This window comes from Asticcacaulis sp. AC466, assembly GCF_000495815.1.
Classification (GTDB): domain Bacteria; phylum Pseudomonadota; class Alphaproteobacteria; order Caulobacterales; family Caulobacteraceae; genus Asticcacaulis.
The window spans coordinates 1-110,996 of record NZ_AWGE01000019.1 but is presented as its reverse complement, the minus strand read 5'-3'; the positions used below and the strand labels follow the sequence as shown (position 1 = coordinate 110,996).

Below are 110,996 nucleotides of genomic sequence, written 5' to 3'. Positions count from 1 at the left end.
GCCTGTGCGAGGGGTCAATGATGTAGATGTCGAAGAACAGTTCAGGCAAATCCTGGCCCGCTTCCCGCATGTGGTCGATAGCGTGACCAACCGTCCAGAAACTGGGCGCGGCCATGACCTCACGCTGCATCAAACGACCAGCGGTTTCTTCCTCATAGGCCAGCGATGTGACGATGGCTTCGCGCTCACTCTCCGGCATGGCCGCCAGAACGGCCTTTTGCTGATCCTCCTCCAGATCTTCGAACACGGCGGCCGCGTCATCGGAATCCAATTCCTGCAAGACCTCGGCGATATCGGCCGTGTGCAGGGTTTCGATGACTTCCTCACGGATATCATCGTCAAGTTCCGGCAGGATATCGGCCAGGGCATCGGACGGAATCCACGGGATGACTTCTTCGCGATAGTCCTCCGACAAAAACCCCAGAAGATCGGCGATGTCGGCATAATGCAGCGCGTCGAGTAGTTCACGCAGACGCAGGCCGTCGCCGCGATCAGCGGCATCGATGACCAGTGATATGTAGTGCGGGTTAAGCGCGTAATCGTCGGTAAGCGCGAAGTCCTCGATCTGCTCCGGCGTGCGAAGTTCGGCGTCTATTTCGTCGCGCTCGCGGCGGTCCTTCGGCACAGGCGCGACCAGGATATCAGTTTCGGCGGAACCGGCTTTTTGCGGGGTTTCGGACTTCTGGCTCATGGCTCAGGCTCCCCAGCTTGCGCCACGCGCATTTTAAAAGGCCGTATTCCGGATGGTGCGGTCGAGAAGACTCGAACTTCCACGGGTTGCCCCACAGCGACCTCAACGCTGCGCGTCTACCAATTCCGCCACGACCGCACGTCATCCGGAGAGGCGGGCAGATAGCAACACTTTGATGCTTTGGGAAGCCCTTAAACGCAAAAATCTGGGGGTAGTGAAAAATAAGCCCCCCGCCAGCGCCAGATTGCGCCGCCAAAGCCTAGTTGCCGATGGCCATGAAGTCGTAGACATTAGCTGGGCGGGTAACAACAATGCTGATTTTTTCTTCAAAAATCTGAATTTCGCCGCGGGCGACCGGATGGTTGTTGGCCAGTATCCACACTTCGTCGTGCTCGTGCGCATCAAGCGGAATGACGGCGCCACGGCCCATACGCAGCAGTTGCGCCATCGGCAGAACCGAACGCCCCAGCAATACCGAAATTTCGACGGGAACGGCCCCGACCTGCGAATTTGACACGAAATATGAACCCCAGAACGCCACACCGGCGCTCACATCGACAAGACTCCCTATATAGGGTCTTGCGTCTTAAAACTTTATGACACATTGAGGCGACATGCTTTCCGAGACGTTAAATCCGCTTCCGTTCGCAAAAAAAGATGGCCCGCCGCCGGAATGGGTGGTGGCGCCGGCGCCGGTCCCCTACCCTGAAGCCCTTGCGGCCATGGAAGCGCGCGTGGCCGCCATCCACGATGGCACAGCGCGTGAGCGGGTCTGGCTTGTGGAACACCCACCGTTGTACACCGCCGGGGTGTCGGCCAAAAAAGAAGACCTGATCTCACCCGACCGGTTCGAGGTATTCGACGCCGGGCGCGGCGGCCAATATACCTATCACGGTCCGGGCCAGCGCGTGGCCTATGTCATGCTCGACCTCAACGCCCGGCAAAAGGACGTGCGCGCCTTCGTGCAGGCCCTGGAGCACTGGATCATCGACACCCTGTGGCGCTTCAACGTCGAAGGCCATATCCGCGACGGCCGGGTTGGCGTATGGGTGGAACGGCCGGACATGGGATACCCCCTGACTGAAGACAAGATCGCCGCGATAGGCATCAAGCTGCGGCGCTGGGTCAGTTTCCACGGCATCAGCCTCAATGTCGAACCGGACCTGTCCCATTTCGACGGCATCGTGCCGTGCGGCATTACCGAGCATGGCGTGACCAGCCTTCTCGACCTAGGCCTGCCCGTCACTATGGATGAAGTGGATTACGCCCTGCGTCAGAGCTTCGAAGCGATTTTTGGCCCGGTCGAAGCGCTCTAGCTTTCACGCATCGCCGTACGAAAGAGCGTGCGGCCGTAACGGTTGTCGCCGCGTTCCCCCGGCATGACGCAGAGATCGATAACGGCCCACACCAGCACGAATACCGCGATAAAATCAAAAAAGCCCGTTGGACGCGGCCAGACCATGACTACCGCCAGGAGGATGATCGCCGCCCACCAGCCGGAGCGCCCACGGTCATGCAGCCGCTTGGATACAACGCACGCGCCGCAATAGATCAGCACGGGATAAACGATCCAATTGAGGAATTGCAGGGCGCCGGTCACCACCGATTCATAAACCGCCAGAAAGAGTAGCAGTACCCCCGCAGCGATGATGGAGGGCACCTGCCCCGCCCGCCCGGTGGACGAGAAAAACAGTTCGCTCCAGTCGATCTTCGGGGTCATGGCGGCTCCTAAAACGCAATATCCCTCGCCACTTAAACCATAGTGGCAAGGGATAAAAGCGAAATCCGGCGTTTAGTGTGGTGCCCTATTTTGTCAGCCTAGTCTTCTTGATCGACTCGAAGATGCTGGACAGGGCCGCGTTTAACTGAGACGCACTGGTCAAGTCGTAGAAATAGCTGTCCTTGCTGGCGCATTGACGCAGCACGGTTGAGTCGCCCTCAATCAGCTTTACGACGAAAACGGTAATCCCCTTGGCCTTAGCGTTCGCGCAGGCCAGCGACATGCGCGCATTGACGTAAGGCGCGTTGTTATCCGAATAGCTGGGATAGTCACGATTGGCGTTGTTGATGCCGTCGGTAACGACGATCATATATTTCTTGGTGCTTGTATCGTTCCATGCCACCCCACCGGTCATCGGCGCATCCGGAGACAGCACTTCCATCCCCCACTGTATACCGATGGTCACATTGGTATTTGCGTTGTTGCCCCCAGGCTTCATCGTCTTGACGAAGCTGCGCGCCGTCGTGATGTTATCGTTGAGTGCCTGAACTTCCTTGAGGTTACCATCGACGCATGGACGGGCCGTATAGAGCGACCGGGGTATATCCGTCGTATAGGGATCCGCAGACGCATCGTAATCGTAGCCAATGCCATGCAGGCGATCAATAATGCAGCCCGCCCATTTCGATTTGGAGTCCGCTGTCGCTGGGTAGTAGTACAGACGCTTCAGGCCGTTGTGGTTGTTATTCACCGAGGAGGTGGCGGCTGATTGTCCGTAACCGGCATTATTATTTGTGCTGAAACTAAGGGCATTGGACGGCACGCCTTTAGTCCCGCCAGGCATGGTATTATAGCCAGCGTTGTTGAGATTGGAACCTGTAGACACAGCAACCGCCTGGCTGGACAAGGCCTTGGAGTAATTCAGCGAAGTGGACGTGCTGGTGCCGCCTGAAGAACAGTGTTGCCCGGTTTCATTGGTGTAACAGGATGCGCCCGTCGTTTTTGTCGTCGTCTTGGTGAAATAGGTTTGGGTGATCGAATAGACCTTATAGGTGCCGCCATCCATTTCGTACGCCTTGTAGGTCACTTCGTAATAGGGAAGGCCGTCGCTGGCATTGGTATAGGTCCGATAAACACCCTTGGCGTTGCTGCGGCACGTCGCAACGTCCTTTGCATTGGCACACACCTTGTCGAAAGCGTCCCATGCCACGGAGCAGGCGTAACTATCGAAGCCTGTGCTGGTCGTGCATTGTTCGCCCAATGACTGCGTTCCCCAGTCGATAAAGGGATAGCTGGTATCTGCCTTTATCTTGACCTGGGTATTAAAGGGAACGATGGCGACTTTCGTGCCACTGACATTGACGCCGCTGCTGTTGAGAATACTGCTCAGGACGCTGTCCACTGAAGCTTGCAGCGCAGTCATGCGATTATTGCTGCTGGGGTTGCCATTGGCGTCAAGGCCCATGGAGCCGGTCGAATCGAGCACAAAGGCGATTTCGGACTTCGACATGGTCGACTGCGCCTTCGACACCACCGCAATATCGACGTGATCCATGCCGAGGAAAGCGCCGAAAACGGTCGTAACCTTGGCGCTTACGGTGTAGGCTTCGGTCATCGTATTGCCGATGGTTTCCGAGGTAAGCGCCTTATTGATGGCGTAGACATCCGGGTTTTTCAGATTGTCCGTAAATGCGAGGTCGGCCGCTACCTGACGCTGGGCATCGGTAGACTTGCCCATGTTCATGACGCGCAAGACCGCAGCGTCAGACGAATCCTGTAATTGCCGGCGGGCGATAATGACCCGGGAAAAGTCGATAGCCCCGCCAATGGCGATCAAGATGACAAATACCGACAAGCCGAAGATAACGGCTACATTGCCGCGCGTCTGCCTGACGAAGGCGCGACCGAAGTCACGCCTGGCACGCGCAATCCGTTTAGCTATGTCCACCGATAGTAAGGCCATTGTCCCTGCCCTGTCCCAAGTTAGAGACGACAAGGATGACACAAAAGCCTTAAATTTGGGACAACACCATGTTTACAAAGCGTAAATAGGATTATGCGGTGAGGCGGGTCTTATAGATGGTCTTAAAGATCCCACTCATGGTGCTGTTGAGCTGAGCCGCATTGGTCAGGTCATAAAAGTATCCAGGCTCGGTGGCGCAATCACGCAACATCTTGGAATTGCCCGCAATGACCTTAACCGTAAAGACCGTAATGCCCTTGTCCTTGGCGGCCTGACACGCCTTGGCGGTGCGCTTGTCGATTTCCGCCCGATCGGCTGTCCAGCGACTTTCCGTGTTGTCGCCATCGGTGACGACAATCATGTATTTCTTGATATTGGGATCGCTGAACGCCACGCCCTCGGTGTAGGGTTTGTTCGGCGACAGGGCTTCCATACCCCACTGTATACCGATTGTGATATTGGTATTACCATCTGGCGTCAGCGTTTTGATGAAATCGCGCGACTTGGAAATATCGGCGTTCAAGGCGTGCACTTCCCTTACGCCGCCATAGGCGCAGTCGGTGCGCAGGTACAGCGAATCCCACCGGCCCGGATTGGCGGCCTCGCCCGAAACGTCATAACTACCTGTCTGGCTTCGGTCGGTAATACAGTTTCCGGTGCCGCCCTGGATCAGCTTATCCTTCGTCATCTCAGAAAGGGTGCTGTCATCTAGCCGGACCTGGAGATTGAACGGCACGATAGCGACCTTGCTCTTTGTCACATTGACGCCGTCTGCGTCGAGCAGGCTCTTCAACGCGCTGTCCACGGAGTTCTTGAGATTTGGCATCTTGCCCGATTGGGCCATAGACCCGGTCGAGTCGAGTACGAAAGCGATTTCATAGGTCGACAGATCCACGGTGGCCGTGGAGATGACCTTTATCGGGTAATTCTTCTGACCGATAAAGGCACCGAAATAGGAGGTCACTACAGCCTGGGCGACGTAGGTCTGGGTCATTGAACTGCGGTCGACCGTCTTGGTTAGATTGCCATCGACATTATAAATGTCGCTATGGACTTTCATATTGTCGTGCAGGGTCTGATCGGCGGCGACTTGCAATTGCGCGTCGCTTGCCTTGGTCATGGCCATTGTACGTAGGACAGCGGTGTCGGCCGCATCCTGCAAATGACGCTTGGCCAGGCTTGCCCGCGAAAAATCGACGGCGGCGCCTACGAATCCCATAAAGACGAAGGCACAGAGGCCGAATATCATCACGACATTGCCTGAGGCATCGCGGCGCCACAGATTAAAGAATTCTACAAAACGCGCACTGACGATTTGACGGTCGGATTTCACGGCCTATGTCCTCGCTCTGCTTAACGGCGCGTCCCGAAGCGGGACAGGCGCTTAACGACTTGCAAACCATGTACCTACAACCTCTGTTACACCCCTCGGTCCAATCGCACCCATGGGCGATGGCGTCCGCTGACGATGTTGCGTTCATGGCATGTGGCGTCGACGCCGCCCCGGTGCCCAGCACAGGAAGACACTAAAGTTAAACGCGAATAGACGTATGCTATTGAAAAAGATGCGTAAAATCTGGAATGGCCAGATCTATCGACTGACACAGGCCTAAGACGTCCTCAGGCACTGGCGCCGAAAGCGTAAATTCCCCTTTTCCTTCCGGATGGGGAAAGGTCAGTTGCAAAGCATGCAGCATCAGACGCGGCACCCTGATGCCCGCCAGGGACAAGGCGCCGCCATATCGCGCGTCCCCAGCGATAGGTGCGCCCATTTCCGCCAGATGAACCCGGATCTGGTGCATCCGGCCGGTATGCGGACGGCACATGACCAGGGCCGCTTCGTCGGTGCGGCTCAGGACATCGAAGTCGGTACGCGCGGTCTGAGCATCCGGATGATCTGCGTCGCATACCCGCGACCAGGCTTCGCGGCCGACTTCTTCGCGGCGGAGCGGATAGTCCATGACGCCCCGGTCCGGCAAGTTATGAGGATTGGAAACCACCGCCAGATAGGTTTTGGCGAAAGCGCGGCGGATCATCGCCTTGCCGAGATAGGAGGTCGCCGGCTGGGTCTTGGCGACGAGCAATATGCCCGACGTATCGCGGTCAAGCCGGTGGATCAGATTCGGGCGTTTGCCGTTCGACCGTGCGAAGGCCCACATCATATCATCGAGATTATGCCCGCCGCCCCGTCCGCCCTGGCTGGACAGGCCGGACGGCTTGTTGAAGCCCATGATGGCGTCGTCTTCGTACACGATCATGGACTTTACCCAGGCAACCTCATCCGGGGTGATCGGCTTGGGCGCCTTGCGCGGGTTGTCGCTCTTGCTGATCTGCGGCGGGCGACGGCGGCCGCTCGCTAGCGCCTGGCGATGCTGGGGGGACTGTTTGACCATGGCCGATGCCTACCGCTGGCGCGGCCTCGCGTCAAATCATTCACGCCCTTTTTGACAAGGTTGGATTTTAGAACACATTGGCTTGATCGTTGCTTTGCGATGGTTGCACGAACAAAACAAACAGCATGATCCCTCCCCAAAAGGTCAGGCCGAGTAACTGCCACCAGCCGCTGCGGTTTATGTCGTGAAGACGACGCGCGCCAGCCGCCCAGGTGGGTATCAACAAGACCAGGGGCAAGATCAGCCCCAAACCGAACGGAACCATCCTGTTAAGGATGATTGCCGCTATATTGATCAACACGGCCGCCAGATAAAACCACCAGAATTCCGATCGCGCCGCACGGCCATTGAAGTCGGCAAACTTGCGAAAGCAGACGCCAACGGCTTCGCCAAATCCCACCGGCGCAGGCACATCCCCAAAGCGGTTAGGCCCATTGGGCTTAATCGCAAACACCAGAAGCGCAGCGGCTGCCGGCACTAATATAACGAGCAGAATAATCAGCCAGTGCCAGATCGAAATTGCACCCATGAAAGTTCCCCCTTTGCGCCCGGATCAGCGCGTCTGCTTTTTGTCCCGCAATTCGGCCCAGTATTCAAGCCGCTGACGCGTCTTGCCTTCATGCCCCTCCCCTTTGGGGTCATAGAAACGCGGACGCCGCATGCCATCGGGGAAGTAGTTTTGACCGGAAAACCCGTCCGGGTCGTCGGGATCGTAGATGTAGCCCGCGCCATAACCGATGTCCTTCATCAGCTTGGTCGGCGCATTGAGAATCACGGCGGGCGGATCGAGATGACCGGTATCCTTGGCCAGTTTGATCGCCGCCTTGAAGGCGGTGTAGACGGCATTGGATTTCGGCGCCGACGCCATGTGCACCACCGCCTGAGCCAGGGCCAGTTCGCCTTCCGGAGAACCCAGCACCTCATAGGTGTCGCGAGCGGCGTGGCACATGAGCAGCGACATAGGGTCGGCATTGCCGATATCTTCCGATGCCATGCGGATTAGCCGGCGCGCGATGAACAAGGGATCGTCGCCGCCATTGAGCATCCGCGCCAGCCAGTACAGGGCAGCGTCGGGATCGGACCCCCGCACCGATTTGTGCAGGGCGGAAATCAGGTTGTAATGCCCTTCCCGATCCTTGTCGTGATTTGGACGGCGCTTTTGCAGATGAGCCAACAGGCCGTCGCTATCAAGCGGCTCGGTGAAACCCATATGATGCAGCGACTCGATCAGACTTAAGATATAGCGCCCGTCCCCATCGCTGAGCAGTTTCAGCGTGTCGCGTGCCTCGGTCGTCAGGGGCAGGGCCTCCCCCAGATGGTCCTCGGCGCGGCTGATCAGCGAATCCAGCGCCGCGTCATCCAGCCGTTTCAGCACGAAGACCTGACACCGCGACAGAAGCGCGCCGTTGAGTTCGAAAGACGGATTTTCGGTCGTCGCGCCGATCAAGGTGACAACGCCAGCCTCGACATAGGGCAGGAAACTGTCCTGCTGCGCGCGGTTGAAGCGATGGATTTCATCGACGAACAGGACGGTGCGCGCGCCCATTCGGTGCGTTTGCTGGGCGGCTTCAAACACCTTTTTCAGGTCGGCGACGCCGGAAAACACCGCCGAAATCTGCTGAAATTCGTAACCGGCGGCTTCGGCCAGCAAGCGTGCGATGGTCGTCTTGCCAACGCCCGGTGGCCCCCACAGGATGAGGCTGGGCAAAAACCCGCGTTCGATGACGCGGGCAATGGCGCCATCGGCACCCAGAACATGGTCTTGCCCAACGACCTCGGCGATGGTCTTCGGCCGCAGGCGATCTGCCAAAGGCTTGGCGGCCTCATCGACCTGCGGCAGGGCCGTCCTGGACGGTTCGGTATAGCCGAACAGGTCGGCAGTGGGCGCTCTTGACATGAAACAAATATAGAACGTTACGGCGTCAATTCAATGGCTTAAATGTCCGCCGTAGCCTAGCGGGCCTTGACCGGCTTTTCCTCGAAACCGTAAATCGGCTTCAACAGATCGGACACACCGTCGATGCGTTCCAGATGCGGATATCGCAGCCCGCCATGGTAATCGAAACGCACAGTGCGGAAATATTCGCCGTCCTGGAGCATCATCTCTATGACATCGGTATTGCCGGGCTTGTGCGCGGCGACGATGGCGTCTTTGAGACGGCCCACGTCGAAGGCGCGTCCATTGACCGCCAGTACCTTCATGCCCGGCGCCAGACCCGCCTTGAAGCCCGGGCCGTTCCATAGCACGTCGCGCAAGGTGCCATCCTTGTTGATCGCCAGCCCCAGGCTGAAGCCAAAGCCTATGCCGCGGCGCGCTTCGTTGCTTTTGATAAAATCGTTTGGTGTGTCGTCATAGACCAGCCGGTATCCTGCGCGCGCCAATCCGTCGATCGGCGCGCCGCCGCCGGTGCGCGTAATCCGCGTTGTCAGGAAATTGGCCCAGTCATAAGGATAGACGTCGTTCAGCGTACGGACCACATCGTCGAATGTATAGGGCGCCGGCAGGTAAGATCCATTGTGCACGCCGAAGAAGGCACGGGCAAAGTCATCAAGCGATTTGCGGCCCTTGGTCTTGTCACGGATAAGGGTGTCGGCATCGAGCCACATCAGACCGCCTTCGGCATAATAGTCTTCGGACCTCTGCCAGGATGGCCATCCCTTGGGGCCGCGATTGGAAATGATGGGGTCATAGGTGGTGTCTTCCAGGTCGCGCCACTGGCGGGCGGGCAGGATATCGTAGGTCGCCGCCGTCACGGCCAGCATCTGAAGGCGCTGGTCGAAGGTGTACAGGCCCGCCCGGCTTTCCAGCACATCGGTCCAGTAGGTGGTGCCACCTTCGTAGACCCACAATAGCTCATCGCGCATCGGCTCGTCGAAGGTCGCGGTGAACTGGCCCGCCGGACGGCGGAACTTGCCGTCCCAGCTATGGATATATTCGTGGGCGATGATGTTGCGCCCGAAGCCCTTCCCCGCCGTCGTGGCGAAATAGCCCGGCTCTATGCCGATCTCCGACGACCGATGATGCTCAAGGCCAATACCGCCCATTTCGTTCGAAACCGCCACCAGCCAGCTATAGTGATCGTAGTGCCAGCCACCGAACAGCTTGTAAGCTTCCTGCACGACCTTGCGGTGGATTTTCAGAACGTCGTCCGATACCTCCAACTCTTTGGGGTCATCAGCGACCAGGTCCATCGATACGGGCGTGCGGCTGCCTGGATCCATGTCGTAGCGTTTGAAGTACCGGCCGGCGATCAGAGGGCTGTCGATGAGATTGTCATAGGAAATCGGTTTGAAGGTCACGACGTCCCCGTCGCGTTTTTCCGCTTCAAGCGCCGAGCCATATTGCCAGCCCGCCGGCAGGGTCACATGCACCTGAATGGGAATCCGACGGGTATAATAGCCCGCCGGATACAGGCTTTCATTTTCCCACTGTAGCGTCAGCATATTGCGGGTGTGGACGATCACCCCTTCGCGGCTGGTCACCGGCGACAGATATTGAAAGTCGGCAACGACCTCGCTTGCACGGTCCGGCACCTCGACATGGAAGGCGTTCATGGCGACCGGGTCGCGCCGCCACGCGATTTCCTTGCCATTGGCGAAGATGTGCAGGCCGGCCAGCTTGGTGAGGTCGCTGTCACCCGGCGAATGATGGCCGGGCAGCCATTTGGGAGCCAACAAGGTCAGGCGGCCGGGCCGGGCGACGGGAATGAGTTCGTGAATAGCGATGACATGGTGATCCATGTCGGTGCCGTCGACATGGAGTTGAATAATGCCGGGGTAATCGACATCCTGCGGCACAGGCAGGGACGGCGTATCGGCGGCCGGCATGGGCAGAGGCTGGGACGGTTCGGCGGCCTGCGCGGCGCCGGCCATAAGCAGTGCCGCGGCCAAAGCCAGTCCGGATGTCCTTTTCATAGGTGCCTCCTCAGATATGCGGCGGCACTATCGGTCAGGAATCGGACGGCTGTAAAGGCGTTTCAAGTGTAACGGCCGCGCGCTTAGCTGAAGGTTGCGGTGATAACCTGGCCCTGGCGGACAATGGTAATTTGCCAACGCCGCGCGCCGGCCTTGGTTACTGCCTCCAGGTCCGACGTCGTGCTGATCGCCTTGCCGTTAATCGCGCGAATAATATCACCCGGACGCAGGCCAATCGACGCGGCGAAGGTTTTCGCGCTGTCGATGGAATAGACCATCACGCCCTTGGGGGCATCGAACGGATCGATGCCAATCTCTTCCGCGACGGCGGGCGACAGGTTGACGACGTGCGCACCCTGGAACGGATTCTGGCCGGCAATGGTGCGTTCGTCGCGCGGCGGGGTAGCCGCTGGTGTCTGCGCCTTGACTTTCAGCGAGACGGGTTTGCCGTTACGCAGCGTGTCGAGCGTCACAGTCTGGCCCACCGACATCAGATCGATACGGTAACGGAGCGATGCGGAATCATTCACAGGCTGGCCATCAATACGCAGGATGACGTCGCCGGTCTGCAAACCGGCCTGATCGGCGGGGCTGCCGGCATAGACGTCGGAGACCAGAACGCCTTCGGGCCGCTGCATGCCCAGGCTGCGCGCGATATCGCTCGTGACAGTGTCGCCCTTCGCCCCCAGCCATGGCCGTTGCAGGTGCGTCGCTCCGCCGGCGGCGCTATCGACCACCCGTTTGACCAGGGCCGACGGGATGGCGAACCCGACACCGGAAGACGAGCCGGAGCCCGACAGAATCATCGAATTGATACCGATCAGGCGCCCGCGCATATCGACCAGCGCGCCGCCGGAATTACCGGGATTAATAGCGGCATCGGTCTGGATATAGGAACCGCCGCCGCTTGGGCCGACATCGGTTCGGTCCAGCGCCGATATAATGCCGTTGGTCACGGTTTGGCCGACACCGAACGGATTGCCGATGGCCAGAACCAGATCGCCGACTTCGAGGCTGCGGTCGTCGTCCATTTCAAGCGTCGGGAATACCCCCTTTTCGTCAATCTGCAACACAGCCAGGTCGGTGCGCTCATCCGCCAGCAACAGCTTGGCCGGATATTCGCGCCGGTCATTTGTCACCACCATGAAGACGGTGCCACCGGCGATGACGTGGTTGTTGGTGACCACAATGCCATCCTTGCGCACGATGACGCCGGACCCGAGCGATTGTTGAACCTGAGCGCGCGGCACGGCGCCGAACATTTGCCAGAACGGATCGACCTGCTGGCGCACCACGCCTTTGGCATAGACATTGACCACCGCAGGCGCCACGGCCTTCACGACCGGTGCGAAGGACGACTTCATGCCGACAACGCTGTCCGGCACACGACTGGGGGCATTCAGCGTATCGTTGAAACCCGTGCCGGAAAATTTCTGCGCATCCTGGCTGTGCGACGGCGAACAGGCCGCCAACAGTGCCAGCATGGAAAAAGCGACCGGTGCGCGTAACTTCATGTCCATAACCCCAGAAAAAACCTTGAAGCTATAATGTAAAAATCTTTACGGCGGTATCAAGGCTTGGCCGCGACGGTATTGCGCCACAATCGCGCGCCATCTTAGACCCTGCGTCAGTGCGTTGCCGGGGTATCGCCGTAGACACTTTCCATCTTCAGGGACTGCTTGACCCCCGTGGCCAGCCACAGGCACAGAAGTGTGCAGACCGCTGCCAATAGAAAGGCAGTGCCGCTATAGATCATTGCCACGCCGGGTCGCGTCACGACGGACAGCACGTAGCCGAAAATAAGCGGGGCTACGATATTGCCCATGGTCGTCAGGCTCATATTGGCGCCTTGCAAGGTGCCCTGCTCCTTCGGATCGACCTTGCTGCTCATCAGGGACTGAATATTGGGCATGGCCAAGCCGCCCAAGGCGCCGATGGGAATCACGGCGACAAAGATCATCCAGTTGGGCGACAATGCGTATCCAAGATAGCCGATGAGCGACGCTGTAACGCCAATGTAAAGCGCCTTGCGCTCACCTACTGCCTTCACGATCGGGCCAGTCAACCCGCCCTGAACGATGGCGGACATGATGCCGACAACCGCCAGCATCAGACCGACCTCGGTCGGCCCCCAGCCGAAACGGTAACCCGCATAAAGCACCATGGTCGTTGGGAAAACGCTCTGGCCGAACATCAACAGGAAGTACATGACCGACAGGCGCATGACCTGAGCCGAGCGCGCCAGGAAACGGAACGCGCCGAGCGGATTGGCCGTGCGGATATTGAACGGCTTGCGCTTATCCTTGGGCAGGGATTCCGGCAGGACGAATACTCCATACAGAAAATTGCACAGACTGAGCGCCGCGGCGAAGAAGAAGGGATAGTGATGATCGCCGGTGAACTGGATCGGTCCCCAATGAAGCCCACCGCCCAATATGCCGCCAAGGCTTGGCCCGATAACGAAGCCAACGCCGAAGGCCGCTCCCATGAGACCATAGACGCCGGCGCGCTTTTCGGGCGGCGTGACGTCGCTCATATAAGCATAGGCAGTCGAAATGCTGGCCGATGTCATCCCGGAAATGATTCGCCCCACCAGAAGCCACCACAGGCCGGGCGCCAGGGCCATGAAGATGAAATCGAGGCCGGTGCCGAAGTTGGACGCGAGTACGACCGGACGGCGCCCTATGCTGTCCGACAAGCCACCCTGGATCGGCGAAAAGATGAATTGGGCCAAGCCCCAGGCGCCGCCAAATATGCCGGTCCACAGTCCGGCATCGGATACGGATCCGTGCAAAAAGCTCAGGATGAGGCGTGGCAAGACCGGAATGATTACGCCAATCGACAGCATGTCCAGGAAGACAGTCACCAGAATAAAAGCGGCAGCGGCCGTTTTGACGGGCGGTGGAGGCGTTTCCGACATGTTCGGTCTTTCTTGTTGTCTTAGATGTGTAGGCGAAATGTACAGACTTTTCCAGACTGCTTCACCAGCGGTATCCACATGGCAATGCCTGACGCAAGGATTGCGACAGAGCCCGCTCCGATCGATCAGCGCTATCGGCCTTGCGGCACCCAGTTTCGAAACGCACTCCAGATTTTCATATATGGCATGATTGCCCCTCCGCGGCTTTATAGGCCGGGCGGTCGCCAAATCCTGTCAGGACGAACTATTTGCGCAGGGCCTTGCCGACAATCTTCAGGCTGCCGTCGTTAGGTTCGGGCTTAAGACCGAGCAGTTTCATTTCCAGCGAATAGACATCGACATTATCGAAGCGGCCAAGGCTGACGCCACGACGGATGTCCGGCCCGTTGGCGATAAACAGGGCGGTCATTTCAGGCGTATCCGGATCGTAGCCGTGATTGCCAACGTCTGTACCGAGTGGCGCAAGGCCACCGACCTGCCAACCGGGATCGCCCAAGCAGACAATCGCAGGCACCCGGGCATTGCTTCCGAATTTCAGGCGGGTCGGAATATCCCCCTTGTGCCAGCATTGCATATGGTCCGGCTTTGTGCGGATAAGCGCCTTATCCAGCGCGTCGCCATAGCCCGGCCTGGGGTTGATCATAGCAACCGCGCCGTAATAGACGAGATCGTAACGGGGATCCTTGCTGGCGAAAGAGGGAATCTGCGTGTCCGCGACGAGGTCGGGCGGCACATCACCGAGCCGTTGCGATATATAGACCGCACGGTCTTTCGACACCGAAATCATCCCGTGATCCGATACGACGATGACATTGGCGTCGATGCCGCGGGCCTTCAGGCCGTCAAGCAGATGGCCGACTGCGGCGTCAGCTTCGGCCAACGCAGTATTCACTTCAGGCGAGTCCGGTCCCTTTTTATGCCCGGCCTCATCAACGGCATCGATATACAAAATGAACACATCGGGGCGCTTCGGCTGATCGAGGCGTTGCAGCAGCAGGTCGGCGCGGCCCCGGCTGTCGAGCGCTTTCTGGAAATCGGGCGCATAGTCGACGCGCATACCGTCGTTTTCCGCCTGGGCGCCGGGCCAGAAGACGACATCGACCTTCAGGCCTGCCTGAGTGGCGCTGGTCCACATCGGCTTGGCTTCACGCCACCAGACCCCATCGGCATTCTTCGTCTTGTCGAACCACGCAAGCGCGGGAGCGGCATTTGCCCCCGGATAGGTCGGGTCATACATATTATTGGCGACGATGCCGTGGTGGTCTGGCACCTTACCGGTCACCAGGGTGTAGTGATTGGGAAAGGTCAGGGACGGAAAGGACGGCCGAAGCGTGCCACGCGCCCCGCCTTCGGCCAACGCCTTGAGACGTGGTGTCACGCCACGGTCATAGTAGTCGGCCCTAAAGGCATCGATGGATATCAGCACCAAAGGCCGGGCCGGCTCCGGCGCGCGATGCGGAAGGCCCGCGCACGCCTGTAACCACAGGCAGGCCACAACCACGATTGCCGATGCCAATTTCCGCATACCACGCGCTCCATACTCTTGTGTCTCTGTCCCGCTCGCGGCGTCACACGTCAAGCCGTCCGATACATAAAAAACGCCCCCGGCAGTAACCGGAGGCGTCTTAGTCTTTAATTATGACAAGTGATGGTGCGGAAATCAATCGCTCGTGCGAATGCGGTCCAGAACCGGAGAACAGTATAGCGGCGTCAAGTCATCCGCCTGACTGCTTTCCTGAGATAGGGTCGTATCGCCGGACGTCTCTTGCGTCTCTTCGGCCGGGTCGGCGATGGTATAATCGTCAAGCATGGTTACCCTCCTTAATGCGATGAACAGCGGAACAGGCGCACAGGGCCTGCCCACACCGCAACACTAGGGGACATTTCCAGAAAAATGAAATAACGCTTCATGACGTTTGATCACGCATGCGTTAACAGATGTAACCAAATGGTAAAGAGGGCTGAAACGAAGAAAGCCTCCGGAGGACCGGAGGCTTTCAAAATCAGTCAGATGCCGTAAGACGCGCTTACGAAATCCTATTCTTCGTCGCCGGCAACTTCGAAGACGGGACCCGAATCCAGGCCCTTGGCGGCTTCGTCGCGATCAACGAACTCGATGATGGCCATGGGCGCGTTATCGCCGTGGCGGAAGCCAGCCTTCATGATGCGGATGTAGCCGCCGTTGCGGTCCTTGTAGCGGGGGCCGATCACTTCGAACAGCTTGCCGACCTGGGTCACGTCACGCACGCGCGAGATCGCGATACGGCGATCATGCAGGGTGCCCGACTTGGCAAGGGTCACCAGCTTTTCGACGAAGGGACGCAGTTCCTTGGCCTTCGGCAGGGTGGTGACGATTTGTTCGTGCTTGATGATCGAAGCGGCCATGTTGGCGAACATGGCGATACGGTGCGAAGTGGTGCGACCGAGTTTGCGATAGCCGGAGCCGTGACGCATGAGAAATTCTCCATAAGACCGCGACGCACTCTGGCGGTGCGCGGCCCCAAAAACGAGCCCGAAGGCAAAGGTCAACGGCCGGATGGCCCCTGCCCGCTTCGGACGTCCGGACAATCAAATCCGGAAATTATCGCGACAAGGTCTTGGTCTTTCGCGATAAGGCGAAATGTTATTCTGCGGACAAAACAACGCTTCTAAAAATAGGCAAAGCCGGAAGCGCATTATCTTCGCTTCCGGCTTTGCTGATTTTTCCATTATAACCGGCTTTTCAGCCCGCAACAATGACAGTCCTAGATCTGGTCTTCGAACTTCTTGGCCAGGTCTTCGACGTTTTCCGGCGGCCAGTTCGGGATATCCATGCCGAGGCTCAAATTCATGGAAGCCAGAACTTCCTTGATTTCGTTGAGCGACTTGCGGCCGAAGTTCGGCGTGCGTAGCATTTCGGATTCCGTCTTCAGGATCAGATCGCCGATGTAAACGATGTTGTCGTTCTTCAGGCAGTTCGCCGAACGGACGCTGAGTTCCAGTTCGTCGACCTTCTTGAGCAGGGCCGGGTTGAACGGCAACTCAGGCTTACCTTCTTCAACGACGGGCGCCTTCGGCTCTTCGAAGGTGATGAAGATCTGCAGTTGGTCTTGCAGGATGCGAGCGGCGAAAGCCACGGCATCGACCGGCGTTACGGCGGCGTTGGTTTCGACTTCCAGCACCAGCTTGTCATAATCGAGCGACTGGCCCTGACGGGTCGGCTCGACCTTGTAAGCCACCTTCTTGACCGGCGAATACAGCGCATCCACGGCGATCAGGCCGATGGGCGCATCTTCCGGACGCAGACGGTCAGCCGGGACATAGCCCTTGCCGGTTTGAACCGTGAATTCCATGCGCACCGAAGCGCCTTCATCCAGTGTACAGATCACGTGGTCAGGGTTCAGAACTTCGATATCGGCCGGAGCATCGATCTGGCCTGCGGTCACCGGACCGGCGCCATTGGCGCGCAGAACCATGCGCTTGGGGCCTTCGGCGTGCATGCGCAGCGCCAACTGCTTGATGTTCAGGATAATGTCGACGACGTCTTCACGGACGCCTTCGATGGACGAGAATTCGTGCACCACGCCATCGATCTGGACGGAGGTGACAGCCGCGCCTTGCAGCGAGGAGAGGAGTACGCGACGCAGCGCGTTGCCGAGGGTCACGCCAAAGCCGCGTTCCAAAGGCTCCGCGACAAGACGCATCTTGCGCGAAGGGTCGGAACCCGCTTCGACTTGTGGCTTCTCGGGACGAATAAGCTGTTGCCAGTTTCTTTCGATCATTTACGTCCCTCAAGACAGGAAAGGTCGCCCCGCCAAACAGCGGAGCGACTGAAAAATTGGGTAGAAATAATTAAACGCGACGACGCTTCGGCGGACGGCAGCCGTTATGCGGGATCGGCGTCACATCACGGATCGTCGTGATGGTGAAACCGACAGCCTGCAGGGCGCGCAGGGCCGATTCACGGCCCGAACCCGGACCGGCGACGCTGACTTCCAACGTCTTAACGCCATGCTCGATGGCCTTCTTGCCGGCATCTTCGGCGGCAACCTGAGCGGCGTAAGGAGTCGACTTGCGCGAGCCCTTGAAGCCCATGGCGCCGGCCGACGACCACGATACGGCGTTGCCTTGAGCATCCGTGATGGTGATCATGGTGTTGTTGAACGAAGCGTTGACGTGCGCAACGCCCGACGTAATGTTCTTGCGTTCGCGCTTTTTAACGCGTGAAGGTTCTTTAGCCATTGGTCAGCTATTCCTTACTTCTTCTTGCCGGCGATCGGCTTCGCCGGACCCTTGCGGGTACGAGCGTTGGTATGCGTGCGCTGACCGCGCACCGGCAGGCCCTTACGGTGACGCAGGCCGCGATAGCAGGCCAGGTCCATGAGGCGCTTAATGTTCATCGAAACTTCACGGCGCAGGTCACCCTCGACCGTATAATCGCGGTCGATGGCTTCGCGGATCTGCAGCACTTCGGCATCCGAAAGCTGGTTGACGCGGCGGCTATCTTCGATGCCGACCTTCTTGACGATTTCCTCGGCATTATGCGCGCCGATTCCGTGAATATATTGAAGCGCGATCTTCACGCGCTTGTTGGTCGGTATGTTGACGCCTGCAATACGGGCCACTTGAGGTATCTCCTGCAACGCGCCCCCATGCTAACGGAGCGCATTTCTTAAAACGAAAGATGACACGTATGCCACACGGCTAAGCTATGACACCAGCCGAGGCCATACGCGTGATTTCGCGGAAGCTGCCCTTATAGAAGGGTTTTGGCTCCCGTCAATGGGTTAGACTAAAAAAAGCAAGAGCAAATCGTATTCACTCATACTTTTTTAAGTTTAGCGAGATGCTCCGCCCCCGGAGGGTGCTTCGCGTCCTTGGTTTTGTCGTCCAGACTGCGCAAGCCCTTAGGCGGGCCAACATCGACTGAAACGAAAATTCTGTTGCCGACCCTTAAGCCAGCGCCGCGTCGATGTGGGCCGCAACGGCTTCCACCGAGCCCATGCCGTCGACTTCAAACAATTTGGCCTGAGCCGCATAGTAAGGCAGCAATGGCGCCGTTTGAGCGTTATAGGCCGCCAGTCGAACCTTATAGGCTTCGGGATTGTCGTCAGAACGGCCTTCGTCAGCGAATCGCTTTTCGATTCGCGCAACCAGTGCCGCCTCGTCTACCTTCAGACGCACTACCTTGTCGATTTTCGCGCCGCGCTCGCCCAGCATGCCGTCAAGCGCCTCGGCCTGGGCCACGGTACGCGGGAAGCCGTCGAATATGGCGCCACCAGCCGCTTCCGCAGCCGGCAGGTTCGCCTTGATGAGGTCGATCACAATCTCGTCCGACACCAGGCCACCGGTCGCCAAGATGTCCTTGACCTTCAGCCCAAGCTCGGTGCCCGCAGCAATTGCCGCACGCAACATGTCGCCCGTCGAAAGCTGGACCATGCCGCGCTCAGCCACCAGCCGCTTAGCCTGCGTGCCTTTGCCGGCCGCCGGCGGACCGAACAGGATAATGTTCATCGACCGATCCTTCCGCGCGTCGGAGCCGCAGCTGTCTTTCCGCCAGTCTTCATCTTGGACTTCTTGATCAGGCCGTCATACTGGTGCGCCAGCAGATGCGACTGAATCTGGGCGACAGTGTCCATGGTGACCGTGACAACGATCAAGATCGACGTGCCGCCGAAATAGAAGCTATTGCCGAGCGAAGAAATCAGGAATTCAGGCAGGAGGCAGACGATAGTGATATAGGCCGCGCCGATGACCGTAATGCGTGTCAGCACGAAATCCATGTATTCGGCGGTGCGCTTGCCCGGACGGATGCCCGGCAGGAAGCCACCGTACTTGCGCAAGTTTTCAGCCGTTTCATCCGGATTGAAAACCAGCGACGTATACAGGAACGTGAAGAATATGATCATGGTGGCGTAAAGCGTCATGAACACCGGTTGGCCATGCTGGAGCATGCCCGTCATGGACGGCAGCCATTGCAGCCAGCTCGGGATCTTGTCCGGGTTTTGACCGACGAAGGTCAGAACGGATGTCGGCATGAGCAGAAGCGACGAGGCGAAGATCGGCGGAATGACACCGGCGGTATTGACCTTAAGCGGCATGAAGGACGATTCGCCCCCCATGATGCGGTTGCCCACCTGACGCTTCGGATACTGCACGAGCAGGCGGCGCTGCGAGCGCTCCATGAACACGATAAAGACAATGGCGCCAACCAGAACGGCAACGATCAGGATCAGGACGGCGGGATTGATGTCGCCGGTAGATCCCATGCTGAGCAGGTTACCGACCGTACGCGGCAGAACCGCAACGATACCGGCAAAGATGATCATGGACGAGCCATTGCCGATGCCGCGCGAGGTGATCTGCTCACCCAGCCACATCAGGAACAGAGTGCCGCCGGTCAGGGTGGCCATGGCGGTAATGATAAAGAATGGCCCCGGCGATATGGCCAGGCCGGAAGATTGCATGGCGGCAGCGATACCGAAGGATTGGATCAAAGCCAGGACGACGGTCAGATAGCGCGTATATTGATTAAGCTGCTTACGACCGGCCTCCCCGCCTTCCTTGCGCAGCTTTTCCCACGGCGCATAGACGGAGCCCATCAACTGAATGATGATAGAAGCCGAGATGTAGGGCATCAGGTTCAGCGCGAACACGGCCATGCGCTCGACGGCGCCCCCGGCAAACATGTTCATCATACCGAAAATGCCGCTCGACTGATGATTGAAGGCCTGAGTAAAGGCCGACATATTGATGCCAGGCAGTGGGATATAGGTGCCCAGGCGGTAGACGATCAACGCGCCGAGCGTGAAGAGCAGACGCTTGTGCAGATCGGTTGCCTTCGAAAAGGCGCCGAAATTCATATTGGCGGCAAGTTGTTCTGCGGCTGATGCCATTAGTGTCCTCAATACGCGGGCGTTTCACGCCCTCTTATGATCCCGACCGGGACGAGTTATGGCTTGGCGATTCTCTGCCGCAGCCCCCAACTCGATCCATATGGGGTACTCATATCAAAAGGTCAAATCTGGTTAACCTCACATTCGCCCGAAAGCGTGATCAAAAAGCGCCGGAGCCCTGCTCCGACGCCTTAAGATGTGAGATTTAGGCCTCGGCCTTAACCGGACGCTTCTGAGTCACCGAACCGCCAGCGGCTTCGACAGCCTTCACAGCGCCAGCCGATGCCGACCATACTTTCAGGTTCAGCTTGGCCTTCAGTTCGCCTTCGCCCAGGAGACGCACGCCGTCCAGTTCACGACGGATAACGCCGGCCGCGATCAGGACCGCCGCATCGATGTCGCCAGTGGCGTCGAGCTTGCCGGCGTCGATCGCCTGTTGCAGACGCCACAGATTGACTTCGGCGAGCTTAAGGGCGAACGGATTGTTGAAACCGCGCTTAGGCATACGCATGTACAGCGGCATTTGGCCGCCTTCGAAGCCGAGCAGCGAGACGCCGGAACGGGACTTCTGACCCTTGACACCACGGCCGGCGGTCTTGCCCTTGCCGGAGCCGGGGCCGCGGCCAACGCGCATACGGCCCTTGGCCGAACCGGGATTGTCGCGGAGTTCATTAAGCTTGGTCATTTGTTTGCCTTTCAATGACAGATGCGCTGGCCGTCCCCTAATGCGGATCCGGCCAACTCGGCTAAGTGTTTTGTTTTTGGCGCGCAATATCTCCGAAGACCCGGCCGCCGGAACGGTGCTGGCGCTTTCGGATTGCGCTCTCTAAAGCGGGCTCTGTTACAGCAGGCCCACAAAATAAGCAAGCCCGCGAACCGAAATTCGCGGGCTTGCCGGGTATCGAGACGGTCGTCGACTACTCGACGATCTGAACCATGTGCTGGACCTTGGCGATCATGCCACGGACCGACGGGGTGTCTTCGAGAACGGACACGCGGCCCATCTTGTTGAGACCCAGGCCAGCCAGCGTCGCGCGCTGGTCCTTGGTGCGGCGGATCGGCGAACCGGTCTGCTTCACGGTGATGGTCGCCTTTTCGGCAGCCTTAGGAGCTTTCGCCATGACTTAGCCCTCCAGGGATTCGGGCGACGAAGCGCCGTCTGCACGTGACTTCAGGAGGTCACCGACCTTCTTGCCGCGCTTTGAAGCGATCTGGCGCGGCGAGGATTGCACCTTCAGAGCTTCAAAGGTGGCGCGCACCATGTTGTAGGGGTTCGAGGAGCCGAGCGACTTGGCGACGACGTCCGAGATACCCAGGGTTTCGAGAACGGCACGCATCGGACCGCCGGCGATGACGCCGGTGCCCGGAGGGGCCGCGCGCATTTGAACCTTGCCGGCACCCCAACGGCCGTAACCGTCGTGGTGCAGGGTCCGGCTCTCGCGCAGCGGAACGCGGATCAGCGACTTCTTGGCTTCTTCGGTGGCCTTGCGGATGGCTTCAGGCACTTCACGCGCCTTGCCATGACCGTAGCCAACGCGGCCTTTTTGGTCACCAACGACCATAAGGGCAGCGAACGAGAAACGACGACCACCCTTCACAGTGGCGGCGACGCGGTTGATAGCGACCAGCTTTTCGACGAACTCCGAAGGTTCCTCGGTCCGGTCACGGCGTTCATTGCGATTTTCGCTTGGACGGGCCATTACGATTCCTTAGAAGTTGAGGCCGGCTTCACGCGCGGCTTCCGCCAGCGCCTTCACCCGACCGTGATAGATGTAACCGCCGCGATCGAAAACGACATCCTTGATGCCCTTTTCCAGCGCGCGTTGAGCGACCAGCTTGCCGACTTCGGAAGCGGCGGCCGCGTTCGAACCCTGCTTCTTGTCGCCTTCCAGCGAAGAAGCGGCAACGACCGTGACGCCGGAAGCGTCGTCGATGACCTGGGCGTAGATGTTCTTGTCCGAACGGAAGACCGACAGACGCGGGCGGCCATTCGAGAGAGACTTCAGGCGCGTACGGTTGCGTTGCGCGCGGCGAGCCAATTGTTGACGAGGAGACAGAGCCATGACTTACTTCTTCTTGCCTTCCTTGCGGCGAACCTTTTCGCCAGCATACTTGACGCCCTTGCCCTTGTAAGGCTCCGGCGGACGGATCTTGCGGATCTTAGCCGCCAGTTCACCGACCAATTGCTTGTCGATACCGGCGATCTTGACTTCCGTCTGCTTCGGCGTCGAGAAGGTGATACCCGCCGGCGGATCGATCAGAACCGGGTGCGAGAAGCCGAGCGACAGCTCCAGCTTAGGCCCCTGCATGGCGGCGCGGTAACCAACGCCGACCATTTCGAGGGTTTGTTCGAAGCCGTCAGTAACCCCCTTGACCATGTTTGCGATCAGGGTGCGCGACAGGCCCCACATCGCCTTATGGCGAGCGGTTTCGCCGCGCGGTGCGACGGAAAGGCTTGCGCCCTCCTGCTTGACTTCGATTTCGTCAACGACCTTCCAGGCCAATTGGCCCTTGGGGCCCTTGACCGAAATGTCTTGGCCGTTCAGCGTGATGTTCACGCCGGCAGGCAGAGCGATTGCTTTTTTACCAATCCGGGACATTTTAAAACCTTTAGTGCCTTAAGTGTCCTCGGCCGCGTTTTAGTAAACGCGGCAGAGAACTTCGCCACCCACGTTGTTTTCGCGGGCAGAGTTGTCAGACATGACGCCCTTGGGCGTCGACAGGATCGAGATACCCAGGCCGTTCTTAACCGGCTTGAGGTCCTTGATCGACGAATAGACGCGGCGGCCCGGCTTGGACACGCGGGAGATTTCCGCGATGACCGGCTGGCCGTCGAAGTACTTCAGTTCGATTTCGAACTGCGGGAACTCACCCGGGGTCTCGACAACTTCGTAGCCGCGGATGTAGCCCTCGTCCTTCAGGACGTCGAGCACGTGAGCGCGCAGCTTGGAAGCGGGGGTCAGCACCTTGGAACGGCTGCGTTGAGCAGCGTTCTTGATGCGAGCGATCATATCGCTGAGGGGATCATTGACGAACATTATATATCCTCCTCTTACCAGCTGGCCTTGGTCATGCCCGGAATCTGACCTTCATTGGCCAGCTTCCGGAGCGCGATCCGGCTCATGTGGAGCTTACGATAGTAGGCACGCGGACGGCCAGTGACTTCGCAACGGTTGCGAATGCGGGTGGCATTCGAGTTGCGGGGCAACTTTGCCAGCTTCAGGCGAGCGGCGAAACGCTCTTCCAGAGGCAGGCTCTCGTCGTTCGCGATCGCCTTGAGGGCTTCGCGCTTTGCGGCGTATTGAGCCACCAGCTTCTTGACCATCTCGTTGCGGTTTACAGCGCTTTTCTTTGCCATGTTATCTCTCTACCCGCCCTTACGAAGTGAACGGGAACTGGAAGTGCTTCAGAAGCGCCTTGGCTTCCTTGTCACTCGTGGCCGTGGTGCAGACAACGATATCCATGCCCCACATTTGATCGATCTGATCGTAGTTGATTTCCGGGAAAACGATGTGTTCCCTGAGGCCCATGGCGTAGTTGCCACGACCGTCGAAGGAGTTGCCGTTCAGGCCGCGGAAGTCCTTCACGCGCGGCAGCGCGATCGTGATCAGGCGGTCGAGGAATTCATACATGCGGTCCTTGCGCAGCGTGACCTTGGCGCCAACGATCATGCCTTCACGCAGCTTGAAGCCGGCGATGGATTGACGGGCGCGGGTCGGCGCGGGCTTTTGACCGGTGATGGCCGCCAGATCCTTGATGGCCGAGTTGACCTTCTTGGAGTCGGCAGTGGCTTCACCGATACCCATGTTCACGACGATCTTGTCGAGCTTGGGAACCTGCATTTCGTTCGTATAACCGAACTCTTCCTTCATCGCGGTGCGGATCTGATCGAGATAGACCTGCTTGGCGCGCGGGATGTACTTATCAGCCATTGATGACATCTCCCGTCGTCTTGGCGAAACGGACCTTCTTGTCGCCTTCCGCGCGGAAACCGACGCGGGTCGGCTTGCCGTTGGAATCGACGTGAGACACGTTGGAAACGTGGATGGACGCTTCCTTGTTGAGGATGCCGCCGTTCGGGTTACCCTGAGACGGACGGGTGTGGCGCTGGACCATGTTCAGACCCGAGACGATAACACGCTCGGCCTGGCCGTCCTTGGTGACGACCTTGGCCACGGTGCCCTTGCGGCCCTTGTCCTTGCCGGTCAGGACGACGACGTTGTCGCCCTTCTTAATCTTGGCAGCCATATTAGATGACCTCCGGAGCCAGCGAGATGATCTTCATGTGGTTCTTGGCGCGCAGTTCACGCGGCACAGGCCCGAAGATACGCGTGCCGATCGGCTCGCTCGACTTGTTGACGATGACGGCGGCATTGGTGTCGAAACGAATCACCGAGCCGTCCTTGCGCTGGATATCCTTCGAGGTGCGCACGACGATGGCGCGCAGAACGTCGCCCTTCTTCACGCGACCACGAGGAATGGCTTCCTTGACCGAGACAACGATCAGGTCACCCACCGAGGCGTAGCGGCGCTTCGAGCCGCCCAGCACCTTGATGCACATGACCCGGCGTGCACCGGAATTATCGGCCACTTCCAGGTTAGTTTGCATCTGAATCATGGTTCAAACTTTCCTAGTTAGTTGGCTTCACGGGGGAGGACTTCCCACGTCTTGAGCTTGGACTTCGGCGCGCATTCGATAATACGAATGTTTTCGCCGGTCTTGTAGCTATTGGCTTCGTCATGAGCGTGATAGCGCTTGGACACACGAACCGTCTTTTTCAGGACGGGGTGCAGAACCGTACGCTCCACTTTCACAACCACGGTCTTGTCGCCCTTGTCGGAGACAACCAGACCTTCAAGAATGCGCTTGGGCATGGTCTTCTTTCCTTTAGGCGACCTTACCGCCGGCCTTTTGAGCCGTCAGCAGGGTCTTTATGCGGGCGATGTCCTTGCGGATTTCGCTGACGCGGTGGGTTTTTTCGAACTGGCCTGTAGCCTTTTGGAAGCGCAGATTGAACTGCTCCTTCTTGAGGTCCAGGAGTTGCTCTTGCAGTTGGTCGGCGGTCTTGGTCCGCAGATCGGCGATCTTTGTCATCTCACTACTCCGCGGCCAGGGCGACGCCGGCGTCGAGACGGGTCACGACGCGGGTCGAAACCGGCAGCTTTGCGGCGCCAAGACGAAGCGCTTCACGCGCGATGTCGTCCGGCACGCCGTCGATTTCAAACAGGATACGGCCAGGAGCCACGCGAGCGGCCCAATGGTCGACGGCGCCCTTGCCCTTACCCATACGGACTTCGGCAGGCTTGCCGGTGACGGGCAGGTCGGGGAATACCCGAATCCACACGCGGCCTTGACGCTTCATTTGACGCGTGATGGCCCGACGGGCAGCTTCGATCTGGCGAGCGGTCAGACGTTCCGGTTCAACAGTCTTCAGACCGTAGGAACCGAAGTTCAGGGTATAACCGCCCTTGGCATTACCGTGGATACGGCCTTTGAAGGCCTTACGGTACTTTGTGCGCTTGGGAAGCATCATGGGAGTTACGCCTCCTTATTGTTGCGATCGCGGCGCGGGCCGCGGTTGTTACGATCGCCGCGCTCGGGACGCTCGTTCGACGACGGGCCGGAAGCCTCATTCGCCCAACGCTTATCCTGGGCCATCGGATCATGCTCAAGGACTTCGCCCTTGAAAATCCACACCTTGATACCAATGATACCGTAAGTGGTCAGGGCTTCAGCGAAGCCCATGTCGATGTCGGCACGCAGGGTATGCAAAGGCACGCGGCCTTCACGATACCATTCCATACGGGCGATTTCGGCACCGCCGAGACGACCCGACAGGTTCATGCGGATACCCTTAGCACCCAGGCGCATGGCCGATTGGATCGAACGCTTCATGGCGCGGCGGAACGCGATACGGCGCTCGAGCTGTTGAGCGATGCTTTCAGCGACCAACTGCGAATCGATTTCCGGCTTGCGGACTTCGACCAGGTTCAGGAACACTTCACCCTCGGTGAGCGCGGCAACGTCCTTGCGCAACTTATCGATGTCAGCGCCCTTCTTGCCGATCACGACGCCCGGACGGGCGGCATAGATCGTCACACGGCACTTCTTGTGCGGGCGCTCGATGATGATGCGCGAAACGCCAGCGGCGTTAAGCTTTTCCTTCAGAACCTTACGGATCTTCAGGTCCTGGTGCAGCAGCTTCGCATACTCTTGACGAGCGGCGAACCAGCGCGAATCCCAGGTGCGGTTGATACCGAGGCGCAAGCCGATCGGATTAGCTTTCTGACCCATTATGCAGCCTCTTGAGCTTCTGCGCCGAGTTCACGGACCACGATGGTGAGTTCCGAGAACGGCTTCATGATGCGGGACGAACGGCCGCGGGCGCGCGAAGCGAAACGCTTCATCACGATGCCCTTGCCGACATAGGCCTCGGCGACGACCAGGCTGTCGATGTCGAGGTTGTGGTTATTTTCCGCGTTCGAGATCGCCGAATAGAGCGCCTTGCGGACGTCCTTGGCGATGCGCTTGCGCGAGAATTCCAACTCGTTGAGGGCGCGCTGCACCTTGAGACCGCGGATAGACTGGGCGACCAGGTTCAGCTTTTGCGGGCTGATGCGGACGCTGACCAGCTTTACGCGGGCTTCATTGGTGGCGACGCGGCGAGGGTTTTTCGTCTGAGACATAACTTACCTCTTCTTCGCCTTCTTGTCGGCAGCGTGGCCCGGGAAGTTACGCGTAGGCGAAAACTCACCGAACTTCATGCCGACCATGTCTTCCGACACCAGCACCGGCACGTGCTTTTGACCGTTATAAACGCCGAACGTGGAACCCACGAATTGCGGCATGATCGTCGAACGACGCGACCAGGTCTTGATGACCTCCTTGCGGCCGCTGGCCTGAACGGCTTCCGCCTTCTTGAGGAGGTGACCGTCGACGAAGGGGCCTTTCCATACGGAGCGTGCCATAATTAGCGAGCCTTCTTAACGTGACGCGAACGGATAATGTACTTGTCCGTCGCTTTGTTAGTACGAGTCTTGCGACCCTTGGTGGGCTTGCCCCAAGGTGTCACAGGGTTACGACCACCGGAGGTCTTGCCTTCACCACCACCATGCGGGTGGTCGACCGGGTTCATGGCCACGCCGCGGACGTGCGGACGGAAACCCATATGACGGGTCCGGCCAGCCTTGCCCAGGCTTTGGTTCATGTGGTCAGGGTTGGAAACGGCGCCGACAGTCGCGATGCAGCTGTCCATAACCATACGCAGTTCGCCCGAACCCAGACGGATCTGGGCGTAGCCGGCATCACGGCCGACCAACTGAGCGTAAGCACCGGCGGAGCGGGCCAACTGACCGCCCTTGAGCGGCTTCAGTTCGACGTTGTGGATGATCGTGCCGATCGGCAGCGAACGCAGCGGCGCCGCGTTGCCCGGCTTCACGTCGACCTTTTCGGCCGAAATGATCTGATCGCCAACCTTAAGACGTTGCGGGGCCAGAATGTAGGCCTTTTCGCCGTCAGCGTAGTTGATCAACGCGATGAACGCGGTGCGGTTCGGGTCATATTCCAGGCGCTCGACCGTGCCGACAACATCAAGCTTGCGACGCTTGAAATCGACGATGCGGTACAGTTGCTTGGCACCGCCGCCACGGAAACGGACGGCGATACGGCCGCCAGCGCCACGGCCGCCGGACTTGGTCAAACCTTCGACCAGCGACTTTTCGGGCTTGCCCTTGTGGAGTTCCGAGCGATCGACCAACACGAGCTGGCGACGGCCGGGAGAGGTTGGGTTGAATTGCTTCAAAGCCATGTTTTCAATCCTTCCTTACAGACCGGTCGTGATATCGATCGACTGACCTTCGGCCAGGGTCACGATAGCTTTTTTGACGTCGGAACGACGACCCTTGATGCCCTTAAAACGCTTGGTCTTGCCCTTGGTGACAATGGTGTTCACCTTGGTGACCTTAACGTTGTAGATGGCTTCGACGGCCGAAGCGACTTCGTCCTTGGAGGAGTCGAGCGCAACCTTGAAGACCACCTTGTTCAGTTCAGACAGGTTGGTGGCCTTTTCAGTGATGTGCGGCGACAGAAGGACGTCGAAATTGCGAATGGTAGCAGCCATAACTCTTAGGCCTCCACAGCGAAGCGGGCTTCGATAGCTTCCACCGCCGACGTCGTGAGCACCAGCTTATGGCGGCGCAGGATGTCATAGACATTCAGGCCTGCCGTCGGCAGTACGTCGATGTTCGGGATGTTGCGCGAAGCGAGCGCGAAGTTGGTGTCAACCTCAGGACCGGTGATGAACAGAGCGTTCGTCAGGCCCAGCTTCTCGAAAGAAGCCTTGAGGGTTTGGGTCTTCGGCGATTCAACGACAGCTTGATCGAGAATGATCAGCGAACCGTCGCGGAACTTGGAAGACAGGGCGTGGCGCAGACCAAGCGCGCGGACCTTCTTGGGAAGGTCGAAACCATGGTCACGGACAACCGGACCGAAGGCGCGCGAACCGCCGACGAATTGCGGGGCACGGCGCGAACCGTGACGAGCGCCGCCGGAGCCCTTTTGCTTGTACATCTTCTTGCCCGTACGAGAATTCTCGTTGCGGGTTTGGACCTTGTGTGTACCGGCACGGCGCTTGGCCAATTGCCAGTTGACGACGCGGGACAGGATGTCGGTGCGGATGGCTTCAATTCCGAACACAAAGTCGGAAACGTCCACCGAACCGGCCGCCGAGGCGTCAAGCTTCAAAACGTTCAGTTTCATGATTATTCAGCCCCTTCTTGCGCAGGAGCTTCCTCAGCAGCAGCCGGGGCGGAGGCCGCCGACTTGATCGCGCCGGGGAACGGCAGGCCCTGCGGGGCCGCCTTCTTAACGGCGTCACGGATCTTGACGTAGGAGCCTTCAGCACCGGGAACAGCGCCCTTGATGAAGACCAGGCCGCGCTCGGCGTCGATGCGGGCAACTTCGAGGTTCAGAGTCGTAACGGTTTCAACACCGTAATGACCCGCCATCTTCTTGCCCGGGAAGGTGCGGCCCGGATCTTGACGGTTACCCGTCGAACCGTGAGCACGGTGAGACACCGACACACCGTGAGTGGCGCGCATACCGCCGAAGTTCCAGCGCTTCATGGCGCCGGCAAAACCCTTACCGATGGTGGTGCCCTGAATGTCAACCTTCTGGCCGGTGACGAAGTGATCAGCGGTCAGCTCAGCGCCGACGTCGATCAGGGCGTCTTCCGACACGCGGAATTCAGTGATGTAGGCCTTCGGCTCAACCTGAGCCTTGGCGAAACGTTGACGCTCCGGATTGGAAACGTTCTTTGCCTTGCGCGAACCGGCACCGAGCTGGAGGGCGACATAGCCGTCCTTTTCCTTGGTGCGCTGAGCGACGACCTGGCAGCCCTCGAGCGAGAGCACAGTCACCGGCACGTGGACACCGGCTTCGTCGAAGAAGCGGGTCATGCCGAGCTTTTTAGCGATCAAACCTGTACGCATAATCGCGGCCCCTTAGATCTTGATCTCGACGTCGACACCAGCCGACAGGTCGAGCTTCATGAGCGCGTCCACGGTCTGCGGGGTCGGATCGACGATATCGAGAACACGCTTGTGCGTGCGGATTTCGAACTGCTCGCGCGACTTCTTGTCGACGTGCGGCGAACGGTTGACGGTGAAACGCTCGATCAGCGTGGGCAAGGGGATCGGTCCCCGGACGGTAGCACCCGTGCGCTTGGCCGTATTGACGATCTCGCGTGTGGAATGATCCAGGACGCGGTGATCGAAGGCCTTCAGGCGGATGCGGATATTTTGACGATCCATATCGCTCGTATTCCCAAAGAGGTGCGTTTAACGCGTCCAGTGAACCATTTCAAAGACCAACTCGCCCCCACAAATGTGAGCACGAACGCGATATCCGCAAAAACAAAGCCCTCGCGGTTTTACCCGCGCGGGCCGTTGATCAAACCGGTCAATTCCTTTTATAAAAGGCCGCCGACCGGGTTGGTTTATGCTTGCAGACCGCGTTTGGCACCTCTTCAGCGCCACAGCCGATCCAACAGAGCGCGCTATATGCCCAAACGACTCGGAAAGGTCAAGGGCCAATTGCGGAAAAGCCCAAGAAAATAACCGGAAGCGAATATTTTGCGCCGCGCGGCAGCATATCCGGCGTGTCAACACAAAGGCTAGGCCCGTGCGGCTCTCAAACGCTTAAATCCGCGTTGCGCCAGAGCCCACATCGCCCTGCCCCACCCCGCCACGCTAACCTCCGTCGAACGGATAACATTGACCCTTCGGCGCAAGGACATGCGAACGGCCTCGAACTGCGGACGCGACACAGGCAGCAGGGCCCCGGTCATATCTATCATGCGACTGCCCAGGCCCGGACTATATTGCAAGCTGCCGTCAAGACACTCGCCGGCATTGGCCGTCATCGGCGATTTGTAGTCTTCGCCCCCGGTGCCGAAATCGAAAGCCACGTAGCCCAGCGGGGCGAGATGTCGAATGATTTGCATGGTGAGCACGATGCCGACGGTATATCGATAGTAGGCCGGATCATAGGCCGGAAACCAGAGATGGACGCTGGTCGCGTTTACAAGGCTGATCTCGGCGGCGACAAACTTGCCCTCGTGACGCAGAACACCGGCGCGCAGACCGAAGTCGGTCGCGTCATCGGCCGCCAAACCGGCCAGCAGGTCTTTGGTCCAGCCGCAGCCGAAGATATCATGCAGGCCGCTACGGCGGTACTGGTCGCGCTTGAGGCCGATGACCCAATCGAGCAGGTCCGGCGTGACACGTTCCCAGGAAAAGTCGAAACCGCCGAAATCTTTGACGATATTGCGTTCGCACCGAGCCACGTTCTTGAAGAACTTGTGATGCCTGACGTTCTGCGTCTCGCGCCAAGCGTCAAAGCCCGATGGCGTCAAAGCGACGCGACGCTGCAAAGACGCGGCCTGGACAGGCCCTTCGATAGGCCCAACCCACCCCTGGAATTGCAGATGTTTGGCGCCAGCGGCTTTCAATATGGCGTTGAAGCAAACATGGCGTCCGGGGGGGCTGACGACGCCGTGATAATCTGTCAACGGTGCGCCCATGGGCAGCATCCGGCCGGCCCGAAGTTGGTAGGCGAAATAGCCGATAATCTGGCCGTCCTCGCGAATACGAGCGACTGCGGCGCCAGGCACCTTCGATCCGATGGCCTTTACATAGCGAATGTCGAAGTAGGGTCCGGTAAGTTCAGGTCTCGACGCGACGAAACCATTCCAGAGCTCGGTGTCTTCGGCCGTCAAATCCGCCGGACGAACGATATCTATGGTCTGTGGCATCGATTCCCTGCTTTGGACATATGCATATTCAAAGCAAGTTCTGTACCAGTATAGGGTTTATATCGGCCTAAGCGACAGGGTTAATGATCTGCCTCGGGCCCGATGAAACGCTGGGAGATCGCTTTAAACACCTCCATCTCCTCGCATTGGGCGCTATGGAAGTTGAGGGCCGCCCAGCGGGAGAAGTCGATGTCAGGATGCGCCTCGCGCGCGTGGCGCAGGCTACAGGCCAGGGCGATATCTGCGTGCGTCATTGTGTCACCGAGCAGCCATCGTGTACGGGCAGCGGCCCGGATAGCTTCCAAGGCGTCCAGCACGGCGCCCATCTGGTCATGGCAACGCTTTAGCCACAGATCGGACGTCTGCTTATGCAGCACCTGCTCGTAAAAGAGAGCGATCGCCTTATCCGAAAAGCCCGTCGCCAAAGCAACGTAATATAGCGCCTTTTGCCGGTCCGCGCCCGTAGCGGCGATCAATGCGTCGTCGCCACGCGCCCTCACCTCTTCGTCCAACCAGTCCAAAGCATAAGCGCTTTCCAGAACGACAGCGCCATTGTCGAGGATAAGGGTTGGCACGCGCATAAGGGGATTGAAGGGTAGGATCTTGTTCGCATCACCGAACGTGGACCATGGCCGGTGCTCGTAGGCAAAGCCATACACCGTCAGGGCTATACCCACACGACGGACATAGGGTGAGTCGTATTGGCCGATCAAAATCATGCCGCCGGCCTGTATGTGTTGCTTGGATTGGTGCGCATCTGGCTGTCTCCGAACCCCGTCCCCCGAACCCTGGTCTCTGCCATTTGAGCCACGCGGATTACGACAAGTCAAAACAAATGAGGTTGCGTCAAACGCCCCCTTGCAACGAAAAACCCCGCCGGTTTGCACCGGCGGGGTTTTAAGCGATTGCGGGTTAAGGGCTGCCCCTTACTCGACGATCTTCGACACGACGCCGGCGCCGACGGTGCGGCCACCTTCACGGATAGCGAAGCGCAGCTTCTCTTCCATGGCGATCGGGGTGATCAGCTCAACGTCCAGCTCGGCGTTGTCGCCAGGCATGATCATTTCAACGCCTTCCTTCAGCTTCACGATGCCGGTGACATCGGTCGTGCGGAAGTAGAACTGAGGACGATAGTTGGTGAAGAACGGGGTGTGACGGCCGCCTTCTTCCTTGGTCAGGATGTAGGCTTCGGCAACGAACTTGGTGTGCGGCGTGATCGAACCCGGCTTGCACAGAACTTGGCCGCGCTCAACGTCTTCACGCTTGGTGCCGCGCAGCAGAACGCCGACGTTGTCACCCGCTTGACCTTGGTCCAGCAGCTTGCGGAACATTTCAACGCCCGTGCAGGTCGTCTTCTGAACCGGACGGATGCCGACGATTTCGACTTCTTCACCGACCTTAACGATACCGCGCTCGACGCGGCCGGTCACAACCGTACCACGGCCCGAGATCGAGAACACGTCTTCGACCGGCATCAGGAACGGCAGATCGATCGGACGCTCCGGTTGCGGGATGTATTCGTCAACCGTGGCCATCAGGGCCAGGATTTGGTTTTCACCGATTTCCGGGTTCACGCCATCGGTCGCGGCCTTGGCCGAGCCCTTGGTGATGGGGATATCGTCGCCCGGGAACTGGTAGGACGACAGAAGCTCGCGCACTTCCATTTCGACCAGTTCGATCAGTTCTTCGTCGTCGACCAGGTCGACCTTGTTCATGAACACGACCAGGGCCGGAACGCCAACCTGGCGGGCCAGCAGAATGTGCTCGCGCGTTTGCGGCATCGGGCCGTCAGCGGCCGAAACGACCAGGATCGCGCCGTCCATCTGGGCAGCACCAGTGATCATGTTCTTCACGTAGTCGGCGTGGCCCGGGCAATCGACGTGCGCATAGTGACGGTTGGCCGTCTCATATTCGACGTGCGCCGTGTTGATCGTGATGCCGCGTGCCTTTTCTTCAGGGGCAGCGTCGATGTCGGCATAGTTCTTGGCAACGGCGCCGCCAGACTTCGCCAGCGTCATCGTGATCGCCGCCGTCAGCGTCGTCTTGCCATGGTCAACGTGACCAATCGTGCCGATGTTGCAGTGAGGCTTGCTGCGGTTGAATTTTTCCTTGGCCATTTTTCAATTCCGCCTGCGGCGGACCTTCATTTGCTTAGGGTTGATCTGTAAGGAGCGGCCCGTAGCACACAAAATGCCACGGGCCAATATTTTTTAGTTTAGGCGTACTTCTTGATCACTTCGTCGGCGACGTGCTGCGGCACGGGCTCGTAGTGATCGTAGACCATGGAGAACTGTGCGCGGCCTTGCGACATGCCGCGCAGAGTGTTCACGTAACCGAACATGTTGGCCAGCGGCACGAAGGCGTCGACGACGATGGCGTTGCCGCGCATGTCTTGACCCTGGATCATGCCACGGCGACCGTTGAGGTCACCGATGACCGAACCGAGGTATTCTTCCGGAGTGACGACTTCGACCTTCATGATCGGTTCGAGCAGCTTCGGCCCGCCCTTTTCGCGCAGTTCCTTGAAGGCAGCGCGCGCGGCGATTTCGAAAGCCAGAACCGAGGAGTCGACGTCGTGGAACTTGCCGTCCGTCAGGGTGGCCTTGAGGTCGATCAGCGGGAAGCCAGCCAGCAGGCCGTTTTCCTTGGCGGATTCGAGGCCCTTTTCGACGCCCGGGATGTATTCCTTCGGAACCGCGCCACCGACGATGGCGGATTCGAAGACGAAGCCCGAACCAGGTTCACCGGGTTCGAAGGTGATCATGACGCGGGCGAACTGGCCCGTACCACCGGTTTGCTTCTTGTGGGTGTAGTCGATTTCGGCCTTGCGGGTGATCGATTCACGATAGGCAACCTGCGGCGCGCCGATATTGGCTTCCACCTTATAGGTGCGCTTCAGGATGTCGATCTTGATGTCGAGGTGCAGTTCGCCCATGCCCTTCAGGATGGTTTGGCCCGACTCGTGGTCGGTCGAAACCGTGAACGACGGATCTTCGGACGCCAGCTTGGCCAGGGCGACACCCAGCTTTTCCTGGTCGGCCTTCGACTTGGGCTCGACGGCGATTTCGATAACCGGCGCCGGGAATTCCATACGCTCGAGGATGACCGGTGACTTCGCCGGATCGCACAGGGTGTCCCCGGTGCGGGTGTCCTTCAGGCCAGCCAGGGCGACGATGTCACCAGCATAGGCTTCCTTGATGTCTTCGCGGTTGTTGGAGTGCATGAGCAGCATGCGACCGACACGTTCTTTTTTATCGCGCGTGGTGTTCAGCAGGCCCTGGCCGGTTTCCAGCTTGCCCGAATACAGGCGGCAGAAGGTCAGAGAACCAACGAAGGGGTCATCCATGATCTTGAAGGCCAGCATGGCGAGCGGCTCGGTGTCCGAGGCCTTGCGGGTGATTTCTTCTTCGGTCTTATAGTCGATGCCAACCGTCGGCGGCACGTCGACGGGCGACGGCAGGTAATCGACAACGGCGTCGAGGAGAGTCTGAACGCCCTTGTTCTTGAACGCCGAACCGCAGAGCACGGGATAGAAGGCTTCAGTCAGAACGGCCTTGCGGATGCACTTCTTGATCGTTTCGATCGAAGGCTCGTTGCCTTCCAGATAGGCTTCCATGGCTTCGTCATCCAGTTCGACAGCGTTGTCGATCAGGTACTGACGGGCCTCCTTGGCCTTATCCAGCAGGTCGGCGGGGATTTCTTCGTCGCGATAGTTGGCGCCGAGGGCGTCATTGTCCCAGACAACGGCCTTCATGCGGACGACGTCGACGAGGCCCGACAGCGAGGTTTCCGAACCGATCGGGAACTGGATCGGCACAGCCTTGGCGCCGAGACGGTCGCGGATCGACTGAACCGACTTGTCGAAGTCGGCGCCGATCTTGTCCATCTTGTTGACGAACACGATGCGCGGCACGCGATACTTGTCGGCCTGACGCCAGACGGTTTCGGTCTGCGGCTCGACACCGGCATTGCCGTCAAGAACGGCGACGGCGCCATCCAGGACGCGCAGGTTGCGCTCGACTTCGATGGTGAAGTCGACGTGGCCCGGCGTGTCGATGATGTTCAGGCGCTTGCCTTCCCAGAACGTCGTGGTCGCGGCGGACGTGATCGTGATGCCACGCTCCTGCTCCTGCTCCATCCAGTCCATGGTGGCGGCGCCATCATGGACTTCGCCGATCTTGTGGCTCTTGCCGGTATAATACAGAATACGTTCTGTGGTCGTGGTCTTGCCGGCATCGATGTGGGCCATGATGCCGAAGTTACGATAGTCTTCAATCTTGTGACTGCGGGGCATTGGGAAGCCTCAAAACTTTCGGGAACAAATGTGGTTTCAGTTGCAAAGTCGCGGGCGGTTTAAACCAAACCGCCCGCGCCTCAAAGCAATATTTTTGCGACAGCGAAGCCGTCCCGTTCGCGATTACCAGCGGTAATGCGAGAAGGCGCGGTTGGCTTCGGCCATCTTGTGCGTGTCTTCACGCTTCTTGACGGCGGTGCCGCGATTGTTGGCGGCGTCGAGCAGTTCGGCGGCCAGCTTCTCGGTCATGGTGTTTTCACCACGCTTGCGGGCCGAGTTGACCAACCAGCGGATGGCCAGGGCGCGACGGCGGTCCGGACGGACTTCGACGGGGACCTGATAGGTCGCACCGCCGACGCGGCGCGAACGGACTTCGATCGACGGGGCGACGTTATCCAAGGCCGCATGGAAGGTCTCGATCGCAGTCGCGTCCTTCTTCTTGGCTTCCAGGATATCGAAGGCGCCGTAGATGATGTTTTCAGCAACGGCCTTCTTACCTTCGTACATGACATAGTTCATGAACTTGGTGACGACCAGATCGCCGAACTTGGGATCGGGTAGAACTTCACGCTTCTCGGCGCGGTGACGACGGGACATGGATAGTTCTCCTTACTTCGGACGCTTCGCGCCGTAGTGCGAACGGCGTTGTTTACGGTTCTTGACGCCCTGGGTATCGAGGACGCCGCGCAGGATGTGGTAACGAACGCCGGGCAAATCCTTGACACGGCCGCCGCGGATCAGAACCACGGAGTGTTCCTGCAGGTTGTGGCCTTCGCCGGGGATGTAGCAAACGGCTTCGATCTGCGAGGTCAGACGCACCTTGGCGACCTTACGCAGAGCGGAGTTCGGCTTCTTCGGCGTCGTGGTATAGACGCGGGTGCAAACGCCGCGGCGCTGCGGACAACCCTTCAGGGCGGGAACCTTGTTGCGCTTAGGCTTCGGCTGGCGGGGCTTGCGGAGCAGCTGGTTGACTGTGGGCATCGTACTCGATGACTTTCTTCTGTATGACCTGTGCCGTTTGGCCGGGCGATCATAGGTTTTAAGGAGCCTCGTGAAGAGACGGCTTCAAATTTTTGAGGCCCGATCCAAACAAACACAAAAGCCGCAACCTGCGCTATGGAGGTTACGGCGGGGACACAGCCCCTGCATATATCTGGATCGAAAACGGCCGTTTTACTGGCCACCTCGAAAATGGTTTGCGGGCTATAGAGGAAGCGCGCAGTCAGGTCAAGGCCGTATACGGATTTTACCACGCCTCCCGTAACACACTTTCGCGGCCAAGAATGGGGCGGCAAAGAATGGGGGCAACACCTGAATCGAGCCTCCTGCCCTAAGCGACCTATTTGCGCGCCGCGCTGGCCAGCCGCAAATAGCACAGCCGCAACAGGGATTTTTTTTAGACCTTCGTCGCTCAGACTCGCATTTCCTCTTTATATTTTTGCTTATAGGCTGACATCGATATTCATGTTTCCAGTCTAATAGTGAGACCTATTTCGTAACGCGCATGCGACTTCTCGAAGCCCTCCGTACGCACACCCGACACCCGCATGATGCGCTACACACTCACCCACTTCTGATAGGCTTGTCAGCGGACCAGACCGACGGCCGTGAGATCACGCTGCGTGACTTTCATCACATCCTTCTCGCCTTTGACGCCTATTATGCGCATGCCGAAGCCGCCTGCGTGGTCCAATGGCCCCTAGACACCGCCGATCAGGCGCCCAATGCGCCCGTGTTGAGTTGGCTGGCCAGCGACCTGGCGCAACACCAGTTGGACAGTTGGGCCAATCGTATCGCCTTTCAACATTCGCCCATAGACACACCGTCGAAACTGGCCGGCTATCTCTATACAAAACAGGGGTCGACCCTGGGCGGACATGTCATTTCGAAACACTTGGAACGCCGCCTCGCCCTTATTCCGCGCCTGGATCAGTGGTTTTTTGCCGGCTACGGTTCCCATAACGGCGCCCAATGGAAGCTGTTCCTTGACGTGCTGGACCGACACTCCGAAGCCCTGTCACACGGCGAAGTCATACAAAGCGCCAAGCAAGCCTTTGATAACATAACCTATTTTTGCGACACCATTTACAATATGATCAAAACAGAGACCCTTTATGAAGCTTGAGCCCCGCATAGAATTGAGCGAGACGGAGCTCGAAGACGCCTTGAAGGAGTGCGCCCGCGAACCGATCCATATTCCCGGCTCTATCCAGCCGTACGGCATGCTGTTCGTCCTTGAGGGTGACGACCATCGCGTCATTCAGGTATCGAACAATGTCCAAACCTGGCTACCGCAAACCACGGTCGAAGACGTTCTGAACCGGCGCCTTGCCGATATTATCGGCCAGGAACAGGCGGAACAAATTCACGACGTCATCGTCGAACGCAGCCTGATGCCGATTCAATCGACCATCATCAAAATCGACGATTTGTGGTTCGACGCTGTGGCACATCGCGCCGGTGACAATATCGTGGTGGAGCTGGAAATCGTCGACGACAAGAAGGCGATGGTGCGCGACTTTTTCTATGATGAACTGCGCGATTTTGCGGTCGGCCTGCGCAACGCCACCACCCTGCCCGATCTCTACGATTTCGTGACGGGCAAGATACGCGATATTACCGGTTTCGATCGGGTGAAGCTGTACAAATTCGACGAGAACTGGAACGGCGAGGTCGTGGGCGAGGCGAAGGCCGAATATATGCCAAGCTATCGCGGCCTGCATTTTCCATCCACCGACATACCGGAGCAGGCGCGTAAGCTCTACATGACCAACTACATTCGCCAGATTGCGGATGTGAACTACGCGCCGGTGCCTATCATCCCTGCCACCCATCCCGATACCGAACAACCGCTCGATATGTCGTTAAGCGTCCTGCGTTCGGTCTCACCCATCCATGTCCAGTATCTGGCCAACATGGGCGTGTCGGCGTCGATGTCGATTTCGGTCATTCAGGACGGCAAATTATGGGGGCTGGTCGCCTGCCACCATAATGTCGGATATCATGTGCCCTACCGTGTCCGCATGGTATCGGAAATCATGGGCCATATCTTTTCCGCGCAGCTCTCTTCCATGGAAGGTCTGCGAGACCGCCAGGAGCAGGAAAAGCGCAATCTGATTGTCGAACGCCTGACGGCCGGATTGAAAACGGACTTCAATCTGGAAGAATTGCTGAAAGGACGTCAGACCTTGGCCTTGGGCGCACTCAAGGCCTCCGGCATGACCGTCATGACGCGAAAACGCCTGTTGTTGTTTGGCGATACCCCGTCGGAAGATACCATCCACCAGTTGGCAGACTGGATTCAGAATCAGACCAACGGCATCTACTCGACCCAGGAAGCGGACATTGTGCTGGCCGATGTGCCCGGTCTCGCTCATCTGAAAGGTGGTTTTCTGGCGGCGCCGATCAGCGCCGCCAAGAAAGATTACATTATCTGGTTCCGCGGCTCCGAGCAGCAGCAGGTCAGTTGGGCCGGCACCCCGGAAAAACAGTCCGTCAAGACCAAGGCGGGTTACAGGCTGATGCCACGCTCCTCTTTCGAGCTGTGGAAGCAGACGGTGCAGCACCGCTGCAGACCGTGGACGCGCGAAGACGTCGATACTGCGCAAAATATCGTCCAAGTCGTGCTGGAAGGGGAGCGTCTGTCGGCAGAGCACGCCAATGTCGCCAAGACTGAATTCCTCGCCAATATGAGCCATGAACTGCGGACACCGATGAATGCCATCATCGGCATAGTTTCCCTGCTCGATCGCGGCGCGCCACTGGATGAGAAGCAGAAAAAGCTGCTTAGCGTCCTGCGCCTGTCTTCCGATTCGTTGCTCAACTTGATTAATGACCTGCTCGACGTCGCCAAGATAGAAAGTCACGAGCTTGTCCTGGAATCGCAGCCCGTCAACCTGGCGGACATCGTATCCGAGGTCGGGTCGATCATGAGCGTGCGGGCCGCCGAGAAGAATATCATGCTCAACATCAAATGCGGCCCCCGTAAGGACTTCGACATCTACGGCGACCCCATGCGTTTGCAACAAATTGTGTCCAATCTCGTGTCCAACGCCGTGAAGTTCACCGACGAAGGTTTCGTCAACATCATGGTCAAAAGCGAGGCTGCAACCGAGGAGGTGCGCAGACTGACGATCGATGTCGTCGATTCCGGCATCGGCATGACGGCGAATCAGGTCGAGAAGATTTTTGAAAAGTTCACCCAGGCCGATCCCAGTATTTCCCGCCGCTATGGCGGTACGGGCCTTGGTTTGGCGATTACCAAGCAACTTGTGGAATTGATGGATGGAGCCGTTACTGTCCAGAGCCGCGAGGGCATGGGCAGCCGGTTCTCCGTCACGCTCCAGGCTCGATCTGTGGAAACGTCTGACCGGGAAGACCCCGCAAACGACATATCAGCGCCGCCGATCGGGCGGCGGGACAATGCGCGCGGTCGTGTGCTGCTGGCCGAAGATTATGAAGGCAATATTATCGTAGCTAGTGCGATTTTGGACGATCTCGGCTTTGATGTCGTCGTCGCGCGCAGCGGACGCGAGGCTGTGGAAGCTGTCGATAACGGCGCGTTTGATATCGTTCTAATGGACGTACAGATGCCCGAAATGGATGGCTATGAAGCCACGCGCCGCATTCGCGCCGCAGAAGAGGATGGGAACACGGTCCCCATAATAGGGGTTACCGCCAACGCCCTGACGGGAGATCGTCAGAAATGCCTCGACGCCGGTATGGACGACTATATTTCAAAGCCGTTCAGCGCGACCCAACTCGATCACATGATCAATAAATACCTGCCTGCTGCTAAGCAGACGGCGGAATAGATTGGAGGCGTTCCTGGTCATATTGGAATGGCAGCACGCGTAGCCAGGCCAAATGCGATGGAAACGTCCGCGGCTGTGGGCGCGGCTGTGGGTATGGTCAGCGCGATCAACTGGACCAATCCATTTTACCCCAATCGCAATGGAATACTCATGATTGGGGCTGAGAGCGAGGGTTCGGCTTGAGAGGACTAAGCCCCGGCAGGCGGCGGCGAAACGGTAACGCAATCGCTGAAAGATTTTCCACAACCGGATGATTGGCATCGGCCCGGTCCAGGCCGCCAAGTACGAAATCTAACATGCCTATCGGCTGGGCATTGGCGAAGTGACGACGAGACCACATAGGGAGCAACCTTTCAGGGGAACGGTCAGACGACAGCCTGATCATATGATGGTGATCTCTGGCGGGTAAGTTTGACACAACGATTGCTGTTGCCGACCATAAACGGCGGATAAAGAAGAAAACGGCGCCTCTGTTTTGAGCCGCCGTTTTTTCAATGACGCTGTAGCTCCACGCCCATCGGCACTCGGCTGGCGCGGTCCCGTTAAGCGCTTGCGCGGGCCCGTGCATCCAGCTCGCGCAAGAAGGCCACGCTCTCATTCATCTGGTCTATGCCGTGACGATGTTCGGCCGCCATGGCACTAAGCCCACTCAGGGAGCGTTCAATATGGCCGCTCTGGGCAAAAATGTCCTCGACCCGGGCAACCGTCTCTTCATACCGCAGGCTCTCATGTTTGAACTGATCACGCGTGGCGTCGATAATGCCGCCCAATTGTTTGAGCGAGCCTTCGATTTCGCTGATGGCGCTCTGCGTATGGGTCAAGGTCGCCTTGGTGTCGCTGGCCAGTTTCTTCACCTCACCCGCTACCACACTGAACCCGCGGCCTGCCTCACCGGCACGCGCCGCTTCGATGGTGGCGTTCAGCGCCAGCAAATTCGTCTGTGAGGTAATGGAGTCTATGACGGATAAGACTTGGCGCAGATTGACCAGGGCCGCGTTCAGGCTAGTGAACTTTTCACTGAGTTGCTGGGTATTGCTGTCGTCGCCGCCACTGCGACGCTGCTCGCGCTCCATGGCATGGCGGATCCCATCCATGACACCACCGACATCACCCACCTCAGTCAGTATGGTTTCTATCTTGGCCGCTATTCCGAGGTGTTGCGAAATACCGTCGATCACGCCGGTGCGCAGCTTGTTGAGAATTTCAGCGCGGTTGAGATGGCAACGCGCGAAGTAATTGACGAAACGGGCATACCGGATCGGGAACTGATCAATGAAATCGTCTTGGTAGCCGACGCCGTTATCCGCGAAAAAAGCTACCGCCGTCAGAGTCTGATTGACATTGATACCGAAAAGCTCGCCGAAGGTGGAAAAGCCCACCGCCGGCGCCGGCCAGATACCACCCGCATTTTTCAAGGCCGCCTCATTGGACAGACGTCGCAAAATGCAGTCATTCAGTATGACACCAAGTAAAGGCGGCTTGCCCTTCAGGAAGGCATCGACGTCACGCCGGGTTTGGTCGATGAAATCCGTTGCTTCCAAAAGGATCAATTCGTCGCCCGGTCCAACGTCGCAATAGAAGGTGATGGTTTCAGACTCGAAGTCGATGCCGGCCACGGAACGAACGAACAGTTCTCCGTCTATTTCAATGCCGAAGGCCCGACCTTGCAACGCCGCTTCCAGACCAGACGGTTTAACATGTAAGGCCTCGCACAAGGTGCTCACAAAGGGCACCACCTTGTTCGCCTTCTGGTCATATGTGGCGCTGACCGTGCGTTTATTGGGGTCGGCATCGACTACGACGAAATTGGGGCCAATCTTGCGGAAATTCTGGCTTTTCATCACCCCATACCGCTTGCCCGCCGCCATCTTCGTAAAAATGACCAGGGCCTGATTTTCGATGACCTTGTCGCCATCGAACAGGTAGGTTCTTTTAAAGTCCAGCTTGCCGCCAGCAGAACCGCCTATGAACAGACAGGGGAAGAGGCCGGCTTTATAGACCGCCTCCATGAAATAGCTCTCCGACATCGACACCCCGTCGATGAAGGTCAAGGCAAAGGTATCGCGGGCATCGATGGCCATGTTGGGACGGATAGTCGTTAGAGACTGAGTAATGCGCGACACACGGTCCTCCCGCGTGCAGGTCACGTGACCAGACCGAATATCCTCGCAGTGCAGCGGCACTGAGAAAACCTCTACCTCCGCCAGAAGGTCTGACGAGAATATCTGGAGGATAATATTGTCCCAATTTTCGGCGGTGGCACAATAGAGGGCTTTTTCATCATCACACAATTCGCCCGCCGTGGTGGTCGCCACCAGGCGCGCCTGCCCTGTCAAGGCGCTCAAACGACGACACGCCTGCGCAAAATCGACGTTCGGAGAGACATAGGCGACTATCAGCGAGGCGGGCTTGTCACCAAACTGAAAGTCGGACGCCTGGAGGCCGGCCAGGGTGGAATCGCTTTTTACCGTGCGAATGAGCTGAGCCGGGGACAGCGTTTCAGGTTCAAGAGGTAACGGCGCAGAGGTGGTGACGCCTGCGTGCCCCGGATGTGACTTCGGATGCTTATTGAAAAACATGTGCGTCTCTGTCCTGAAGATTTGTACTTATATGGCCCCTTAGTTAGTTTTGAATAAAAACGTTAATAACCATATAAGCGATATGGCCTTGGGCCGTTAGCTCAGGCAAGCACCTTCGTCTTTGCAACCCTATCCCGTTCGTCGGGACGTAGCGTCAGCACCGACACGCCAGACGCTGTAACGGCAACCGTGTGCTCGAACTGCGCGGACAATGAGCCGTCCTGCGTCACAACCGTCCAGCCGTCAGGCTCCGTCCTCACATGTCTGCGGCCCCGGTTCAACATGGGCTCGATCGTGAAAACCATGCCCTCACGCAAGGTGAGGCCGGTACCTGGCTTGCCAAAATGCAGGATCTGCGGCGCCTCGTGCATTTCCCGGCCGATGCCGTGACCGCAATATTCCCGCACCACGGAATAGCCATTTCGCTTGGCATGGCGTTCGATAGCCCAGCCAATGTCGCCCAGCCGCGCACCTGGCCGCACCGCCTCAATCCCCATCCACATGGCTTCGTAGGTTGTCTCGACCAGCCTTCTGGCGGCCAGATGTACGTCCCCAACAAGGTAGGTCTTGCTGGAGTCGGCAATATAGCCATTCTTCTCAAGCGTGATGTCGAGATTAACGATATCGCCATCCCGCAACACGGTCGATTGCGATGGCACGCCATGGCAAACCACCTCGTTCACCGAAGAATTCAAGACGAAGCCATAGCCATATTGGCCCTTGCTGGCCGGACGGGCTTGGAGGTCGTGAACGATAAATTGCTCGACCATTGCGTCGATCTGAAGCGTCGACAGGCCAGCAAGCGGGGTGTGATCAAGCATTTCGAATACGGATGCCAGCAACCGCCCGGATTCAGCCAGCAGTGCCAGTTCTTCAGGCTGCTTGGTCATGCCGCGTCCACGGCCAGCGGCCGAGCCGACACACCCGCAGATCTCAATTCACCCTCCATGATCTGCGCGAAACTGAGGGTCGGATTGGTTTCACACAGTATACCGACCTTGATCCAGAAGGCGGCCTGCGCGTTGATCGAGCGATAAGAGACCTTGCTCGCTCTGCGCACCTGTTCGTGCAAATCATCGTCTATGTTTACAATGCCCATTTGCGTACTCCCGTACGATTCATATACGAAACGTATACATTCTGCTTACGCCCCTGGCAAGAGCGTAGCGCAAGACCTTCAATTAGAGTTGGTCGCAAAAGGGGATAATTAAGTCAGGCAATGACTTACGGATACCAAAGGGCGGAGAATTCCGGCGATGCATTCCGGTTGTATATTGCGCCCCAAAAAGTCTGGCACTATGCTTTGACGACGGCATTATACGACCTGACGTCGTTTCAGGCTGCACCGGGGGGACACATGAGTTTTTTTTCAAAGCAATTCATAGACATCCTGCAATGGCCTGATCCGCCCGCTGATGTGCTTAGCGCGCGCTATCCGATGGAAGGCCAGGAAATACAAACCGGCGCCAAGCTTGTCGTTCGCGAAACCCAGGCAGCTCTGTTCCTGAATGAAGGCCGCGTGGCTGATCTTTTCGGTGCCGGCACCCATACCCTGACCACGCAGACCCTGCCTGTCCTCACCTACCTGATGAACTGGGACAAGGCATTCCAGTCGCCCTTCAAGTCCGATGTCTTTTTCTTCAACCTGCGCGAACAACTCGACCAGAAATGGGGTACGACCCAGCCGATCACTGTGCGCGACAAGGAGTTCGGACCGCTTCGTATACGCGCCTTCGGCAACTATGCCTTCAAAATCAGCGATCCAAAACTCTTCTGGACACGTTTTTGCGGCAGTGGCGCCCAGTTCCGCGTGGCCGATATTGATGGCCAGTTGCGAACGGCAATTCTGACCGGCATAGCCAGTTTCCTCGGCTCGGCCGCCGTCGCGTTTGTCGACATGGCGGCGCAACAGGGTGAATTTTCCAAGGCCTTGCAGACAGCGCTCACGCCCACCTTCGCCGAGATGGGGCTGGCGCTGACCGCCTTCTACGTCCAGAGTTTGTCCTTGCCGGAAGAATTGGAGCGTCATCTCGATCGCGCCGGTTCGCAGCGTATTGTCGGCAACCTGAATGACTATACCCGTTTCCAGGCTGCGGATGCACTTGGCAATGCGGCCAGCCAGCCTGGCGGTGGTCTGGCCAGCGAGGGCGTTGGCCTCGGTGCCGGACTCGCCATGGGGCAGATGATGGCCGGTGCGTTGAATACATCGCTCAACCAAGTTCCGGGCGGTCAGGCCGCCTCCCCCGACGCCGATCCGATGGCCACATTGGAAAAACTCGGGGACCTGTATCAAAAGGGCATCCTGACCGAGGCGGAATTTACCGCTAAAAAGGCAGAAATTCTTAGCAAAATCAAATAAATGTCTGAATTTCCCTGCCCGTCTTGCGGGGCGCCGATCCGGTTTACATCCAACGTCACGGTCAGCGCCGTGTGTTCCTATTGCCAGACGCTCGTTGTTCGCCGGGACGCCGACATCGAAGCCATGGGGAAAATGGCGACCCTACCGGAGGACATGACGCCATTTTGTATCGGAACGGACGCCTATGATGGCGCTGTCGCCATCCGTCTGATTGGGCGGGTTCGCATGGCGTGGGCCGATGGTTTCTGGAACGAATGGTTTTTCGTCAGAGAGGACGGACGCAAGGGGTGGCTGGCCGAGGCCCAGGGCACCTATGCCCTGTCTTACGAACTCGACGCGCCCGTGGAAGATAACATTAAACATGCCATTGAGCGATGGGTTGCCCGGGACGATGCGACATCCACTATCGTCGGCAAGACGTTGATACTCGGTGAGCAGCTCTACACCTTGACTGACCGTAAGGTGGCGGACTGCGTCGCGTGCGAAGGCGAACTGCCGATTATCAGTCCGCGCGGCCGGCGGTCCATGAGCTTTGACTTCATGGGTGAGGCGGACACGTTCGCCAGCGTAGAGAGCTGCAATGGCGACCTCCGCGTTTTTGTCGGACGTTACGTCGAATGGAGCGATCTCAAAGCGTCGAAATTGAAGTCGGTTAAGGGATGGTCATGACGGATCGCACCTTTGGACAAAGACCGCCCCTCCAATCGGTCCAGGCGTTTCAATGCCCGACCTGCGGCGGCCCGATAGCCCTGCGCGCCGTAGGCATCAGCGTGACGGCGGTATGCCGACAGTGTAGCACCGTCATTGATACGGCCAACCCAAATCTGCGCGTCATCCAGGCGGCAAATAAGAAGGCTTTCGATACGGATATCGCCATCGGCACGCGCGGAGAATTATTCGGCACGACATGGGAAGTCATTGGCTATGTACGAAAGTGGATCAAAGGCACGGTCTACGCCTGGGATGAGTATCTGCTTTTTAATCCGTGGGAAGGCTTCCGCTTCCTGTCGCAATCCAACGGACATTGGACGTTTTTCAAGCGCCTGAACTGCGCCATCGAGGGAATCGGGCGGAACAGCAAACTCACCTATGACGATCAGACCTATACTGTCTTCAACAGCGACCGCGTTTTCGTCGAGTCTGTACAAGGCGAATTCTATTGGCGCGTCAAGACAGGCGATGAAAGTATTGCCACCGACTATATATGCCCCCCCTACATGCTGAGCAGTGAGTCTACCGCCGACGAACTCAACATCACGCATGGCGTCTATGTCGAACGGAACCAAATCAAGACGGCTTTTCCGAGCGCGCGCCTGGTGACCCCATCGGGTGTCGGTGCCTGCCAGCCATCTCCTCACGGCAATCAAGGCAACACCATTGTCCGGCTAGGGGCCGTTGCGGCCGGGGTCGCGATCTTCCTTCACCTGATTATCAGCAGCGCACTACCCAATCAGCCGGTTGTCAAAATCACCGGACAGCCAATCCACGTCGCCCAGGCGCCCACCTCTACCTTACCCGCCGGCGGCGCTATGTGGAACTTGCCTGACGAAACGCAGCCCACGCCGACAGACGGACAGCCATTTGTCACCCAGGCCTTTACCCTGCCGCGTATGAGCAATATTCGCATAGACACGGCGACCCAAATTGATAATGGCTGGGCTGATTTTGACCTGACGCTTGTCAATGAGGCAACCCAGGCCACCTACCCCGTGCATCAATCCATCAGCTATTATCACGGCCTTGATGATGGCGAGAGCTGGCGCGAGGGATATAATAACGCCAAGTCCTGGCTATCCTCTGTTCCCGCAGGCCGTTATCATCTTGTCATCGACGCCGAGACGGATCAGTTCAGCAAGGATGGTCAACTGCCGTTTAGTCTGACCGTGCGGCGAGGGCTGAGTGAATGGTCAAATCTTTGGATCGCCCTGCTGCTGATCGCGATATATCCCGCGATTGTGCTCTTTCGCCAATGGTCCTTCGAAAGCCAGCGCTGGGCAAACTCTGACTTCAAGCCTGATGGCTCCAAAGCGGCAATCGACGCATGAAAAACTACCCCGTGATCTTTGTCCTCTTTTGTCTGGCGACAATTGGCGCCCTGGGTGCCGCCGATATGTTCGGTTACGGCATCGCCGGATGGATGGGCAGCAATAGTGCGCGTTCAGCTTCCCGCTTCGCTTCCCACTACCACAAATAGGACACCCCTTATGCATAACCTGGTTGATCTACATTATGTCGTTGCGGCCGTCGTCTTTTCGGTGATTGGGTTGGTCGTATTCGCCCTGGCCTTCCTGTTGCTCGAGGTGCTGACCCCCAAGGTCGCCGTTTGGAAGGAAATCGTAGAAAAGCAGAACATGGCGCTGGCTGTACTTCTCGGTTCTTTTGCGCTGGGCATAGCCTTCATCATCGGCTCGGCCATCCACGGCTAGACAGACTTTCATAGTGCAACGCCTTTTACTCGTTTCCGTCTTTGTCATCGCGACCTGCGGCCTCATCTATGAGCTGATCGCGGGGACGCTTGCCAGCTACCTGCTGGGCGATTCCATCACCCAGTTTTCGACGATTATCGGCACCTATCTGTTCGCCATGGGCATAGGCTCCTGGGCGTCAGCCAAGGTCGACAAAAACCTGCTTGCCTTCTTTGTGCGCATCGAAATCCTTGTCGGTCTGGTCGGCGGTTCATCCGCCGCCATACTGTTCCTGCTCTTCGATCAGGTCGCTTCGTTCCGCTTCCTGCTCTATTTTATCGTCACCGTCATTGGCATTCTTGTCGGCATCGAAATCCCGATTCTGCTGCGCATTCTGAAGGACCGCTATGAGTTCAAGGACCTGGTCTCCCGGGTCTTTACGTTTGACTATATCGGCGCGTTGTTTGCCTCGATCCTGTTCCCTTTGGTACTCGTCCCCCACCTGGGCCTTATCCGGTCGAGCTTCATGTTCGGGATATTCAACGTCATGGTGGCGCTATGGCTGCTCTATTCGATTAAGGAGCCGTTGCCATGGGCCCGCCTGCATAAGATCGCGGCCGGTATCGTTATGATTATCCTAACGCTCGGCTTTATCTCATCTGACAAGATCAGCAGCCTTGCGGAATCGAACAGTTTCGCCGGTCACGTCATCTTCGCCAAGTCGACGCCCTATCAGCGCATTGTCATTACCCGGCAACAAAGCGACATCCGCCTCTACCTGAATTCCAATCTGCAATTCTCCTCGCAGGACGAATACCGTTACCACGAAGCCCTCGTACACCCGGTCATGAGCGCCTTGCAGGCGCCGCGGAATATCCTGATCATCGGCGGCGGCGACGGGCTGGCGCTGCGTGAAATCCTCAAATATCCCAGCGTCGCGCATGTCACCCTGGTCGATCTCGACCCGGCCATGACAAAGCTTTTTTCTTCCAGTCCCATGTTGCGTAAGCTGAATCAGGACTCGCTCCATTCGCCGAAACTCAAGGTCATAAATGCCGATGCCTTCATGTGGCTCAAACATCTGGGCGCAAATCGACCGATCTTCGATGCCATTTTCATCGATCTGCCCGACCCCTCCAATTTTTCCATTGGCAAGCTTTACAGCACCGCATTTTACGGCCTCCTGCATACGGTGATGGGCCCCGACAGCCTGGCGGTCATTCAAAGCACCTCACCCCTCGTGGCGAGAAAATCGTTCTGGTGCGTCAACAACACCCTGCGCGCCAGCGGTTTCCAGACCTCACCCTATCATGCCCTTGTCCCGGCTTTCGGCGACTGGGGGTATGTCATCGCCTCAAACCGGCCCTACACCGTGCCCACCCGCTACCCGGCGGGTCTCAGGTTCATCGACGCAGACACCGCGCGCGACATGTTCAGCTTTCCCCCCGACATGGGACCCATCGCCACCAAGATACAACGCCTCGATGATCAGGCCCTCATCCATTATTTCGATGAGGAATGGTCGAAGTACCTGATCTATTGATGAAACCTACGCGACGCCAGTTGTTGTACGGATCAGGATCGGCCGCCATCGGTATGGCGGCGATCTCGCCCTTTGTCTGGGATGCCATCAAGCCCCAAAAGCCGATCCCCGGCGGGATTGTCGGCGCCAACTCGGCGCGTGGCCACCGGCTGCGCGACGGGGCGTTTCCCGCCCCCATAGACAGTGGCAAACATGACGTGATCATAGTCGGATCGGGGATCGCCGGTCTGAGCGCGGCCTATCATCTCGACAAGGCCGGGATCCGCGACATCCGGGTTCTGGAATTGGAAGACCATGCCGGAGGCAATGCCCACAGCGGCAAGAATGATGTGTCCACCTATCCGTGGGGGGCACATTACGTGCCGCTGCTCAGTTCCGAATCCGGCCACATCAAAGACCTGTTTCGCGACTTCGGCATCATTACCGGCGAAGCCGATGGACTGCCGGTCTACAACGAAGACTATATTCTCAACGATCCGGACGAACGTCTTTTCCTTGACGGCCGCTGGCAGGAAGGGCTGTTGCCGACCTTAGGCGTATCCGCCGAAGATCAGGCACAATACAAACGCTTCCTGGCACAGATGGAAAGCTTCAAGGTGAAACGCGGCGATGACGGCCGACGGTGGTTCGCCATACCGATCGATGAAAGCAGCACGGATACGGATGCCCGCGCGCTTGATCGACTGACCATGAAGGACTGGATGCTGGCGGCCGGCTATACGTCGGAGCCATTGCACGGCTTCGTCAACTATGGCTGTCGCGATGATTTCGGTGTCCGCCATGATGAGATTTCCGCCTATGCCGGCATCCACTATTTTGCCGGCCGCGATGGCAAGGCCGCCAATACAAAGCCGGATTCGGTGATTACATGGCCGGAAGGCAATGGCTTTCTGGCCCACAAATTGGCCGAGCCGATGGCCGGCCGCATCCTGCCCAACGCGCTGGTGTACAATATCAATGATACAGGGGCCGGCGTGGTTGTCGACTACTGGGACGGGCAGGTCAGCCGCCGGCTTACCGCCCGCGCGGTGGTCATTGCGACGCCGCGCTTTATAGCCGGACGCCTTGTACCGCCGCTAAAGTCTCCCGACTTTACCTACGCTCCCTGGGTCGTGGCCAATCTGACGCTGAATAGGCTCCCCGGAGGCGCTGGCGCCGATCTGGCATGGGACAATGTCATCAAGGACAGCCCGGCCTTGGGCTATGTTGTGGCCACCCACCAAGTCCCGCAGATGCAGCCTTTGCGAACCGTCATCACCTATTACTGGCCGCTGACGCACCTCAGCCCCGCCGAGGCGCGCAAGGAAGCGATTGCCCGGACTTATGAGGACTGGCAAAAGCTGTTCCTGAGTGAACTTTATCGCGTGCACCCGGAGCTGGTCGGACATGTGGCGCATATGGATGTCTGGTTATGGGGCCACGCCATGATCCGCCCGATGCCGGGCTTTATCTGGGGCGAGGCCCGTGAGGGGGCGCTAAAGCAAGCGCCACCCATTTTCACCGCCCATTCCGATATGAGCGGTATCTCGATCTTTGAGGAAGCCTATACCCACGGCCTGAAAGCATCCCAGGCCGTAAAGGCCTTCCTGGCATGACCCAACCCTATATCGCCAATGCCAAATTCGATCTGGCCTTTATCATCGGTCCCGCATTCGTCGTTACCCTTATTGCCATTTTGGCCGCGCCCTGGGCGCAGAGTCTTGCCAACTTTCCGGTGTGGCTGTGGGTGATCCTGATACTCGGCGTCGATGTCAGCCATGTCTATTCGACGCTTTTCCGGACCTATTTCGACCGCGACGAACTGCGGTTAAGGCCACGGCTCTACCAGCTTGCCCCCTTGCTTTTATGGGTGACCGGAGCCGTACTCTACAGCTTCGACAGCCTGGTTTTCTGGCGCGGGCTGGCCTACCTGGCCATCTTCCATTTTGTCCGCCAGCAATACGGCTTCATGCTGATCTACGGACGAAGGGAAAAAGGCAATAAGCGGATCGACAAGGCGGCCATCTATGGCGCGACGATCCTGCCGCTGGTCTACTGGCTGAGCCATCCCCGCAGCTTCAACTGGTTTGTCGATGGTGACGTCGTAAGCCACACCGTACCCTATGTGTTTGACATAGCGGCACTCCTCTATGCCGTCGTCCTGGCCGCTTATCTTTGGCAGGAAGTCCTGCGGTGGCGCGAGACCAGAACCATCAACCTACCCAAGAACCTGCTGCTGCTCGGCACTGGCCTGTCCTGGGGCGTAGGCATAGTGGCCTTCGACAATGACATCATCTTTACCGCCACCAATGTTGTGGCGCACGGTATTCCTTACATCGCTCTGAACTGGCTCTACGGCAAAAATCGCCAGACGATACAAACGCATGTACCCTATATTTGGTCGAAACTGGCGTGGCTGTTCCGCCCCACGATGATCCCTATCTATATCGGCACTCTGGCCCTTCTGGCCTTTATAGAGGAAGGCCTGTGGGATGGGTTTGTCTGGCATGACCATCAAAAGCTGTTCCAGACGTTTTCTATGCTTCCCGCGGTTGACGACCCGGCGATTCTTGTCTGGCTCGTACCTTTACTCAGCCTGCCACAATCCACCCACTATGTCCTGGACGCGTTCATCTGGCGAAAGAATGGCAATGTTCCTGACTTCAAGCGTATTCTCTTTGGACAGCAGCCATGACTGATTCCACCGTCCCTATCGTCCCCCCAGGCCAGCATTTGCTCATCGATTTCTGGGACGCGCGCCACCTGACTGACCAAGCGCGCATCGAGTGCGCGTTGCGCGACGCCGCCGAGGCTTGCGGCGCTACGATCTTGAAACTTATACTGCATGGGTTTGGCGAAGGCGCCGGCATTACTGGCGTGGCCATACTCGCGGAGTCACACATAAGCATTCATACCTGGCCGGAACTCAACTATGCGGCGCTCGATGTCTTCATGTGCGGCGCCTGCGATCCTCAAAAGGCCTTGCCCAGCCTGAGAGCGCACTTTGAGCCAAAGAAGGAAGCAGTAACCGCGCATTATCGCGGCCAGATTTCCGTCCAGACGAATACTGCAAGCTTGTAACACCATTCTCGATGGTCCTGCTCGCGTAGGCGATGAAGGGCATCGCGAACAGGCGCTGGGGCTTGCATGACCGAGCGCTCGTACGCATAGGTCTAGATCCGGGGCTAGATTGCGGCACGTTACGTCACATTTTGTACTTGATTTGTTCCACGATCCTGTGGTAAGTCCATGCCATCAAAGGGGGAGCAACCTATGTCTATTCAAAAAACCGCAATCGCCATCATCTGCACAGTTTTCATGGGCCAGGGCTTCGCGCATGGCGCGCTGGCGACGACCGTATCGCAGCAAAACGCCATAGCCGAGGCCAAATCCTATCTCAGAGTTTCAGATTTTTCCCGGCAAGGCCTGATCGATCAGCTCAGTTCTTCCGTAGGCGGCTTTTCGGTCAGCGATGCGCAAATGGCGGTTGATAGTTTGAATATCGACTGGAATGCCGAAGCAGTTAAATCAGCAAAGGGCTACCTGAAATTGATGGCTTTTTCCTGTCAGGGCATGATCCACCAATTGGCGTCGCCGGCGGGTAGCAAGTTTACTCAAGCGCAGGCGGAGTATGGCGCCGCGAATGTGGGTATTTGCGGCGGCTCTACGGGCTCTGGAGCCGGTGCAAATGTCTCCGTCCAGAATGCCGCGTCGGCAGCTAAAACCTATTTACAGATATCTGCTTTTTCCCGACAGGGTCTTATTGATCAGCTTAGTTCCTCCTCCGGCGAAAAATACGATGTCAATGATGCGCGAGCGGCCGTTGATAGCTTGAATGTCGACTGGAATGATCAGGCGGCCCTGTCAGCACAATCCTATCTCAGTCTCATGAGTTTTTCCTGCCAAGGTATGATTCAGCAATTGGCGTCGCCAGCAGGTGGCAAGTTTACTCAAACTCAGGCAGAGTATGGTGCCCGAAAGGCGGGCATTTGTTCTTAAACTATACGGGTCAATACCGACCACCCATTGCACCGCACGGGGCCGTTTGATCGCCGCCAGCCAGCGGCTAACAAACGCCTGCATATCGCGATTGCGGTCGGTAGGAAAACATGAACGACCTCTTGGTGGTCCAAGGTTTTTCTACCGACTAACAACACTTCTATTTGACGTGGCTGGTTACGAAGTGATCGACCGCCAATGTATAGGCTGAAGGCAAGCCGAGAGTCCGATTGATCTCTTCGTGTGTCAGGTCCTGTGGCAAGAGTGGCATCGCCTGCCCCGCCTGCGTCACCTTGGTCTGAAACGCCTTTGCCTGATCACAGGGTCTGTCTTTGCGCTTGGTCGAACACACAACCAGCATCGGCACCGCGGCGGTTGTCCACTGATCCATCGGCGAGGCTTTCAGCCAGTAGGCCTTGTCGGCGCCGAAAGCCTCGTCATAGAAGCCGAGATGACGGTGTGACATAAGGTCGGGCACACTCATCACAGCGGAATCAAGCACAACAGTACCCGCCCATTTTTGCCCGACCATGGCAGGGTTCGATGACAGCAGCGCCACGATGTGCGCGCCGGCCGAGTGCCCCATCAGGATAAGACGGTCCGAGCGTGCGCCCCAGCCGCCGGCGTGGGACTGTACATAGCGCAGGGCCGCGGCCACGTCCTCGGCCTGTTCATAGGCCATGATGTCGGGCAGCATACGGTAATTGACACTGACAAAAACATACCCCTTGGGCAGCCAGTATTTCAGCTTGTTTTCCACGCTGCCGGTATTCGCCTTGTCGCCGACCTTCCACGCCCCACCGTGCACCATAACGATCACCGGCGCGTCATGCGTATTGGGCGGCGTATAGATGTCGATCGCCTGACGCGCATCCGCACCATAGGACAGGGTCTGTTTGCGCGCCCCCGGCAGGATCGCCTGCACATCGATAGGGCGGCTTTCTTCCGCCTGTTTGGCCTGAAGCCTGTCCTGAAATTTGGCGCCCAAGCGGTCACGCAACGGACCGGCTGTGACGCCGCCGGCCGTGATGACCAGCGATACGACGACGAGGCTCCCCAAAAAGCGTTTCATCGGAATTTCCTTTACTGTGGATTTATGTGTCATTTCGGGCGGCCAAACAAGTTACCGGCGGCCTCACCCAAGGATTTCGAGCGCATGACATCACCCAGCATCCGCCTCCATTCGCGCAGGGCAATCACGAACGGATTATGCGAGTGTATGGGGGTTGTAAGGCCAAAAACGACGGGCTCGCTCTGGTCATCCTCAGCAAATGTGCCGAACCATTTATCGAAGACAATCAGCACACCGCCGAAATTGCGGTCGAGATATTGCACGTTGGAAGCGTGGTGAATGCGGTGATGCGCCGGCGTATTCAAAACATATTCCAGCACGCCCCATTTCGGCGACAACTCGGTATGCAGGAAGAACTGATAGATGAGGTTAGCCGTCAGCAGGATGACGACCATCAATGGCGGAAAGCCAAGCAGGACCATGGGCAGGAACATCAACCATTCACCGGAGATCACATTGGTCCAGCCGAGCCGCACAGCCGCCGGCAGATTGAAGCTGTTGGCCGAGTGGTGAACGGCATGCGAAGCCCACAGCCAGCGAATGGTATGGCTGAAGCGGTGCATCCAATAATAAAGGAACTCGAAGCCGATGAAGGCCACGATCCAGACCCAGGGATCAGTCATGGAGAGATGCCAGGGAGCAAACTGCGCGGCGAAAGGAAAGACAGCCATGACCATCAGCGCGGTCAGCGGCCGCAGCAGCGTGTTGCCGACGGCGACGCCCAGAGACGCAGCGGTCTGGCGCACGTCATAGGCCTCCTTGCGAACAAAAGCGATATAGAGCGCCTCCAGCACAACAAAGACCAGAGCCACCCAGATAAAAGCACCGTGATATAGGTTATGTCCCATGATCAGCGCCCCTTCGCCAGTGCGATTTCGTGACCGTCTAGGACCCCGTTATGATCTAGGTCGATCTGGTCGAACACCAGCATCGGACCATTGACAAACTCGTCACGGCTGAGGCGTCCGTCATGATTGGCGTCGAACGCAGCTATTGCCGCCTGCATCTTGGGTGCCATCTGGCCTGAGGCAATGGCCGGAACGTCGGCATTCGTCAGATAACCATCCCCGTTGCGGTCGAAGCGGGTGAACTGGGCTGACCGCCAGGCCTGCCACTCGGCGCGGGTCAACATGCCGTCGCGGTTGGTGTCCGCTTCCATGGCGCGGCTGACCATCTGCTCGATCTGCGCAGATGTTGCGACGGGTGCCGCGACGGCGTTGGTGACCAGAAAAAGAGCTGGAAAGGCGAAAGTGATAATCTTCATTGGGGAACTCCAGAATAAAATGAGCCCCTTGCGTGAGGGGGGCACGCAAGGGGCAAAGACGCCTATCGCGTGGGGCAGGCGATAGTAGCGCCGGACGCATCCGTGCAGGTGCCGCTATGAGTCGCGCCGGTCGCGCTGTCATAACTGGTGCTGCCGCTGTAACTGTTGCCGGTGGCGGCATTGGTGACGTCGGTGTTGCGGCCGCCGGAAACCGTGCCGTCGGCATTGCGCGTAAAGCCGCCGGACGTGCTGGCCGTGCCCTTGGCACCGGTTGCATATGCGCTGCCGGAATGACTGGCTGAGCCGTCAGGATTGACCGTGGTGGTCGAGCCGCGCGCGCCGTAGGCGCCGGTCCTCGTCTTGAAGGCGCCGCCGCTGGCGGCTGTTGTGCTGCCATCGGCGTTCGCTTTAGTGCCACGGGCGCGGACATAGCTGTTGCCGTTGTTTGTTCCCCCGGCGACGACGCCATTAGCGCTGCGGGCACGGACGTGGCCGGTGGCGGCGGTAGCGGTATCGGCAAATACCAGCGTGGCCAAAACGGCGGCTGTGGTAGCGATAAGTGTCTTTTTCATTTTGCTCTCTCCTTGTTTGTCGTGGATGACACAAACGAGGCTAGGGTCGGAAGGTTACGTAAAAACGACACGAAATCCCTGAGATGTTACAGGATGGTGCAACAGCGGCCACCTGTAACGTCTTGTAACATCTTCGCAAATGTCCGAAGCTTTCCCTTACGCTAGAGTGGCGGCTGACAATTGAGGAGCCCTGCGCATGACGACCTCCCCCACCCGCCTGATCGTCCTTGACGACGATGCGGAGATGCGTGGACTGCTCCAGCGTTATCTGAGCGAGAACGGTTTCAGCGTCCGCACCGTGCCTGACAGCAAAAGTCTTGATCGCGCGCTCGCCCGTGAACCGGTCGACGTCCTGATTCTCGACCTCATGATGCCCGACGAAGATGGACTCAGCGTTTGCCGCCGTCTGCGCGCTTCGGGCTTCGACACGCCGATCGTCATGCTGACCGCAAAAGGAGACCCAATCGACCGTATTCTGGGGCTTGAGATGGGGGCTGACGACTACCTGCCAAAACCCTTTGTGCCGCGCGAACTATTGGCACGCATCGCCGCCATCCAGCGTCGTCGACCCGCCGTGGCCCACCTCGACAACGGCGAAGGCCGGGTGACTTTCGGACCGTTTGTGTTTGATCTCGGCCGGATGCAACTCACCCGCAGCGGCGCGTCCATAGACCTCAGTACGCGTGAATTCGCCCTGCTAAAGGTGCTGCTGCACCACGCCGGACGGCCCCTATCGCGCGCGCAGATCATCGATCTGGCGATGGGTCGTGATGCTGACGTGACCGATCGTGCCGTCGATGTCCAGATCGTGCGGCTACGGCGCCTGATCGAAGCCGATCCAGCCAATCCGGAATGGATCAAGACGGTTTGGGGACACGGCTATGTGTTCACAAAGGCGGACAGATGAAAAGCCTTTGGTCAAGACTTCGCCCCGGTAGCCTGTGGGGCCAGACCGTGGCCCTGACCGCCCTTATTGTCGGCTTGGCTCAGATCCTCAGCATCGTGCTCTTCACTCTGCTGGTACTGCGGCCGGAGTTGCAGCGCGTGGCCGGCATCATGGCCGAAAACGTGGCCTCAATATCCGAAACCCTGTCCGAAGCGCCGGAAGCCGACCGGCAACGCCTGATCCGGCATATGGCCAAGTCCTCCTATGTCGAAATATGGACAGGCGAACGACCGCCCGACGACGCGGGCCCGCCGCCGCGCATGTTGGAGCGGGTTTTCATGCGGGCGCTGGTGAAGGCCATGGGCGATAAAACCGACCTCTCATGGCGAACCGACCATAGCCGCAAGCTTTGGATACATGTCTGGCTGGGCGGTGCGCCCTACTGGATCAGCGTTAAATCGCCTCCGTTGCTCGGACCTACCGGCCTTTTGCTGGCTGGGGCTGCTTCGACCTTCGGGTTGGCGATGCTGGCGGCGGCGCTGCTCAGCAATCGGCTGCTGCGGCCGCTGAATGCGCTGCGCGACGCGACCGAACGCTACCGACTGGCGGCGCCGGCGCCACCCTTGCGGGAAGACGGGCCGTTGGAAATTGCCGACCTGTCGCGCAGCTTCAATGACATGACAGCCAGACTGACCCGCGCCGACACCGATCGCAACCTTATTCTGGCGGGTATCTCGCATGATGTCCGCACGCCTCTGGCCAAGCTGAAACTGGCCTTTGAGATGATGACCTGCGACGACGAAGCACTGACCGCAAGCGCTCAGCGCCAGATCGACCGTATCGACGCCATCCTGTCGCAGTTCTTGATGTATGCGCGCGGGTTTGATGCGGAACCGGTCACCAAGGTCAGCTTGCCGGACCTTTTCACACCTGTGTTGGCGGAATATGGCCCATTAGGTGTAGTGATGGCCGCGCCGCTGCCGAATGGAATCCTGCACGGACGACCGGAGGCCTTGCACCGCGCCCTGATCAACCTGGTCGAGAATGCCCTACATTATGGCGCGGCACCGGTGGAACTCACCTGTCGCCAAACGCCGGACGGCTGGCAGGTTCGCGTCCGCGATCATGGGCGCGGTGTTCCGGAAACGCAGATCGCCTCTTTAACCCAACCGTTTGTGCGCGGAGACAGCGCCCGCCAGCCATTACCAGACCCCGCCCTCACTCCGAACGGCACCGGCCTGGGACTCGCCATGGTCAAGCAGATCGCACGCCTGCACGGCGGCGAATTGACCCTGCGCAATCTTTCCGACGGCTTTGAGGCCGTGCTTACGACCCGCGACGGCGGAAATGGCGGTTCAAAGGCACTATCTCTATAGTCTGATTACGTACCGTTGGTGAAGCGCTGTCCCCGCAAGATTGCCACGATTTCAAACTCCACTGAAGCCGTCAGGTCTTGTCTGATTGCGATCTCACAGGAAACCCCTTGATTCCCTTACTGAGAAGTCTCGTTTTACCGAGACATTTTCAATCTAGTGACCGGTTCCCGTTGGTAGATGGGTTTTGTCAAACTGTCCGACACGTTCTACCAAAGTCGTACTGGCCTCGCTCATGCCTGTCACATGCACTTCTGCTCCGGCACGCCTATATTTGAATACAACCGCGTCAATAGCTGCGATAGCCGTCAGATCCCAGATATGCGCGCCTGATAGATCTATTTCGACCTGCTTCGGATGGCCATGGAATTCGAAGCTTGCTTTCAGAAATTCAGCTGACACGAAGAAGAGTTGCCCACGAACGACGTAGTGCAGTCGCGGCTCGTCATCCGGTGCGGTTTGTTCGACAGACAAGAGTCTGGCCACTTTCGTAGTGAAGAAAAGGGCCGACAGGATCACGCCCGCTACGACACCCTTTGAAAGATCGTGCGTAGCGACTACGGTCACCGTAGTCACAAGCATGACAATGTTCGACTGGATCGGCGTTGTCTTGAGGCGACTTAGCGAGTTCCAGTCGAATGTTCCGATCGACACCATAATCATCACGGCGACAAGTGCGGCCATCGGAACCATGGCGACCCATTTTTGAAGAACCAGCAATAGGATTAGAAGGAACACACCAGACCAAAGTGTTGATAGTCGACCGCGCCCGCCGGAGGTGACGTTGATCATGGTTTGACCAATCATAGCACAGCCGGCCATACCACCAAAAAAGCCTGACAGGACATTGGCGATACCCTGACCACGTGCCTCGCGATCCTTGTTAGAGGGTGTGTCAGTGACATCATCGACAAGGCTTGCCGTCAGCAGCGTTTCCAGCAGTCCGACGCAGGCCAAGGTGGCTGAAACGGGCGCGATAATTGCCAACGTTTCCCAGGTCAACGGAACCTGGGGCATATGCAAACTGGGTAGAGCTGTAGGCAAACGCCCCATATCACCAACAGTGTGAACGTCAAGATGCATGAGTTGCACGATAACAGTAATGACAATGATCGCGACCAGCGGCGATGGTACGGCTTTGGTGACGCGCGGCAACAGGTAGATGATGATCAGGGCGCCCGCGATCAAAGCATATGTGGCGTACGGCACATGAAGCATTTCCGGCAATTGTGCCAGAAAGATCAAGATCGCCAGGGAATTGACGAAACCTGTCATAACAGATCGAGAAACGAAGCGGATTAGCTTGGCGAGGCCAAGCAAACCAATGATAATCTGAAAAGCACCGGTGAGAAGCGAAGCGGCGAAGAGGTATTCCAAACCATGCGTTTTTACCAAACCGCCCATTAGTAGAGCCATGGCGCCGGTCGCGGCCGATATCATAGCGGGGCGTCCGCCAACAATAGCTATTGTAATCGCGATAACGACTGAAGCGAAAAGGCCAACGGCTGGATCGACGCCGGCAATAATAGAAAAGGCAATAGCTTCCGGAATTAGAGCGAGGGCGACAAGCGTGCCGGAAAGTAGGTCGGAGCGCGCATTGTCCAACCAATCGCGCCGAAGCGCGGTCAAAGAAATCATGATTTTACCTAACGAAAAGAGGTCACAGCGCGCAGCGCGAATGCCGGCGCAGGCGAAGCGAAATGTTTTTATGGTTGTCCGGGGGATCGGCGCCCGGAGTAGCCACCTGCTAAACGCAAGTCCAGTTTTCACCGATACCTATGGCACATGCGCCATAATTGTGCAACGCAGAGACCGGATAAGCCGCGCACCCAAGCGGTATATCCCCCCCTTTCTTACGTCGATAAGCGAAGTCTAAGACCCACCGCAGCGCAGGGAGCCTGATAGCTTTAAAATTATGTCGGTCGGCCGACAGAAGTAAAGATCCAAGAGGCTCGCTCTTGTCTACGAAGTCGGCGCCAGGCCGCTTCCAGATGGTGGTCCGACAGTCGAAGGTTGCCATCTACTCGGCGTGCGTGTTGCACACAGATTGCAACGCAATCTCTTCAAACCGGTCCTTGCGGACATTTATTCGCCAGCAGGCGAAACCTAAATCTCGATCATCAACATGACAAACGCATACCGCTGCCACTTGAACAGTGTCGGCCTTCGACCAACGGAACACCGTCCCGTCAGCCCAGATGCGATGCATTACGATTGCCAGTTTGCGCGAATTGGCAACGATAGCGCAACGCTACCCGTGGTTTGGCCACCGCCAAACCCCACGACCTGATCGTGGATACCTTGGTGCTTCGGGTCAGAAGCGCCAGCGCCGCTTGATAAAGAATTGTTCGCATCGCTGCGTCACCGCTCTTCGATATGCCGCTGCTTCAATCCGTCTCTCCCTGAGCCAATTGTAGGGCCGGGCCGCATTAGTGCCTGCTTCCAACCCAACTCTCTAAACCGCCTAGCCAGTGCTATCGAGATAGTCTGACACATCTTCTCGCTGAGAGGTTCCTCCATTGCGATAGCGAGTATAGATTACCACAGGTTCGTATGCCGATCGCAATCACCCCATCTAGTCCAGACGCCGAGCGAGCTTGGTATCACGCCCGAAGATCTACTGCTAAGGCGTTCACCTCTCGACACTATTGGAAGCGCCTGGCATTCGCCAATGGACGACGTCTGCAAGAGGCAATGTTAAGCGCTGCGGTATCGAGATGCCTGGCGAGCGAACAGGCCTTCGATCCGTGCGGCAAGTTTAAAGCAAATTTAAGAATTTCGCCCCATTTCTTGTGGGTATTAAATAAAAACTAACTGCCAAATCCGTAAAAATTGGGGAGCCAGAGATGGGTAATTGGAACATGTTCACCAAGGCAGAATTTAACTCTGCCCAAGCAAAGCTGGACGCCTTAAATCGCTCTTTGGCCATCATTGACTTTTCTATGGACGGTACGATTCTGGATGCCAACGAGAATTTTCTGCGCGTTATTGGGTATGATTTGGGCGAGATCAAAGGAAAGCACCACAGCTTATTCGTTGACCCCGCCTTTGCACTGAGCGCTGAGTATGAGCGTTTCTGGCAAGACCTGAAGCGCGGAACATTTGCCTCAGGCGAGTTCCTGAGACTGGGTAAGGGTGGCGCTAAGTTCTGGCTGGAAGCCACTTATAATCCGGTATTCGATGAGCACGGCAAGCCCACGCGGGTTGTTAAGTTTGCTTCGGACATCACGGCCAAAAAGAATGAAACCAGCCGTTTGCTGACCATGATCGACGGCATGCCGGTAGCCGTTATGACGGTCGACCCGAAGAATGACTTCCGCATCAACTACCTCAATGCCACTTCTGAGAAAACTCTGGGCGCGATTGAACAGTATCTGCCGGTAAAAGTGGTAGATATGTTGGGCGCCTCGATCGATATCTTTCACAAGAACCCTTCCCACCAACGACAGATGTTGGCCGACGACCGTCATCTACCGCATAGGACAAAGATCAGGATTGGACCTGAAGTTCTCGAACTACAGATAACAGCCATCAAAGGGCCTGATGGCGAGTATATCGCGCCAATGTTGACCTGGGCCATCATTACCAACCAGGAAAGTATTGCTACAGACGTGTCCCAGGTCGTCGCCGCAGTGTCCCAAGCGGTTGACGATATGCAGCGCTCAGCCGACGGTCTGGCAGGGGCTGCCGAGAACGCCAGCGAGAGAGCCTCCTCGGTAGCGGCCAGCTCGGAACAGATGACCGGCGCTATACATGAAATCTCCGGACAGGTGAGTCGGGTATCAGATCGCGCACAGCAGATCGCGATACAGGCCGCGACTACGGATACGACAGTGCGCTTGCTGGCTGAAAATGCGCGCAAGGTTGATGCCGTTGTCGCTATGATCAATTCGATTGCCGCACAAACCAACCTGCTCGCTCTGAACGCAACCATCGAATCGGCACGCGCTGGAGAGGCTGGTAAAGGGTTTGCCGTTGTCGCCGGTGAGGTCAAGGCCTTAGCTGGACAGACAGCCAAAGCGACCGATGAAATCACACAGCAGGTGAGCGCAATTCAAAAATCAACCGAAGAGGCCGTTTTGGCCATCGGAACCATTACCCGAGCGGTGGATGAGCTGTCGAACCTGACAACTGCCATGGCCGGCGCTGTTGAGGAACAGGCGGCGACCACACAGCAAATGTCCAGCAATATCACCGGTGTTTCCACGGCCGCCGCAGCAACGGGAGAACTTGCCGGAAACGTAAGCGCCATTGCCTCTGTCCTGGCCGGACACTCCGATGGTTTAAAAGGCAGCGTTGAGCGTTTCTTGAAAGCCGGCTGAAGTCATAAATCGCCCAATGGACTTTCAACGACGCCGTCAGGTTTTCGGCTTTTGATTCAAGTGGTAGCTATGGGGTTGCTGTGGGTGTATTTCGGACGCAGAAAAGCCTCCCGAAGGAGGCCTTTAATGTGTTGTATTTTCTATAACTTTGGTTGCGGGGGCCCGCAACACGTGCACCCCCCGAAACGGAACGGCACAAGAACTCCTATATAAAATAAGCGCTTGTGCTTAAATGAGTGTGGGCTGCGCGGCGGCCGGTGCGAGATTGATCCCCCGCCCGATCAGCAGCTCCCCTATGGCCGCGCCCCGATCTGCCTGGCCGATGGAATAGGTCGTCGATACCGGAATCATATCGGCCCAGGAGAAAAGCTCGCGGACCTCCGGCCGATCATTGATCGATAACAGGAACTTTCCCTCTATCGATTGCAGTTTGTCCGACATGCGTTGGAAATCTCCACGATAAAAGACCTCATCGCCATAGTCGCCTTCGCTGCCCCAATATGGCGGGTCCAGATAAAACAAGGTACCTGCTCGATCGTACCGGGTTATGAAATTAAGCCAGTCCAGGTTCTCGATCACGATGCCGGCCAGCCGGTTGTGCAGGCGCTCGAGGCGCGGCTTTATGCGCGCCAGGTCGAAATTGTGCGCGGCCGTTGCGTCGACGCCGAAAGATCTGCCGGCAACCTTTCCGCCGAAGGCGAGCGTCTGCAGATAGATAAAGCGGGCGGCGCGTTCGATATCAGTTAAATCCTTGTCACGCGCGTCCATCAGGCGGTCAAACTCGGCGCGCATCGCTGGCCGCCACTGCAGTTCACGAAACAGCGCCTGGTCGTGACGCTGAACCACCCGATAGAAATTGACCAGGTCGCCTGAGATATCGTTGACCACCTCGACGGCTGGCCGAACGGCTCGGCGCAAAAACACGCCACCCATACCAATAAATGGCTCGCAATAGGCTGCGTGTTGCGTCGCGGCGAGCAAAGCACAGATGCGTTTCGCTAGGTGACGTTTCCCGCCTATCCACGCTGCAGCCGGCTCTATCGGCGAAACCGAGGTGAGAACAAAAGAAGAACTTTTCATTGACAATTACCCCTCATCAGGAACAAGAATTGCCGGGCCTGCGTAGGCCGGCGGCGATGTTTTGAGATGACAGACGTGCATTTCAGCACATCGAGCGAGGGGATTTCTCGCTGTTTAACGCGTTGCAGCGCGTTAAACCCGCCAGAAGGCGGGAATGGTTCGATGACTAAGGCCCAACGGAATGAATGACGAAGACAGAAACCTTAAGCCAATTGAAAATAAACTGGTGATGATACCGTTTTACAGCTCGGTCGAAGGGCTTCTTCGTCGAGCCTTAGCCATAGCAACAACGGTTGGAAGAAGGTCAAATACTGGCCCTGGTCCGGAATGATCCTGGCGACATAATCACGCTATCTCCCCGAATGGGGTTGATTTCAGCATGTCGTCCGCCAGTGGCCGTTGAAGGTCCTTCGCGATTGACCAGTCCGCCGTCATCCACGTTTCCCACTCTTCAGGCTCCGTTAAGATGACCGGCATTGCTTTGCTGTGGATTGGGAAGACGACCTTATTGGCCCCCGTAGTCAGGAAGCCATAGAACTGCCCAACGGTCGGCCCCTCATCTTTTGCCCGGATTTGGCGCGAGTGCGTATCGCAGATGCCCGCAAAAAAGGCGACCTCACGACCATCGACAAATTCAAAGTAATGGTTTTTGTGCGACGCGTCCGGCTCGCTGAAGGTGGTGAACGGGACCAAACAGCGATTAACGACACCAAGCCACGGTCGCCAGTGTGAATACTGCGTGTTGCGAATATTTGTGACGCCCTCATTGGCCTGCCGGTTTTGGTAACGAGCTTATCGGCAGGCGTCGGCATTCCCCAGATCGCGTCATCAAGCAACAACTCCCCGGCTTCAAACCGTAGTATCGGCGCGCGGTAATTCGGAAAGATGCCGGGCAAGATATCTTGATTGCTTTTCCGACGCGCGGCGCGCCAGCCCTTAACGATATCGATGATGGCTTGGGCGTTTGTCGTCACATTGTAGGCGTTGCACATGGCGGGCTCCCTGTGTGAGGCGTCAAAAACTACCCTCTTGACTCCTCATCGACAATGAGAACAAATTAAGAACACTGTCAACCCGAGTATCCGCTATGAGCTTTCGTATCGATGAAATGGACTGGTTGACCACCTTCGAAGTGACGTGCAGGCGTTGCCGCGTGACGCGCATGTATCAGGTCCGCGAGTTGCTGCGGATGCCCTATTCCGACCTGTACCTGGGCGACCTGCAACACGTCCTCAAATGTCCGCGCCGGTGCGGCGGGTCGCAATATGTTTCCATGCCGGGCGGCGGTAGCCTGCCGGAAGCCCCGCTCGAAGACCGGCTAGATTACGGGTACGTTCAGGCCGTCCGCGACCGGCTGACAGACTGGAGACTGACGTTTACGCCTCAAAGATATCTTGAATTTTGTTCGCTCAATAAGGTGTCATGCGAACTGCGTCGGAACAGGGACGGCGAGTTTGTAAACCGCAAACTGCCCATTCCCACCGTCACGCCGAACATCGTCGTCAAGCTTCGGTATCCAGCCGGGCCGTTTCTTGATCCCACCGCTGTGCCCGTGATCGTGACAGATCGCGCGCCGGGCATATCACTTCATGGCACGATGCCGAATGGCCATATCCGTGAGATCGTAATTTAAGCCACAAAAACGCGGTTAATCCCGGAGAGGGTGACGGTGCCGAAGTATCTCCGCCCTAAACATCAAGTCGGACAACCCTCACTGGTCCGCGTCGCATTAAGACACGAGTAGACTCGTCTCACGGGCGAGATCAAACCCTGCAACCCCATCACAATTTGTTCCCGTTAACCTTTTCGGCTGTAGGTCAAAAATGCATATGTTATCTGGAAACACCTGCATTCTACTCAGGAGGGTTATATAGCAAAAAAAATCGGAAAAAGACGTACTATAGATAGACATTTATCTATCATTAACCACGAACTGTGGTGATATGTTTTGGCTGTCGGCAATCTTGCCTATGCCAACCGAAAGGTGAAAGCATGAACATTCATGTTGAACACTTCGGCGACATCTATCTTTCGACGCAGTTGGTGATCTTGATTGTCGAGGTCCTGATCATCAAACTGCGCCGACCAGATAAGTCTACCTGAGTGGGAGGGCGGCGGTAACGTCGCCCTTTTCACGCCGACACGATAATCCGCACCGGGTAAAACGGTCAAGTTAATCTCCGCTGAACCTAGTTAACAGTTAATTAGCCGCCAAAAACCTTCATTGCCAGCACACCGCAGACGGCACCCCCGATCGTGCCGAAGGCCGCAAGCACAAGGCCGAACCGCCCAGCGGCGATTTCTACCGCTCGCAAGCGTTCTTCGCGCGTTTTGTTGCTTGCATGAATCACATCCAGCTCGCGTCGAACTTCGGCTTTTACATCCATTAAGGCTTGCTTGAATTCAACCTCCATCTTTGCAAGCTGGGCCTCAAATTTCACGGCTTCGAATGTGATGACCTTGTCCCGAACCTCTTTCATGTCCGCGACCAAGCTCGAAATTTGCTCCCCCAACTGTTCAATATGGGCGGAGAGGGTACGCATGGCCACGATCTCACTTTGACGCAATGCCTGTTCCGATACTGGCTTGAGGACACTTTCCGACATTATTTCACGTCCCCTTGGGTGACCTTTACCTGTCCTTGCAGATCGATAAACCGCGCCCGGATTTGCCCTGCGATGTCGAGGATGTCTATCTGGCTGGCTAGGCATTGCGCACCGGCCTGCGTACCGTCAGGGCCGGTCTGGGGCCCCGGCAGAAGCGGCGGCGTCACCAGCAGGGCTGGATTGACCATTGGCGATTGCGGTCGCACGGGTGAGGAGCCGCACCCCGTCAGCGTCAACGCAACGGGCAGAATAGACCAGCGGATCAGCCTGTATGACACGCTCTTTTTCATGATAGATTTCCTTCACGGCGCCTTGCCGCTTTTGTTCGGAAGCCGCCGCATCCGCTGTGAGTAAATTAATTTCGGCCTGCTTTTCGGCGCGGACGGATTCCGCCGCCTGTTCTTCCCTGGCGTGCGCGGCAATTTCGATCGATTGGCCATCATGACGCCCGAAGGCATAGGTCGCGGCGTAGGTGCCCGCCAAAATCGCAACGGCCGCGCCGATCTTGAGCGCGCTAAGCATGGAGGCCGTTTTCGTACATGACCGGCTTGCCCGGCCGGAACCGCGCCGTCAGGCACTGTTGGCGTATCCGGGGATCAAACGAGATATGCACCCACGCACCTTCATAGATGAGCTGATCGAATTTGACGCCGCTGTCGCGGATCTTCTCCGCAACATGTAGCGGGATGCCGTAGCCGGGACATGTGAAATCCACGGCATAGCCCAGGGTGTGCGCCGACGTGTCCGCGCCGCCGACCACCTTATTAAGGTCAGGGCCACGATAGCCGCTCGATACTATGATTGGGTAGCTGAGGATCGTACGAACGAAATCCATATGCACGGCCGTATCAGCCAGACGGGCGGCAATGGCCGCTGACGGAACATTGCTGATCGACCGCCTGACGGCAATATCCGAATGCGTCAGTTCTGTGAGCGAAAAATACTTGGCTGGCCAGATCATGGCTGGATTTCCTCTTCAGTTTTCGGGGTTTCAACAGTCGCTTGCACAGACATGGTTGCCGTGCCCGGCGCCTGGCGGTTGTTCTGGCCTTGTGACGCCCCCCACCGGAAACCGGCGTATCCGCCGACGATGGTTCCTAGGAGCGTGCCCAACAGACTCGCGATGATAGGCAGATTGTTTTGCGGCGGATCGAAGAATATTAGCGATCCGACGCCGCCACCGATGATCAGCATCGCGCCGATGACCACAATGGCGTCGAGGGTGTCATATGTGCGGTTCATGAGAAGTTTCCGGCCATGAAAAAAGCCGCCCGGTGAAGGGCGGCAGGAAAGAGATCAAAATGTCTCCGCTACAACGTATCATGTAGTTTTTATCGTTGCGCTTTCGACTAAACTGGCCCGTCGCCTCGCCTTCTTTCCTCAACATTAGGAAGGATTGGGGATTGGCCAAAAACAGCCCGTACTACTTGGGGATCCAAAATCTCTAACTTGATCCACATTTCCGATTATTTCCCGAACGAAGTCTTCACCGAACTTCTGTCTTGCAAAATATCGTCTAAATCCAAAGGCAACGGCATCAGCCACTTGGACCAGTGGATCATCCGCCTTTCCTACGAATTGCACAGCGGGCCTTATTCGTGTGATGCGCATGTCACCGCTTTGATTTAGGTACCCCAATGCCTCATCCTCTGCCGTCCATCTGAGATGCTCAGGTTTAAAATAAGATGGATGATCTCTTCTGATCCTCGCTGTCAGCTTGAGATATTTCCTCATTTCAGGAACGTCTTCAGCAATTACCGCCGCGAGTTCATTGTGCTCTGCGTATTGTCGGATATTTCGATCAGCTATGGATAGACAATCGAGAAATGCTAAATAATGTTGGAACTGTTCATTGGACATACCCGTAGAAGCGGCCGCTTCAGCGACATGTACAGCCGCATCTCGCCACGCCGCCGAAACAGCCACGGCCATTCCGATACGACGCGGTATCGACATCATCCTCTTTAATAGCTGAAGTCGATCATGCATAGCCCATGCGTCTTGGTAACGCCTGCTACCAAAGACCGTTTTCGCATGAAAAACGAAGCCTTCGGCCAGATCGGCCGGCACTGCGCCAATTGCCTCAGCCACTAAGGCTTCAGCGGGAGTCACATGCAAGTCAGCATTAGCTATAATGCCTACGACGACGGTGACCGGCTCTTGTTGAGACGTCCCCGCTTCATCCATAAAAATAAGACGCATTTGGCCCACCACCACGAAGCAACCCGAAGCATGACGCATAGATTGATTCTACTCAATCAGGGCGTCATGTGCGCAGTTATGCAGCAGCCAACCACGGATTGACAATCGTCATCCCGTAACTGGCATGGATCAAGTAACCCGCGTTGATCGGGTGTATGCCGTCACCAGAATAAATACTGAGATTGGTTGCGTCGGCGGTATAGCTTGGTTGCGCATCGAACGCCGGGTCAGCACAGATATTGATGACCTTGTAACCGTAAGTGGCCGCGCCGTTTATGAGCAGATCATTCCCAATGAGACGCTGGGTTTCCTGCGCGGCCGTGTAGTCGCTGCGAGGCGGAACCGTGTACACAAAGTAAGCATCAATGCCATTTGCAAACGCGTACTGAACGAGCGGAATGAAAGTATTGTCGTATAGAGTTTGCGCCTGCGCGCCACTTTTATAGCTGTTACTCATGGCCATTTGAACAATGGCATTTTTCTGCCCTATCCGGCGAGCGGGCGGAATAGCGAGCGCGCGGGCAGCATAAATGGTTTCCAGGCTTTGGCCGGGGTTACAATTGTTCACGACGTTGGTTTGCTTGATGAGCTGCTTTTGCATTTGCCGCGACGTGTTCATCCCGTAGGTTGAACCGCTCCCTGCCCCCAGACTGTCTCCAATGTGGATGAGGTTGAAATCCGTTGGACGCACCACCTTAAAGGCCGTGTAGAGATCGGATTTGATCGCGGGTAAGGCTGCGGTCTTATCGGCCGCCGCGATGCCAAAGAACATCAAGTCGCCCTTGTTTGGAAAAGGCGCGAGATCCGTATTACCTATCCATCCGCCGCTGATCGTTCCCGCCGTACCCGCCGCGCGAGTTTCGGTCGTATCATTTTGGTGAATGGTCATGTTTGCCGCATTCGACACCATGGCTGTGACGACGGTGCGCGATTGAATAGGCGTGGTCAAATTTGTTGATCCGTCGCCCGCGAACAACATCATGCCCTTGTTTTGCTCACAGTAGAGCGTTGGACGGGGGTTCGTCGCGGTGCCCAGTTGGAAATACGCAGCGCCCGACCCTGTCGTCTGCGTCGAGTGAACCATGATGACGGTGAAGAGCTTGTTATTCAGAGACAAGGATGATGGCAGAGGAATTCCGGCCGCCAGACCGCTCATCGACAGCGCCGGGAAGCCGAAATAGTCGCTCGTGATTTGCGAATAGATTGCCCCTGCGGGAATGGGAATATCTTCAGCGAGCGTTCCATGGTTGTAGAACTTTGAGTACCGCCACGTCCCGGATCCCAAAACGGCATTTATGGCCGCAACGTCCATGTATCCGTTGGCGGCATAGCCAATATCCACAGTGGCACTATCCGAGGTTCGCATAATTTGGAGGCACGGCTTTGTCGCGCCAACTGGCTTGGCGAATGACACGACGATCAACAAATCGTTTGGGATATTCACGGATACAGCATCGGCTGCGGTAAGCGTGAAGGTCGTATCTTTCGGACTACCTGCCGTCGGCGTCTCACGCACGGTGACATCGAAGCTACCCACCGACGCGGGTGTCAGGCCCACTATGAGATTGCTACCCGATATCGCCACACGGCCATCGGGCGGGACAATGCTGAACGTCGAACCCGCTGCGGCGTTGCCGATCGCACCAATGACGGTGCCAGGCGGTGCCGTGGTACTGAGAGCGGTGCCGCTTAAGGTCAGGGTTGCCAGGAGGCCGGTCAATGTGAAGCTGTCTTCCATGGCGACACCGGCGGTATTTTGTACGCGAGCAACAAAGCTTGCTGTCCCGCCCGGCCCCAAGGCAGAGCCTAGCGACACCTGACCTGATGAACTGACGGTGACGTTCGTGCTGCCGGACATCTTAGAATAGGTTAGCGTGCCGGGAATGCCGGACGCGGTCAAACGTGTGGCGTTGGCCGTCGCCGTGGCGCTCACTAGTCGCGGCGACAGGTTTAAGCGACGGCCGCCACCTGAACCGCTGGAACCCAATGCACCAAACATTATGCAATCCCCAGTTCTTTGTTCGCGTCCAGCCAATAGTATTCCCAACTGCCGTCCACTACCGTCCAGGTGACGCTGCCCAGCGTCACAGCGACGTCGCCGCCTTTGGCGAGAATGCGCGCGAGACAAGGTCGATCTGGGGTGAAGGTCGCATTCTTGGAAGCAAACGGATTCCGCGCGACTTGCGGTTCTCCGTTCTGAGCCGAGGCAATGCCCTCGAACAAAGTGATTTCAGCAGCCATTTGGTTTTCCTTGCGTGTGGTTTATGGAACTGACGCGCCGTTGACGGTGATTTCCGGGTTGCGCGTGCCGATTGAGGTTGAGGAATCGGTGCCCCAGGGACCGGGCGCATAGGCCCCGGTTCCGGCCGGAATGGCGGGCAAAGGTGTGGTCCGGCCCGCGTACCAGTCGGCGGGGTTATTCGTGGTGCCGGGCGTGCGCAGATGGACGATATTGCGCGCCGGATTCCCGGTGTCAAAATAGCCGTGCGTGGCGTTGTTTTCAGGCGGCGCGCCACTGACCGATATCCCGTAAGTGCCAGTGACCAGATCAAGGACATTATCGTTCGCCGTACTGCCCTTGATATAGATCATCGCCCGCACGGGGGGCAGGCTGCCGGGCCGAACGCCGTGGCCCGGCCCCATATTGCCAACATCATCGAACGCGGCGAGATAGAACTTGTTTTTGCTGGCGGCATTGTTCGTGATGAATAGCGGGTCGGTATTGCTGATGCAGATGCCGTGGCCCCACGATTCCTGTACGCGAATATTGGTGACCGAGTTGCCGACGCCCAACTCGGTATAGTTGGCGGAGTTTTCGTGTATGAACGTCCCGCTTGCGCTGCCCCCGTTGTAGGAGCATTTGACGTTGGTCAGATTGGCCCCCGCCATGTGCGACAGGATACCCGCATGGCCATTGGCTTCGCAGTGCCAGCTATGCCCGTTCAAATCCCACAGCCCGCACCGGATGCCGCACCAGGAATTATAAAAGGCCTGCAAGCCGTACGCCTTGCCCGCGAAGGCCTGTTGCAACGATGCGCCTTCCCATTGCGCCTCGATAAAAATCAGGTTCTCGATATGACCGTATGGCGCACCTTCCCAGAAGGCGCCGAAATTGCCGCCCCGGATTTCGAAACAGCGCCGAAAAGATGTGTAGAATTGGCAATATTTCTGGCCGAAAAAACTGAGATTGATCAGACTGTAATGGTGCGGACGCTTGCTGGCATAGACGCCGGTGATCTTGTCGGCCACCATGGGCGACGTGGTGGACGAATTTTCCGGTCGTTGCGCGAACCCGCAGGTCTGCGACGCGAAGCCATAGATAGCAATCGATCCGAAACGGACGGCGGACACAATGGCGATACCGGTCATGACCACGACCTTGCCGCGTGAATAGTGGTCAGGCGGTTCGGCGTCATCGAACGCCCGCTGAATGCCGACCGTATCGTCAGTCCCCCACATCCCGTCCAGATTGGTTTGAGAACTAGGCGCGTTTAAAGGCGTCGATAGGGTGGCATCTGTGTAGAGACGGAAGTGTCGGCTATCTACAATCTGCCCGATCCAGCCGTAGTGACAGCCGTTGGTGCCGACGTTGGACAGCCAAAACTCCTTACCGATGTCCGCCGCCGTCACGACATTTGCGTCGGCCGACTCTATGACGGAAGATCCGGCCGACGACGTGAAGGCGCGATAGTCGCGGAAATCCATCTTGCAATTATAAGGGGGCTTGCGCGGATCGATGATGCCGCCGAAGACCTGCACAATCGCGTTGACACCTATCTGGCGCTCAAGGCCGGAGATGGTCAGGCCAAAGACGGCCGAAATTCCAGATAGGTCGGATTGCATCGTCACGTCCTGACGATGCGCTGCCATCAGGCCAAAAAGGTCGGCCTTGGCCAAAGCACGCCCACCGCCCGCCAAGGGATAGGTCACCGGCACCGTCGGTGAAGTCGTGTGGTCGCTAAATCCGGGCAATCCATCGATATTGCCCTGCGACAGTCCGCCGCCGCTGCCCGCTTCGAAAAGCATCTGCGCAATGCACGGCATATTATGGACCGCGCCATTATAGTCGACGACCGGATACTTGCCGTCGCCATTGGGCCCGCCGTTGACCACACCGTTCGCCCAGGCCGCCAGGCCGGTCGTGACGTTGTTGAGGTTCTGCAGCTCCAGCCCCATCGCCTGGTAAAGCGCGGTCGCATCCCATTCATCGGCTCCGGTCGCGGGGAAGAGGAAGATACGAGCGCGAATGCTTTTCGATGGCCCATCAGTGACGAACTTGGCGCGTAAATAACGATACCGGGTGCCGGCATAGACCGTCGTGAACTTGGCCAGGGACGGCACCGGCAGGATGGCACCGACATTGATCTTGACGACATCGCGTTTTCCGGCGCTGAAATCCGGCGTTGTCGAGGATTCTACCCACACCTGATAAGTGTTACCGGACGCGGTGTTGAGCGCCTTGGTATCGACCGCCAACAGGCCGCGCCACGGATCGGTGCCCGCCTGGGTGTCGAAGATCCGCGCGACGCCCGCGACCTGGCCGTACCCGACCTGGACGCCCGCTCCGGGCGGCGCAAACGCCGTCAGCCCGTCGTCGAGCAGGTAGGCGGGATCAATCGGATCAAGCACGGCCATCAGGCGACCACCGTGCATTCGGCGGCGTCATAGGCCGGCGCATCGGCCAGCCGTCGCACCGACTCATCCACCAGACGATAGGCATCACCCGGCGCCAGCATGTCGAGATTGGTCTGAATCGCCTCGGGAGATCCGCGAAGCACAGCCCAGGGCGCGCCGCCCTTGTAGATGACATAGACCGGATTGAGAGTGTCGCTCATTTCTTTTTCACTTCCACGGTAAAGTTGAGGTAGTTGAGATCGCGATTAATGCCGCTTCCGCCGGTGTCGCCGATATCGGTTCCGGTCACAGTTTGTGCGGTCAGGGTGTAGGTGACGCTCGAGGTGTAGCCCGCGAGATCATCGACAAAATCGATGTAGTTGGTCGGGAAATTGCTGTTCAACTTGGTGCCCAGAGAGCCGCTGATATTGGTTCCGTTGCGGAAAACCTTCAGACGCAACGCAATCTCTGTCGAAGACGGATTGCCGACATTTGCGCGCCATTGGATACGGACGCGGCCGCCTTTTGGGTTGATCGCCAAGGTCGCAATCGTCTTTTCGGTCGACAGGTTGCCGATAAAACCCACGTCCAAAGACAGAAAATCGGTCACGGCATTGTTGGCGATCTGCAAGGTGTTGGTAGATCCGGCGACCAACAGGGCCCCGTCAACCTCGACATCGGCCGTAAAGATGACCTTATCGCCCGAGATGATCATCGGCGTTTTGGCGACGCCACCGATGGCCGTGGAAATAAAGCGGATGACACCGGACACGAAATCGAGCGTTGCCCGGTTGCCATTGACGCCGCCCTCGATACCCGTCACGGCCCCATTTGACGACGACACAGAGAGGGCGAACCGGCCGGACTGGGCATCGAGCGCCTGCATTACCTGTGAGACGGTGACCGAGTCGGATCCGAAGACACTTTTGACCAAACTTAAGAAGGTCGCCAGATTTGTCGTGCCGTCACTCATGACCAGGCTACTGTTCAACGCCATTGCCGAACCGTCCGAGGTCAGCGCCGCTATCAGGTTGACCATGTTCAAGGCATTGGTCGCCTTATAGAGCGCATTGATCGCCTTGGTCTGGTTGGACTCACCCGATGAGTCGAAGTTCAACGCATCCTGATAGTCGCGCCAGGCCTGGTTCAACACGGACTGGAATATCAGTTCGTCCGCGCTGGCGGCGATATTGGCGACCACCTGTCCCGCAGGCACGCCCGCGACCGCTGCCGTATCCTTTGAGGTATTTTCGCTGGTCTTGTCCGCCCCGGGTTGGGCGGGCTTCAATTCATTGATGTCCGTGCCATCGGCATAGGCCGTAGGGAAATAGGGCGCGGCCGCATGTGTCACCGACACGGCCGTCGGAGGCCCGTACCATTCCGTCAGACGCCCCGCTATGTTGGCCCTGACCGTGACGTGATAATCGCCGATGCCGACCGGTCCCGCGCGCAGTTCAATGCCGCCCGTGACGACATCGCCCTCTTGCCAAGGCCCATCCGTCGCCGCGCCAGTGCTGTCGATAATGCTCAGCTGGTAGGTGCGGCTGTCATCATGCGGATTGTCAACCTTGACGACAATGAGCGCTGCCCGATCGCTCTGAAAGCTGGCATAGGCGTCGAGCAATTCCGGCGGCGGCAGGACGTCCGGTAGCGTCCGGTTCGTCTCATTCGGTTTAAACCCCTCCTCGAGCGCTGGCGTCCAGGCATCGATATTCGCCCCTGACATCCGAACCGGAAAGGTCACCGACAGCTTCGTGAAATCGACAACGCCCTCGCCGGTGATTTCGACGACGATATTGCGCATCGACATCGGGCCGCGCGACCGAACCACCCGCACCCAGCGGTGGCCCAGATCCGCGACGTCCAGGCCGGACAGATCCATGGTGATCGTGCCTCGCCGTGGGGCGCGGCGGCGGTACATTTCTCGCTTGAGCAGGCGGCGCGCCTGGCTGTGACTGGGCACCATCGCCAAGTCGAAGGTATCGCGGATCTCGCCCTCGCGTTGGATAGCCTCCTCATCAGCCCACGGATCCATGGGTTGGGCTGTGTAGTCATTGTCCGGCGACAGGAACGCGCCTTCGAGGAGATTGACCTTTGCCGAGGCATCCGTGCCGCGCTCCCAATTGAGGCTGATCAGGCTTGAATCCGTCACTTCAAACGTCGGATTTATATACTGCCCGACCCGCACCATGCGCGACCCGTCCGACCGCCGCATCGTCCAGCCGTCGCAGGCCTTCATAAAGGTCTGGCGGACCGTATCTTCCTTGTCCTGGGCCAAGGTCATCAGGGCGACCGAATATCGCGCCTCGGACACGCCATCTTTGCGCATCACCGTTTCATCGCAAATATCGGCGGCGAGCGTCCAATAGGCCAGTGCTGGCGCGATCTCTTCCGCCCACGCCGCCAGCTGCTGCGGGTTCGGCGTGACATTGTCCTCAGACGCCCGCTCCAGGTACCGTCCGTACCATTCCCATGTGGCCCAACACAGGATGGCGTTTTGCGACCATTTCCACGTCGCCGGATTCGTCAGAACCTGCGTGCTGTCCCGCCAGTCATAGACGGGCGACAGGCGCGTCACGACCGATACCAGCGGCTCGCCGTTCGGATAGCGGCGGCTCAGGTCCTGTTGCCGCACCGACTTGACCATCATGTCGAGGCTGGCAATGCCGTCGTTACGGTGTGCATTGGTCCATAGGCTCCCACACGCCGCCACCAGATCCGGTGTTGGGATCTCGGTCGAGCGGCCGGGACGCAACCATATCCCGATGAGGTTTTCGGCAAATGCGTCGCCGATGCTCTGGACGTAGTGATTGCTTTTGACCGTCACAGCCTGGTCGTTGAGATAGACCTGTTCGAAGCCGTCAACGCGGCCTTCGTGCAGCATGTTCGATTCGACGGCCCAGCCCGGAACGCTTGCCCACAGGGCGCGCGGCCCGGAGACACGCATACGGCCATAGCCTTGCCGCACAGGCGGGCGGGTCTGCTTCAAGGGCGTTTGCACGGCCTCAGGCGAGGGAAGCGCAGGCATGGTCGCGACCGTGATGGCGGCGGTACCGGCGACGGTCAGGGCGGTGCTGGTGACGAAATAGGCCGTTTGGGCCAGTAGGATGGCCGTACTGCCGGATATGCCCGCGTCCAGAGCGGCTGACATGACCCATGCAGCGGCGGCCTCAGCAACATATGCGATTGAATTGGGCATTATGCCGCCTCGATTCGAAAGGCTAAGGCGTGCCGTGCACGCCCTTCGAGAAGGCCATTGGCTGTTAGATTGCACCAGTGCCCGGGCGCGGTACAGATGCCGCCCGCGAGTTCAGCTACCCCCCGGCCAGAGATGATATGCACCAGGCCGACATCGCCGACCGTCGGGGTATCGGTCATCTCAAACCCCTCGCGTGCCATCGCGGTCCGCACAAGCGCTTCGATGCCGCCGGCGTCCGAGACGAGCCGGAGCGCCGATCGCGCGTCATGGTAAGCGTTGCGCCAGGGTGCGGCCGGGTCTCGGCCGGAGACGAGCGCAACCCAGTTGGCTGGCCAGATCAGGCAGTCATGTGTGCGCCACCCGAACGGCGTATCGAACGCACGGTCAAGGAAGCCGCCAAGGCGGTTGGAGTTCATTTGCATGTTCAGAAAGCTATTTCCCCGGCGGCGGCCAGGTACGGGTTGCATTATTATCGAGGCCGGGCACGTTCGATAGGCCCAGGTCGCCGGGCTTGGCGCGGTCCGGCGTCCAATAACCGCCCTTGCCACGCTTGCGCATGACATCGCCATATCCGAGATCGACCGATACGCCGGCGGCATGGGTATCGTCGGAAGTCGGTTCACCAGTCGTGACCAGGGAAAACGACACCTTCGTGATGCGGTAATTTTTCATCCAGTACGGCGGTCGGACGATTTGCCAGTCTGCGTCGAACTGGACGAAACCGATATGCACCGGCTTACCTTCAACCAGATCGGCATCCATATCGACCAGATCGATCATCCGGTCGTCGACGCCAACCAGGCCAACCTTCAGGGAGTCCGCCGTGCCAGAAGCCAACAGGTTGAAGCTAGGCAGATCCGCGTTAAAATCGATTCCGACATAGATCCCGCCGGTTGTATCCACGGCATCGGCGGCCAGGTGCCTGGGGCCCATGCCGGTCCAAAACCGCACGGGCGGGTCGATATCGACAAAGTAGAAGAACGCTGGCCGAATATTGCGATCGGTAATTTGCGTCATAGCGCGTTCTGGTAGCTAAAATCTTCAATGAACAGGATTTGCGGACGCGCCTTGTAGGGCGGCATGAGTTTCGGCCAGATATCCTTGGCCGTGGATTTGACCTTCATCACAAGACGCAGGTTTTTAAAGTCGATAACGGTATTGGCCGCGACCGCTTCACGCAAAGGGGGGCGGATCTTGCAGCGATAGACCCCGGACCCGAGCGCAGTACTGGAAAAGATGCTGTAGAGCCTAGCCCCGGCAAGCGGGTGATTAATCGTCATCTTGTGTCCGCGCGCCGGCGCATCGCCGGTCATGACCTTGATGTCGATCGAGGTCGCCGCCAGATTGGCCGCCGCATTTGCCTTAAATGCCATCGTGTCGGGCGTTGCGGTGCCGACCGGCATCGGAAAGCCAGCGACCACGGGCACTTCGACGGTCGTGAATCCGTCGCCAATTTCGGTGCACAGACCGCACCATTCCAGATGCTGCGCATCCGTGGACACGCGGATCTCGGAAAGCTCGAAACACCAATAGCCGCCACCTGACCAATCCGCCTCCTGTCCGACACCGTTCAAGGTATTGCCGCCGGACACCCGCGTATTCGCCAGCCAGGGCTGGAAGGCCTTGGCGCCGAAGAGTGAATAGGGAAATTGATACACGATCAGGCCTTGTTATTCTGGTATTGAGCCAAGGTTGCCGGCGCCGCCTGTTGCGACAGCGCAAAGGATCCCCGGGCCGCCGTCGCGGCAGATTTGTCGGCAATCCTTTGAACCTCGCCCCAGACATCCTTGTCGATCCAAGCGCCACGCAGATCGAAGTGATTTGCGACCTGGCTGACCATTGCGGCCCGGGCCTTCTTCGCCAGGCCCGTAAAGGCGGAGGTCAGGTCCCGACTTTGGGACGCTGTGTAGACGCGGCTGCCCGTCGGCAAGTCAATGATCTCGTCGCCACCGCCGTCGTTAACGACCGCCGGGCCACCCGGATGGAAGTTGGTGCCCCCGGCATAGTGTCTGGCCTCATGCATGATTGGGGATGGTGTCTGTATTGGGCTATTGCCGGTGACGACCCATTTGAGCGCCTGAGCGATGAAACTGCCTTTGCCGGAGGCTGTTGGGTTGTCCTCATGCAACAACCAATTCTTGAGCGGATTGAGCAGGCTCAGCTTGGTGGCCTCCGCCAGCAAATCCTTCAAAACGGCCATGCCGACATCGCCGAATGACTTCATGCTGTACTTACCGGCGTTGATCCAGTCCCCCAGCTTGTCGATGCTTCTTTCCTGCAAACCGTTGATTTCGCCCTGAAGCGCCTTGCTACGCTCGAGGCTGACATTCGCAGATTCTTGGGCCTCCACTGCGGCGATAATTGCACGGCCCTTATCGGATTCAAGGCCGATACCTTGGCGCTGTAAGTCGATTTCAGCGGCGCGGACAGCCAGGGCGCGTTGAATAGCCGCATCGGACTGTCCCTGCATGGACAGCTCAATCGTCATCAACTCGGTACGCTGGGCCATCTGGTCGAGCTGGCTTTTGGCGTATTGCTCTTTCTTCAGGTCCGCATCGGTCTGAGCGGCTTTTCCGGAGCTTACGGCCAGATCGACGGCGGCCGCAAAGGCCGCATCCGGCCGGTTAATATCGACTGCCGAATTCTTAGAGATTTCCTGAGCCGTTCGGTATTGCGCCAGCGCAATGTCACGCGCCGAATTGGTCTGGTTGACCAGGTCCAGCTGCTTCTCAAGATAGGCGACCTGCTCACGGCTGGCATCCGCCGCCGCTTGCAGGGACGCCCTATCTGTTTCGAAATTCAGATCGGCCTGGGCCTTTTTTGTCGCCTCTATGTCCGCAGTCAGCACTTTCAGCGCTTCGCCATGAGCCAGGGACTGGGCAACCACCAATGGGCGCAGCCTTGCGTCTTCCTGCAGGGCTCGCGCAGCATCTCGCGCCGGCAGGGTTCCGGCGGCGACCTGGTCGTTGACGGCCTTCTGTGCGTCGGCCTGGGTCTGCATCGCCGCTGCGGATTTTGCGCCGCTGGCGGCAGCCTCCGCAATGGTTAGGTCCAGTTGGCGGCGCATTGCCGCTTCGGTGCTGGTCCCGTCCTTCGTCGCCCTGGAAAGGGCCTTGCGTGATGATTCCGCTACCAGGGCGGCCGCATCACCTTTGAGGTAGGCTTTCGCCAGCTCGAGCGAGGCCGCCGTGTTAACTTCCATAGCCTCGGCATCGCGCGCCAATGAGGCCGCGCGGTCCGCCCCAGGCGCCTTGGGGTTTTCCTTCCTATCAATGGCGTCATTGGCCAGCTTCGCTGCCGCCGCCGCTTTTTTGTATTCCGGCGATTTTTCCCCGTATTGGGTTTTGACGGCTTTCAGGCGATCGTCATTTTCCTTTCGCTGTTTGTCTCCGGGGACCAGCGCGTCATAAGCTGACTTACCTGCTTGCTCGACTGCTGCGGCCTTTGCCTTGGCCGTCGCGTCCTTCGAATTCGATTTGGCCGCGTCCAGCTCCGCCTTGGCGTTCTTGTAGTCTTCCTCAGTAACGGGAGTCCAAAGAAGGCTAGCGCCCAGAACGCCATGAAATCCGGCGGTGGCGTCGCCAGGAGAATTACGTTGCCCCTCATAGCGATCCACAACTGACTGGGGATCCATCGCTATCCGGCGATCAAGCGCTTTTCCCATGGCGACGAATGCGGCATCGGCCCAGACCGTCACATTATGCCAGCTGGATGCCAACTTATTGACGTGCGAAGAGGCACCGTCCACCTTATCGGCGATCTTGCCGAGAAGTGTGAGCTGCGCCTCCTCGTGACGCCCCTGCAATTCGAGCGAGACAATATACTCTCTCGTTTTGCTGTCGAGTTCGCCAAGGCTCTTTAGAACCTCCAGGCCTGCCCCAGTGGTGTCGGTCATGGCTTTGGTCAGGGATTCCTGGGCCTGCTTGCCATCCATTTTTTGCGTGAGTGCGTAGTTACGCGATATGTCGATCATCTTGCCCAGGACATCCTGGTTGATAATCCCCGCACGCAGATATGCGGCAGATTGCTCGCGCGCGGAACTCGTGGCGATATTGGCTGTCTTGGCGTGTTGTTCCGCCAGGTCTTCCAGTGCCTGAACCGACAACCCGCTCGCGCCGCCGATGCCCTTCAAGCTAAGCGCCAATTGATCCTGGGCGTCGGCATAGGCAATGGTCGCGACTATGCCGGTTGTCACGAGTCCGGTCGCTGCCGCGACCGCGAGCATATACGGATTGAAAAGCGCTGTGGTGGATCTAAGCGCCGCGCCGAAGCCGCCCTTGTCCATCCCAATGATTTGCGCGCCTTGTCCGCCTTGCTGGATAAACACCTGCCAGAACGGTTGTCCAGACAAAAGACCTTGCGCGACATCCGGTATCTGAACTGCCAGCATCTTGATGGTATTGGCGGACAGGCCGGCCGCATTCGCGACGCCCTTATGGGCCTTTTCCGTCGCTTCTAACGCCGCCCTTTCGATCTTGAGCGCAGCCGCGTGCTGATCCAGGTTGATCTTGCCGTAGGCCAGCATCTTATTGAGCTGCCCTTCAGCCGATGCATAGCGCTCGGTCGCCGCCGCCAGGGGGTCGACTACAGCCCGCACGGCTTGGGCCTGTGCCTCCATCGCCCGTAGCTCAGCCGTAAAAGCTGAGGCCGAGGCGCGGGCGGATTTGCTCACTGCGTCATCTATGCCGATAAGATCACGAGCGGCCGCCTGCCCCTTATTGACCGACACGGCACTGGTCGCCTTTGTTGCCGCGTTGGATTCAGCGGCTGAAAGCGCCTTGTAGGCCTGGACCTGTTTTTCTATCGCCTCAGTGGTTAGGTTCGCCGCGCCTTCGATCGACTTCATATCGCGGGTGGCCTGCGCCTCCAGCTCCGCCGAGTCTCTTCGGAATTCGGTCTTCCCGTCAATCCCCAGTCGGATCAGGATCGATCTCGTCGTCATCGGCCGCGCCTCGATTGTGGTGGTTGATTAAACAGGCTTCGATATCGGGCAGGACATCTGAGAGCCATGAAGCCGGCAGACCGCTGGCCTCGCCGAAAGAAAGAATGGCGGAATAATCCGCTCCGAAGACACCGAAGCCCGTCGAGCGGACCTGGTTACGGCACGCGCTGATCACGTGCCAAGCCAACATCCCCTCTTCGGTCTGGGGTTCGTGTTGGTTGCGAGGGCACTCTAGCCCGCAGTCTCGGCCTTCGAGTTGGATGCACGCTCGGCAGTATTGGTCTCCACCCCGGCCGAAGACCCAGTCGGCAAGGGCGATGATGCGTTTTTTTCGTTACGAGCCGCCACGTAAGGTTCGACATAGATCTCATCAAAGGCGTCAAGAAATACGGCGTCCGCCATAAGCATCTCAATCGCGTCGGGCGTTGGCTGCAGGACATGACCGGCGTCGTCCCGAAACACACCCTGGTCTACCTGGTCAGGCGTGATGACACCGCCAGGCTCACCGGAGAAATATCCCCAGGCTCGGATTGTGTGCTTCGCGATCGCGATGGAATAGGCCATATTCGCGGCGACACGGGCGTCCACGTTTTCGGGGCCGTCCTTTGACGCCACGTCCATAACAGCGGTATAGGCTTTTGCGCCTTCGCGGAGTGCCAGCCTCCCAATCGGATCGACCATTACGACAACGCCATCGGTCAGCGGTATCCAGCGCTGACCGAGCATAATTACTTTCGACATGTCTCTTTTCCTTAGTGGCTATTAGTAGCTGGGAACGTCGTTCGTCAGTTCGAACGTTAGTGTTCCCGCGCCGGTTTGGAACGCGAACGTCATCTGGATGCCCCTCGGTCCGGTAATTGGCTTCTTCGGGCGCGGAACAAAGATTCGCGACGCCGTAACGACCAGGGATTTGGAGGTATTAATCTGCCAGCCAAACGAAAGCGCACACGGCTGATTTGAGGTGGCCTGGTCGAACAGGATGGTGTCGGCAAACCGCGAGGTAATGTTACCGGCGAAGGACCAGACACCCGGCGTCAAATCACCGATATCGCCGGTCGGGGTGATGTCCTCGCCCTTCTCCATATCATTGCCATAGGTGAAGTCGGCGGCTGTGACTTTGCCGAGAACTGAGCCGTTGCGTTTGATCGCGCCAGAGAACTGCGCAAAACGCTCGACGGCCATGACGGTCGGTGTGCCGGCGGCACTGGCGGTCGCAGGTGCCTCGTTTTTGCCAAAGAGACTGATCACAGCGTTAAGCAGGCCGCTGCGCGCCAGGGACACCTTCAGTTGGTTGCCCCCGAAGCCGAAATTCATGAAATATTTCGGCAAGTCCGGCAGGCCAACTTCGAAAGAGGCGCTGGGCAGAGTGAGGCCGCCAGCTGTGAAGGTATGCTTGTTTGCGCCGCCCGTCAGGGTGCCGGCGGAAACTGTGCCGTTGGAGTTGCCAGTCGTGGCAATAGTGTAGGTATTCCCACCCGGCCCCAGGACATCGTAGACGAGGCTGATGCTGGTGGCATCCGCTGTATAGGTGACCTTCGCCGTTTGGGTTTCGGCGCTGGCATTGAGCGCTGCTGCCAAGGCCGTCATCGTTGCCGCCAGATTTGCGCCAATCGCGATTTGGTTGCCGGTCGCGCCGGAGGCAACGAAGGTCCAGACCGTTCCATTCAAAGTAATCGTCGAAGTCGCCGCCGGCTGAGCGCTGAAGGTGATCTTGCCCGCCGCCGCCACGGTGGCCGTTGTCACAGGCGCGCCCAGCAGGAGCTTCAACCAGAAACCGAAGTTACGCAAATCGACGGGTACCGTTACGTCCCCGTCGTTGGTGATGACATCCGCCGTCGGATCCCACGGATTACGGCCGTTGCCGAGCAGATCGTCGGTGATCAGATCCTGTTCCGCGCCAAGGTTCTGCGCCGAGAATGGAAGCTGAAAGTAGCCAGAGCCTGGCGGCGTGCCGTAGGTGGATTCAAATGCCCCCGCCAAAACGGCGTTGGCACCACGAGCTTGAGCCATGGTGTGTGTCTCCTGAAAGGTTTGAGGGGTTAGAGCAGCGGGTTCGGGGTCGAATAGGCAGCGACGAAAGCGAATAGGCCGGCCTTTGCCGGTACTGCTCCGCTCTGAGCAGCGTTTTCCGTGTTGACGGGTTCCAGGTCGAGCCAGTCACACAGGCCGCCCAGCGTGCGGTCGCCCTCGACGGCTTGACCAATCGCTTCCAGCATGGCGTCGAGGACCTGTTCGCGGGTCAGTACGGCCGTTTCGTAGCAGAGCAGGTCGACCGGAATGTTGTGTTCGTAATTGTAGGTTAGAGGCGACAGATCGACGTCGAGCAGGGTCAGGTCGCCATCGAAGATGTTCCCGCGCCCGCCCGGCGGGATACTTTCCGGCTCGTCCAGATTCCGGCCGACATCAGCAGACGGCAGGGCGTCTTTTACCAGCTGCAGGATCGCAGACAGGACATCTTCACGTTTTGACATATCAGCGTCCGGTGTTGACCAGACCGGGCAACCGGGCGGTCCAGGTGTTGACGGAGGTGTCGATATCGACGCGCTTACCAGGGCGGACGGAGCGGACCAGGACGAACATCATCACCAGTTTGACTTCCCTCCCCTGCTTCAGCCGTCCCTTGGTTGGGGCGCGAAACCCGCGTTTGTTTTTGGCGGCGACAACATTGACGTAGGCATAGAGGTGCCCGTTGCGGCCGCGCGTGATAATCAGATCCTGGTTGAAGGTCGCTTCGACTTCGACAGGTGTCATGAGCCGGCGGGCGCTCTGCCGTGGCACGTTCTTTGTGGGAATGGCCAGCATTTTCGCGCCGTTCACCGGCACAATATTCGGGTTTCGGTCGAACGCGTCGAGTAATTTGGGAGCCTTCGACCAGACGACGCCGGCCGGGTCGAGACTATCCTGGTGAGCTGGATACACTTGCCCGCGCCAGGTATTTGCCAACTTGGTCCCTAACCCGGCTTTTCGGACCTGGTCGCGCAGGTCCTCCTTCAGGCCCTCGGTCGCCAACCGCATTCCACCGGTCACGTCGGCGGCGATTTCCGATTCGATACCGGCAAAGGCATCGGCCAGACCAATCAGCTTTGCTGACATCAGCCGGAGACCAGTTGGGCTTCGCAGATCCAGCGCGTGCGCGTCGAATTTCGTAAGGGCTGGGACAGAATCTTGTACGTTTCGGGCCCCGCGTCTGTCGTGATGACGACCGCGTCTCCTTTTTCCGGCGCATGGACATCCGACACACGCACTTCGATCAGGTGGGTTGGCATTACGACGGGGGTACGCCCAACTGTTTCGACAGCATCTGCACCTTCAATCAGCACCTTGGCCGGCGTGACGGCGCTACCCCAAAGGGCGTCATCGCCAAACCGGCCAAAGACTGTATCGTCTATCCGGGCGTTGATCGGCCGGAAGGACATGATCAGCCCTCCCCTTGAGTCAGGCCCAGGTGATACGCAAGTTCCTGCGGCGTAGCCTCGCGAGCCCAGCCCTTGCCGCGCAGGACTTCTGCGGTTTCCGCATCCGTCGGCACGAACTGGTTGACGGCATAGTTCGGATGGCCAGGTTGTACCCAGACGACGCCCGACTTGGTTTGTTTAACCGAATTCGTTTGTGCTGTCGGTACAACAGGGGCTTTGACTTCGACACCCGCCTTTTCAGCAGCCGCTTTGTTTTCGGCTGCTTTGTCGGCAAGAGACTTGGTTTCCTTATGCAGCTCTTCGGCAGAGACCTTGTCGGAAGCTGCCTTGTCGGCAAGAGACTTGGTTTCCTTATTCAGCTTTTCGGCAGAAGCCTTGTCGGAAGCTGCTTTTTTGGCCAGATCCTTGGTTTCGTCACGCGCCTTTTCCGCCGCTGCCTTGTCGGCGGCCGCTGCGTCGGACAGCGCCTTCACTTCCAGTTGCAACTGTTCGGCGGCTTGTTTATCGGCCGCTACCTTGTCAGCTGCAGCCTTGGCCTCCTCGCGCGCCCTATCCTCGGCGGCCTTCTGTTCTTCTGGGTTTAACACTGCCACCTCCTTAAATGGACGTAACCAGGACCATTCGGCCCGTGGTCAGAGTGGTGGACTTGGCGGACGTAGCAATGCCGCATTTGGTGTTCGACGATGCCGTCTTCGTCACCTGCTTGGCGGTATCATCCCAGTAGAGGGTATCGCCGACAGCCCAGGCCTGGCCGGACGCTGAGCCTTCAGCTTTGACGTCATGCTCGCCCGACCGATGTAGGGTGAAAATATCGCCAACAGCGGCAGTGGTCAGGGCAATGCCGATCAGCGAACCGATCTTATACATTAACCCCGAAACGACGCCCCCGGACGGTGCAACGCAATCAATGCGATGGCCGGCCGAGATTTCATTTTTAGCCATGTCTCTTTCCTTGAAAAATGGCGGCAGCCCTATGCCGCCGCCGTGAGGTTACGCGACCGATCAGGCGACGCCGGGGTTCTTGAAAACGCCTCGGTAGTCGATAAACTTGGTGCCGAAGTCCAGGCGCGCCTTAAAATCGACCCCATCGATTTCCCAGCCCTCCTTTTGATCCAGGAACACGCCATCCTCGCCATCGAGGTAGGCATATTCCGCCGTATCGACCTGGTTGTAGTCGGCCGCCATGAACCAAGGCGTGGCGTTGCCAGCCGCGAGGTTCAAACGCGGTTCGAATACCGGTTCCAATCCGCGACGAGAGAAAACATTCACGCCCGACGTGGTAGTGGCGGTTACGCCTGTCAGCAGCTTTTCGGTGGAGATCTGGTCTTTGATGCCGGTCAGGACATATTTGGGCTGAACCGAAATCAGGCGCCCTTCCAGGCCGGTCTGATTCGACATGGAGAAATACGCTTCCTGGAAGCTGGCTTCAGAAGGCTGCGCGCCGCTGGCCGCGATGTTGCCGTGCGCGGTGGAGAATAGTGCATTCCCGTCGCCCATGTTGGGGTTGGCGAGGAGAGGTGCATAGGCCGCATCAGACTCGAAATCGGCGGCAGCTCGGCCATACATAGCGGGAAGCCTGGTGAATGCATCCAGATCGTCATTGATGATGACCTGACGGGTAATGCTAAAACGCCGGCCGTAGGTCGCCAGGGCATAGACTTCCTTGGCTTCGCCGATCGTGCCGAGTTTGAACTCCCCACCTTCGGGCACCAACAACATGGACGGTGCGCCGCCGAGTTGGGCGCGGGTGACCGGTTTGAAGTCCGATAGGGTAACGCGACGCATCCACATGCGGAATGTCTGGGCTGAGCCTTCGTAGCCGGCGCGCAGAGTACGGTTGGCTATATTGCCGAGGATGATCGGAAAATCGGATGTCGTATGTTGGCGGGACAACATATGCTCAGCGACTTCACGCTTGGTCATACCGCGCACTTTCAGGCCGTTGTAGGCCATGATGTCACGGCCCATCTCGATCAAGGACATGCCCCGATATTCCCGCCCCTTATCCGTCAGCTTGTTGGTGACCGGGTCGAAACGATGGAGGAGCGCTTCCTCGACCGCCTCGCGTTGGGTGTCACGCGCATCGCGGCCGATACGACCCGCCTCCCCGTGTTTGGGCTTCGGCGAACGCTCTGACTGAGCGTCTGCCGCGAGGCGGAGTAATTCCGCGCGGGCCTGTTCCGGTGTCTTGCTTAGCACCAGTTGGCGTGCGGCGACGATATCGACACCAAAGGCGCGCGCTTGGTCTTCGAAATCATGGCTTTCCGCCGTTGTCATGCGCACTTCTTCCGGCTTCGGCTCAACAGCCAGCGCTTGTTTCGGCGCCGATCGTTGACCGGCGGGCTTCGAGGGCTTGGGCGGCGTACCGCGATTTTCTTCGGTTTCGAGGTCTTCGGTGTCGTCTACGTCCATTGGAGCAGTCCTTCTCTCATTGATGGTACAGGGGTGGAGGTCATTGGCGGCCGACCGCACCCCTGAGTCCGGGTCGGCGGGGACGGGCACGAGGGAAACTTCGAGTAGCTCCCAGCGTGTCACTTCATAAACCGGCACTTCGTTGTCCTTGCCGATCAAAGTCATTTCGAGGACGCGGTATCCGACGCTCACGCCGCGAAGGTCACCCGCAGCCACCCGGTTTTCGATTTCACGCCCCTTATCGGAGTCCGCGAATTGAACCGTCAGGACCAAGGCGCCTGCATCGATCCGCGATCCGGTGACCAGGCCCAGCTGGTCGTCCACCGACCAGCGCGAATGGGTATCGAGTAAAGGGCACTGTCCTTTGTCGACTCGGCTCAGCTCGATGGCGTCGCCCGATATCTGCAGTTGCTCCATATAGGAGCCATCCCAGCCCCAGCGCATGACACGAAAGCCGGTGGCCGCGTTCAACTCGACCGTCCGGGCCTCCTGATTATAGGTTGCAGGGGCTAGATCGAGCATGCGGCGTTGCACAGGCAGACGCGTGTCGCGCTGGCCAGGCTTGGTTGTCTTAGACATGGGTCCAGTCCTAGTTTTGAGGGGTGTTCTTGGGTAGGATGTAGCCTTGCGGCTGCTGAAGCATGCCGGCGTTGGTCACCTTGCGAGGGTCGCTATCGACGACAAGGCCTACGGCATCGAGCGCATTCAGCTCGCGCACGCGCTCATCGAGCCATTGTTCAAAGGTCAATCCACGCTCTGCCAGAGAGCGCGTCTGGGTCTTGAAACCCGTCCGAATCTCTTCACGCTCTCCCTGGATGTCGGAAATAGGATCAAGAGCTGGTCGCCGCGGCACGCCATAGTTTTTTGTGAGTTCCAGGAAGCGTTTGTCACCAGTCTTCAACCAGAAGAGCTTCAGTGCGCGATCGGCCGCCGGCGCAACGAACTGTGGAATGCACATGTTCTGTTGCCAGTCGTCGAGTTGCTTATAAAAATCATTGAGCGCCGCACGCAGTGAAATATAGCTCGACTGGCTCATATCGCCGGTCAGCATGAAGTAGGGCATAAACCCAGCGGCGATTCCGGCCAGTTTGAATTTCATGAACTCAACGCCATCCCCAGTCGATGAAGGCGCTAAAGTCGTCGCCTCGTCGCCTGGCTCGGTGCGGTAAATCATCCCAGGACGAACCGAGTCGATCGGCGGCCCGCCGCGTTCTGGCTTCTCCAAGGTGTCGAACGGAGTTGCCGTCGAATTTGCTCCTGGCCGCAAGATTAGCGCCAGGCAGGCCTCGATCTTTTTCTTGATACCGATCGTTTCTTCAAGGTCCGCCTCATCCTTCAGATCGAGCGCGACCGTCCCAAGCCATGGCACGCCGCGCGCCTGGCCGGCATAGGTCTGCTCAAAGACGTGATCGATGTCGGCGATATCGTAGCGTTTAGATTTGCCCTTCCAGCCGCCATCCCCAGGGTGTTCATCAAAAAGCCAGAGCGCCACGGGGTCGCCATCGCGATCAAATTCCTTCCCCATGACGATCTTTCCGCCTGAAGCGGTATCTTCATTCTTGCCTTGGTCGATCAGGTCCCCTTCAAAGACCTGGCAGCGGCTATTTGGCTGCCGACCACGTGAAGACCATACAAGAATCGAGTCTCCACGCTCAAAGGTGGACAGAACAGCCAATTTTTGCAGGCCGTACATGTCGCTAAAGCCATCAAGGCGGGTCTTGAAGTGCGCATCGAGCATGTCCTGCGCCTGCTTTTGAAACTCCGCATCCGGATGGTTCAGTTGAACAGTGATGCCGTCGCCGATCATCCAGGCGACAATCTTTCTTTTCATGGTTGCCGCGTACTTGTTGTTGCGGATCAGGTCGCTGGACGCGCCTCGTAACTTGGTCAAACCTGCGCGGATCTCTCGGTTCGGTGCCCCGCCGGTCCGCTTCCACCCTTTTGTACGGCGGCTGGAGCCGGCAGCGGCAAATTCACGCGCCAGCTCCAGCGCCTTGCGCTGCTGTGTCCTACGTAAGGCAGTCAGCGGCGCAAACGGCTCGATGCACCGATCAATGAAATCCCCGAAACGCATCAGTCGTTCACAAACTGCGCGACGGTGATCGACGGAACGCTCGTTTTGGCAGCGACGGCGGCCAGATTTTGAAAATAGGTGATGGCGTCGCGTATTTCTTTGACGCTCCGGTACTCAACCCGGTTGCCATTATTGCCCTGGATCGTGGCTTCGCCGCTCGCCAGTCCAGCCTGGAGTTGCGCAAGTTCGGTGACGTAATCGGGTGCGGGCATTAGAGCCAGTCCTCCAGGTTCGGGATAAAGCCGTCGTCGTCGGACGGCCGGTTTGATTTCTGATTTTCGGCTGCAGCTGCCGGCGGATCGATCGGCTTTGTCACCGGCATTGGCTGGTTGGCCAGTGCGATCAGATCGAGTTGGCCCTCTTGCCGCGACGCGTACCGCTCGCCCTGAAGGACCTGCCAATCATATTCCGATCGGCTATCAAGGCCGATCGCCTCAGCTGCGGCCCGGTTGTAGATCCGGCAATCCAGCCAGTGGTTTTCCCGGCCGGATTCGACCTTCCATTCACGGAAAGTCTCACCGTTCTTCATGACACTGACGCAGGTTTCCGACGTCAGCATGTCGAGATAATCATCAGTCGCATCACGGCTGAAGTGCATACGGCCGCGTATCGGCTCCGGTCGTTCGCCTGCCAGATGCGCCTTGACATAGGCAATCGACGTTTTCAGCAACCCATAGAAACTGAGTTTTGCACCATAGGTACCGACCAGATACGCTTCATCTCCGGGCAGTTTCCTCGGCTTTCCCTTAGCCGATTTGTAGCGGTCGAAACTGATCGCCTGTCCTCGCCCCAGGATCGGACGCGTCCAGCCGTCACGACCGAAAACAGGCAGACGCTTCGGCGACCGCTTACAGAAAGCCTTGGCGGCATCAGTATGGTAGCCAGCATCGACGCAGATCTGGTCAAAGCCGAACGCCTTACCGCCCGGCATGACAAATGTGCGTTTGGAGTACTCTTCCAGTCGGGCCCAAGCCCCCTCACCCGGTACATCCGTTGCGCCGGGCAAAAACCCATGGTCGAGGCTCCAGTTTTCGAGGCCGTGCCCCCAGCCGAGCGCCTCGTAATAGATGCCATCGCCCTGGACGTCGCAGCCGAGGGTGAAAACGGTCGCACCCCAAGGCACCTGGTCGCGGCCCCAGTCCTGCTCCTTCAGCAGCTTCAGGTCCTCTACCGGCGGCGCATCGCCCTTCAGGGCGAATTCGTCGCCCATGTCCAGGTTCGTCCAGCCGCGCAACTTGTTCACGTCACCCAGGGCGGCTACAAACTCGGTGCAGAGATCCGCCCAGGTCTGAAACGTCGTGATAATTCCCGTGATGTGGTAGCCGCGCGCGATCGCGTTGCTGATCGGACGCGCCCGCCAAACCTGAAACTCGGCCTCGGTCATGACACGCGGCGGCGACTGCCCATCGATTTCGATTGTCGCAATCCATCCATCGATGCGCGACATGATGCCTTTTTGGGAGTGTCTAACCTTCTGGCTACAGCATGGTGCGATCAAATAGGCCATTTCCGGATGGCCGTCTTCCCAGTGTAGGTCAGTCCAGATCGGATCGAACCGGTTTTGACAGTGCGGGCATACTAGGTAGTAGCGGCGCTTGTCGCTCCTGGCATAGGCTCGCCCGATCTTAGACGCGTTTTTGTTGGTGGGCGTACTGATCTTGACCCGTTTCGACAGGCCCAGGCGCTTATAGGTCGTCAGACGTTTACCGACCATGGTTTCAGGACTGCCCTGCTTGTCCAGGTCATTCGGAAACTGGTCGAGGTCATCCTCGATCACAAACCGGATCGAGTGCTGGCGCAGAGTAGCCGCAGAATTTGCACCAGCAACCAGCATCCAGCTGCCCTTCCGATACCGGATCCGCAACGCCGTCGTCCCTTCGCCGTTCCGTTCCCGCTTTGGCAGGACCGCACCATCTGTCCGACGCGGACTAAGCTTGGGCGTCGACTCGATCATGGGCCAGAGCTTTTCGGCCAGCCAATCTTTCCCGGCCGTGATCGTGGCCTGGACGTACATCGTCGGGCCCGGCGCGACGTCGGCGATATAGCCGATGAAGTTTTCGGCCGATGCGGACCCGCCTGACTGGGCGCACTTCATGATGACGGTTTCGGCCGACGGGTGAAACGTCGATAGTCCCTCCATGATATCATAGAGGTAGGGTGCAGTTTCATGCCTCCAGGCACCTGGGTAAGCCGAATCGTCAGGAAAGCGCCGATACTTGGCGGCCCACTCAGCCACGCTGATCTTAGGTGGCGGCTTCAGCGACGCAGCGAAAGCTTTGTTGAGTTTCGTGGCATTGGCTTTCAGCCTGGGCTGCAGCCGTCCGCTCAACATAACCGGCGCGTTCATCAGGGGGTCTCGTCTTCCTCCGGACCGAGTTCCAGGTCCTCTAGTGTTTCAACATCGATCAAGTCGCTATCGAACTGGGCTTCCTGGTCGGCCTCTTGATCTATTTCCGCTGCCACCTGGGCAAACATCTTGTCGAAAACGTCGGTCAAAAGGGCGGTAATGGCGCGCGGATCAGGCTCTTCTGCGAGCGCTTCAGCATTGGTGCGGATCACGCCTATCGTGCGCTCTCTAACCAGGCGCGCCATGTTGGCCATGCGCATCGAATATTCGGCTAGATCCACCAACTGACCTGTCAGTTGGGCCCGCTCCAGTTGCCGGCGCATTACGCGCTCTTGCATTTCTTCGAGCCGAGCCGCTTCCATCGGCGATATATAAGCTGGCTTTTTGGGCTCTGGCGTTTCCGGCAAGGCCTGCCCCGCCGAAGTTCCGCCCTGGGCGATCGCCGTGGGCGGACGGCCTCTGGTTTGGTCGATTGAGCCGTTGATCAGGATATCGGTCTTTTCGGCGTCGATCAGCTGTTTGCCTGGATTGAGCGGGTCCGCGACGAACACAAGCAGCCCCGCCTTTTTCCAGTTGGAAACCGCGCTTTTACCCACGCCACGCCTCGCGGCGTAATCCTTCGAGTTCATTAAATCGGGCATGGGTTCATAAGGTTCAAAATGAATTCAAGGGTCCAACTAACGAACTCATGCCCTCTGCATCACCGTATTAGGGCAGATTGGGGAGAAGGACCCAAAGGGGGGTGGGGGGTCTAGGTGGCCGGCAATCGATCGAGACGCACAACCCATTGAATAGAAACAAAAAAAGGACCGCGAAAGCGATCCTGTCTTGAATAGCATCCGCACGACAGGGGGAGTTTCCCTTGCCGTGCTGGACCGCCGTCTATATGGCGGCACAACACTGCGTATGTGGAGATGAAATCGAGTCGTCAACCATCTTTTTTACGTGACGCTTATTTTTTCCCGTCGGCCAGCCTGGACATATCGAGCGTCATGCGGCTGTTCCCGTTCATGAAACCGGATAGAGCCGAGACACGGGCTATGTCGCTGGTCTCTGTCAACACAACTTCAATCAGGCCATCGAGCGTCTTAACCCGATCACCGACGGCAGGCTGACCATACTTAGGGTTCAGGCTGGCCACGATCTCAAGGAAGTTGTCCTGCTCTTTGCTTTTCATGCGATCAATGACCGAGTTGAGCAGCATAGTCGGGTAGATCCAGGCCACGCCAAGCATGCCAGAGATACGCTCGTACATCTCGCCTTGTTTCTGGACGAACAGGTAGTTCGGGAACAGCGGTCTGGCCTTGATCACCTTCTCCCAATTGTGGGTGACGGTAACGTGGCACATGGGGCGATAGACTTCATACCCTTGCCGCGTAAGCTGTGGCAGGACCAGCCCTTCCTTGCCATTATTGGTAACGACCACCAACCAAGCGCGGGACATGCCGGCAACATAGAACTTGCGGCGGCTTTTCTTACTTTCTTCAACTGGACTATTTTTTTTATTCATTGGGTAACCTCAATACTTGGGTATGCAATCGGACGCAGGACACAGGGACACATGATGTCGTGAGCGCGCTCGCCCCTGTGCACGCGCCCGCCTGAATGACTACACTACGGCCCTAACCCTCCAACTCTCCCCATCCGAGAATTACCGCTTATAATCCAACGCCTTACACGGGGACGGTTGTTCGCGTCGGGGACAGTCAAGCCTCCCCTAAACGGCGCGCCTCCCCTTTCCGGCAATACAGAGCAGCCCTCAACTATCCCCAACACTCCCCGAACTCTCCCCGCTACCATTTGGCGTCATCCGGGTCGTCAAACGGTGATCCGCCCTCGAAATCGAGTTTACCCTTCGAAGTCGCCGACGCCGAAGTAGGCTGATACGCGTCCGGTTCGCCCCCGCTGGCGGCGTTGTCCAAGGCGAGTTCGTCCGGGGTCTTCAGGCGGATTGGCGACCGATAGATGTTGCCGTTTCGCTTCTGTGGATCGATTTGGCGCTCACTCATGGCGCGGCCAAACGAGGTCGCGCTCATGACCTTTTCGTGGCCTTGGTTCGTGGCCCATTCCTTGTAGTCGTCCAACAACCTTTTGGCGGACGTCACCTCGCCGGCAGCGGCCTTGCCATAGACGCATCGGGTATCCAGCCAGTCCAGGAAAGGCGAAGATTGCTTGCGATAGCGTTCCCGCGCCGTGAGGATGCACTCAGGCGGGTCTAACCCGCGTTCGGCCCAGGCGATGATGCCGCGCACGATCCAGTTGAGGATACCCTGCCTTTCCGCGTCCAGTTTCGTCGGCATAAGTGGGTCGACGTCTTTCTTCGCAATCTGGTGCTCAAACACGATCGGGTAAAGCCGTCGCCATATACCGTCGTCATTGCCCTGCGCCTTTGGCCAGCCGTTGAACTGCCACCATAGCTTTCCAATAGCCACGAACTTGAACGGCTTGCCGTGCAGGGCACGCGCCGGTACGGGCTCGCCGCCGGTCCACTGCTTCAGCAGGGCTTCATTCAGCAGCACGTCGCGCTTTGCCTCGGACAGGACGACCAGGCGGATGTCGCCGGCCAGCTCGGCCAGGTCAGGCGACGCGGCGGCCGAGGACTGCTGTCCTATGTCCAGAAAGGTCTTTGAATCCCCCGCCGCGCCATAGCCGCCTAGAGTCTTACGCATGGCGCTAAGGATGGTCGATTTACCATCATTGCCTAGGCCCTGGCACATGAAGAAGGCCTGCTCGTAGACGTGCCCCGTTGCCGAGTAGCCGTGCGCCCTGTGAAAGAAGTCACGCTTATCGGCATCGGGCAAAGCGGTGGCAATAATCTTTTCAAAGACGTCGGCCCTGGCCTTTTCGTCGAAGTCGACCTCGATGTATCGCGTGATCCGGTCGGCGGGGTTATGCGGGCGCAGCCTGGGCACCATCTTGCCCGTCTTGTCTTTTTCGAGCCAGACCGTGCCATTGGCGCAATTAAGCACCATGGGTTCGCGGTCGAAGTCTTCGATCTTGACCATCAGGTGCGGGATAGCCATGGCCAGCATCGCCGAACAGGCGCTACGCGATCCGCAACTGTCTATGAATTTCTGGATAGGCGCATCCGAGGCCGCACCGGCCGAACGTTTGATAAGCTCGTTTTTGAGCCCCTGCATTTTGACGCCGACGTCCTGGGCCATCCGCCAGGCGTGATGTTCGCCCATTTCACGGTCCCAATAGGCGCCTTGATAAGCCACCCATCCGATGCCGTTCAGATAAAGCAGCCGCACGTTCGAGGTATCGACATGTCCATTCTGCACTTGACCACCGGCCAGACGGATCAGCCGCATCGCATTTCCGTAATCGTTGAAATCATATTCGGCCAATTCCTCAGCTGTTGGCAGCTCGGTCATGGTCGACAATTGGCCCTTACTCACTTAAAACACGCTCCTTCAGCACGTCATTCCAGTCCTGCCCGACAGGTGGGGCCATAACCCCGATCTGCGCGGCCGTCGTTCGCCGCCAGCTCGCCTTGGCTAGCGTGGCAGAAATCAGCGCCCTTTCATGCGCCGTCAGTAAACGGGTCGCCGTCTTTCCGTTTGTGTCCCTGACCTTTATGGGCAGGGGCTTCATGTCGTGGTCGACCGCGAGAATGATTTTCCCCCAAGGGGCCGCCGGCGCTTCCGGCCAGGTAAAGCCCGGCTTCTCAGGATCAGGTCTGGGGCAATCCGGGTCTTTGCGGCCGCGAGCATCAGCTAGCCAGCCGCCCTGAAGGCGATCAAGCGAAAGCGCGGCGACGATACGGCAAGGCCAGCCATGCACGCAGGCCGCAGATCCGGAGGTTTCAATCCCCTCGCCCTCTATCAGCGGCCCTTCGGCGTGCGGATGTGTCAACCAAACAGCACCCGGCGCGCCATCGCGCTTTTGCGGCCCCCACATCACTTTTGACGGGCCATCCGCGATCAAGGCCTTTCCGCTGCCGTCCGGCATCAAATAGGTGGCGTGCGTGCCCCCCGTTGCGCCCGCAGGCGCGAAAACACGGCCCAGCATGGCCGGGAACGCGACCGGGTTACGCGGAGGACCGGAATGATAGGCCATTGGGTGAAACCGCAGATGCTTGAGCATCGATTTCAGGACCTGACCCCGAATACCCCGATTGACCAGGTAGCGCTGGACGATCGTGCCTTCGGCCGGCCGGCCCTCCCGCCACAGTCTCTGGGCGTGGTCGAAATTCCAGTTCGGCGATTGGTCCGGCACATGGACCTGGACCTTTTCAGGTCGCGTTCTTGAGGACCTGCGATCGCCAGGGAAATCACCGGTGACCAAGCGCTTGGCCGCATCCAGACGCGTCTCGCCGGCCGTCGAATGCATTCGGTGCTCGAGCTCGATAACGTCGCCGCCTTCGCCGCAACCGCCAAAGCAAAACCAGATGTTCTTTGTGGGGTCGACGCTGAAATTGCCGCCCCTGCCCTTTCCGGCACCGGAGTGACAAATCGGGCATTCCCCACGCAGCTGGCGACCGGATCGAAACAGCTTTGTGCCGCACATGTTCGCGATCGGCTCCTCGCGGGCCCGATTGAACAGTTCCTCTATGACGGGATCAGTCATATGCCGCGTGCCGCCTTCCGCACTTCCGTATGACCGTCGCACAGCATGAGGATCTCGCGCGCCAGGCGGTCGAGATCTATCAGGTACGCCCTCGGTACCGAAGATCGGGCCGCTTCTCGGGCGATCTCAATCAGGCGTGTACAGGAATTAGACGGACCTTCTGGCCCGAAGACCCGGAGGCGTCGGGCATCTTCAGCCAGCTCCAGGAGCTGGCCCATTTTCGCAGTACGCTGCAGGGCGACGTCCAGGGCGACCGTGGCGAAGCGCTTCCAGGCCGCTATTTCCCAATCTCGAGGCTCGGCATCATGACGCGGCTGTCCCGCATAGCGTTTCGCCATCAGCGTAATCTCCCCGCGCCAAAGACGGTGCGCAGGTCGCCGCGGCCGGCATTCGGCATTGGCGTCGGACGTTTTGCCGTCGCTTGGCTATCGATCAACCTCTTGGAATGCCTGAGGCACCAAGGGGCAAACCGGCCGCGCGGTTGACGGGCGCAGGACCCACCGCAATATCGTTCGTGGCCGGCCGGATCGCGCCCGAGAATGAACTTGCACCGCCCGTCTTCCAAATCCAGGATCCCGATGCCGACTGAAGCCGCAATATTCGGGTAAGCCATTTTGGCCTGTATCAATGCCGGCGTCGTATGGGACGTCAGGTTTCCAGCGGCGACCCGCTCAAAAAACTTCTGCTCCACCATGTCGCCCTTGATGGCCGCTCGTCCTTTGACGGCAGCCTCACGACGAAACTTATCCGCATTGGTGCGCTTAAGCTTCAGGCGCTGCGCCCGCATGCGGATCTTGTTCTCATCGGGAACGTCGACGCCGGGATTTTCGGCGACAAGCCGATTGCGGATGGTGTCGATCGGCACATCATCGGGCCAATCACGGACCAGGACCGGATCTATAACCGCCCAGACATCGTCCGTAGGTGAAGCCGCCTTCTTCCCTAGTTGTGGGCTAGCGGCAGGCGCCTTGCCTCCGAGCTTCATACGCGTCGCCTTGCCGATGACGGCATTGCGCGACAGAAACGAGCCCGGCAAGCGGTTCAGCGATGTGGCGATGTCCTGACTTGATAGACCTGATGGCCACAACTGTTTCAGCTGCGCGATGCGCTCCTGCGACCAGCCGACATTTTCCCTGGGCATAGCCATCACACACCCGCCTTCGCATGGGCGCGCATCTCGACCTGGATCGCCTTGACCTGGGCGGCATTGACCCGATCGTTCGCCTTCAGCCCGGCATTGAGGCTCTTGGCGATTTCGTCGGGGTTCATGCATTCATCGGTCATGGTCATGACGGCTTCACCATGCCTCGCGGCCGGCGGACTCAGGGGACGCCGTGACGAATTCGGCGTTTCACTGGTCGTCGGCACGATGACTGGGGTCGTCGGCAAGATTACTGGCGTGTCCGGCCATGTCACCGCAATAACCGTCTCGGATTTCGGTTTCGGCTTAGGCCCTGGTTTCGCCTTCACTTTCACCGGAGGGACGCAAGGCGTTGCCGCCTGGACCGGAGGAATACTGCCAGCCCAGGGCGACATCGACTCCGCCATCTGGCGATAGCTGGCCTCCATCTCCTCCCCGTCATCGACAATTTGAACCGGCGCTTCACGCAGATGAGACAGGTCGCCGAGCGGTGTGGCATTGAAGGCCCGTATCTCCACCAGCTCGGCGGCCTCGGCGGCTTTGCGCACGGCGTCCTCTTCGAGGAGCGCGATCCTTTCTGCCTGGCGCTCGTTGGCCTTGATCAGATCGCAGATTTCCTGGACGATCTTGTCTTGCTGCGCTGTGGCTTGGCTCAATTCGTCCTGAAGGCGAAGGGAACGCGCGACTGCGTTGTTATAGCCCTCGGTAAGCGAGGACACCTCGGCTTCTGCTATTCGGCTCCGCTCGCGCATGGATTCCAATGCGCCATGCGAACCCGGTTGGTGCTTGATCAGAGTGAGCAATGGCTCCGTCAGGTCGTATATAGTTGCTTTGGTGAAAGCCTCCGCACCGAGCAGAACCTTGGCTTCAGCAGCGTTAGCCGCGACACACACGCGGCCCGTCCAGGTGAAAATACGCCGGCTCATTGCAAACGCCCCTTGAATGCCTTGGCCAGCTTTTGGGCGGTCCCGCCCGCCAGCTTTTGCACCGAGCAAATTTCGGCTAGCATTACCCGCTCCAATTCCAGAAGCGGGTTGTCAGGTAAGGTGGCCTGCAGGTCTTCGGCAATTTGCCCCTTGCATTCCGCCGACATAACCATCGACGTGATATAGAGGCAGGATCGCGTGATCAAAATTTTCGACACGCGAGACAGGTCATCGGCCGTCCGGTTCCCAACAGAAACCAGCGACCCGCTGTCGCCATCGATTTCAATGATCATATCGAAGCCGAAGGGTGTGCTCACATGGCGTCGGATGACGCGCGTTGAGGGCCGGTCGGACTCGCTGCCTGGTGCGTTACTCATGTGATGTTCCCCAGCGGAGTGTTTGACATTGCGCGGTTGAGCGCCCTGCGGGAGAAAGGCCTTGACGTCACGAGAACAGCCAGCCTGGACCCCGCAAAATGCGCGATCAGCTTGATTCGATAGTTTCGGAAAATACGGCCCCGCCCGTGCCGGTCAGGGCCATGGCGGGATCGGACGAGGCCGCAGGTTCGTCACCGGTTCGGTGGGCATGGTCGGTGACGGAGGGGGTGAGCCACCATTTTTCTATGCCGTACTTACGCTCAAGGCCCTCAAGATCGGACAAGGCCGCAGTCAAGCGCTTAATGCCGATATCCTTATCGGCCTTTAATTCGCCCAGACGCTTGCCTCCACCCAGCAGCTTTGTGGAAAGCGTTGCCTCTGCCCAACCGGCAGTTTCAGCAACCTTGTCGCAACGACGCAGAAAATCAGCTAGTATGCTCATGACTGAGATATTGCGTATAAAAATACGCATTTCAAGCGTATTTTTATACTGGTGCGCCCAAAGGCGTAATGCGTTATATTTTACGCAATGAAACCAGTTTCTTACCTAAAGAAAATTATGCAGGCCCAAGGCCTTTCCAACTACGCACTGGCGGATCGCGTCGGCGTGTCTGAAGGGTCTGTGCGCCAAGCCGCAAACCTGGGCACGCATCGATTAGGCGCTGACACGATCTATAACATAGCGCGTGAGCTGGGCACGACCGTGGAAGCCCTTCTGGAACTCCCCCCACTTTCAAAGGGAGATAGCCAGGGGACATTGCCGGTGAGATACAGAACTGGTGGCGGGGTATGGATTGAGGCGTTTGACTTCAGTGACGTGCCTTTGGGCGAAGTTGAAGGCGCTCCTGTTAAGTCCTACCCTCGCACGCAACAATGGTACGAGAAGTTGGAAGGGGACAGCATGAACGTGGTGTTTCCTGACGGGACCTATCTACAGGTTGTCGACGCGATCGCGATCCAATACGTCCCCAAAAGCGGTGACGTAGTGATTGTTGAACGCACGAGGGATGCGGGCTTCTTGCGCGAACGCAGCGCCAAACAGGTTGAAATCGGAGCAGACGGTACCGTTCAACTTTGGCCACGCTCAACCAATCCCCGGTGGCAACAGCCCATACAGATAAATGATCATCCAACGGATGAAACGGTCCAGGTGCGGATTGCGGCAAAGGTCGTCCGCGCAATTATTGATCTCACTTAACGACAACATAGGGGGGAATATGCGAGCGCTAATTCTTATTCTGATTGCCGGAACTCTGCTTACCGGGTGTGTAAGTACGCCCCAGTCTACGCTTGCCAATCTCAATCCAATCGACCCCAAATTCAATACACCGCCCTGCGTTGAAGGGCGAAACATCGCAATGCAATACAACAATAAGCCCATTACCAGGAGCGCTCTTCTGGCTCTAGCCATTGCGACAGGCCCGGTCGGTGCTGCGGTCAACTCATCGCTCGAGAACGACCAGACCAACGCCCGGCAGGCTGTAATAGATGAGCTTCGCCGGAGATGCGATAGCGCGTTTGAGCGCCAAGACAGCAAAAAGTGCCACGAAGAAAATGGGAAGATAATATGCGTCTAGCCTTCCTCATCACATTGGCATTGGCCACCTCGTCGACAGTTGCGAAGGCGCAAAATATTGCGGATTTTAACGGGCCACTCGCCAAAGTCACCGTTGCTGACAAAAAGTACTGGCTTCGCCTTAGCGACAAGGATGATATTTTCCTGGTCAGCGCAGCATCACCTGGCGGACCCAATATAACGCTGGAAACCGCCCGTCTTGTCGCAGAGACATTCGTGCAGCCACTGGGGTGCGGCATCCCGACTGTCTACGAACATGCCGGCCCGTACACACTTATGCTGCGATACGCCACATTCCTGTGCCCGGCGGGCGTTGATCTCAGGGCTCAAATGGAAGCCCACAAAAAAGAAATCAAAAAAGGCGATCCCCTTACCGCGAACTAGATTAACCCTCTGAGGTCCTTCCTTTGCGCAGCCTGATTCGCGCGCATCGTTTTTTGCCATGCCAATTTTGCGTATTTTTTTACGCATTGTTGTTGACACGTATAAAAATACGCACTAGCTCTTACCCAGCATCCACACATCGGAGGTTGGGTTATGAAACTGCAAGACGAATTAAAAGCCCCGGATCCCGTCGATATCCATGTCGGCGCACGCGTCCGCATGCGGCGCAAGTCCCTTGGCCTGTCTCAGGAAGCCTTAGCCGAGCGCATCGGGCTGACATTCCAACAGGTCCAGAAGTACGAACGCGGCAGTAACCGGATCAGCTGCTCGAAGCTGTACGCCATAGCCAGCGTTCTTAAGGCCCCCGCGCCCTATTTCTTCGAAGGCATCGACGAAGAGATAGTCGCCGCTGAAGGCGTCGAAACCGAGACGGCCGTCGCCGGCTTCCTTCTGACGACCGAGGGGTTCGCCCTCGCCCGGGCATTTCCGCGTATTCCATCGGCCATTTTGCGTCGACGCCTCCTCTCTTTGGTCGAAACCCTGTCGGTTGAGGCACTGGCCGATATGCCGCCCCCCATCGCCCATGCGGCGGAGTAGCCCCATGGCCGATTTCATCGATTCCTTCAGCCGCGCGATCTGCATGGCTGCGCTGGTCCTGATCGTCGGACTGGTCATGGCAGGTCTGTCGTGAGCGCGTTTCAGAAATACGATTACTGGAACCCCAGGCTTCGCGGCCGCGCCTTCGCGCTCGAATGCATCGTCGCTGATGCGAGCGGCTTGGTGTTTGGTGATCGCTATCTCGGCATTCCCTGGACCAGCCTCACTATCTCGCATTGCTTCCTGGTCTTCCTGTCCGGCCAGCCGGTCTTCGCCGATGCGCGCTTCTTCCGACCGCTCAATCGAACGACCGCGTCGCTCGGTCTCTGGCCGCTCAGCTTTCCGCCTGCCGACCTGGAGCGGAGGATCGCCGCGTGAAGGACCCAGACGACCCCGGCACGGACGACGTCGAGCGCCACACCACACCTGGCTGCCTCAATGGTCCTAGGCCTGACGTGCGCGTCTACGGGGTTCCGGTCAAGCGGCGCATCGCGTCGCCCCCCCCCCCCCTCAACTCTCCCTATCCCTTTCACCACCCACAGAGGAGCTAGCCCAAGGTGAACGACATACTCAGGGTATTAGTAATCGGCGGAGATGAAGAGGCTCGAGCCGCCCTAATCCAAGACATTGAGGATCACATAGATCCGCTCTTCCGCCAGCGAAACAAGCGCGGCGTCAACTACCACGCCACCAGCACTTCCTGGAACGAAATCGTCCTACGCGATCTCACCTCCTACTGAAAGGCAAACCAATGAAAATCCCTTACGGCGTCAAGATCACGCCTGAAAACCTGAAGCCTGAATGGCTGAAGCACAATGACGTGCACCTCGCGTTCATGGACTCGCGCAGCAAGTTCGAAGGCTACATTGCCGGACGCATAGACATTAGCCCGCGCGGCGTCGTATCCCTTCGTACCGCTGACGGCGGCCATTGGCACATCGAGCACGTCGTCCTCTATCCCGCGCCGCGTGATGCCGAAGAGGTCGATCTGCAGGTCGATGAGGTGGCGGCATGACAACGCCTCCCGCCTATCGCGACACCTTCTGGGACGGCGCGGCCTATGTCGTGCGGCTGGCGATCGCAGCAGCATTTATGCTGTTTGTCGCCGGCATGATCTTTGGCGCCGGCCAAATGACGATTGCCTGGATCTGCACCCAGGCACTACACGGTCGAGCCGTCTTGCAAGACATGGAGTAAGCCATGTCCGACGACGCGCCGCAAAAACCCTATGACCGCGCCGTCGCCCTGGTGAAGGCGCGCCCCAGCGTCTCCGCACGCAATCTCGAAACGACGCTGGGCCTGAGCCCGGCGACCGCCAAGTCCTTCCTGCGCATCATGCGTGAAGAAGGCATCATTTCCGCCCCGATGGGCAACCTCGGCCGGCATGCTGTCTTGAGCTACACCCCGCCTGAAGGCGGCGGCCTGCCCTCGATCGACGTGGACAATCCCGAAAATTCGGTGCTGTACGGTCAGGACCTGCCAGTCGACGACATCTTGAGCGCGGAAGCACAGAAGCGTCTGCGCGTCATCGTCGATTACATCATCGCCGAAGAAGACAAAGCCGCCGTTATCCGGGAAGGCATCGCGCACGCTTACAAGACAGCGAAACAGCTGGGCCTGGTGCGCGAAGCGCTAAAGCCCGTCATCAAGGCCATCCGCAAGGACAATGTCTCCGGCCTGGTCACGACGGTAAACGCCATCGAAGTCTATCTGCACGCCCTGGGCCAGCTGATCGAGGATGCGCCGGGCGGCCCCTCGGCCTTTCAGGGAGGCGGCGGCAGTGGCACGAAACACTAGTGCCAGAACCTTTGTGTCTCGCGACGAAGCCGCTGCCCAACAGGCCGCGCGTGAAGCCGAGGCCGAGGCGCTGCGCATCCAGGCCTTGAGCCGACCGAGCTATCCGCCCGTTCAGATCCATCTGCATTGCGGCGCGCCGGGCTGTTGGGATTTGCCCAGCAATCATGAGGAGGTCTGGCGCTGGATCTATGACGCGGACGCCGTGACGATTATGCGGCGGCTTTTGACGCGCTTGGAGCGCGCGCCGGCCATGGTCATCGTGCGGGACTGGCATCGCGGCTGGACCGATATTCTGGGCTCCCACCCGCTGGTCGACGACCGCGAGTTTATTGCCCTGGCAACCATCTGCGAAGGCCTGTCCTTCGAGCAGATCCACGAGGCCCACCAGTCGCTGATCGACGCGGGCTGGAAACCCAAAGAAAGAAAGGCAGCGTAATGCGCGTAAAAATCGGAAGCGTATGGCACAAGTCTGAGCCTGGCCGCCCCATCATGGTCGAACTCTCCGACTCCGACAAAAAGTACATCGCCGGGATGCATGCCGACGCCTCGCGGTTTGCTCAATTCGACGAAAGCGACACAACAACTTACCTGGAAAAATTGACCTGGATGGAGGGCACGCCGCTCGACGAGCATTCTGACGACATTGCCGTTGATCGTTTTTCCGCTGCCATGAAAGAAAAATTGCGGATTGCGCGGTGGGAAAAAGACCGCACCGGCTGGAAGAAAGCCTCCTTAGACTATCTTTGGGGCGCGCTGGACCGGCACGTCCATAAAGGCGACCCGGTGGATGTCGCCAATTTCGCGATGATGATTTGGAACGTCCAACGCGACCGGCAGGGAGAAGTCCTAATGGCGGGTTCGTTCAACGAACTCCAGTCGCAGGTCTACGCCCACGCGCTTACCACCGGGACAGGACTGAGTTCTGTAAATGACCGCTTGGCGGCGCGCATATCACTGGCTTCCGAGGCTCAACTTTGCGCTGCCCTTAAGGAAAAAACGCCGGACGGAATTAAAGCCGCCCTATCCGTAGGACCACTCTAATGGCCGGCTCCGTCAATAAGGTTATTCTCGTTGGCCACCTGGGCAAGGATCCGGAGGTCCGGCGAACCGCCTTTGGCGACATGATCGCCAACATGACCGTCGCCACGTCCGAGTCGTGGAGGGACAAGACCACAGGCGAGCGCAAGGAAAAGACCGAGTGGCATCGGGTCGTCATCTTCAACGACAACCTGGCTCACGTTGCGGAGCAGTACCTGCGCAAGGGAAGTCAGGTCTACCTCGAAGGCAGCCTGCAAACACGCAAGTGGACCGACCAGCAGGGCGTCGAGAAGTATTCGACGGAAGTCGTACTTCAGCGGTTTAACGGCACTTTGACGCTCCTCGGCAAGGCCGGCAACGGCGGGCCGTCGCCGGCAGACAGCGCCGATGAGTACGGCCGCACCTCCTCGCGCGGCGTCGATGCGCGCGGCCGCAGTGCCGACGGGCCCGCTTCCCAGTTCGACCTGGACGATGAGATTCCGTTTTGATCCTCCAGTCGTTCAAACACATCGCGCCATGCCCGATCTGCCGTCGACACAGCCCTGACTGTCCAGGCCACACGATCGAGTGGTGGCGCGCCAATCATCAACACGAAGCAAATCTACGATCTGAAAGGCCAAGGCCATGATGTTCAAATCAAAACCGTATGCGCTTGGAGACCTGAAGGACTCGGACGCTCTCGGTCCGCAGATCAATATCCTCGAAACCGAAGGCGGTCAGCGTGTATGTCACATCCCGCCCAGGACATGGCGGTCGGCAGACGCTACCCGCAAACTGGCCATGGAACTGGCGGCGACGCCGGTCCTGGTCGAGGCGCTGCAAATGATCGCGCGCGGTCATGGCATCTATGGGGCCCAGGCGCACGAATACAAGCAATACGCCCGCGATGCGCTCACAGCCGCAGGCCTGTGGCCAGAGATGGAACGCACCTGCCGGCGATGCGGCTGCACCGAGACAAAGGCCTGCCTGGATCCCGCTACAGGTCGTAGCTGCCATTGGGTCGCGAAGGACCTTTGCAACGTCTGCGCGCTGGCTTTGGGGCGGGCGGACTGATGGACGATCGCAAGTGGCCCTTCAGCTATACCCTAATCGGCGTGGTCGCCGTCTGCGGCCTCATCTGGTTTGGTGTGGCGAAGCTCATCGGCTGGTTGATATGAAGCCGTCCCGTCTAAACGGAAGCGCAGGAAACACCGTGGACAGTACATCCGGGATGGTCGGCTATGTCGCCGCCTGCCTGACGTGCGGAGCGGCCCTGCGGTCCTCCTCGCGGACAATCGAATTTTGCCAGGACGCGTGCCGTCGGGCGTTCAACAATCGCCGGGCCGTCCGTGGTGCGGAGTTCTACGACCTGTACATGGCGATTCGGTATGACCGCAGTGAAGCCAAACGGCTGAAGGCCTGGACCAAGCTGACCAAGCTGGCGCGAAGCTACCGCGAAGAGGACATGCGGGAACGCAATGGCCGTAAGTCCTGGAAGCCGCTGAAGGCGGTCCTGATGCGGCATACGCACCTCAATTCGAAGGTGATCGGCTAAGTCATGCCCCTCCCGCCCGATCAAATGTCACCTGAAGAACGCGCCGCGCGGCGGGCGGAAATCAGCACGTCGACGAAAAAGTTAATACGCGCTCTTGCGCGCAAGGCCGCGCTAGAGGATCATCTGGCAGCCATCGGTCATAAGACTGGACTATAATGCTTCGCGCCGTCATCTATTCGCGCTTCTCAACTGACCTTCAGAATGAGAAATCGATCGAGCACCAGGAGGCTGTTAGCCGTTCCTATGCCGTGCGTGAAGGCTTGGACGTCATTCGCACCTATGCAGACGCCGCTAAGTCTGGCGGATCTATCCTCGGTCGTGACGGCCTCGAGGAGTTGCTCTTCGATGCGCGCGCGCACAAGTTTGATGTGGTGATTGTCGAGGCGCTCGATCGCCTGTCGCGCGACATGGAAGACCTGGCGCACATTCATAAGCGGCTCACGCACGCCGGCATCGAGATCCGCGCGATTCATGAAGGCATAGCCAATACGTTGACGGTTGGGCTTCGCGGCCTGGTCGGCCAGTTGTTCCGGGAAGACAATGTCCATAAGACTCGTCGCGGGATGAAGGGCAAGATCGACGCCGGCATGATCGCTAGCGGTAAGTCCTACGGCTATAGCCTCGCGGGCGACGTGCGCGGCCGAGCCGAGATCGAGCCGACAGAGGCCGGAATTGTACGCCGGATCTATGCCGAGTTCCTGGAGGGCCGCTCGCCGGCGGAGATTGCCGAGCGCTTGAATGCCGAAGCCGTACCGGGCCCGCGCGGCGGGGTGTGGCAGAACACCACCATCTATGGCTGGGAAAAGCGCGGCACAGGTATCCTGCGCAATCCCCTCTATGTCGGCCGCCTGGTCTGGAATCGCCAACGCTGGGTAAAGGACCCGGACACAGGCCTTCGCCAGCCGCAAATGAATGAGGAAAAGGACTGGGTCGTCAACGATGCGCCGGAGCTTCGCATCATCGCCCAGGCAACCTTTGATGCGGTCCAGGCTAAGTTGCAGGCGGCTTCATCGAAGCCCCGCGCGAAATCCCTACAGGCCCGGCCGACGCGAATGCTATCCGGCCTTCTGGTCTGTGGCGGCTGCGGCGGTGGAATGTCCCTGCGCGGCAAGGACAAATCAGGCAAGAACCGCCTTGTGTGCACACGGCATCAAGCCGGGGTGCCCTGCCCCGAACCGAAGACCTATTATGTCGAAACGGTCGAGGACCTGGTTGTCGAGGCGCTGCGGGACGAGCTGGCGCAGCCGGAGCTGCTCGAGGAGTACGTGCGCGCCTATAACGAAGCCCGCCAGGAGTTTGCCCGCCAGACAACCCGGCGGCGCGCGACACTGGAAAGACGCATCGCGGATTTGGACGCCGAGATCGACCGCATGCTGCAGATGCTTATCAAGGGGATAGGCAACCAGGACCGTATGGGCGCGGAGATGAACGCCCGCGAAGAAGAGCTGAAGGCCGCCAAGGCCGAACTGGCGGCGGAAGCGCCCCCGGTCGACATCGTGGCGCTGCACCCGATGGTCATCAAGCGGTATCGCGACCAGCTTGACAATCTGAAGCGCGAACTGAGTGGAGACATAAAAAAAACCGCCCCGGAAATCGGAGCGGTTATGCGTGAATTGATTCACTCGATTACGGTGTACCCGAACCCTGATAAATGGGGCGGTGTGCGCATCGAAGTGCAAGGAAACCTGCGTCTATTGCTTGAAGACAATGGCGTTTCCGGTTCCCCGCAAAAGTCGGGGGGTAAACTGGTTGCGGGGGCCAGATTTGAACTGACGACCTTCAGGTTATGATCCTGACGAGCTACCGGGAGTGATAACTCCGTCTATTTGATATAATTGATATATTTCTACTTCCGCTGCATAACAAATTTCCGGGTGTGCCAAAAAGTGTGCCATCTTTAGACTAATGTTGTCAACTTTTCGTGTGTTAGGCCGACACTGCAAGAACAGTCCGCCGAAATGCTTAAAGGACGTGTGCGGAAAACATCTGAAATTTGGGTTCCGCACCCGTAACCATTCCGACAGAATTGGTCGCTCGAAGTCAGGCGGCATACTGAGGCGGTGACGATTGCCGAGAGAGCGCATGATGTAGGGTTCAGATCTTTCAGCGCCTTCAACCGAGCCTTTAGGGATTTGATTGGTGAGAACCCGAAGAGTCGGCGCCGTAGATTTCTCTCGGCGGGAGTTAACGAAGACAATTTGAGCGCCAAATTAATCATAGGCCGTGTGGCTGCTGTAAGTCGCGGAAGTTCTCCGTTTGTCCGCTTTTGCTACAAAAACATGCGTTTGGTTACCTCTGGCCGACTTGCGTACCAGTGTGTTCAGCCGAGGCCAGTCTGCCTGTGTGCTGAAAGCAGATCGTAAAGGTGTGTTGCGGGGCCGCGCGTTTCAGGATTCAAATCTCTCAAGAAACGGTCCCCTCGTACAAAGGCGACAAATGCACCATACAGCGGTGCATACCTCTCGTTGTCGCCGTTTTTGATAAACCAGTCGATGAACCAAAGGCCGTGGCCTCGGTTTTCAATAAGCCGCAACAACCGAAGAAGGTCATCGAAAAACTCTGAATCTTGCTCGCTGAGACCATCGTCCAGCGCCCTCGCCAGGTGCATCGCACACGCCCCAATGTTGTCGTCCAATATTTCCAGCCCAGCATCAATTAAAGAGAGACCTACACTGTCTAGATCACTCACCAAGCCTCTGAGTTGTTGGACATTCGTGCGATCGTTGCTTAAAAGGTTTGCCCATATGAGATTTGCTGTCACCCAAGTCGGCCTCATGACGTGATCAACAGATCCCTCCAACTCTGCTATCGCAGCACGGGGATCCTTGCGTCAACCGCAGGGCCTGTGGTGCATCGATCGTATCTGGCGGCGTAAACCAGCCAATCGAGCGTATACAGGGTGCGTTCCAGACGCCCATATTCCCGCAAGGCCGTGGCGAAGCTGTTTTGTCGCGGGTAGGCTGTAGCTCAACAGGTCCAGTACAGCCAGTATAACAAAATGTGCATTTGTAGATAAGCGCACACAGCAGGAACGTAGTTGTGCGCTACGCCACCTGAGTCCATTTCACTATTAACGGTCTGAAGCCCTCCGCCAAGGCAGTGAGGGCCAATGACACCAAGCCACCGATAATGATCAAATAAATATCCCTAAGCTGCTTCAACCAATCGTCGGTCCAAGAAAATGAGACAGACTCTCCTGGTTGTGCAATTGAATCTGCGTCAAAGAGCTTCGCCCCACCAATGCTCACGCTGGTTGTATTGTGATTATAGGTCAAATCTTTGGCGGAACTGAGAGACGGAGTCACGTGTATATTATAGACTGGACTAAAACCTTTGAATTTCCCTTCGAGCAACTTTTCGTCCAAAAATGTTATTGTTTTAGAGTATTCGGAAAAATTATCCTTAGCTGGTTTACCCTTGAACGCGCAGATTAGCATGTAATTTTCATAACTCCTTTCCATTTCTATATAGTTCATAGAAACATTGTTCACTGTTATATCTCTGGTTGGTATCCCCTCAAAATTATCGAGATTTTCCGGGAAGTCGAGCGTGAACCTTTGCCTATTTACATACTTATCATCAGATCTCATCGGGCTATATCCCACCTGGACACATCCTTTAGCGGATGGAAAAACGAATATCTTTTTCGTTGAACGATACCCGAGAAAAACGATCAGAAATGTGTCCTTGCCTTTTTGATCAACGATGTTCAATTTTGCGTCGAACTTATCGTTTAATGCTTCTTCATTTGGAATACTGTGCTTGGGATCGAATATACTGCCCGGCGAGCCTCCGTAATGGTATCCAACCTCTTGTGATTTGGATATTTCTAATAGAGAAGCCACTATATTACTGACAATTGGCTGAAAGAGTGGATTGTTTTCAGAAGTCGATATATCGGGATATGTCTCCTTGAAGTCTTGCAAGAGGCCATGGACAAAAACATTTTCGTCTACATCGGCGTCGAGAATTGACACTCCGATGGGATCGACGTCTTCGAGTGCAACTGAGTCAGCGCCAAGACTATTTTTGTGATCTTCGACAGGATGATCCGCACGAATGTATGAAATTTTGCTTGTTAGGTAAATTGCTGGAAGCAAAAATGCAAGGAATACAAGCATCCAAAGAAATAGGTGTCGTTTCATATTATGCGCCCCCGCCCGCTTGATTGGATATTAACTATACTTTCAGTTGGTTGTCAGCAGGATTTTCAACAAATGACAGTGCGGAAAGGACATCGCACGATAACCCCCGTTCAAACGTGTTGGGCTCCACAGCCTTGGCTCGCTGTGCGGCCGCCAAGGTTTCTGCCAGAATCTTCTAATGGCCTTCCGTGCCAACCCGTTTTCGCCAGCGGGTCACGGAGGATCGATCCAGAGGTAGCTTATGCTGAAAGTAGGTCGGGCCGCAAAAGTACTGAAAGTGAAGACTTTCAAGTCATGCCGCGCACATAGCTCCATCGGATAAGCCCTTGGCATCTTGAAGCAGATGCAATCCCACCGTCAACCGTGTCCGCAACCCTGGCCGACTCGATCTGTCTAAATACAGGCGCCCAAATTGCGCCTCCTGCTTCTTCCAGTCGATCAGCTTGGCAAGCCAAGCCTTTCTCAACAAAAGGTCTCAGCGCTAAATTGAGCGGCGCTTCAATGTCGAGTAGGCATTACCTTCAAACTGCATTTCTGAGTCTGGTCGACGCCACCCACCAAAAGCGACTTTTTGGCTTCCTGTAGAGTTGGACTTTTCCACCAAGAACTTCATGCGTAGGCATTGCATCCCCACCTTGTTCGACCCAGGGTGGAAACGATAACACAGGTGCGCACCGGCCGTCAAAAGTGTGCCAGCAGTGTGCCACGCAAAAACGGCCTTCCGTGAGGAAAGCCGTTTTTTGCAAGCATTTGCTTTTACTTTAGTA

General features: G+C 58.0%; 124 protein-coding genes, 1 tRNA gene, 3 pseudogenes and 1 other annotated feature (1 of these 129 running past the window's edge). Of the genes and pseudogenes, 30 read left to right on the top strand and 98 right to left on the bottom strand.

The features are described from left to right. The 3 genes from mgtE to AEAC466_RS39860 all read right to left on the bottom strand — a co-directional run. Positions 1-691 carry the 5' end (the start) of a magnesium transporter gene (gene mgtE, locus AEAC466_RS39870; protein ID WP_023459548.1) on the bottom strand. It extends 803 nt beyond the left edge of the window, so 691 of the gene's 1,494 nt are visible here — the first part of the coding sequence; it begins with the start codon at positions 689-691; its stop codon lies off the left edge, out of view. 53 nt (positions 692-744) lie between these two features. Beyond that, positions 745-829, bottom strand: a tRNA-Leu gene (locus tag AEAC466_RS39865). Between the two features lie 121 nt (positions 830-950). Then, the gene (locus tag AEAC466_RS39860; RefSeq protein ID WP_369794538.1) at positions 951-1,262 is read right to left on the bottom strand and encodes a FliM/FliN family flagellar motor switch protein; all 312 of its coding nucleotides are present in this window, start codon (positions 1,260-1,262) and stop codon (positions 951-953) included. Between the two features lie 43 nt (positions 1,263-1,305). Between AEAC466_RS39860 and lipB the strand changes: the two genes are divergently transcribed. Continuing rightward, on the top strand, positions 1,306-2,007 hold the full coding sequence (lipB, locus tag AEAC466_RS39855; protein ID WP_023459546.1) for a lipoyl(octanoyl) transferase LipB: 702 nt from the start codon (positions 1,306-1,308) through the stop codon (positions 2,005-2,007). Here lipB and AEAC466_RS39850 read toward each other — a convergent pair. The 44 genes from AEAC466_RS39850 to rpsL form a co-directional block, all read right to left on the bottom strand. Then, complete coding sequence (locus AEAC466_RS39850) at positions 2,004-2,411, bottom strand: DUF805 domain-containing protein (RefSeq protein WP_023459545.1); 408 nt, start codon at positions 2,409-2,411, stop codon at positions 2,004-2,006. The genes lipB and AEAC466_RS39850 overlap by 4 nt on opposite strands. An 85-nt stretch (positions 2,412-2,496) precedes the next feature. Beyond that, a complete protein-coding gene (locus AEAC466_RS39845; protein ID WP_023459544.1) occupies positions 2,497-4,374 on the bottom strand; it encodes a TadE/TadG family type IV pilus assembly protein in 1,878 nt (625 codons plus the stop codon). A gap of 91 nt (positions 4,375-4,465) precedes the next feature. After that, a complete protein-coding gene (locus AEAC466_RS39840; RefSeq protein WP_023459543.1) occupies positions 4,466-5,707 on the bottom strand; it encodes a vWA domain-containing protein in 1,242 nt (413 codons plus the stop codon). 220 nt (positions 5,708-5,927) lie between these two features. Continuing rightward, on the bottom strand, positions 5,928-6,767 hold the full coding sequence (locus AEAC466_RS39835) for an RluA family pseudouridine synthase (RefSeq protein WP_023459542.1): 840 nt from the start codon (positions 6,765-6,767) through the stop codon (positions 5,928-5,930). 67 nt (positions 6,768-6,834) lie between these two features. Further along, complete coding sequence (locus AEAC466_RS39830; RefSeq protein WP_023459541.1) at positions 6,835-7,296, bottom strand: DUF805 domain-containing protein; 462 nt, start codon at positions 7,294-7,296, stop codon at positions 6,835-6,837. 24 nt (positions 7,297-7,320) lie between these two features. After that, positions 7,321-8,664 carry a replication-associated recombination protein A gene (locus AEAC466_RS39825; protein WP_023459540.1) on the bottom strand — a complete coding sequence of 448 codons (1,344 nt, stop codon included), beginning with the start codon at positions 8,662-8,664 and terminating at the stop codon, positions 7,321-7,323. A 56-nt stretch (positions 8,665-8,720) separates the two neighbouring features. Beyond that, the gene (locus AEAC466_RS39820; RefSeq protein ID WP_023459539.1) at positions 8,721-10,682 is read right to left on the bottom strand and encodes a M61 family metallopeptidase; all 1,962 of its coding nucleotides are present in this window, start codon (positions 10,680-10,682) and stop codon (positions 8,721-8,723) included. A gap of 83 nt (positions 10,683-10,765) precedes the next feature. Beyond that, positions 10,766-12,196 carry a Do family serine endopeptidase gene (locus AEAC466_RS39815; protein WP_031239299.1) on the bottom strand — a complete coding sequence of 477 codons (1,431 nt, stop codon included), beginning with the start codon at positions 12,194-12,196 and terminating at the stop codon, positions 10,766-10,768. Between the two features lie 113 nt (positions 12,197-12,309). Continuing rightward, positions 12,310-13,602, bottom strand: coding sequence for a TCR/Tet family MFS transporter (locus AEAC466_RS39810; RefSeq protein WP_023459537.1), 1,293 nt, complete (start codon positions 13,600-13,602; stop codon positions 12,310-12,312). Positions 13,603-13,846: 244 nt separating this feature from the next. Continuing rightward, positions 13,847-15,127 carry an alkaline phosphatase family protein gene (locus tag AEAC466_RS39805; protein WP_023459536.1) on the bottom strand — a complete coding sequence of 427 codons (1,281 nt, stop codon included), beginning with the start codon at positions 15,125-15,127 and terminating at the stop codon, positions 13,847-13,849. Positions 15,128-15,262: 135 nt separating this feature from the next. Beyond that, positions 15,263-15,412 carry a hypothetical protein gene (locus tag AEAC466_RS44620; protein WP_023459535.1) on the bottom strand — a complete coding sequence of 50 codons (150 nt, stop codon included), beginning with the start codon at positions 15,410-15,412 and terminating at the stop codon, positions 15,263-15,265. Positions 15,413-15,639: 227 nt separating this feature from the next. Further along, the gene (rplQ, locus tag AEAC466_RS39800; RefSeq protein WP_023459534.1) at positions 15,640-16,056 is read right to left on the bottom strand and encodes a 50S ribosomal protein L17; all 417 of its coding nucleotides are present in this window, start codon (positions 16,054-16,056) and stop codon (positions 15,640-15,642) included. Between the two features lie 290 nt (positions 16,057-16,346). Continuing rightward, positions 16,347-17,363, bottom strand: a complete 1,017-nt coding sequence (locus AEAC466_RS39795) for a DNA-directed RNA polymerase subunit alpha (RefSeq protein ID WP_023459533.1) — start codon at positions 17,361-17,363, stop codon at positions 16,347-16,349. A 70-nt stretch (positions 17,364-17,433) separates the two neighbouring features. Beyond that, positions 17,434-17,823: a 30S ribosomal protein S11 gene (gene rpsK / locus AEAC466_RS39790; RefSeq protein WP_023459532.1), complete on the bottom strand. Its 390-nt coding sequence runs from the start codon at positions 17,821-17,823 to the stop codon at positions 17,434-17,436. 14 nt (positions 17,824-17,837) lie between these two features. Further along, a complete protein-coding gene (rpsM, locus tag AEAC466_RS39785) occupies positions 17,838-18,206 on the bottom strand; it encodes a 30S ribosomal protein S13 (RefSeq protein WP_023459531.1) in 369 nt (122 codons plus the stop codon). Between the two features lie 328 nt (positions 18,207-18,534). After that, a complete protein-coding gene (locus AEAC466_RS39780; RefSeq protein ID WP_023459530.1) occupies positions 18,535-19,095 on the bottom strand; it encodes an adenylate kinase in 561 nt (186 codons plus the stop codon). Beyond that, complete coding sequence (secY, locus tag AEAC466_RS39775) at positions 19,092-20,477, bottom strand: preprotein translocase subunit SecY (RefSeq protein ID WP_023459529.1); 1,386 nt, start codon at positions 20,475-20,477, stop codon at positions 19,092-19,094. Before secY ends, AEAC466_RS39780 begins: the two co-directional genes overlap by 4 nt. 205 nt (positions 20,478-20,682) lie before the next feature. Further along, entirely contained in the window at positions 20,683-21,162 is a 480-nt protein-coding gene (gene rplO / locus AEAC466_RS39770; RefSeq protein WP_023459528.1) for a 50S ribosomal protein L15, read from the bottom strand. Between the two features lie 232 nt (positions 21,163-21,394). Beyond that, on the bottom strand, positions 21,395-21,598 hold the full coding sequence (rpmD, locus tag AEAC466_RS39765; protein ID WP_023459527.1) for a 50S ribosomal protein L30: 204 nt from the start codon (positions 21,596-21,598) through the stop codon (positions 21,395-21,397). A gap of 3 nt (positions 21,599-21,601) precedes the next feature. Continuing rightward, on the bottom strand, positions 21,602-22,177 hold the full coding sequence (gene rpsE, locus AEAC466_RS39760; protein ID WP_023459526.1) for a 30S ribosomal protein S5: 576 nt from the start codon (positions 22,175-22,177) through the stop codon (positions 21,602-21,604). Between the two features lie 9 nt (positions 22,178-22,186). After that, positions 22,187-22,540, bottom strand: a complete 354-nt coding sequence (rplR, locus tag AEAC466_RS39755) for a 50S ribosomal protein L18 (protein WP_023459525.1) — start codon at positions 22,538-22,540, stop codon at positions 22,187-22,189. A gap of 3 nt (positions 22,541-22,543) precedes the next feature. Further along, complete coding sequence (gene rplF / locus AEAC466_RS39750; RefSeq protein ID WP_023459524.1) at positions 22,544-23,077, bottom strand: 50S ribosomal protein L6; 534 nt, start codon at positions 23,075-23,077, stop codon at positions 22,544-22,546. 39 nt (positions 23,078-23,116) lie between these two features. Next, complete coding sequence (gene rpsH / locus AEAC466_RS39745) at positions 23,117-23,515, bottom strand: 30S ribosomal protein S8 (RefSeq protein ID WP_023459523.1); 399 nt, start codon at positions 23,513-23,515, stop codon at positions 23,117-23,119. A gap of 14 nt (positions 23,516-23,529) precedes the next feature. Continuing rightward, entirely contained in the window at positions 23,530-23,835 is a 306-nt protein-coding gene (rpsN, locus tag AEAC466_RS39740) for a 30S ribosomal protein S14 (RefSeq protein WP_023459522.1), read from the bottom strand. A 19-nt stretch (positions 23,836-23,854) separates the two neighbouring features. Then, entirely contained in the window at positions 23,855-24,409 is a 555-nt protein-coding gene (gene rplE / locus AEAC466_RS39735; RefSeq protein WP_023459521.1) for a 50S ribosomal protein L5, read from the bottom strand. Next, complete coding sequence (gene rplX / locus AEAC466_RS39730; RefSeq protein ID WP_023459520.1) at positions 24,402-24,725, bottom strand: 50S ribosomal protein L24; 324 nt, start codon at positions 24,723-24,725, stop codon at positions 24,402-24,404. The genes rplE and rplX overlap by 8 nt, the downstream gene beginning before the upstream one ends. 1 nt (position 24,726) lies before the next feature. Then, a complete protein-coding gene (rplN, locus tag AEAC466_RS39725; protein WP_006273901.1) occupies positions 24,727-25,095 on the bottom strand; it encodes a 50S ribosomal protein L14 in 369 nt (122 codons plus the stop codon). A 17-nt stretch (positions 25,096-25,112) separates the two neighbouring features. After that, complete coding sequence (rpsQ, locus tag AEAC466_RS39720) at positions 25,113-25,352, bottom strand: 30S ribosomal protein S17 (protein ID WP_023459519.1); 240 nt, start codon at positions 25,350-25,352, stop codon at positions 25,113-25,115. 13 nt (positions 25,353-25,365) lie between these two features. After that, positions 25,366-25,572, bottom strand: a complete 207-nt coding sequence (gene rpmC, locus AEAC466_RS39715) for a 50S ribosomal protein L29 (protein ID WP_023459518.1) — start codon at positions 25,570-25,572, stop codon at positions 25,366-25,368. 4 nt (positions 25,573-25,576) lie between these two features. Then, entirely contained in the window at positions 25,577-26,011 is a 435-nt protein-coding gene (rplP, locus tag AEAC466_RS39710; protein ID WP_023459517.1) for a 50S ribosomal protein L16, read from the bottom strand. Between the two features lie 5 nt (positions 26,012-26,016). Beyond that, positions 26,017-26,772 (bottom strand): 30S ribosomal protein S3, encoded by a 756-nt coding sequence (gene rpsC / locus AEAC466_RS39705; RefSeq protein WP_023459516.1) that lies wholly within the window; start codon positions 26,770-26,772, stop codon positions 26,017-26,019. Beyond that, complete coding sequence (rplV, locus tag AEAC466_RS39700) at positions 26,772-27,164, bottom strand: 50S ribosomal protein L22 (protein ID WP_023459515.1); 393 nt, start codon at positions 27,162-27,164, stop codon at positions 26,772-26,774. Before rplV ends, rpsC begins: the two co-directional genes overlap by 1 nt. 3 nt (positions 27,165-27,167) lie before the next feature. Continuing rightward, positions 27,168-27,446 carry a 30S ribosomal protein S19 gene (gene rpsS, locus AEAC466_RS39695; RefSeq protein ID WP_023459514.1) on the bottom strand — a complete coding sequence of 93 codons (279 nt, stop codon included), beginning with the start codon at positions 27,444-27,446 and terminating at the stop codon, positions 27,168-27,170. A gap of 2 nt (positions 27,447-27,448) precedes the next feature. Further along, positions 27,449-28,285: a 50S ribosomal protein L2 gene (gene rplB / locus AEAC466_RS39690; protein WP_023459513.1), complete on the bottom strand. Its 837-nt coding sequence runs from the start codon at positions 28,283-28,285 to the stop codon at positions 27,449-27,451. A gap of 15 nt (positions 28,286-28,300) precedes the next feature. Then, a complete protein-coding gene (locus tag AEAC466_RS39685; protein ID WP_023459512.1) occupies positions 28,301-28,597 on the bottom strand; it encodes a 50S ribosomal protein L23 in 297 nt (98 codons plus the stop codon). A 5-nt stretch (positions 28,598-28,602) separates the two neighbouring features. Then, entirely contained in the window at positions 28,603-29,235 is a 633-nt protein-coding gene (rplD, locus tag AEAC466_RS39680) for a 50S ribosomal protein L4 (protein ID WP_023459511.1), read from the bottom strand. A 2-nt stretch (positions 29,236-29,237) separates the two neighbouring features. Next, complete coding sequence (rplC, locus tag AEAC466_RS39675) at positions 29,238-29,966, bottom strand: 50S ribosomal protein L3 (RefSeq protein WP_023459510.1); 729 nt, start codon at positions 29,964-29,966, stop codon at positions 29,238-29,240. A 12-nt stretch (positions 29,967-29,978) separates the two neighbouring features. After that, the gene (gene rpsJ / locus AEAC466_RS39670; protein ID WP_006273890.1) at positions 29,979-30,287 is read right to left on the bottom strand and encodes a 30S ribosomal protein S10; all 309 of its coding nucleotides are present in this window, start codon (positions 30,285-30,287) and stop codon (positions 29,979-29,981) included. A 362-nt stretch (positions 30,288-30,649) separates the two neighbouring features. Then, positions 30,650-31,789, bottom strand: a complete 1,140-nt coding sequence (locus AEAC466_RS39665; RefSeq protein WP_023459509.1) for a GNAT family N-acetyltransferase — start codon at positions 31,787-31,789, stop codon at positions 30,650-30,652. 80 nt (positions 31,790-31,869) lie between these two features. Then, the gene (locus AEAC466_RS39660) at positions 31,870-32,508 is read right to left on the bottom strand and encodes a glutathione S-transferase family protein (protein ID WP_023459508.1); all 639 of its coding nucleotides are present in this window, start codon (positions 32,506-32,508) and stop codon (positions 31,870-31,872) included. 207 nt (positions 32,509-32,715) lie between these two features. After that, positions 32,716-33,906: an elongation factor Tu gene (gene tuf, locus AEAC466_RS39655; protein ID WP_023458415.1), complete on the bottom strand. Its 1,191-nt coding sequence runs from the start codon at positions 33,904-33,906 to the stop codon at positions 32,716-32,718. Between the two features lie 98 nt (positions 33,907-34,004). Beyond that, positions 34,005-36,083 (bottom strand): elongation factor G, encoded by a 2,079-nt coding sequence (gene fusA / locus AEAC466_RS39650; RefSeq protein ID WP_023459507.1) that lies wholly within the window; start codon positions 36,081-36,083, stop codon positions 34,005-34,007. Between the two features lie 123 nt (positions 36,084-36,206). After that, the gene (gene rpsG, locus AEAC466_RS39645) at positions 36,207-36,680 is read right to left on the bottom strand and encodes a 30S ribosomal protein S7 (protein ID WP_023459506.1); all 474 of its coding nucleotides are present in this window, start codon (positions 36,678-36,680) and stop codon (positions 36,207-36,209) included. A gap of 12 nt (positions 36,681-36,692) precedes the next feature. Continuing rightward, on the bottom strand, positions 36,693-37,064 hold the full coding sequence (gene rpsL / locus AEAC466_RS39640) for a 30S ribosomal protein S12 (RefSeq protein ID WP_023459505.1): 372 nt from the start codon (positions 37,062-37,064) through the stop codon (positions 36,693-36,695). Between the two features lie 523 nt (positions 37,065-37,587). Here rpsL and AEAC466_RS43940 point away from each other — a divergent pair. Together AEAC466_RS43940 and AEAC466_RS39635 are read left to right on the top strand one after the other, a co-directional pair. Continuing rightward, entirely contained in the window at positions 37,588-38,208 is a 621-nt protein-coding gene (locus AEAC466_RS43940; protein ID WP_023459504.1) for a biliverdin-producing heme oxygenase, read from the top strand. After that, positions 38,198-40,897, top strand: a complete 2,700-nt coding sequence (locus tag AEAC466_RS39635; RefSeq protein WP_023459503.1) for an ATP-binding protein — start codon at positions 38,198-38,200, stop codon at positions 40,895-40,897. The genes AEAC466_RS43940 and AEAC466_RS39635 overlap by 11 nt, the downstream gene beginning before the upstream one ends. A gap of 542 nt (positions 40,898-41,439) precedes the next feature. Here AEAC466_RS39635 and AEAC466_RS39630 read toward each other — a convergent pair. From AEAC466_RS39630 to AEAC466_RS39620, 3 genes are all read right to left on the bottom strand, one after another. Next, positions 41,440-43,476 carry a methyl-accepting chemotaxis protein gene (locus AEAC466_RS39630; protein ID WP_023459502.1) on the bottom strand — a complete coding sequence of 679 codons (2,037 nt, stop codon included), beginning with the start codon at positions 43,474-43,476 and terminating at the stop codon, positions 41,440-41,442. Positions 43,477-43,577: 101 nt separating this feature from the next. Next, positions 43,578-44,366 (bottom strand): type I methionyl aminopeptidase, encoded by a 789-nt coding sequence (gene map / locus AEAC466_RS39625; protein WP_023459501.1) that lies wholly within the window; start codon positions 44,364-44,366, stop codon positions 43,578-43,580. After that, positions 44,363-44,575, bottom strand: a complete 213-nt coding sequence (locus AEAC466_RS39620) for a ParD-like family protein (RefSeq protein WP_023459500.1) — start codon at positions 44,573-44,575, stop codon at positions 44,363-44,365. Before AEAC466_RS39620 ends, map begins: the two co-directional genes overlap by 4 nt. A gap of 258 nt (positions 44,576-44,833) precedes the next feature. Here AEAC466_RS39620 and AEAC466_RS39615 point away from each other — a divergent pair, with 258 nt between their 5' ends. The 10 genes from AEAC466_RS39615 (at position 44,834) to AEAC466_RS44925 (ending at position 53,761) form a co-directional block, all read left to right on the top strand. Continuing rightward, entirely contained in the window at positions 44,834-45,835 is a 1,002-nt protein-coding gene (locus AEAC466_RS39615) for an SPFH domain-containing protein (protein WP_023459499.1), read from the top strand. Beyond that, positions 45,836-46,504, top strand: a complete 669-nt coding sequence (locus AEAC466_RS39610) for a DUF4178 domain-containing protein (RefSeq protein WP_023459498.1) — start codon at positions 45,836-45,838, stop codon at positions 46,502-46,504. Then, on the top strand, positions 46,501-47,880 hold the full coding sequence (locus AEAC466_RS39605) for a DUF4178 domain-containing protein (protein ID WP_023459497.1): 1,380 nt from the start codon (positions 46,501-46,503) through the stop codon (positions 47,878-47,880). The genes AEAC466_RS39610 and AEAC466_RS39605 overlap by 4 nt, the downstream gene beginning before the upstream one ends. Further along, the gene (locus tag AEAC466_RS44615; RefSeq protein WP_023459496.1) at positions 47,877-48,029 is read left to right on the top strand and encodes a hypothetical protein; all 153 of its coding nucleotides are present in this window, start codon (positions 47,877-47,879) and stop codon (positions 48,027-48,029) included. Before AEAC466_RS39605 ends, AEAC466_RS44615 begins: the two co-directional genes overlap by 4 nt. Before the next feature lie 10 nt (positions 48,030-48,039). Beyond that, positions 48,040-48,261, top strand: coding sequence for a DUF350 domain-containing protein (locus tag AEAC466_RS39600; protein ID WP_023459495.1), 222 nt, complete (start codon positions 48,040-48,042; stop codon positions 48,259-48,261). A gap of 13 nt (positions 48,262-48,274) precedes the next feature. Beyond that, positions 48,275-49,783, top strand: a complete 1,509-nt coding sequence (locus tag AEAC466_RS39595; protein WP_023459494.1) for a polyamine aminopropyltransferase — start codon at positions 48,275-48,277, stop codon at positions 49,781-49,783. Continuing rightward, positions 49,783-51,378 (top strand): FAD-dependent oxidoreductase, encoded by a 1,596-nt coding sequence (locus AEAC466_RS39590; protein ID WP_023459493.1) that lies wholly within the window; start codon positions 49,783-49,785, stop codon positions 51,376-51,378. The genes AEAC466_RS39595 and AEAC466_RS39590 overlap by 1 nt, the downstream gene beginning before the upstream one ends. Next, positions 51,375-52,457, top strand: a complete 1,083-nt coding sequence (locus AEAC466_RS39585; RefSeq protein WP_023459492.1) for a hypothetical protein — start codon at positions 51,375-51,377, stop codon at positions 52,455-52,457. Before AEAC466_RS39590 ends, AEAC466_RS39585 begins: the two co-directional genes overlap by 4 nt. Then, positions 52,454-52,843: an adenosylmethionine decarboxylase gene (gene speD / locus AEAC466_RS39580; RefSeq protein WP_023459491.1), complete on the top strand. Its 390-nt coding sequence runs from the start codon at positions 52,454-52,456 to the stop codon at positions 52,841-52,843. The genes AEAC466_RS39585 and speD overlap by 4 nt, the downstream gene beginning before the upstream one ends. 192 nt (positions 52,844-53,035) lie before the next feature. Then, positions 53,036-53,761, top strand: a complete 726-nt coding sequence (locus AEAC466_RS44925) for an Ltp family lipoprotein (protein WP_023459490.1) — start codon at positions 53,036-53,038, stop codon at positions 53,759-53,761. Positions 53,762-53,921: 160 nt separating this feature from the next. Here the strand turns inward: AEAC466_RS44925 and AEAC466_RS39575 are convergent, their stop codons facing one another. The 4 genes from AEAC466_RS39575 to AEAC466_RS39560 form a co-directional block, all read right to left on the bottom strand. After that, positions 53,922-54,833, bottom strand: a complete 912-nt coding sequence (locus AEAC466_RS39575) for an alpha/beta hydrolase (protein WP_023459489.1) — start codon at positions 54,831-54,833, stop codon at positions 53,922-53,924. A 29-nt stretch (positions 54,834-54,862) separates the two neighbouring features. Then, entirely contained in the window at positions 54,863-55,681 is an 819-nt protein-coding gene (locus AEAC466_RS39570; RefSeq protein ID WP_023459488.1) for a sterol desaturase family protein, read from the bottom strand. 2 nt (positions 55,682-55,683) lie between these two features. Continuing rightward, on the bottom strand, positions 55,684-56,097 hold the full coding sequence (locus AEAC466_RS39565; protein WP_023459487.1) for an EF-hand domain-containing protein: 414 nt from the start codon (positions 56,095-56,097) through the stop codon (positions 55,684-55,686). Positions 56,098-56,159: 62 nt separating this feature from the next. Then, entirely contained in the window at positions 56,160-56,669 is a 510-nt protein-coding gene (locus tag AEAC466_RS39560; RefSeq protein WP_023459486.1) for a hypothetical protein, read from the bottom strand. Between the two features lie 196 nt (positions 56,670-56,865). On the opposite strand from AEAC466_RS39560, the gene AEAC466_RS39555 reads away from it, so the two are divergent. Both AEAC466_RS39555 and AEAC466_RS39550 read left to right on the top strand, forming a co-directional pair. Continuing rightward, positions 56,866-57,576, top strand: coding sequence for a response regulator (locus AEAC466_RS39555; protein ID WP_023459485.1), 711 nt, complete (start codon positions 56,866-56,868; stop codon positions 57,574-57,576). After that, positions 57,573-58,931 (top strand): ATP-binding protein, encoded by a 1,359-nt coding sequence (locus AEAC466_RS39550; RefSeq protein ID WP_023459484.1) that lies wholly within the window; start codon positions 57,573-57,575, stop codon positions 58,929-58,931. The genes AEAC466_RS39555 and AEAC466_RS39550 overlap by 4 nt, the downstream gene beginning before the upstream one ends. 153 nt (positions 58,932-59,084) lie before the next feature. Here AEAC466_RS39550 and AEAC466_RS39545 read toward each other — a convergent pair whose 3' ends face one another. After that, entirely contained in the window at positions 59,085-60,566 is a 1,482-nt protein-coding gene (locus AEAC466_RS39545) for a SulP family inorganic anion transporter (RefSeq protein ID WP_023459483.1), read from the bottom strand. A 72-nt stretch (positions 60,567-60,638) separates the two neighbouring features. After that, positions 60,639-60,692 (bottom strand) — a sequence feature (sul1 is cis-regulatory element that is thought to sense ions involved in sulfur or methionine metabolism; They are found in Alphaproteobacteria). 391 nt (positions 60,693-61,083) lie between these two features. Beyond that, positions 61,084-61,306 (bottom strand): annotated as a pseudogene (locus AEAC466_RS45040) (IS110 family transposase); the annotation flags it as partial. Positions 61,307-61,789: 483 nt separating this feature from the next. Between AEAC466_RS45040 and AEAC466_RS39540 the strand changes: the two are divergent. Next, positions 61,790-63,250: a methyl-accepting chemotaxis protein gene (locus tag AEAC466_RS39540; protein WP_023459482.1), complete on the top strand. Its 1,461-nt coding sequence runs from the start codon at positions 61,790-61,792 to the stop codon at positions 63,248-63,250. 228 nt (positions 63,251-63,478) lie between these two features. On the opposite strand, the gene AEAC466_RS39535 is transcribed toward AEAC466_RS39540, so the two are convergent. Both AEAC466_RS39535 and AEAC466_RS44610 read right to left on the bottom strand, forming a co-directional pair. After that, a complete protein-coding gene (locus AEAC466_RS39535) occupies positions 63,479-64,330 on the bottom strand; it encodes a DNA adenine methylase (RefSeq protein WP_031239285.1) in 852 nt (283 codons plus the stop codon). A 345-nt stretch (positions 64,331-64,675) separates the two neighbouring features. Further along, on the bottom strand, positions 64,676-65,080 hold the full coding sequence (locus tag AEAC466_RS44610; protein WP_155913796.1) for an SOS response-associated peptidase family protein: 405 nt from the start codon (positions 65,078-65,080) through the stop codon (positions 64,676-64,678). A 337-nt stretch (positions 65,081-65,417) separates the two neighbouring features. On the opposite strand from AEAC466_RS44610, the gene AEAC466_RS39525 reads away from it, so the two are divergent. Then, positions 65,418-65,963, top strand: coding sequence for a hypothetical protein (locus AEAC466_RS39525; protein ID WP_023459479.1), 546 nt, complete (start codon positions 65,418-65,420; stop codon positions 65,961-65,963). Between the two features lie 571 nt (positions 65,964-66,534). On the opposite strand, the gene AEAC466_RS39520 is transcribed toward AEAC466_RS39525, so the two are convergent. The 35 genes from AEAC466_RS39520 to AEAC466_RS39360 form a co-directional block, all read right to left on the bottom strand. Further along, positions 66,535-66,936, bottom strand: coding sequence for a hypothetical protein (locus AEAC466_RS39520; protein WP_023459477.1), 402 nt, complete (start codon positions 66,934-66,936; stop codon positions 66,535-66,537). Between the two features lie 126 nt (positions 66,937-67,062). Beyond that, positions 67,063-67,458 (bottom strand): hypothetical protein, encoded by a 396-nt coding sequence (locus AEAC466_RS39515; protein ID WP_023459476.1) that lies wholly within the window; start codon positions 67,456-67,458, stop codon positions 67,063-67,065. After that, complete coding sequence (locus AEAC466_RS39510) at positions 67,451-67,897, bottom strand: D-Ala-D-Ala carboxypeptidase family metallohydrolase (RefSeq protein ID WP_023459475.1); 447 nt, start codon at positions 67,895-67,897, stop codon at positions 67,451-67,453. The genes AEAC466_RS39515 and AEAC466_RS39510 overlap by 8 nt, the downstream gene beginning before the upstream one ends. Then, positions 67,894-68,178, bottom strand: coding sequence for a hypothetical protein (locus AEAC466_RS39505; RefSeq protein ID WP_023459474.1), 285 nt, complete (start codon positions 68,176-68,178; stop codon positions 67,894-67,896). Before AEAC466_RS39505 ends, AEAC466_RS39510 begins: the two co-directional genes overlap by 4 nt. Positions 68,179-68,322: 144 nt before the next feature. Continuing rightward, positions 68,323-69,177 carry a DUF3800 domain-containing protein gene (locus AEAC466_RS39500; RefSeq protein ID WP_031239282.1) on the bottom strand — a complete coding sequence of 285 codons (855 nt, stop codon included), beginning with the start codon at positions 69,175-69,177 and terminating at the stop codon, positions 68,323-68,325. A gap of 37 nt (positions 69,178-69,214) precedes the next feature. Next, positions 69,215-71,137, bottom strand: a complete 1,923-nt coding sequence (locus tag AEAC466_RS39495) for a hypothetical protein (protein ID WP_023459472.1) — start codon at positions 71,135-71,137, stop codon at positions 69,215-69,217. Further along, positions 71,137-71,379: a hypothetical protein gene (locus AEAC466_RS39490; protein ID WP_023459471.1), complete on the bottom strand. Its 243-nt coding sequence runs from the start codon at positions 71,377-71,379 to the stop codon at positions 71,137-71,139. Before AEAC466_RS39490 ends, AEAC466_RS39495 begins: the two co-directional genes overlap by 1 nt. A gap of 21 nt (positions 71,380-71,400) precedes the next feature. Continuing rightward, positions 71,401-73,791 carry a hypothetical protein gene (locus AEAC466_RS39485; protein ID WP_023459470.1) on the bottom strand — a complete coding sequence of 797 codons (2,391 nt, stop codon included), beginning with the start codon at positions 73,789-73,791 and terminating at the stop codon, positions 71,401-71,403. Continuing rightward, positions 73,773-73,973 (bottom strand): hypothetical protein, encoded by a 201-nt coding sequence (locus AEAC466_RS39480; protein ID WP_023459469.1) that lies wholly within the window; start codon positions 73,971-73,973, stop codon positions 73,773-73,775. Before AEAC466_RS39480 ends, AEAC466_RS39485 begins: the two co-directional genes overlap by 19 nt. Continuing rightward, positions 73,970-76,951, bottom strand: coding sequence for a hypothetical protein (locus AEAC466_RS39475; protein ID WP_023459468.1), 2,982 nt, complete (start codon positions 76,949-76,951; stop codon positions 73,970-73,972). Before AEAC466_RS39475 ends, AEAC466_RS39480 begins: the two co-directional genes overlap by 4 nt. Further along, positions 76,951-77,418, bottom strand: a complete 468-nt coding sequence (locus AEAC466_RS43930; RefSeq protein WP_155913794.1) for a DUF6950 family protein — start codon at positions 77,416-77,418, stop codon at positions 76,951-76,953. Before AEAC466_RS43930 ends, AEAC466_RS39475 begins: the two co-directional genes overlap by 1 nt. Then, entirely contained in the window at positions 77,384-77,968 is a 585-nt protein-coding gene (locus AEAC466_RS39470; protein ID WP_023459466.1) for a hypothetical protein, read from the bottom strand. The genes AEAC466_RS43930 and AEAC466_RS39470 overlap by 35 nt, the downstream gene beginning before the upstream one ends. Beyond that, positions 77,965-78,609: a hypothetical protein gene (locus AEAC466_RS39465; RefSeq protein ID WP_023459465.1), complete on the bottom strand. Its 645-nt coding sequence runs from the start codon at positions 78,607-78,609 to the stop codon at positions 77,965-77,967. Before AEAC466_RS39465 ends, AEAC466_RS39470 begins: the two co-directional genes overlap by 4 nt. A 2-nt stretch (positions 78,610-78,611) precedes the next feature. Beyond that, the gene (locus AEAC466_RS39460) at positions 78,612-81,893 is read right to left on the bottom strand and encodes a phage tail length tape measure family protein (RefSeq protein WP_081714701.1); all 3,282 of its coding nucleotides are present in this window, start codon (positions 81,891-81,893) and stop codon (positions 78,612-78,614) included. After that, the gene (locus AEAC466_RS39455; protein WP_023459463.1) at positions 81,856-82,083 is read right to left on the bottom strand and encodes a DUF7697 family protein; all 228 of its coding nucleotides are present in this window, start codon (positions 82,081-82,083) and stop codon (positions 81,856-81,858) included. The genes AEAC466_RS39460 and AEAC466_RS39455 overlap by 38 nt, the downstream gene beginning before the upstream one ends. Before the next feature lie 41 nt (positions 82,084-82,124). Next, on the bottom strand, positions 82,125-82,634 hold the full coding sequence (locus AEAC466_RS43925) for a hypothetical protein (RefSeq protein WP_023459462.1): 510 nt from the start codon (positions 82,632-82,634) through the stop codon (positions 82,125-82,127). A gap of 21 nt (positions 82,635-82,655) precedes the next feature. Next, the gene (locus AEAC466_RS44920) at positions 82,656-83,903 is read right to left on the bottom strand and encodes a phage tail tube protein (protein WP_023459461.1); all 1,248 of its coding nucleotides are present in this window, start codon (positions 83,901-83,903) and stop codon (positions 82,656-82,658) included. 29 nt (positions 83,904-83,932) lie between these two features. Continuing rightward, a complete protein-coding gene (locus AEAC466_RS39445; protein ID WP_023459460.1) occupies positions 83,933-84,364 on the bottom strand; it encodes a hypothetical protein in 432 nt (143 codons plus the stop codon). A 1-nt stretch (position 84,365) separates the two neighbouring features. Further along, positions 84,366-84,986 carry a DUF6441 family protein gene (locus AEAC466_RS43920; RefSeq protein WP_023459459.1) on the bottom strand — a complete coding sequence of 207 codons (621 nt, stop codon included), beginning with the start codon at positions 84,984-84,986 and terminating at the stop codon, positions 84,366-84,368. Next, positions 84,986-85,309: a head-tail joining protein gene (locus AEAC466_RS39435; RefSeq protein WP_023459458.1), complete on the bottom strand. Its 324-nt coding sequence runs from the start codon at positions 85,307-85,309 to the stop codon at positions 84,986-84,988. Before AEAC466_RS39435 ends, AEAC466_RS43920 begins: the two co-directional genes overlap by 1 nt. A 2-nt stretch (positions 85,310-85,311) precedes the next feature. Next, positions 85,312-85,896 (bottom strand): hypothetical protein, encoded by a 585-nt coding sequence (locus AEAC466_RS43915; protein ID WP_023459457.1) that lies wholly within the window; start codon positions 85,894-85,896, stop codon positions 85,312-85,314. Between the two features lie 10 nt (positions 85,897-85,906). After that, positions 85,907-86,251 (bottom strand): DUF2190 family protein, encoded by a 345-nt coding sequence (locus tag AEAC466_RS39425; RefSeq protein WP_023459456.1) that lies wholly within the window; start codon positions 86,249-86,251, stop codon positions 85,907-85,909. 60 nt (positions 86,252-86,311) lie between these two features. Further along, positions 86,312-88,300, bottom strand: a complete 1,989-nt coding sequence (locus AEAC466_RS39420; protein ID WP_023459455.1) for a prohead protease/major capsid protein fusion protein — start codon at positions 88,298-88,300, stop codon at positions 86,312-86,314. Between the two features lie 10 nt (positions 88,301-88,310). Then, on the bottom strand, positions 88,311-89,795 hold the full coding sequence (locus AEAC466_RS39415; protein ID WP_023459454.1) for a phage portal protein: 1,485 nt from the start codon (positions 89,793-89,795) through the stop codon (positions 88,311-88,313). Continuing rightward, on the bottom strand, positions 89,795-90,007 hold the full coding sequence (locus AEAC466_RS39410; protein WP_023459453.1) for a phage head-tail joining protein: 213 nt from the start codon (positions 90,005-90,007) through the stop codon (positions 89,795-89,797). Before AEAC466_RS39410 ends, AEAC466_RS39415 begins: the two co-directional genes overlap by 1 nt. Continuing rightward, the gene (locus AEAC466_RS39405; RefSeq protein WP_023459452.1) at positions 90,007-92,142 is read right to left on the bottom strand and encodes a phage terminase large subunit family protein; all 2,136 of its coding nucleotides are present in this window, start codon (positions 92,140-92,142) and stop codon (positions 90,007-90,009) included. Before AEAC466_RS39405 ends, AEAC466_RS39410 begins: the two co-directional genes overlap by 1 nt. After that, positions 92,142-92,783, bottom strand: a complete 642-nt coding sequence (locus tag AEAC466_RS39400) for a hypothetical protein (RefSeq protein WP_031239277.1) — start codon at positions 92,781-92,783, stop codon at positions 92,142-92,144. The genes AEAC466_RS39405 and AEAC466_RS39400 overlap by 1 nt, the downstream gene beginning before the upstream one ends. 311 nt (positions 92,784-93,094) lie before the next feature. Next, on the bottom strand, positions 93,095-93,652 hold the full coding sequence (locus AEAC466_RS39395) for a transcription termination/antitermination NusG family protein (protein ID WP_023459450.1): 558 nt from the start codon (positions 93,650-93,652) through the stop codon (positions 93,095-93,097). Positions 93,653-93,935: 283 nt separating this feature from the next. Continuing rightward, positions 93,936-95,519: a DNA primase family protein gene (locus AEAC466_RS39390; protein ID WP_023459449.1), complete on the bottom strand. Its 1,584-nt coding sequence runs from the start codon at positions 95,517-95,519 to the stop codon at positions 93,936-93,938. A gap of 16 nt (positions 95,520-95,535) precedes the next feature. Further along, positions 95,536-96,714 carry a DUF7146 domain-containing protein gene (locus AEAC466_RS39385; protein WP_023459448.1) on the bottom strand — a complete coding sequence of 393 codons (1,179 nt, stop codon included), beginning with the start codon at positions 96,712-96,714 and terminating at the stop codon, positions 95,536-95,538. Continuing rightward, positions 96,711-97,052: a hypothetical protein gene (locus AEAC466_RS39380; RefSeq protein ID WP_023459447.1), complete on the bottom strand. Its 342-nt coding sequence runs from the start codon at positions 97,050-97,052 to the stop codon at positions 96,711-96,713. The genes AEAC466_RS39385 and AEAC466_RS39380 overlap by 4 nt, the downstream gene beginning before the upstream one ends. Continuing rightward, complete coding sequence (locus AEAC466_RS43910; protein WP_023459446.1) at positions 97,052-97,861, bottom strand: GcrA family cell cycle regulator; 810 nt, start codon at positions 97,859-97,861, stop codon at positions 97,052-97,054. The genes AEAC466_RS39380 and AEAC466_RS43910 overlap by 1 nt, the downstream gene beginning before the upstream one ends. After that, positions 97,861-98,781: a hypothetical protein gene (locus AEAC466_RS44790; protein WP_023459445.1), complete on the bottom strand. Its 921-nt coding sequence runs from the start codon at positions 98,779-98,781 to the stop codon at positions 97,861-97,863. The genes AEAC466_RS43910 and AEAC466_RS44790 overlap by 1 nt, the downstream gene beginning before the upstream one ends. Further along, entirely contained in the window at positions 98,778-99,158 is a 381-nt protein-coding gene (locus AEAC466_RS39365) for a hypothetical protein (RefSeq protein ID WP_023459444.1), read from the bottom strand. Before AEAC466_RS39365 ends, AEAC466_RS44790 begins: the two co-directional genes overlap by 4 nt. A 106-nt stretch (positions 99,159-99,264) precedes the next feature. After that, positions 99,265-99,600, bottom strand: coding sequence for a hypothetical protein (locus tag AEAC466_RS39360; RefSeq protein ID WP_155913791.1), 336 nt, complete (start codon positions 99,598-99,600; stop codon positions 99,265-99,267). An 87-nt stretch (positions 99,601-99,687) separates the two neighbouring features. Here AEAC466_RS39360 and AEAC466_RS39355 point away from each other — a divergent pair, with 87 nt between their 5' ends. The 13 genes from AEAC466_RS39355 (at position 99,688) to AEAC466_RS39290 (ending at position 107,874) form a co-directional block, all read left to right on the top strand. Further along, positions 99,688-100,356: an XRE family transcriptional regulator gene (locus AEAC466_RS39355; RefSeq protein ID WP_081714698.1), complete on the top strand. Its 669-nt coding sequence runs from the start codon at positions 99,688-99,690 to the stop codon at positions 100,354-100,356. A gap of 369 nt (positions 100,357-100,725) precedes the next feature. After that, positions 100,726-101,118, top strand: a complete 393-nt coding sequence (locus AEAC466_RS39345; protein WP_023459440.1) for a hypothetical protein — start codon at positions 100,726-100,728, stop codon at positions 101,116-101,118. Positions 101,119-101,271: 153 nt separating this feature from the next. After that, entirely contained in the window at positions 101,272-101,715 is a 444-nt protein-coding gene (locus AEAC466_RS39340) for a helix-turn-helix domain-containing protein (protein ID WP_023459439.1), read from the top strand. 90 nt (positions 101,716-101,805) lie between these two features. Further along, positions 101,806-102,093 (top strand): hypothetical protein, encoded by a 288-nt coding sequence (locus AEAC466_RS39335; protein ID WP_023459437.1) that lies wholly within the window; start codon positions 101,806-101,808, stop codon positions 102,091-102,093. A 373-nt stretch (positions 102,094-102,466) separates the two neighbouring features. After that, positions 102,467-102,730: a hypothetical protein gene (locus AEAC466_RS39325; protein ID WP_023459435.1), complete on the top strand. Its 264-nt coding sequence runs from the start codon at positions 102,467-102,469 to the stop codon at positions 102,728-102,730. Further along, the gene (locus tag AEAC466_RS39320; protein WP_023459434.1) at positions 102,727-102,912 is read left to right on the top strand and encodes a hypothetical protein; all 186 of its coding nucleotides are present in this window, start codon (positions 102,727-102,729) and stop codon (positions 102,910-102,912) included. The genes AEAC466_RS39325 and AEAC466_RS39320 overlap by 4 nt, the downstream gene beginning before the upstream one ends. Before the next feature lie 3 nt (positions 102,913-102,915). Next, on the top strand, positions 102,916-103,512 hold the full coding sequence (locus AEAC466_RS39315; RefSeq protein ID WP_023459433.1) for a hypothetical protein: 597 nt from the start codon (positions 102,916-102,918) through the stop codon (positions 103,510-103,512). Positions 103,513-103,525: 13 nt separating this feature from the next. Continuing rightward, positions 103,526-103,948 carry a hypothetical protein gene (locus tag AEAC466_RS39310; RefSeq protein WP_023459432.1) on the top strand — a complete coding sequence of 141 codons (423 nt, stop codon included), beginning with the start codon at positions 103,526-103,528 and terminating at the stop codon, positions 103,946-103,948. Then, complete coding sequence (locus AEAC466_RS44915) at positions 103,948-104,553, top strand: hypothetical protein (protein ID WP_023459431.1); 606 nt, start codon at positions 103,948-103,950, stop codon at positions 104,551-104,553. The genes AEAC466_RS39310 and AEAC466_RS44915 overlap by 1 nt, the downstream gene beginning before the upstream one ends. Further along, positions 104,553-105,038 carry a single-stranded DNA-binding protein gene (gene ssb / locus AEAC466_RS39305; protein ID WP_023459430.1) on the top strand — a complete coding sequence of 162 codons (486 nt, stop codon included), beginning with the start codon at positions 104,553-104,555 and terminating at the stop codon, positions 105,036-105,038. The genes AEAC466_RS44915 and ssb overlap by 1 nt, the downstream gene beginning before the upstream one ends. 136 nt (positions 105,039-105,174) lie before the next feature. Beyond that, positions 105,175-105,603, top strand: a complete 429-nt coding sequence (locus AEAC466_RS39300; RefSeq protein ID WP_023459429.1) for a hypothetical protein — start codon at positions 105,175-105,177, stop codon at positions 105,601-105,603. 139 nt (positions 105,604-105,742) lie between these two features. Beyond that, entirely contained in the window at positions 105,743-106,084 is a 342-nt protein-coding gene (locus AEAC466_RS39295) for a hypothetical protein (RefSeq protein WP_200863984.1), read from the top strand. Positions 106,085-106,239: 155 nt separating this feature from the next. Further along, complete coding sequence (locus AEAC466_RS39290; RefSeq protein ID WP_023459426.1) at positions 106,240-107,874, top strand: recombinase family protein; 1,635 nt, start codon at positions 106,240-106,242, stop codon at positions 107,872-107,874. A 530-nt stretch (positions 107,875-108,404) separates the two neighbouring features. Here the strand turns inward: AEAC466_RS39290 and AEAC466_RS39285 are convergent. From AEAC466_RS39285 to AEAC466_RS45035, 5 genes and pseudogenes are all read right to left on the bottom strand, one after another. Continuing rightward, positions 108,405-108,773, bottom strand: coding sequence for a hypothetical protein (locus tag AEAC466_RS39285; protein WP_155913789.1), 369 nt, complete (start codon positions 108,771-108,773; stop codon positions 108,405-108,407). Positions 108,774-108,925: 152 nt separating this feature from the next. Beyond that, positions 108,926-109,045 (bottom strand): annotated as a pseudogene (locus AEAC466_RS45250) (Tn3 family transposase); the annotation flags it as partial. Between the two features lie 83 nt (positions 109,046-109,128). Next, entirely contained in the window at positions 109,129-110,229 is a 1,101-nt protein-coding gene (locus AEAC466_RS39280; RefSeq protein WP_023459424.1) for a hypothetical protein, read from the bottom strand. Positions 110,230-110,404: 175 nt separating this feature from the next. Beyond that, a pseudogene (locus AEAC466_RS45245) lies at positions 110,405-110,506 on the bottom strand (hypothetical protein); the annotation flags it as partial. Between the two features lie 204 nt (positions 110,507-110,710). After that, positions 110,711-110,996: hypothetical protein (locus AEAC466_RS45035; protein WP_235074334.1), on the bottom strand; the 286-nt coding region annotated here is incomplete at its 5' end.

Excerpts from the sequence above, each read along its gene's own strand:
- lipB (WP_023459546.1), top strand. The coding sequence starts at position 1,306 with ATGCTTTCCGAGACGTTAAATCCGCTTCCGTTCGCAAAAAAAGATGGC.
- AEAC466_RS39850 (WP_023459545.1), bottom strand. The coding sequence starts at position 2,411 with ATGACCCCGAAGATCGACTGGAGCGAACTGTTTTTCTCGTCCACCGGG.
- AEAC466_RS39845 (WP_023459544.1), bottom strand. The coding sequence starts at position 4,374 with ATGGCCTTACTATCGGTGGACATAGCTAAACGGATTGCGCGTGCCAGG.
- AEAC466_RS39835 (WP_023459542.1), bottom strand. The coding sequence starts at position 6,767 with ATGGTCAAACAGTCCCCCCAGCATCGCCAGGCGCTAGCGAGCGGCCGC.
- AEAC466_RS39830 (WP_023459541.1), bottom strand. The coding sequence starts at position 7,296 with ATGGGTGCAATTTCGATCTGGCACTGGCTGATTATTCTGCTCGTTATA.
- AEAC466_RS39825 (WP_023459540.1), bottom strand. The coding sequence starts at position 8,664 with ATGTCAAGAGCGCCCACTGCCGACCTGTTCGGCTATACCGAACCGTCC.
- AEAC466_RS39820 (WP_023459539.1), bottom strand. The coding sequence starts at position 10,682 with ATGAAAAGGACATCCGGACTGGCTTTGGCCGCGGCACTGCTTATGGCC.
- AEAC466_RS39815 (WP_031239299.1), bottom strand. The coding sequence starts at position 12,196 with ATGAAGTTACGCGCACCGGTCGCTTTTTCCATGCTGGCACTGTTGGCG.
- AEAC466_RS39810 (WP_023459537.1), bottom strand. The coding sequence starts at position 13,602 with ATGTCGGAAACGCCTCCACCGCCCGTCAAAACGGCCGCTGCCGCTTTT.
- AEAC466_RS39805 (WP_023459536.1), bottom strand. The coding sequence starts at position 15,127 with ATGCGGAAATTGGCATCGGCAATCGTGGTTGTGGCCTGCCTGTGGTTA.
- AEAC466_RS44620 (WP_023459535.1), bottom strand. The coding sequence starts at position 15,412 with ATGCTTGACGATTATACCATCGCCGACCCGGCCGAAGAGACGCAAGAG.
- rplQ (WP_023459534.1), bottom strand. The coding sequence starts at position 16,056 with ATGCGTCACGGCTCCGGCTATCGCAAACTCGGTCGCACCACTTCGCAC.
- AEAC466_RS39795 (WP_023459533.1), bottom strand. The coding sequence starts at position 17,363 with ATGATCGAAAGAAACTGGCAACAGCTTATTCGTCCCGAGAAGCCACAA.
- rpsK (WP_023459532.1), bottom strand. The coding sequence starts at position 17,823 with ATGGCTAAAGAACCTTCACGCGTTAAAAAGCGCGAACGCAAGAACATT.
- AEAC466_RS39780 (WP_023459530.1), bottom strand. The coding sequence starts at position 19,095 with ATGAACATTATCCTGTTCGGTCCGCCGGCGGCCGGCAAAGGCACGCAG.
- secY (WP_023459529.1), bottom strand. The coding sequence starts at position 20,477 with ATGGCATCAGCCGCAGAACAACTTGCCGCCAATATGAATTTCGGCGCC.
- rplO (WP_023459528.1), bottom strand. The coding sequence starts at position 21,162 with ATGACCAAGCTTAATGAACTCCGCGACAATCCCGGTTCGGCCAAGGGC.
- rpmD (WP_023459527.1), bottom strand. The coding sequence starts at position 21,598 with ATGGCGAAAGCTCCTAAGGCTGCCGAAAAGGCGACCATCACCGTGAAG.
- rpsE (WP_023459526.1), bottom strand. The coding sequence starts at position 22,177 with ATGGCCCGTCCAAGCGAAAATCGCAATGAACGCCGTGACCGGACCGAG.
- rplR (WP_023459525.1), bottom strand. The coding sequence starts at position 22,540 with ATGGCTCTGTCTCCTCGTCAACAATTGGCTCGCCGCGCGCAACGCAAC.
- rplF (WP_023459524.1), bottom strand. The coding sequence starts at position 23,077 with ATGTCCCGGATTGGTAAAAAAGCAATCGCTCTGCCTGCCGGCGTGAAC.
- rpsH (WP_023459523.1), bottom strand. The coding sequence starts at position 23,515 with ATGTTCGTCAATGATCCCCTCAGCGATATGATCGCTCGCATCAAGAAC.
- rpsN (WP_023459522.1), bottom strand. The coding sequence starts at position 23,835 with ATGGCAAAGAAAAGCGCTGTAAACCGCAACGAGATGGTCAAGAAGCTG.
- rplE (WP_023459521.1), bottom strand. The coding sequence starts at position 24,409 with ATGGCTGATAAGTACATCCCGCGCGCCAAGCAGGTCTATCTCGATCAG.
- rplX (WP_023459520.1), bottom strand. The coding sequence starts at position 24,725 with ATGGCTGCCAAGATTAAGAAGGGCGACAACGTCGTCGTCCTGACCGGC.
- rplN (WP_006273901.1), bottom strand. The coding sequence starts at position 25,095 with ATGATTCAGATGCAAACTAACCTGGAAGTGGCCGATAATTCCGGTGCA.
- rpsQ (WP_023459519.1), bottom strand. The coding sequence starts at position 25,352 with ATGCCCAAGCGCATTCTTGAAGGTCTGGTTGTCTCCGACAAGGGCGAC.
- rpmC (WP_023459518.1), bottom strand. The coding sequence starts at position 25,572 with ATGACAAAGATCGCCGATCTGCGGACCAAGACCGCCGACCAACTGCAA.
- rplP (WP_023459517.1), bottom strand. The coding sequence starts at position 26,011 with ATGATGCTTCCCAAGCGCACAAAGTACCGTAAGGCCTTCAAAGGCCGT.
- rpsC (WP_023459516.1), bottom strand. The coding sequence starts at position 26,772 with ATGGGTCAGAAAGCTAATCCGATCGGCTTGCGCCTCGGTATCAACCGC.
- rplV (WP_023459515.1), bottom strand. The coding sequence starts at position 27,164 with ATGTCTCAGACGAAAAACCCTCGCCGCGTCGCCACCAATGAAGCCCGC.
- rpsS (WP_023459514.1), bottom strand. The coding sequence starts at position 27,446 with ATGGCACGCTCCGTATGGAAAGGCCCCTTCGTCGACGGTCACCTCCTC.
- rplB (WP_023459513.1), bottom strand. The coding sequence starts at position 28,285 with ATGGCTTTGAAGCAATTCAACCCAACCTCTCCCGGCCGTCGCCAGCTC.
- AEAC466_RS39685 (WP_023459512.1), bottom strand. The coding sequence starts at position 28,597 with ATGGCTGCTACCATTCGCAATTTCGACGTCCTTCTGTCGCCGCACATC.
- rplD (WP_023459511.1), bottom strand. The coding sequence starts at position 29,235 with ATGAAACTGAACGTTTTGAAGCTTGACGCCTCGGCGGCCGGTTCGGTG.
- rplC (WP_023459510.1), bottom strand. The coding sequence starts at position 29,966 with ATGCGTACAGGTTTGATCGCTAAAAAGCTCGGCATGACCCGCTTCTTC.
- rpsJ (WP_006273890.1), bottom strand. The coding sequence starts at position 30,287 with ATGGATCGTCAAAATATCCGCATCCGCCTGAAGGCCTTCGATCACCGC.
- AEAC466_RS39665 (WP_023459509.1), bottom strand. The coding sequence starts at position 31,789 with ATGCCACAGACCATAGATATCGTTCGTCCGGCGGATTTGACGGCCGAA.
- AEAC466_RS39660 (WP_023459508.1), bottom strand. The coding sequence starts at position 32,508 with ATGATTTTGATCGGCCAATACGACTCACCCTATGTCCGTCGTGTGGGT.
- tuf (WP_023458415.1), bottom strand. The coding sequence starts at position 33,906 with ATGGCCAAGGAAAAATTCAACCGCAGCAAGCCTCACTGCAACATCGGC.
- fusA (WP_023459507.1), bottom strand. The coding sequence starts at position 36,083 with ATGCCCCGCAGTCACAAGATTGAAGACTATCGTAACTTCGGCATCATG.
- rpsG (WP_023459506.1), bottom strand. The coding sequence starts at position 36,680 with ATGTCCCGTCGTCACCGCGCCGAGAAGCGTGAAGTTCTACCCGATCCC.
- rpsL (WP_023459505.1), bottom strand. The coding sequence starts at position 37,064 with ATGCCCACAGTCAACCAGCTGCTCCGCAAGCCCCGCCAGCCGAAGCCT.
- AEAC466_RS43940 (WP_023459504.1), top strand. The coding sequence starts at position 37,588 with ATGCGACTTCTCGAAGCCCTCCGTACGCACACCCGACACCCGCATGAT.
- AEAC466_RS39635 (WP_023459503.1), top strand. The coding sequence starts at position 38,198 with ATGAAGCTTGAGCCCCGCATAGAATTGAGCGAGACGGAGCTCGAAGAC.
- AEAC466_RS39630 (WP_023459502.1), bottom strand. The coding sequence starts at position 43,476 with ATGTTTTTCAATAAGCATCCGAAGTCACATCCGGGGCACGCAGGCGTC.
- map (WP_023459501.1), bottom strand. The coding sequence starts at position 44,366 with ATGACCAAGCAGCCTGAAGAACTGGCACTGCTGGCTGAATCCGGGCGG.
- AEAC466_RS39620 (WP_023459500.1), bottom strand. The coding sequence starts at position 44,575 with ATGGGCATTGTAAACATAGACGATGATTTGCACGAACAGGTGCGCAGA.
- AEAC466_RS39615 (WP_023459499.1), top strand. The coding sequence starts at position 44,834 with ATGAGTTTTTTTTCAAAGCAATTCATAGACATCCTGCAATGGCCTGAT.
- AEAC466_RS39610 (WP_023459498.1), top strand. The coding sequence starts at position 45,836 with ATGTCTGAATTTCCCTGCCCGTCTTGCGGGGCGCCGATCCGGTTTACA.
- AEAC466_RS39605 (WP_023459497.1), top strand. The coding sequence starts at position 46,501 with ATGACGGATCGCACCTTTGGACAAAGACCGCCCCTCCAATCGGTCCAG.
- AEAC466_RS44615 (WP_023459496.1), top strand. The coding sequence starts at position 47,877 with ATGAAAAACTACCCCGTGATCTTTGTCCTCTTTTGTCTGGCGACAATT.
- AEAC466_RS39600 (WP_023459495.1), top strand. The coding sequence starts at position 48,040 with ATGCATAACCTGGTTGATCTACATTATGTCGTTGCGGCCGTCGTCTTT.
- AEAC466_RS39590 (WP_023459493.1), top strand. The coding sequence starts at position 49,783 with ATGAAACCTACGCGACGCCAGTTGTTGTACGGATCAGGATCGGCCGCC.
- AEAC466_RS39585 (WP_023459492.1), top strand. The coding sequence starts at position 51,375 with ATGACCCAACCCTATATCGCCAATGCCAAATTCGATCTGGCCTTTATC.
- speD (WP_023459491.1), top strand. The coding sequence starts at position 52,454 with ATGACTGATTCCACCGTCCCTATCGTCCCCCCAGGCCAGCATTTGCTC.
- AEAC466_RS44925 (WP_023459490.1), top strand. The coding sequence starts at position 53,036 with ATGTCTATTCAAAAAACCGCAATCGCCATCATCTGCACAGTTTTCATG.
- AEAC466_RS39575 (WP_023459489.1), bottom strand. The coding sequence starts at position 54,833 with ATGAAACGCTTTTTGGGGAGCCTCGTCGTCGTATCGCTGGTCATCACG.
- AEAC466_RS39570 (WP_023459488.1), bottom strand. The coding sequence starts at position 55,681 with ATGGGACATAACCTATATCACGGTGCTTTTATCTGGGTGGCTCTGGTC.
- AEAC466_RS39565 (WP_023459487.1), bottom strand. The coding sequence starts at position 56,097 with ATGAAGATTATCACTTTCGCCTTTCCAGCTCTTTTTCTGGTCACCAAC.
- AEAC466_RS39560 (WP_023459486.1), bottom strand. The coding sequence starts at position 56,669 with ATGAAAAAGACACTTATCGCTACCACAGCCGCCGTTTTGGCCACGCTG.
- AEAC466_RS39555 (WP_023459485.1), top strand. The coding sequence starts at position 56,866 with ATGACGACCTCCCCCACCCGCCTGATCGTCCTTGACGACGATGCGGAG.
- AEAC466_RS39550 (WP_023459484.1), top strand. The coding sequence starts at position 57,573 with ATGAAAAGCCTTTGGTCAAGACTTCGCCCCGGTAGCCTGTGGGGCCAG.
- AEAC466_RS39545 (WP_023459483.1), bottom strand. The coding sequence starts at position 60,566 with ATGATTTCTTTGACCGCGCTTCGGCGCGATTGGTTGGACAATGCGCGC.
- AEAC466_RS39540 (WP_023459482.1), top strand. The coding sequence starts at position 61,790 with ATGTTCACCAAGGCAGAATTTAACTCTGCCCAAGCAAAGCTGGACGCC.
- AEAC466_RS39535 (WP_031239285.1), bottom strand. The coding sequence starts at position 64,330 with ATGAAAAGTTCTTCTTTTGTTCTCACCTCGGTTTCGCCGATAGAGCCG.
- AEAC466_RS39525 (WP_023459479.1), top strand. The coding sequence starts at position 65,418 with ATGAGCTTTCGTATCGATGAAATGGACTGGTTGACCACCTTCGAAGTG.
- AEAC466_RS39520 (WP_023459477.1), bottom strand. The coding sequence starts at position 66,936 with ATGTCGGAAAGTGTCCTCAAGCCAGTATCGGAACAGGCATTGCGTCAA.
- AEAC466_RS39515 (WP_023459476.1), bottom strand. The coding sequence starts at position 67,458 with ATGCTTAGCGCGCTCAAGATCGGCGCGGCCGTTGCGATTTTGGCGGGC.
- AEAC466_RS39510 (WP_023459475.1), bottom strand. The coding sequence starts at position 67,897 with ATGATCTGGCCAGCCAAGTATTTTTCGCTCACAGAACTGACGCATTCG.
- AEAC466_RS39505 (WP_023459474.1), bottom strand. The coding sequence starts at position 68,178 with ATGAACCGCACATATGACACCCTCGACGCCATTGTGGTCATCGGCGCG.
- AEAC466_RS39500 (WP_031239282.1), bottom strand. The coding sequence starts at position 69,177 with ATGCGTCATGCTTCGGGTTGCTTCGTGGTGGTGGGCCAAATGCGTCTT.
- AEAC466_RS39495 (WP_023459472.1), bottom strand. The coding sequence starts at position 71,137 with ATGTTTGGTGCATTGGGTTCCAGCGGTTCAGGTGGCGGCCGTCGCTTA.
- AEAC466_RS39490 (WP_023459471.1), bottom strand. The coding sequence starts at position 71,379 with ATGGCTGCTGAAATCACTTTGTTCGAGGGCATTGCCTCGGCTCAGAAC.
- AEAC466_RS39485 (WP_023459470.1), bottom strand. The coding sequence starts at position 73,791 with ATGCACGGTGGTCGCCTGATGGCCGTGCTTGATCCGATTGATCCCGCC.
- AEAC466_RS39480 (WP_023459469.1), bottom strand. The coding sequence starts at position 73,973 with ATGAGCGACACTCTCAATCCGGTCTATGTCATCTACAAGGGCGGCGCG.
- AEAC466_RS39475 (WP_023459468.1), bottom strand. The coding sequence starts at position 76,951 with ATGCCCAATTCAATCGCATATGTTGCTGAGGCCGCCGCTGCATGGGTC.
- AEAC466_RS43930 (WP_155913794.1), bottom strand. The coding sequence starts at position 77,418 with ATGCAACCCGTACCTGGCCGCCGCCGGGGAAATAGCTTTCTGAACATG.
- AEAC466_RS39470 (WP_023459466.1), bottom strand. The coding sequence starts at position 77,968 with ATGACGCAAATTACCGATCGCAATATTCGGCCAGCGTTCTTCTACTTT.
- AEAC466_RS39460 (WP_081714701.1), bottom strand. The coding sequence starts at position 81,893 with ATGACGACGAGATCGATCCTGATCCGACTGGGGATTGACGGGAAGACC.
- AEAC466_RS39455 (WP_023459463.1), bottom strand. The coding sequence starts at position 82,083 with ATGTTGGCTTGGCACGTGATCAGCGCGTGCCGTAACCAGGTCCGCTCG.
- AEAC466_RS43925 (WP_023459462.1), bottom strand. The coding sequence starts at position 82,634 with ATGTCGAAAGTAATTATGCTCGGTCAGCGCTGGATACCGCTGACCGAT.
- AEAC466_RS44920 (WP_023459461.1), bottom strand. The coding sequence starts at position 83,903 with ATGGCTCAAGCTCGTGGTGCCAACGCCGTTTTGGCGGGGGCATTTGAA.
- AEAC466_RS39445 (WP_023459460.1), bottom strand. The coding sequence starts at position 84,364 with ATGTCAAAACGTGAAGATGTCCTGTCTGCGATCCTGCAGCTGGTAAAA.
- AEAC466_RS43920 (WP_023459459.1), bottom strand. The coding sequence starts at position 84,986 with ATGTCAGCAAAGCTGATTGGTCTGGCCGATGCCTTTGCCGGTATCGAA.
- AEAC466_RS39435 (WP_023459458.1), bottom strand. The coding sequence starts at position 85,309 with ATGTCCTTCCGGCCGATCAACGCCCGGATAGACGATACAGTCTTTGGC.
- AEAC466_RS39425 (WP_023459456.1), bottom strand. The coding sequence starts at position 86,251 with ATGGCTAAAAATGAAATCTCGGCCGGCCATCGCATTGATTGCGTTGCA.
- AEAC466_RS39420 (WP_023459455.1), bottom strand. The coding sequence starts at position 88,300 with ATGTCTAAGACAACCAAGCCTGGCCAGCGCGACACGCGTCTGCCTGTG.
- AEAC466_RS39415 (WP_023459454.1), bottom strand. The coding sequence starts at position 89,795 with ATGCGTTTCGGGGATTTCATTGATCGGTGCATCGAGCCGTTTGCGCCG.
- AEAC466_RS39410 (WP_023459453.1), bottom strand. The coding sequence starts at position 90,007 with ATGCCCGCACCCGATTACGTCACCGAACTTGCGCAACTCCAGGCTGGA.
- AEAC466_RS39405 (WP_023459452.1), bottom strand. The coding sequence starts at position 92,142 with ATGAACGCGCCGGTTATGTTGAGCGGACGGCTGCAGCCCAGGCTGAAA.
- AEAC466_RS39400 (WP_031239277.1), bottom strand. The coding sequence starts at position 92,783 with ATGCCCGATTTAATGAACTCGAAGGATTACGCCGCGAGGCGTGGCGTG.
- AEAC466_RS39395 (WP_023459450.1), bottom strand. The coding sequence starts at position 93,652 with ATGAATAAAAAAAATAGTCCAGTTGAAGAAAGTAAGAAAAGCCGCCGC.
- AEAC466_RS39390 (WP_023459449.1), bottom strand. The coding sequence starts at position 95,519 with ATGACCGAGCTGCCAACAGCTGAGGAATTGGCCGAATATGATTTCAAC.
- AEAC466_RS39385 (WP_023459448.1), bottom strand. The coding sequence starts at position 96,714 with ATGACTGATCCCGTCATAGAGGAACTGTTCAATCGGGCCCGCGAGGAG.
- AEAC466_RS39380 (WP_023459447.1), bottom strand. The coding sequence starts at position 97,052 with ATGGCGAAACGCTATGCGGGACAGCCGCGTCATGATGCCGAGCCTCGA.
- AEAC466_RS43910 (WP_023459446.1), bottom strand. The coding sequence starts at position 97,861 with ATGGCTATGCCCAGGGAAAATGTCGGCTGGTCGCAGGAGCGCATCGCG.
- AEAC466_RS44790 (WP_023459445.1), bottom strand. The coding sequence starts at position 98,781 with ATGAGCCGGCGTATTTTCACCTGGACGGGCCGCGTGTGTGTCGCGGCT.
- AEAC466_RS39365 (WP_023459444.1), bottom strand. The coding sequence starts at position 99,158 with ATGAGTAACGCACCAGGCAGCGAGTCCGACCGGCCCTCAACGCGCGTC.
- AEAC466_RS39360 (WP_155913791.1), bottom strand. The coding sequence starts at position 99,600 with ATGAGCATACTAGCTGATTTTCTGCGTCGTTGCGACAAGGTTGCTGAA.
- AEAC466_RS39355 (WP_081714698.1), top strand. The coding sequence starts at position 99,688 with ATGAAACCAGTTTCTTACCTAAAGAAAATTATGCAGGCCCAAGGCCTT.
- AEAC466_RS39345 (WP_023459440.1), top strand. The coding sequence starts at position 100,726 with ATGCGTCTAGCCTTCCTCATCACATTGGCATTGGCCACCTCGTCGACA.
- AEAC466_RS39340 (WP_023459439.1), top strand. The coding sequence starts at position 101,272 with ATGAAACTGCAAGACGAATTAAAAGCCCCGGATCCCGTCGATATCCAT.
- AEAC466_RS39325 (WP_023459435.1), top strand. The coding sequence starts at position 102,467 with ATGAAAATCCCTTACGGCGTCAAGATCACGCCTGAAAACCTGAAGCCT.
- AEAC466_RS39320 (WP_023459434.1), top strand. The coding sequence starts at position 102,727 with ATGACAACGCCTCCCGCCTATCGCGACACCTTCTGGGACGGCGCGGCC.
- AEAC466_RS39315 (WP_023459433.1), top strand. The coding sequence starts at position 102,916 with ATGTCCGACGACGCGCCGCAAAAACCCTATGACCGCGCCGTCGCCCTG.
- AEAC466_RS44915 (WP_023459431.1), top strand. The coding sequence starts at position 103,948 with ATGCGCGTAAAAATCGGAAGCGTATGGCACAAGTCTGAGCCTGGCCGC.
- ssb (WP_023459430.1), top strand. The coding sequence starts at position 104,553 with ATGGCCGGCTCCGTCAATAAGGTTATTCTCGTTGGCCACCTGGGCAAG.
- AEAC466_RS39300 (WP_023459429.1), top strand. The coding sequence starts at position 105,175 with ATGATGTTCAAATCAAAACCGTATGCGCTTGGAGACCTGAAGGACTCG.
- AEAC466_RS39290 (WP_023459426.1), top strand. The coding sequence starts at position 106,240 with ATGCTTCGCGCCGTCATCTATTCGCGCTTCTCAACTGACCTTCAGAAT.
- AEAC466_RS39280 (WP_023459424.1), bottom strand. The coding sequence starts at position 110,229 with ATGAAACGACACCTATTTCTTTGGATGCTTGTATTCCTTGCATTTTTG.